The sequence below is a fragment of the Perspicuibacillus lycopersici genome, assembly GCF_025660475.1.
GTDB lineage: Bacteria > Bacillota > Bacilli > Bacillales > Caldibacillaceae > Perspicuibacillus > Perspicuibacillus lycopersici.
The window spans coordinates 1-115343 of sequence record NZ_JAOUSF010000005.1; the positions used below are offsets into that span (position 1 = coordinate 1).

General features: G+C 34.8%; 118 protein-coding genes, 1 tRNA gene, 1 rRNA gene, 1 pseudogene, 1 riboswitch and 1 other annotated feature. Of the genes and pseudogenes, 54 read left to right on the plus strand and 67 right to left on the minus strand.

The window, feature by feature from the left end:
- Window positions 1-113, plus strand: a 5S ribosomal RNA gene (gene rrf, locus OEV98_RS14020); the annotation flags it as partial.
- A gap of 105 nt (window positions 114-218) precedes the next feature.
- On the opposite strand, the gene OEV98_RS14025 is transcribed toward rrf, so the two are convergent.
- Complete coding sequence (locus OEV98_RS14025) at window positions 219-740, minus strand: GNAT family N-acetyltransferase (RefSeq protein ID WP_263073983.1); 522 nt, start codon at window positions 738-740, stop codon at window positions 219-221.
- Between the two features lie 233 nt (window positions 741-973).
- Between OEV98_RS14025 and OEV98_RS14030 the strand changes: the two genes are divergently transcribed.
- Window positions 974-1543: a CBO0543 family protein gene (locus OEV98_RS14030; RefSeq protein WP_263073984.1), complete on the plus strand. Its 570-nt coding sequence runs from the start codon at window positions 974-976 to the stop codon at window positions 1541-1543.
- 185 nt (window positions 1544-1728) lie between these two features.
- On the opposite strand, the gene OEV98_RS14035 is transcribed toward OEV98_RS14030, so the two are convergent.
- Together OEV98_RS14035 and OEV98_RS14040 are read right to left on the minus strand one after the other, a co-directional pair.
- Entirely contained in the window at window positions 1729-2490 is a 762-nt protein-coding gene (locus OEV98_RS14035) for a hypothetical protein (RefSeq protein ID WP_263073985.1), read from the minus strand.
- A gap of 231 nt (window positions 2491-2721) precedes the next feature.
- Window positions 2722-3297 carry a metallophosphoesterase family protein gene (locus tag OEV98_RS14040; protein ID WP_263073986.1) on the minus strand — a complete coding sequence of 192 codons (576 nt, stop codon included), beginning with the start codon at window positions 3295-3297 and terminating at the stop codon, window positions 2722-2724.
- A 433-nt stretch (window positions 3298-3730) separates the two neighbouring features.
- Between OEV98_RS14040 and OEV98_RS14045 the strand changes: the two genes are divergently transcribed.
- From OEV98_RS14045 to OEV98_RS14085, 9 genes are all read left to right on the plus strand, one after another.
- Window positions 3731-4258 carry a GNAT family N-acetyltransferase gene (locus tag OEV98_RS14045; protein WP_263073987.1) on the plus strand — a complete coding sequence of 176 codons (528 nt, stop codon included), beginning with the start codon at window positions 3731-3733 and terminating at the stop codon, window positions 4256-4258.
- 127 nt (window positions 4259-4385) lie between these two features.
- Complete coding sequence (locus OEV98_RS14050) at window positions 4386-5078, plus strand: hypothetical protein (RefSeq protein ID WP_263073988.1); 693 nt, start codon at window positions 4386-4388, stop codon at window positions 5076-5078.
- Window positions 5079-5101: 23 nt separating this feature from the next.
- Window positions 5102-5680, plus strand: coding sequence for an MATE family efflux transporter (locus tag OEV98_RS14055; protein ID WP_263073989.1), 579 nt, complete (start codon window positions 5102-5104; stop codon window positions 5678-5680).
- A 64-nt stretch (window positions 5681-5744) separates the two neighbouring features.
- Window positions 5745-6572 carry a GNAT family N-acetyltransferase gene (locus OEV98_RS14060; protein ID WP_263073990.1) on the plus strand — a complete coding sequence of 276 codons (828 nt, stop codon included), beginning with the start codon at window positions 5745-5747 and terminating at the stop codon, window positions 6570-6572.
- 68 nt (window positions 6573-6640) lie between these two features.
- Window positions 6641-7126: an NUDIX hydrolase gene (locus OEV98_RS14065; protein ID WP_263073991.1), complete on the plus strand. Its 486-nt coding sequence runs from the start codon at window positions 6641-6643 to the stop codon at window positions 7124-7126.
- Window positions 7127-7141: 15 nt separating this feature from the next.
- Window positions 7142-7567: an NUDIX hydrolase gene (locus OEV98_RS14070; RefSeq protein ID WP_263073992.1), complete on the plus strand. Its 426-nt coding sequence runs from the start codon at window positions 7142-7144 to the stop codon at window positions 7565-7567.
- Window positions 7568-7638: 71 nt separating this feature from the next.
- Window positions 7639-8190: a DUF402 domain-containing protein gene (locus OEV98_RS14075; RefSeq protein WP_263073993.1), complete on the plus strand. Its 552-nt coding sequence runs from the start codon at window positions 7639-7641 to the stop codon at window positions 8188-8190.
- 211 nt (window positions 8191-8401) lie between these two features.
- Window positions 8402-8935: a YceI family protein gene (locus tag OEV98_RS14080; RefSeq protein WP_263073994.1), complete on the plus strand. Its 534-nt coding sequence runs from the start codon at window positions 8402-8404 to the stop codon at window positions 8933-8935.
- A gap of 231 nt (window positions 8936-9166) precedes the next feature.
- On the plus strand, window positions 9167-10057 hold the full coding sequence (locus tag OEV98_RS14085) for a mechanosensitive ion channel family protein (protein WP_263073995.1): 891 nt from the start codon (window positions 9167-9169) through the stop codon (window positions 10055-10057).
- An 87-nt stretch (window positions 10058-10144) separates the two neighbouring features.
- Here OEV98_RS14085 and OEV98_RS14090 read toward each other — a convergent pair whose 3' ends face one another.
- Entirely contained in the window at window positions 10145-10450 is a 306-nt protein-coding gene (locus tag OEV98_RS14090; protein ID WP_263073996.1) for a winged helix-turn-helix transcriptional regulator, read from the minus strand.
- A 453-nt stretch (window positions 10451-10903) separates the two neighbouring features.
- Between OEV98_RS14090 and OEV98_RS14095 the strand changes: the two genes are divergently transcribed.
- The 3 genes from OEV98_RS14095 (at window position 10904) to thiT (ending at window position 14389) form a co-directional block, all read left to right on the plus strand.
- Window positions 10904-11776, plus strand: coding sequence for a VOC family protein (locus tag OEV98_RS14095; RefSeq protein ID WP_263073997.1), 873 nt, complete (start codon window positions 10904-10906; stop codon window positions 11774-11776).
- Window positions 11777-11983: 207 nt separating this feature from the next.
- The gene (locus tag OEV98_RS14100; protein WP_263073998.1) at window positions 11984-13396 is read left to right on the plus strand and encodes a S1C family serine protease; all 1413 of its coding nucleotides are present in this window, start codon (window positions 11984-11986) and stop codon (window positions 13394-13396) included.
- Between the two features lie 226 nt (window positions 13397-13622).
- Window positions 13623-13746, plus strand: a riboswitch (TPP riboswitch).
- A 64-nt stretch (window positions 13747-13810) separates the two neighbouring features.
- Entirely contained in the window at window positions 13811-14389 is a 579-nt protein-coding gene (thiT, locus tag OEV98_RS14105; RefSeq protein WP_263073999.1) for an energy-coupled thiamine transporter ThiT, read from the plus strand.
- A gap of 99 nt (window positions 14390-14488) precedes the next feature.
- Here thiT and OEV98_RS14110 read toward each other — a convergent pair whose 3' ends face one another.
- On the minus strand, window positions 14489-15361 hold the full coding sequence (locus OEV98_RS14110) for a Cof-type HAD-IIB family hydrolase (protein WP_263074000.1): 873 nt from the start codon (window positions 15359-15361) through the stop codon (window positions 14489-14491).
- 275 nt (window positions 15362-15636) lie between these two features.
- Here OEV98_RS14110 and OEV98_RS14115 point away from each other — a divergent pair, with 275 nt between their 5' ends.
- Window positions 15637-16344: a hypothetical protein gene (locus OEV98_RS14115; RefSeq protein ID WP_263074001.1), complete on the plus strand. Its 708-nt coding sequence runs from the start codon at window positions 15637-15639 to the stop codon at window positions 16342-16344.
- Between the two features lie 49 nt (window positions 16345-16393).
- Here OEV98_RS14115 and OEV98_RS14120 read toward each other — a convergent pair whose 3' ends face one another.
- On the minus strand, window positions 16394-17767 hold the full coding sequence (locus tag OEV98_RS14120) for a dipeptidase (protein ID WP_263074002.1): 1374 nt from the start codon (window positions 17765-17767) through the stop codon (window positions 16394-16396).
- Window positions 17768-18022: 255 nt separating this feature from the next.
- On the opposite strand from OEV98_RS14120, the gene OEV98_RS14125 reads away from it, so the two are divergent.
- A complete protein-coding gene (locus OEV98_RS14125; RefSeq protein ID WP_263074003.1) occupies window positions 18023-18673 on the plus strand; it encodes a histidine phosphatase family protein in 651 nt (216 codons plus the stop codon).
- A gap of 215 nt (window positions 18674-18888) precedes the next feature.
- On the plus strand, window positions 18889-19500 hold the full coding sequence (locus tag OEV98_RS14130) for a DUF4352 domain-containing protein (protein ID WP_263074004.1): 612 nt from the start codon (window positions 18889-18891) through the stop codon (window positions 19498-19500).
- Window positions 19501-19558: 58 nt separating this feature from the next.
- Here OEV98_RS14130 and OEV98_RS14135 read toward each other — a convergent pair whose 3' ends face one another.
- Window positions 19559-19930 (minus strand): Hsp20/alpha crystallin family protein, encoded by a 372-nt coding sequence (locus OEV98_RS14135; RefSeq protein ID WP_263074005.1) that lies wholly within the window; start codon window positions 19928-19930, stop codon window positions 19559-19561.
- 146 nt (window positions 19931-20076) lie between these two features.
- Window positions 20077-20223, minus strand: coding sequence for a small acid-soluble spore protein P (locus tag OEV98_RS14140; protein WP_263074006.1), 147 nt, complete (start codon window positions 20221-20223; stop codon window positions 20077-20079).
- 126 nt (window positions 20224-20349) lie between these two features.
- Here OEV98_RS14140 and OEV98_RS14145 point away from each other — a divergent pair, with 126 nt between their 5' ends.
- From OEV98_RS14145 to OEV98_RS14195, 11 genes are all read left to right on the plus strand, one after another.
- Window positions 20350-20595: a hypothetical protein gene (locus OEV98_RS14145; RefSeq protein ID WP_263074007.1), complete on the plus strand. Its 246-nt coding sequence runs from the start codon at window positions 20350-20352 to the stop codon at window positions 20593-20595.
- 162 nt (window positions 20596-20757) lie between these two features.
- A complete protein-coding gene (locus tag OEV98_RS14150; RefSeq protein WP_263074008.1) occupies window positions 20758-21399 on the plus strand; it encodes a GTP pyrophosphokinase in 642 nt (213 codons plus the stop codon).
- Window positions 21400-21512: 113 nt separating this feature from the next.
- A tRNA-Lys gene (locus OEV98_RS14155) sits at window positions 21513-21585 on the plus strand.
- A gap of 228 nt (window positions 21586-21813) precedes the next feature.
- A complete protein-coding gene (acnA, locus tag OEV98_RS14160) occupies window positions 21814-24543 on the plus strand; it encodes an aconitate hydratase AcnA (protein WP_263074009.1) in 2730 nt (909 codons plus the stop codon).
- Window positions 24544-24708: 165 nt separating this feature from the next.
- The gene (locus tag OEV98_RS14165) at window positions 24709-24843 is read left to right on the plus strand and encodes an FbpB family small basic protein (RefSeq protein ID WP_263074010.1); all 135 of its coding nucleotides are present in this window, start codon (window positions 24709-24711) and stop codon (window positions 24841-24843) included.
- Window positions 24844-24938: 95 nt separating this feature from the next.
- Entirely contained in the window at window positions 24939-25082 is a 144-nt protein-coding gene (locus OEV98_RS14170) for an acid-soluble spore protein N (RefSeq protein ID WP_263074011.1), read from the plus strand.
- A 204-nt stretch (window positions 25083-25286) separates the two neighbouring features.
- Entirely contained in the window at window positions 25287-25508 is a 222-nt protein-coding gene (gene tlp, locus OEV98_RS14175) for a small acid-soluble spore protein Tlp (protein ID WP_263074012.1), read from the plus strand.
- A 127-nt stretch (window positions 25509-25635) separates the two neighbouring features.
- Window positions 25636-26025, plus strand: a complete 390-nt coding sequence (locus OEV98_RS14180; protein ID WP_263074013.1) for a thiol-disulfide oxidoreductase DCC family protein — start codon at window positions 25636-25638, stop codon at window positions 26023-26025.
- Between the two features lie 145 nt (window positions 26026-26170).
- On the plus strand, window positions 26171-28498 hold the full coding sequence (locus tag OEV98_RS14185; RefSeq protein ID WP_263074014.1) for an AAA family ATPase: 2328 nt from the start codon (window positions 26171-26173) through the stop codon (window positions 28496-28498).
- A gap of 3 nt (window positions 28499-28501) precedes the next feature.
- Window positions 28502-28921 (plus strand): acyl-CoA thioesterase, encoded by a 420-nt coding sequence (locus tag OEV98_RS14190; protein WP_263074015.1) that lies wholly within the window; start codon window positions 28502-28504, stop codon window positions 28919-28921.
- Between the two features lie 52 nt (window positions 28922-28973).
- On the plus strand, window positions 28974-29288 hold the full coding sequence (locus OEV98_RS14195; RefSeq protein WP_263074016.1) for a hypothetical protein: 315 nt from the start codon (window positions 28974-28976) through the stop codon (window positions 29286-29288).
- A gap of 115 nt (window positions 29289-29403) precedes the next feature.
- Here OEV98_RS14195 and OEV98_RS14200 read toward each other — a convergent pair whose 3' ends face one another.
- Entirely contained in the window at window positions 29404-30558 is a 1155-nt protein-coding gene (locus tag OEV98_RS14200) for a CapA family protein (protein WP_263074017.1), read from the minus strand.
- Window positions 30559-30926: 368 nt separating this feature from the next.
- On the opposite strand from OEV98_RS14200, the gene OEV98_RS14205 reads away from it, so the two are divergent.
- Window positions 30927-31331 (plus strand): FixH family protein, encoded by a 405-nt coding sequence (locus OEV98_RS14205; RefSeq protein ID WP_263074018.1) that lies wholly within the window; start codon window positions 30927-30929, stop codon window positions 31329-31331.
- Window positions 31332-31403: 72 nt separating this feature from the next.
- Here OEV98_RS14205 and yidC read toward each other — a convergent pair whose 3' ends face one another.
- A complete protein-coding gene (gene yidC, locus OEV98_RS14210) occupies window positions 31404-32165 on the minus strand; it encodes a membrane protein insertase YidC (RefSeq protein WP_263074019.1) in 762 nt (253 codons plus the stop codon).
- Between the two features lie 34 nt (window positions 32166-32199).
- Window positions 32200-32490, minus strand: a complete 291-nt coding sequence (locus OEV98_RS14215; protein ID WP_263074020.1) for a hypothetical protein — start codon at window positions 32488-32490, stop codon at window positions 32200-32202.
- Between the two features lie 190 nt (window positions 32491-32680).
- Between OEV98_RS14215 and spoIIP the strand changes: the two genes are divergently transcribed.
- Window positions 32681-33802, plus strand: coding sequence for a stage II sporulation protein P (gene spoIIP, locus OEV98_RS14220; RefSeq protein ID WP_263074021.1), 1122 nt, complete (start codon window positions 32681-32683; stop codon window positions 33800-33802).
- Between the two features lie 56 nt (window positions 33803-33858).
- Here the strand turns inward: spoIIP and plsY are convergent, their stop codons facing one another.
- From plsY to OEV98_RS14235, 3 genes are all read right to left on the minus strand, one after another.
- On the minus strand, window positions 33859-34461 hold the full coding sequence (gene plsY / locus OEV98_RS14225; RefSeq protein ID WP_263074022.1) for a glycerol-3-phosphate 1-O-acyltransferase PlsY: 603 nt from the start codon (window positions 34459-34461) through the stop codon (window positions 33859-33861).
- A 377-nt stretch (window positions 34462-34838) separates the two neighbouring features.
- Window positions 34839-35318, minus strand: a complete 480-nt coding sequence (locus OEV98_RS14230) for a spore coat protein (protein WP_263074023.1) — start codon at window positions 35316-35318, stop codon at window positions 34839-34841.
- 71 nt (window positions 35319-35389) lie between these two features.
- Window positions 35390-35629 carry a hypothetical protein gene (locus OEV98_RS14235; RefSeq protein ID WP_263074024.1) on the minus strand — a complete coding sequence of 80 codons (240 nt, stop codon included), beginning with the start codon at window positions 35627-35629 and terminating at the stop codon, window positions 35390-35392.
- Window positions 35630-36106: 477 nt separating this feature from the next.
- On the opposite strand from OEV98_RS14235, the gene OEV98_RS14240 reads away from it, so the two are divergent.
- The 5 genes from OEV98_RS14240 (at window position 36107) to OEV98_RS14260 (ending at window position 42543) form a co-directional block, all read left to right on the plus strand.
- Complete coding sequence (locus OEV98_RS14240) at window positions 36107-36517, plus strand: CoA-binding protein (protein WP_263074025.1); 411 nt, start codon at window positions 36107-36109, stop codon at window positions 36515-36517.
- A gap of 363 nt (window positions 36518-36880) precedes the next feature.
- Complete coding sequence (gene parE / locus OEV98_RS14245; RefSeq protein ID WP_263074026.1) at window positions 36881-38860, plus strand: DNA topoisomerase IV subunit B; 1980 nt, start codon at window positions 36881-36883, stop codon at window positions 38858-38860.
- Window positions 38861-38863: 3 nt separating this feature from the next.
- Entirely contained in the window at window positions 38864-41326 is a 2463-nt protein-coding gene (parC, locus tag OEV98_RS14250; protein ID WP_263074027.1) for a DNA topoisomerase IV subunit A, read from the plus strand.
- Between the two features lie 180 nt (window positions 41327-41506).
- Window positions 41507-41986, plus strand: a complete 480-nt coding sequence (locus OEV98_RS14255) for a staygreen family protein (RefSeq protein WP_263074302.1) — start codon at window positions 41507-41509, stop codon at window positions 41984-41986.
- Between the two features lie 188 nt (window positions 41987-42174).
- Window positions 42175-42543, plus strand: coding sequence for a VOC family protein (locus OEV98_RS14260; RefSeq protein WP_263074028.1), 369 nt, complete (start codon window positions 42175-42177; stop codon window positions 42541-42543).
- Window positions 42544-43161: 618 nt separating this feature from the next.
- On the opposite strand, the gene OEV98_RS14265 is transcribed toward OEV98_RS14260, so the two are convergent.
- The 3 genes from OEV98_RS14265 to OEV98_RS14275 all read right to left on the minus strand — a co-directional run bounded on the left by OEV98_RS14265 (window position 43162) and on the right by OEV98_RS14275 (window position 44683).
- Window positions 43162-44106 carry a DMT family transporter gene (locus OEV98_RS14265; protein ID WP_263074029.1) on the minus strand — a complete coding sequence of 315 codons (945 nt, stop codon included), beginning with the start codon at window positions 44104-44106 and terminating at the stop codon, window positions 43162-43164.
- Between the two features lie 229 nt (window positions 44107-44335).
- Window positions 44336-44458 carry a hypothetical protein gene (locus tag OEV98_RS14270; RefSeq protein ID WP_263074030.1) on the minus strand — a complete coding sequence of 41 codons (123 nt, stop codon included), beginning with the start codon at window positions 44456-44458 and terminating at the stop codon, window positions 44336-44338.
- Between the two features lie 69 nt (window positions 44459-44527).
- The gene (locus OEV98_RS14275; protein WP_263074031.1) at window positions 44528-44683 is read right to left on the minus strand and encodes a hypothetical protein; all 156 of its coding nucleotides are present in this window, start codon (window positions 44681-44683) and stop codon (window positions 44528-44530) included.
- A gap of 692 nt (window positions 44684-45375) precedes the next feature.
- On the opposite strand from OEV98_RS14275, the gene OEV98_RS14280 reads away from it, so the two are divergent.
- The gene (locus tag OEV98_RS14280; RefSeq protein ID WP_263074032.1) at window positions 45376-46929 is read left to right on the plus strand and encodes a hypothetical protein; all 1554 of its coding nucleotides are present in this window, start codon (window positions 45376-45378) and stop codon (window positions 46927-46929) included.
- A gap of 89 nt (window positions 46930-47018) precedes the next feature.
- Here OEV98_RS14280 and OEV98_RS14285 read toward each other — a convergent pair whose 3' ends face one another.
- Window positions 47019-47783 carry an ankyrin repeat domain-containing protein gene (locus OEV98_RS14285; RefSeq protein ID WP_263074033.1) on the minus strand — a complete coding sequence of 255 codons (765 nt, stop codon included), beginning with the start codon at window positions 47781-47783 and terminating at the stop codon, window positions 47019-47021.
- A gap of 389 nt (window positions 47784-48172) precedes the next feature.
- Between OEV98_RS14285 and OEV98_RS14290 the strand changes: the two genes are divergently transcribed.
- On the plus strand, window positions 48173-48400 hold the full coding sequence (locus tag OEV98_RS14290; RefSeq protein WP_263074034.1) for a hypothetical protein: 228 nt from the start codon (window positions 48173-48175) through the stop codon (window positions 48398-48400).
- Window positions 48401-48527: 127 nt separating this feature from the next.
- Here the strand turns inward: OEV98_RS14290 and OEV98_RS14295 are convergent, their stop codons facing one another.
- The 13 genes from OEV98_RS14295 to OEV98_RS14355 form a co-directional block, all read right to left on the minus strand.
- Complete coding sequence (locus OEV98_RS14295) at window positions 48528-49049, minus strand: GNAT family N-acetyltransferase (protein ID WP_263074035.1); 522 nt, start codon at window positions 49047-49049, stop codon at window positions 48528-48530.
- A 74-nt stretch (window positions 49050-49123) separates the two neighbouring features.
- Window positions 49124-50995: a ribosomal protection-like ABC-F family protein gene (abc-f, locus tag OEV98_RS14300; protein WP_263074036.1), complete on the minus strand. Its 1872-nt coding sequence runs from the start codon at window positions 50993-50995 to the stop codon at window positions 49124-49126.
- 180 nt (window positions 50996-51175) lie between these two features.
- Complete coding sequence (locus OEV98_RS14305; protein ID WP_263074037.1) at window positions 51176-51307, minus strand: RAxF-45 family protein; 132 nt, start codon at window positions 51305-51307, stop codon at window positions 51176-51178.
- A 91-nt stretch (window positions 51308-51398) separates the two neighbouring features.
- A complete protein-coding gene (locus OEV98_RS14310) occupies window positions 51399-51770 on the minus strand; it encodes a VOC family protein (RefSeq protein ID WP_263074038.1) in 372 nt (123 codons plus the stop codon).
- Window positions 51771-51812: 42 nt separating this feature from the next.
- A complete protein-coding gene (locus OEV98_RS14315) occupies window positions 51813-52373 on the minus strand; it encodes an AAA family ATPase (protein ID WP_263074039.1) in 561 nt (186 codons plus the stop codon).
- Window positions 52374-52601: 228 nt separating this feature from the next.
- Window positions 52602-53444: a hypothetical protein gene (locus OEV98_RS14320; protein ID WP_263074040.1), complete on the minus strand. Its 843-nt coding sequence runs from the start codon at window positions 53442-53444 to the stop codon at window positions 52602-52604.
- 127 nt (window positions 53445-53571) lie between these two features.
- Window positions 53572-53745, minus strand: a complete 174-nt coding sequence (locus tag OEV98_RS14325) for a hypothetical protein (protein WP_263074041.1) — start codon at window positions 53743-53745, stop codon at window positions 53572-53574.
- On the minus strand, window positions 53738-54754 hold the full coding sequence (locus tag OEV98_RS14330; RefSeq protein WP_263074042.1) for a nucleotide-binding protein: 1017 nt from the start codon (window positions 54752-54754) through the stop codon (window positions 53738-53740). Before OEV98_RS14330 ends, OEV98_RS14325 begins: the two co-directional genes overlap by 8 nt.
- A gap of 130 nt (window positions 54755-54884) precedes the next feature.
- Window positions 54885-56153, minus strand: coding sequence for an MFS transporter (locus OEV98_RS14335; RefSeq protein WP_263074043.1), 1269 nt, complete (start codon window positions 56151-56153; stop codon window positions 54885-54887).
- A complete protein-coding gene (locus OEV98_RS14340; RefSeq protein ID WP_263074044.1) occupies window positions 56150-56686 on the minus strand; it encodes a GNAT family N-acetyltransferase in 537 nt (178 codons plus the stop codon). Before OEV98_RS14340 ends, OEV98_RS14335 begins: the two co-directional genes overlap by 4 nt.
- Before the next feature lie 145 nt (window positions 56687-56831).
- A complete protein-coding gene (locus tag OEV98_RS14345) occupies window positions 56832-57170 on the minus strand; it encodes a DUF1992 domain-containing protein (protein ID WP_263074045.1) in 339 nt (112 codons plus the stop codon).
- A gap of 172 nt (window positions 57171-57342) precedes the next feature.
- Window positions 57343-59181 (minus strand): SLC13 family permease, encoded by a 1839-nt coding sequence (locus OEV98_RS14350; protein ID WP_263074046.1) that lies wholly within the window; start codon window positions 59179-59181, stop codon window positions 57343-57345.
- Between the two features lie 112 nt (window positions 59182-59293).
- On the minus strand, window positions 59294-59443 hold the full coding sequence (locus OEV98_RS14355) for a hypothetical protein (RefSeq protein ID WP_263074047.1): 150 nt from the start codon (window positions 59441-59443) through the stop codon (window positions 59294-59296).
- A gap of 171 nt (window positions 59444-59614) precedes the next feature.
- Here OEV98_RS14355 and OEV98_RS14360 point away from each other — a divergent pair, with 171 nt between their 5' ends.
- The 3 genes from OEV98_RS14360 (at window position 59615) to OEV98_RS14370 (ending at window position 61370) form a co-directional block, all read left to right on the plus strand.
- Window positions 59615-59866 carry a DUF1292 domain-containing protein gene (locus tag OEV98_RS14360; RefSeq protein ID WP_263074048.1) on the plus strand — a complete coding sequence of 84 codons (252 nt, stop codon included), beginning with the start codon at window positions 59615-59617 and terminating at the stop codon, window positions 59864-59866.
- 104 nt (window positions 59867-59970) lie between these two features.
- Complete coding sequence (locus OEV98_RS14365; RefSeq protein WP_263074049.1) at window positions 59971-60129, plus strand: hypothetical protein; 159 nt, start codon at window positions 59971-59973, stop codon at window positions 60127-60129.
- A 200-nt stretch (window positions 60130-60329) separates the two neighbouring features.
- Entirely contained in the window at window positions 60330-61370 is a 1041-nt protein-coding gene (locus OEV98_RS14370) for a YeiH family protein (RefSeq protein ID WP_263074050.1), read from the plus strand.
- A gap of 54 nt (window positions 61371-61424) precedes the next feature.
- On the opposite strand, the gene OEV98_RS14375 is transcribed toward OEV98_RS14370, so the two are convergent.
- The 3 genes from OEV98_RS14375 to htpG all read right to left on the minus strand — a co-directional run bounded on the left by OEV98_RS14375 (window position 61425) and on the right by htpG (window position 64687).
- A complete protein-coding gene (locus tag OEV98_RS14375; protein WP_263074051.1) occupies window positions 61425-61958 on the minus strand; it encodes a DinB family protein in 534 nt (177 codons plus the stop codon).
- A gap of 16 nt (window positions 61959-61974) precedes the next feature.
- Window positions 61975-62703: a nucleotidyltransferase domain-containing protein gene (locus tag OEV98_RS14380; protein ID WP_263074052.1), complete on the minus strand. Its 729-nt coding sequence runs from the start codon at window positions 62701-62703 to the stop codon at window positions 61975-61977.
- 100 nt (window positions 62704-62803) lie between these two features.
- On the minus strand, window positions 62804-64687 hold the full coding sequence (gene htpG, locus OEV98_RS14385; protein WP_263074053.1) for a molecular chaperone HtpG: 1884 nt from the start codon (window positions 64685-64687) through the stop codon (window positions 62804-62806).
- A gap of 216 nt (window positions 64688-64903) precedes the next feature.
- On the opposite strand from htpG, the gene OEV98_RS14390 reads away from it, so the two are divergent.
- A complete protein-coding gene (locus OEV98_RS14390) occupies window positions 64904-65488 on the plus strand; it encodes a phosphatase PAP2 family protein (protein ID WP_263074054.1) in 585 nt (194 codons plus the stop codon).
- A gap of 330 nt (window positions 65489-65818) precedes the next feature.
- Here OEV98_RS14390 and OEV98_RS14395 read toward each other — a convergent pair whose 3' ends face one another.
- From OEV98_RS14395 to OEV98_RS14405, 3 genes are all read right to left on the minus strand, one after another.
- Window positions 65819-66583: a sulfite exporter TauE/SafE family protein gene (locus OEV98_RS14395; protein ID WP_263074055.1), complete on the minus strand. Its 765-nt coding sequence runs from the start codon at window positions 66581-66583 to the stop codon at window positions 65819-65821.
- 293 nt (window positions 66584-66876) lie between these two features.
- Entirely contained in the window at window positions 66877-67167 is a 291-nt protein-coding gene (locus OEV98_RS14400; protein ID WP_263074056.1) for a hypothetical protein, read from the minus strand.
- 61 nt (window positions 67168-67228) lie between these two features.
- Window positions 67229-68497 carry an MFS transporter gene (locus tag OEV98_RS14405; RefSeq protein WP_263074057.1) on the minus strand — a complete coding sequence of 423 codons (1269 nt, stop codon included), beginning with the start codon at window positions 68495-68497 and terminating at the stop codon, window positions 67229-67231.
- Window positions 68498-68706: 209 nt separating this feature from the next.
- Here OEV98_RS14405 and OEV98_RS14410 point away from each other — a divergent pair, with 209 nt between their 5' ends.
- The 5 genes from OEV98_RS14410 to cysC all read left to right on the plus strand — a co-directional run bounded on the left by OEV98_RS14410 (window position 68707) and on the right by cysC (window position 72657).
- Window positions 68707-69474, plus strand: coding sequence for a phosphosulfolactate synthase (locus OEV98_RS14410; protein ID WP_263074058.1), 768 nt, complete (start codon window positions 68707-68709; stop codon window positions 69472-69474).
- Window positions 69459-70019 carry a histidine phosphatase family protein gene (locus OEV98_RS14415; protein WP_263074059.1) on the plus strand — a complete coding sequence of 187 codons (561 nt, stop codon included), beginning with the start codon at window positions 69459-69461 and terminating at the stop codon, window positions 70017-70019. The genes OEV98_RS14410 and OEV98_RS14415 overlap by 16 nt, the downstream gene beginning before the upstream one ends.
- The gene (locus tag OEV98_RS14420; protein WP_407676521.1) at window positions 70019-70729 is read left to right on the plus strand and encodes a phosphoadenylyl-sulfate reductase; all 711 of its coding nucleotides are present in this window, start codon (window positions 70019-70021) and stop codon (window positions 70727-70729) included. Before OEV98_RS14415 ends, OEV98_RS14420 begins: the two co-directional genes overlap by 1 nt.
- A gap of 122 nt (window positions 70730-70851) precedes the next feature.
- The gene (gene sat, locus OEV98_RS14425; RefSeq protein ID WP_407676522.1) at window positions 70852-71994 is read left to right on the plus strand and encodes a sulfate adenylyltransferase; all 1143 of its coding nucleotides are present in this window, start codon (window positions 70852-70854) and stop codon (window positions 71992-71994) included.
- Between the two features lie 60 nt (window positions 71995-72054).
- Window positions 72055-72657: an adenylyl-sulfate kinase gene (gene cysC, locus OEV98_RS14430; protein ID WP_263074061.1), complete on the plus strand. Its 603-nt coding sequence runs from the start codon at window positions 72055-72057 to the stop codon at window positions 72655-72657.
- A gap of 62 nt (window positions 72658-72719) precedes the next feature.
- Here the strand turns inward: cysC and OEV98_RS14435 are convergent, their stop codons facing one another.
- Entirely contained in the window at window positions 72720-73340 is a 621-nt protein-coding gene (locus tag OEV98_RS14435; RefSeq protein ID WP_263074062.1) for a YitT family protein, read from the minus strand.
- Window positions 73341-73653: 313 nt separating this feature from the next.
- Between OEV98_RS14435 and OEV98_RS14440 the strand changes: the two genes are divergently transcribed.
- Complete coding sequence (locus OEV98_RS14440) at window positions 73654-73890, plus strand: hypothetical protein (protein ID WP_263074063.1); 237 nt, start codon at window positions 73654-73656, stop codon at window positions 73888-73890.
- A gap of 139 nt (window positions 73891-74029) precedes the next feature.
- On the opposite strand, the gene OEV98_RS14445 is transcribed toward OEV98_RS14440, so the two are convergent.
- The 7 genes from OEV98_RS14445 to OEV98_RS14475 all read right to left on the minus strand — a co-directional run bounded on the left by OEV98_RS14445 (window position 74030) and on the right by OEV98_RS14475 (window position 82448).
- Entirely contained in the window at window positions 74030-74503 is a 474-nt protein-coding gene (locus OEV98_RS14445; protein WP_263074064.1) for an SRPBCC family protein, read from the minus strand.
- 47 nt (window positions 74504-74550) lie between these two features.
- The gene (locus tag OEV98_RS14450; RefSeq protein ID WP_263074065.1) at window positions 74551-75309 is read right to left on the minus strand and encodes a GNAT family N-acetyltransferase; all 759 of its coding nucleotides are present in this window, start codon (window positions 75307-75309) and stop codon (window positions 74551-74553) included.
- Window positions 75310-75327: 18 nt separating this feature from the next.
- On the minus strand, window positions 75328-76299 hold the full coding sequence (locus tag OEV98_RS14455) for a 5-oxoprolinase subunit C family protein (protein WP_263074066.1): 972 nt from the start codon (window positions 76297-76299) through the stop codon (window positions 75328-75330).
- A gap of 36 nt (window positions 76300-76335) precedes the next feature.
- A complete protein-coding gene (locus OEV98_RS14460; protein ID WP_263074067.1) occupies window positions 76336-77109 on the minus strand; it encodes a LamB/YcsF family protein in 774 nt (257 codons plus the stop codon).
- Between the two features lie 37 nt (window positions 77110-77146).
- Window positions 77147-77863, minus strand: coding sequence for a 5-oxoprolinase subunit PxpB (gene pxpB / locus OEV98_RS14465; RefSeq protein WP_263074068.1), 717 nt, complete (start codon window positions 77861-77863; stop codon window positions 77147-77149).
- Window positions 77864-77979: 116 nt separating this feature from the next.
- Complete coding sequence (locus OEV98_RS14470) at window positions 77980-79941, minus strand: LTA synthase family protein (RefSeq protein WP_263074069.1); 1962 nt, start codon at window positions 79939-79941, stop codon at window positions 77980-77982.
- 497 nt (window positions 79942-80438) lie between these two features.
- Window positions 80439-82448 (minus strand): diguanylate cyclase domain-containing protein, encoded by a 2010-nt coding sequence (locus tag OEV98_RS14475; protein ID WP_263074070.1) that lies wholly within the window; start codon window positions 82446-82448, stop codon window positions 80439-80441.
- A 416-nt stretch (window positions 82449-82864) separates the two neighbouring features.
- Between OEV98_RS14475 and abc-f (OEV98_RS14480) the strand changes: the two genes are divergently transcribed.
- Window positions 82865-84685: a ribosomal protection-like ABC-F family protein gene (gene abc-f, locus OEV98_RS14480; protein ID WP_263074071.1), complete on the plus strand. Its 1821-nt coding sequence runs from the start codon at window positions 82865-82867 to the stop codon at window positions 84683-84685.
- A 141-nt stretch (window positions 84686-84826) separates the two neighbouring features.
- On the opposite strand, the gene OEV98_RS14485 is transcribed toward abc-f (OEV98_RS14480), so the two are convergent.
- From OEV98_RS14485 to OEV98_RS14500, 4 genes are all read right to left on the minus strand, one after another.
- Window positions 84827-85342, minus strand: coding sequence for a P-loop NTPase family protein (locus OEV98_RS14485; RefSeq protein ID WP_263074072.1), 516 nt, complete (start codon window positions 85340-85342; stop codon window positions 84827-84829).
- 78 nt (window positions 85343-85420) lie between these two features.
- Window positions 85421-85990: a nucleotidyltransferase family protein gene (locus OEV98_RS14490; RefSeq protein ID WP_263074073.1), complete on the minus strand. Its 570-nt coding sequence runs from the start codon at window positions 85988-85990 to the stop codon at window positions 85421-85423.
- A gap of 34 nt (window positions 85991-86024) precedes the next feature.
- Complete coding sequence (locus OEV98_RS14495; protein WP_263074074.1) at window positions 86025-86678, minus strand: Type 1 glutamine amidotransferase-like domain-containing protein; 654 nt, start codon at window positions 86676-86678, stop codon at window positions 86025-86027.
- 67 nt (window positions 86679-86745) lie between these two features.
- The gene (locus OEV98_RS14500) at window positions 86746-86871 is read right to left on the minus strand and encodes a hypothetical protein (RefSeq protein ID WP_263074075.1); all 126 of its coding nucleotides are present in this window, start codon (window positions 86869-86871) and stop codon (window positions 86746-86748) included.
- Window positions 86872-87120: 249 nt separating this feature from the next.
- On the opposite strand from OEV98_RS14500, the gene OEV98_RS14505 reads away from it, so the two are divergent.
- Window positions 87121-88188 carry an undecaprenyldiphospho-muramoylpentapeptide beta-N-acetylglucosaminyltransferase gene (locus tag OEV98_RS14505; protein ID WP_263074076.1) on the plus strand — a complete coding sequence of 356 codons (1068 nt, stop codon included), beginning with the start codon at window positions 87121-87123 and terminating at the stop codon, window positions 88186-88188.
- A 54-nt stretch (window positions 88189-88242) separates the two neighbouring features.
- Here OEV98_RS14505 and proS read toward each other — a convergent pair whose 3' ends face one another.
- Window positions 88243-89679, minus strand: coding sequence for a proline--tRNA ligase (gene proS, locus OEV98_RS14510; RefSeq protein WP_263074077.1), 1437 nt, complete (start codon window positions 89677-89679; stop codon window positions 88243-88245).
- An 83-nt stretch (window positions 89680-89762) separates the two neighbouring features.
- Window positions 89763-90009 (minus strand) — a binding site (T-box leader).
- A 126-nt stretch (window positions 90010-90135) separates the two neighbouring features.
- Between proS and OEV98_RS14515 the strand changes: the two genes are divergently transcribed.
- Both OEV98_RS14515 and OEV98_RS14520 read left to right on the plus strand, forming a co-directional pair.
- On the plus strand, window positions 90136-91032 hold the full coding sequence (locus tag OEV98_RS14515) for a hypothetical protein (RefSeq protein WP_263074078.1): 897 nt from the start codon (window positions 90136-90138) through the stop codon (window positions 91030-91032).
- A 189-nt stretch (window positions 91033-91221) separates the two neighbouring features.
- Window positions 91222-92085 carry an AraC family transcriptional regulator gene (locus tag OEV98_RS14520; RefSeq protein WP_263074079.1) on the plus strand — a complete coding sequence of 288 codons (864 nt, stop codon included), beginning with the start codon at window positions 91222-91224 and terminating at the stop codon, window positions 92083-92085.
- A gap of 63 nt (window positions 92086-92148) precedes the next feature.
- On the opposite strand, the gene phnD is transcribed toward OEV98_RS14520, so the two are convergent.
- The 7 genes from phnD to OEV98_RS14555 all read right to left on the minus strand — a co-directional run bounded on the left by phnD (window position 92149) and on the right by OEV98_RS14555 (window position 99425).
- Window positions 92149-93087, minus strand: a complete 939-nt coding sequence (gene phnD, locus OEV98_RS14525) for a phosphate/phosphite/phosphonate ABC transporter substrate-binding protein (protein WP_263074080.1) — start codon at window positions 93085-93087, stop codon at window positions 92149-92151.
- A gap of 285 nt (window positions 93088-93372) precedes the next feature.
- Window positions 93373-94167 carry a phosphonate ABC transporter, permease protein PhnE gene (phnE, locus tag OEV98_RS14530; RefSeq protein ID WP_263074081.1) on the minus strand — a complete coding sequence of 265 codons (795 nt, stop codon included), beginning with the start codon at window positions 94165-94167 and terminating at the stop codon, window positions 93373-93375.
- A complete protein-coding gene (phnE, locus tag OEV98_RS14535) occupies window positions 94167-94985 on the minus strand; it encodes a phosphonate ABC transporter, permease protein PhnE (protein ID WP_263074082.1) in 819 nt (272 codons plus the stop codon). The genes phnE (OEV98_RS14530) and phnE (OEV98_RS14535) overlap by 1 nt, the downstream gene beginning before the upstream one ends.
- Window positions 94982-95758, minus strand: a complete 777-nt coding sequence (gene phnC, locus OEV98_RS14540; RefSeq protein WP_263074083.1) for a phosphonate ABC transporter ATP-binding protein — start codon at window positions 95756-95758, stop codon at window positions 94982-94984. The genes phnE (OEV98_RS14535) and phnC overlap by 4 nt, the downstream gene beginning before the upstream one ends.
- A 130-nt stretch (window positions 95759-95888) precedes the next feature.
- Entirely contained in the window at window positions 95889-96827 is a 939-nt protein-coding gene (locus tag OEV98_RS14545) for a phosphate/phosphite/phosphonate ABC transporter substrate-binding protein (protein WP_263074084.1), read from the minus strand.
- Window positions 96828-97506: 679 nt separating this feature from the next.
- Complete coding sequence (locus OEV98_RS14550; protein WP_263074085.1) at window positions 97507-98457, minus strand: alpha/beta hydrolase; 951 nt, start codon at window positions 98455-98457, stop codon at window positions 97507-97509.
- A 65-nt stretch (window positions 98458-98522) separates the two neighbouring features.
- Window positions 98523-99425, minus strand: a complete 903-nt coding sequence (locus tag OEV98_RS14555; RefSeq protein ID WP_263074086.1) for an aminoglycoside 6-adenylyltransferase — start codon at window positions 99423-99425, stop codon at window positions 98523-98525.
- Between the two features lie 767 nt (window positions 99426-100192).
- On the opposite strand from OEV98_RS14555, the gene OEV98_RS14560 reads away from it, so the two are divergent.
- Window positions 100193-101029: a glycerophosphodiester phosphodiesterase family protein gene (locus OEV98_RS14560; protein ID WP_263074087.1), complete on the plus strand. Its 837-nt coding sequence runs from the start codon at window positions 100193-100195 to the stop codon at window positions 101027-101029.
- A gap of 66 nt (window positions 101030-101095) precedes the next feature.
- Here OEV98_RS14560 and iadA read toward each other — a convergent pair whose 3' ends face one another.
- The 5 genes from iadA to OEV98_RS14585 all read right to left on the minus strand — a co-directional run bounded on the left by iadA (window position 101096) and on the right by OEV98_RS14585 (window position 105980).
- Window positions 101096-102268, minus strand: coding sequence for a beta-aspartyl-peptidase (gene iadA, locus OEV98_RS14565; RefSeq protein WP_263074088.1), 1173 nt, complete (start codon window positions 102266-102268; stop codon window positions 101096-101098).
- Window positions 102269-102741: 473 nt separating this feature from the next.
- Complete coding sequence (locus OEV98_RS14570) at window positions 102742-103302, minus strand: HAD-IIIA family hydrolase (protein WP_263074304.1); 561 nt, start codon at window positions 103300-103302, stop codon at window positions 102742-102744.
- A 17-nt stretch (window positions 103303-103319) separates the two neighbouring features.
- Window positions 103320-104021, minus strand: coding sequence for a Type 1 glutamine amidotransferase-like domain-containing protein (locus tag OEV98_RS14575; RefSeq protein WP_263074089.1), 702 nt, complete (start codon window positions 104019-104021; stop codon window positions 103320-103322).
- 190 nt (window positions 104022-104211) lie between these two features.
- A complete protein-coding gene (locus OEV98_RS14580) occupies window positions 104212-104379 on the minus strand; it encodes a hypothetical protein (RefSeq protein ID WP_263074090.1) in 168 nt (55 codons plus the stop codon).
- 425 nt (window positions 104380-104804) lie between these two features.
- Complete coding sequence (locus OEV98_RS14585; RefSeq protein WP_263074091.1) at window positions 104805-105980, minus strand: MFS transporter; 1176 nt, start codon at window positions 105978-105980, stop codon at window positions 104805-104807.
- Window positions 105981-106217: 237 nt separating this feature from the next.
- Here OEV98_RS14585 and clpB point away from each other — a divergent pair.
- A pseudogene (clpB, locus tag OEV98_RS17795) lies at window positions 106218-108824 on the plus strand (ATP-dependent chaperone ClpB).
- An 82-nt stretch (window positions 108825-108906) separates the two neighbouring features.
- Here clpB and OEV98_RS14600 read toward each other — a convergent pair.
- Window positions 108907-109302 (minus strand): VOC family protein, encoded by a 396-nt coding sequence (locus OEV98_RS14600; RefSeq protein WP_263074093.1) that lies wholly within the window; start codon window positions 109300-109302, stop codon window positions 108907-108909.
- Between the two features lie 23 nt (window positions 109303-109325).
- Window positions 109326-110258 carry a nucleoside hydrolase gene (locus OEV98_RS14605; protein ID WP_263074094.1) on the minus strand — a complete coding sequence of 311 codons (933 nt, stop codon included), beginning with the start codon at window positions 110256-110258 and terminating at the stop codon, window positions 109326-109328.
- 408 nt (window positions 110259-110666) lie between these two features.
- Between OEV98_RS14605 and OEV98_RS14610 the strand changes: the two genes are divergently transcribed.
- Window positions 110667-111704 carry a PTS transporter subunit IIC gene (locus OEV98_RS14610; RefSeq protein WP_263074095.1) on the plus strand — a complete coding sequence of 346 codons (1038 nt, stop codon included), beginning with the start codon at window positions 110667-110669 and terminating at the stop codon, window positions 111702-111704.
- Between the two features lie 119 nt (window positions 111705-111823).
- Here the strand turns inward: OEV98_RS14610 and OEV98_RS14615 are convergent, their stop codons facing one another.
- Genes OEV98_RS14615 through OEV98_RS14625 form a run of 3 tightly spaced genes read right to left on the minus strand, consistent with a single transcriptional unit; the run spans window position 111824 to window position 114886 of the window.
- Window positions 111824-112831, minus strand: a complete 1008-nt coding sequence (locus tag OEV98_RS14615; RefSeq protein ID WP_263074096.1) for a tripartite tricarboxylate transporter substrate binding protein — start codon at window positions 112829-112831, stop codon at window positions 111824-111826.
- A 58-nt stretch (window positions 112832-112889) separates the two neighbouring features.
- The gene (locus tag OEV98_RS14620) at window positions 112890-114407 is read right to left on the minus strand and encodes a tripartite tricarboxylate transporter permease (protein ID WP_263074097.1); all 1518 of its coding nucleotides are present in this window, start codon (window positions 114405-114407) and stop codon (window positions 112890-112892) included.
- Between the two features lie 17 nt (window positions 114408-114424).
- The gene (locus OEV98_RS14625; RefSeq protein ID WP_263074098.1) at window positions 114425-114886 is read right to left on the minus strand and encodes a tripartite tricarboxylate transporter TctB family protein; all 462 of its coding nucleotides are present in this window, start codon (window positions 114884-114886) and stop codon (window positions 114425-114427) included.
- Between the last annotated feature and the right edge of the window lie 457 nt (window positions 114887-115343).

Below are 115343 nucleotides of genomic sequence, written 5' to 3' on the forward strand. Positions count from 1 at the left end.
GGTAACTATGGCGAGAAGGTCACACCCGTTCCCATCCCGAACACGGAAGTTAAGCTTCTCAGCGCCGATGGTAGTTGGGGGTTTCCCCCTGTGAGAGTAGGACGTTGCCAGGCAAAGAAAAGAACAGCTGAAATAAAGCTGTTCTTTTTTTATCCATAATAGCAGTTGTTAATAAGCTTCGTAATAAACAATAAAGCTATTCAATTGATGGAATTTCCCTATTTCAGAAAAACCAGTTGATATTGGATTAGCTGGCACTGCTCTCCTTGATATATGTCATAACCAATTCTGCTAATCTCTTTAAATCCTAATTTTTCGAGTATTTTCCTAGAGCGAATATTTAAATCATGTGTCTCAGCGCTAAATATAGTGATACCTAATTCTTTATATACATAATTTATGAAACAGAGAACAGAATGAAACCCAATACCTTTTCCCCATAATTCACTCTCCCCAATGGCAAAGCCTATTTCAGCTGAATTATTTTTTATATAAGCTAAGTCGGCATAACCGATTAATTTCCCATCCAAATCAATTCCCATCCGAATAAAATTATCTGTAACTTGATTGACACAATTATTTATAAACCATTTATATAGCTCTTTTTGACTTCTGTTCGTTTCCCATCCATTTGCAGAACAAAAAACGTCATCCTTGCTCCAATGGAAGAAAACTATATAATCACCCTCTGTTAATGCTCTCACTTTTAATTTCTTCATTAAGTTAGTATTTTGTTCCATTTTCCCTCCAAATAATATTCATTGTCTAATTTCAAAAACTATGTATTCATTGTACGGAAACAAGTAAAAATAGTGCAACAGTAAAAACGATAGCATTTACAAGAAAGTGTAGATAATAGAATTTATGTATTTAATCACTATTTTATTAAAAAATAATATTAACGGTAAAAATTTGAAGGCTATAAATAAAATCTAACACTTTATTAATACTAATAAAAAAAGGATGGATCCGAATGGATAAGAAAACCTTGGTTGGTGAAAAACAGCTAGAAAGAGTAGGGGAAATACATAATAAAGTATTTGAAGCAAATAAGGAATATTTAAATTATTGGCTTCATAATACATTTTTACATTGGGATTTTTGGCTATCGTTTGTATTCACCGTTGCCCCATGGGTTGTATTCATTATTGTTCGGAAAAAAACAAGCACCCATCGATTGTTATATGTTGGATTATTTGCAATTTTCCTTTCCTCTTGGTTTGATTTTTTAGGAGTTATGTATGGTCTTTGGTACTATACTGGAAAAGTCTTTCCTTCCATGCCATCGTATATGCCTTGGGATTTCTCTATATTACCCGTATTTATTATGCTTCTAATCCAATTTAAGCCGAATATGAAAGCGCATTGGAAAGGAGTGTTTTTTGCAACTGTAGGTACATGTATAGGGGAACCATTTTTTAAGTGGTTAGGTTTTTATGTCACATTAAAATGGAATGGATGGTACTCATTTGCTATTTACTTTTTCATTTACGTAAGCTGCCATCGTTTAAGTCGAGTATCGAATTTTGACTTAATAGAGTAAGGGATATGAAAGATATTTCCTTTTTCTAAAAAATCAGGATTAATAATGGGAAGAAATTAACTTGAAAATTCTATTTTGTTGAAAATAGAGAAATACGTATTATGTTATGTCTCATTTCTATTTTCTCTGATTTCATAGGTACCATTCTAATTATAAAAATCATGAAGGGTTTTTCTTAAAATAAATTAAAATTGATGAAATTTATAAAGCGATAATGCATCCTGTAAAAATGCCAAATCATACCCAGTTTTTTTATTAATACGTGTTGCCCAATCTTCGATGCAGTCTAATTTTGGCTCATGGATTAATCCGGTTGTTGTACTTAAAAAACTATCCCAATCATAAAATTCCCAATGTGCAATTTCAGATTCCAAAGGTAAGCGACACTCTACCAATGGTTTCGGACGAATAACTTGTTGGCAATGCTCAGCTGCTTGGAAGAATTCATTTATTTCCATCCGGTCTAATAAATAGTTTTGACTGGAAGTTTTATTATTAGGTCTATGATAATGAATTGTAACGGAATGCCTTTCTGGCTTCACTTGGATTAGAGCGCCGGGAAAATAGCCTGCCATCTTTTCATTCGTAAATTGATTGCTATCTTCGTCAATCAAAATGGGATTTATCCACTGATCACCTAAATCACATAAATAGCGGTGGCCATGTTCATCTAATGCAATTACAGCGACATGTGCGTGATCTGTACCAATGTGATGTCCTATCGGAAATGCAGTAATCCCATCCTTTTTAAATTCATCTAGTAACCATATAGCTAGGTCAAAACAGTTTCCAGTAATTCGATATTGCTGATAATGCTCTTTTATTAAGGAGACGTCACGCTGTTTCTTTTCAGTACCTTTCTGAAAAAACCATGCTTTTGTTAAAGTATCCATAGGAAAGTGGTTAAATTTTTTCCAAGTTGTCATTATCTCATTGGGTGGTATCATTCGCTTATTACCTCCGATAAATAGTAATAAATCTTGTGAAAATATGTTTTAAGCTATTAATAGCATTTATGCTAATTGATTTCCATGAAAAATTTCCAAAATAAATTCTTTATCTGGAACCTGTAATTTCTCATAGGATTGAAGAAATTTCCTATTGTCATAGAAAGTTTCTTTTAAATCGATATGAAAGGATTGATTTTCAAAAGTAACAATTGCATATGGAGCTATTGGCTAGTTATTACATCCAAGAGAGCCAGGGTTTAAATACGAAGTTTTTGCTCCTTTGAAGTAATGAAGTGGGTGATGGTGTCCGAAGCAAATTAATGCTTCAGCAAAAAATTTATATAGCTTCTCCATATTCTCTAAGCTTGGTTTAACAATTTGATGAAAAGGATCCTCGCTAATATGGGCAGAAAGTTTATTTGGTAAAATACGATAATGTGTAAAGTAAACTGGAATGTTATCGATTGTTTCGGTAATTGTTCGTGGTAGGTTGGCTAATCTCGGAATAAAGGAACTGTCTAAACGTTCCGCTATCCATTCATGATGGTTTCGCACATTTTGATGACTAATAGGATAATGTTCCCCTTTAATTAATGCTAAAACGGCCACATCATGATTTCCTGTAATCATAGAAATATCATTTCTAGAAAAGAGTAGATATAATACCTCATTCGTATTTGGTCCAATGGCAATCAAGTCACCTAAACAATAAATATGGTCAATAGATAGCATATCTATTTCGTTAAGAACTGCTCGTAATGCTGGAGCATTACCATGGATATCCGTGATGATTGCTATTTTCATGTAAATCAACTCCCTAAAAAAATAATAGCACATTAATTTTCTATAAAATATAGAAATTTGTAGATTTTTAATAGTATTTGCAATATATTGGAGGAATAATAAGAAATTAATAGAAATATATTTAGTACAGATGGAAAGGAAATTTTTTACATGATATTATAGGACAAAATGTTAACAAGCGCGTCGTTATCAGCTATATCCTAAAATAGTAATAAATGTAGAAGCATTAGCGGTAATAAAAGAATTTAGAAGAAGTTACACATAATGATGTAGAATCCATTATTCGTTATGTAGAGCCCGATATGGATTTTGAAAAAACGGATATTCAAGAGCCGCTTCAAATTTTTAACATTACCACAAATAATTGGCATATCGAAAAGGCTGTTGAACTGGGCTAATTTAAAATAAAGGAGATTGGTAGGTAGGATGGTAAATGTATAATTATCAATCATTTTGTAACAATGACTTAGTGGTAGAAAGAATACCTCCCTTGTACGAACTCGTATGGAAGAAAGAAGAGTCAAATTTTATTCACCAATTTTATCGCCATTTAACTTATCCTGGATTTCAAGGAATCGTTGCAACTAATGAAATGCAAGAGCTTGTTGGTTATGCATATGGTTATATTTCTACAAAAGGACAGTATTATCATGAACTATTACGATCTACATTAGAACAAGATAATCAGGATTTTTGGCTAAAGGATTGCTTTGAATTAGTCGAATTAGGGGTGCATCCACTATTTCGTAATCAACAAATCGCCTCTAAATTGCTGGATCATTTATTTTCAAACGTAACCAACACTACTGCATTGCTTACAACCCAAGTTGATAATACGGCTGCAAGAAACTTATATAGTAAACATGGATGGCAAGCAGTTAATCAGCAATTTCTACCGAATACAATCGCACCTTATGTAATAATGGGGAAAGTACTGAAAAAGACTTCGACGATTAAATAAAAGAAATACTAGTAACAATAAATGACGTTATGGTCTATACAGCAATTAATAAAACATCCTAGATTTATATAAAGAAGAGAAAATCAATAAGACTATTACTATAATTTATCCATAAAGGGGTGTGGAAATGAAGTCTTTTTCAATATTGCTTTTAAGCGTGCTTTTATTACTTTCGGGCTGCTCGTTTTTACCAAAAATAGAAAAGGATGAACCAACAGTAGTAACTCCTAAAACGGAAAATGTAGTTACAGAAGAGGATGCAGAACAAGAAGAGGTAAGAAAGATTTTAGAAAATGCCGATGGTGTAATGAAGACAGCAGAGCTTTCTGATTTTGAAATAAATTTTGCAGAAGCAATGGGGGATGGGTATTTTGTTTTTGATTTAGAGATTAGTAACAAAGAAATAACGGATATTCAATCAACCATCGAATACTATGAATCTGGTAAATTTATAAAAGAAATTGCCGATTTTACAACTCCTTTGTTTTCTGCAGAGCTAAAGGAACCGATTCGGATGCTATATGTTCAACAAAAATTAAATGAAAAAGAAGAGTATTGGACTACCTCTGTTATGACAAATAACGGTCCTAATAATTTTCAATTTAACAATAATATAGCAAAGAAAAAACATAAAGGGGAAACGAATTGGAGCCCGATGGTAATGCCTCAAGCATTATTTAAAGGAGAGAAGAAGGTAATTGCAGTAGTAGTCTCCACTGATGATAAAGCATCAATTATAAACGAAATAAAAGATGAAGTAGATTGGCAGCAAGTCATTGATTATGATCAAGTATATGTCATTTCTATTGAAATAAAATAAATTGCCACCAAGGGGGACACAGTATGATACGTGAATACGATGCAAGACATATCTTTCTAACAATCGGAATAATTTGTTTACTTATCTCTCCTATTCTCTTAATTTTTCTGCCAACATCATTAGCTAATATATTTTATCAAACAGATACTGTTTGGTTAGTTTTCATTCCAGATGGAAATTATTACGTCTACGGATTTGGCTGTGTATTAATCGCCTTTGCTTTCATCGTAATTGCAATAATTAATAAAAAGATGTGGTCGATTAGTATCAGTATACTATCTTTCTTGTGTGGAGTGTTTGTATTATATTTAGCATCTCATGCATATGAGACAATTGGGAACGATGGAATTTCGATGCGTGAAGCATTTTCTATGAAAGAGTATCATTACGGCTGGGAGGATATTGCACAAGCAAAACGCCATATCGGCTACAATGATGATAATTATTATGGCTTTGAAATTATTTTTAACGATGGAAATAAAATGATGATTGATGATGATAATCAGTATTCCCGCATTAGAGGGGTATTTACCAATAAGTTGGAGTATTATGATATTGAAGTAGAATTCCAAAAGAAAAGAGTAGTAGAAAATGAAAAATAGTTGATTTGCTGTATTTTCACGATCCGTGAAGACGGTTTATCGAATAAAAAATTGGGAGGGCAATATGTTAACGAAACAACAATTAAAGGATATAAAAAAACTACAAGAAATATGTGAAAGTCAAGAAGGGATAAATTTAAAATTAAATTGGGATATGCTTGAGAATCGGACGGAAAATGAGAAAAATGATTTTCTTTATTATGAGCATGAGCAGTTAATTGGGTTTTTAGGCTTATATGGATTTGGAAATAAGGTGGAAATTTCTGGAATGGTCCATCCAACATTTCGCAGAAAAGGAATCTTTAGCCAACTGTTTAAAGAAGCAATGGCAGAAATAACAAAACATAATTTTACGAAGGTTTTACTTAATACACCAGCAAATTCTCCTTCTGGTAAGCAATTTTTACAAACGATTCCATGTGAACTAATTTTCAGTGAATACCAAATGAAATGGGAGCAGAAGGAATTATTTGTATACGATGATGTACAAATCAGACAGTCCGTATCAGAAGCGGATTTCCAAGCAGAAGTCCAACTAGATGTTCAAAGCTTCGGCTTTGCTTTAGAGGAGGCAATATCCTTCAATAAACGAATAAAGACGGAAAATACCCAAAGCTTTTATGTGATCGAGCATGATGGAGAAACGGTTGGAAAAATACGGACGCAACGGCAGGACGGAGAATCGTGGATATATGGCTTTGCTATTTTTCCGGAGAAGCAAGGAAATGGGATTGGTAAAAAAGCGTTGCAACGTGTAATTTTACAAGAAAGCAGCTTAGGATATGATGTTTTTCTTGAGGTAGAAACGCAAAATGCCCATGCTTTAAGGCTTTATGAAACAAGTGGATTTAATATAATACAAGCACAAGATTACTATTTATTAACAATTTAATAGTATCTCTTTTATCTTACAATTACAGCTTAGATGGAATGTGAACATAATGGAGGGAACAGTATAAAATGCTAAAATATACTATTGGTTTTATTAAAAGAGGAGATGAAATACTTTTATTGAATCGAGAGAAAGCCTCTTGGATGGGTTGCTGGAATGGTGTCGGAGGTAAGCTAGAGGAGAAAGAAAGTCCTTTACAGTGTATTTTACGTGAAGCTTATGAAGAAACCGGCATTGAATTATCGAATATGGAATATAAAGGTACCGTAACCTGGATAGTAAACGGAAAAGATGCAGGGGGGATGTATGTATTTCTGGCTGAGGTACCGGAAACATTTGAATTTTTTACGCCTATTAAAACAGCAGAAGGAATTCTTGATTGGAAAAAGCTAGAATGGATTCTTCATCCAAAAAATGATGGTATTGCGAATCTACATTACTTTCTTCCGACCATGTTAAGAGATCAAGCTACTTATAATCATTGTTTTGTTTATCAAAATAAGGCAGTCGTGGATTTTTATTCTAAACAAGAGGATTTAACCACAATGCGTTAGTGGGGGAAGTTTATTATGACAACTATAAAGTGGCTAGGCTCTGCGGGAGTATGTATTAATGATCGCTGTGAGGTATTAATGGTGAAACAAGGGCAGCCTTATGAAAAGAAATTATGGACAGTTCCTTCCGGGCAATTAGAAGGAGCAGAAACTTTTGAACAATGCTGTGTCCGTGAATTTAAAGAAGAAACTGGCTTTAATGGAGTGGTGCTCCACCCGCTTCATGTAAAAAAAGATAAGGTTAGCCAAATGGAAATAGAAGTCCATTATTTTATGGTTCGCATAATTAGTGGAAAGGCATGTATACAAGACCCAGATCAGCTAATTTACGAGATTGCCTGGAAAAACGCAGATGACATAGCGAAGTTAGAATTCTCCTTTCCAGAGGATCGAGCGTTTATTCTAGATTTATTGAATGAATGTCGAAGTACAATCGTTTAAATCGGAAAAAAATTGCTACACGTTCCCGATTATTCTAGCACAGTAACAGATTAGGAAAGTATGTGACGACGATGTTAAAAAGGAAATATGGTAATCGTTCGGAATGGAAACGAGTGAAAGAAAGTCGGTATGCACAAACCTGTGTTGAAACAGAAACATTTAGAGGATATATTACACTTTTACAAATAGACAGAGTAGAAGCTCCACTTTATATAACATACGAAACAAAGCAAATTTGTATAGTTGATGATGGATATAGCTGGCTACAGCATTTTCCGTTAGACCAAAAATTTTCTATTACAACAATGTTTAATGGCAATGGTGAGGTTATTCAACATTATATCGATATTATTACGGGAGTCGGTACGGATAATGGCATTCCATGGATGGAGGATTTATTTTTGGATATTATTTTGCTTCCGACTGGTGAAATGTATAGAAAGGATGCCGATGAATTGGAAGAAGCGTATTCGCTAGGGATTATTGATCAATCCTTATACGAATTAGCACAGGAAATAGCGAACCGATTAACACAGCTAATTCTTAACAAGAATTTTGAAATACTAAATCTAATGATCGAACATAAAAACATATTAGACCAGATGATAGAGCGGAAAAAATGAAGCTAGTGCCAATGATATGATGAAGGAATATAATCACTGTAAATGAGCTATTATTATCTTTGTATCTAGCACAAAAGATAATAATAGCTTTTTAAACGTTTATTTTTATAAAATTATCAAAATTAATTATTGACTTATTTTTAGGAGGAATTTATACTAATATTAAATTATAAACTTACTTTAAGTAAGTTAAAATTAGGGGGGACTTATAATGGCTAATGAACAATGGGTATTAGACTTACTACATAGTGAAGTGAATTTCTCTGTAAAACACATGATGATTTCACGAGTAAATGGAACCTTTCACAAATATGATGCAAAAATCGAGGCAGATCCAGCTGATTTAACAACTGCCAATATCGAATTTACTGTAGATTTATCCAGTGTAGACACAAAGAATGTCGACCGTGATGGGCATTTGAAATCTGCAGACTTTTTTGATGTAGAAAATTATCCAACCTTAACTTTTAAATCTACTAATATTGTAAAAACAGGGGAAAATGAATATGCAGTAACTGGCGATTTGTCCATTCGTGGTGTAACTCGTGAAGAAACGTTTAACGTAGTTTTAGAGGGTGTTGCAAAAAATCCTATGTCTGGTGCAGAAACCGTTGGATTTTCAGTGGAAGGAAAAATTAAACGTGGAGATTATGGGTTGGTTTGGAACGCAGCATTAGAAACTGGTGGCGTTCTAGTTAGTGATGAAGTAAAAATTTCCCTAGCATTAGAAGCATCACGTGCATAATGTTTTCTCCCGTTCTTAATAACAGAATAATTTTTTGAAAAGTAAAAGAGCTTGGCATTTGCCAAGTTCTTTTTTTCTGTATACATATCTATATTAGAATGATAGGATTTCGATTTGATTGTAAATATTACGTTTCGATTAATAAGATAATTTCCTATTACTCAATTTTTTATTTCGTGATACAATACTTTTTATTTAAATTCGTTAGTTGAATTGGGGAAGTGATAGTATATGCAAGATATTATAAAGCAATTAATTCTTTTTTTCGAAATAGACTGGGGGAACGTCTTAGATTACTTTTTATCTTTATTTTTTACTACGATTTTAACGTACTTTATTATTATCGTCATTCGCTTTGTATTACATCAATTTTTCAAAAAAACGAATTTTTTGGATGAAAAAATTGAAGCCACGATTGAAAGTGTTGTTAAAAATACTTCTAATTATATTGTGTTTATTGTAATTATCATCGCTGCTATAAAGCCATTTATTGGAAATTTACGAGAATTGATAGTTGCTGGGGGAATAATAGCTGCAGTTATTGGATTTGGTGCACAAAAATTAATAAATGACCTGTTAAGTGGCATTTTTATGATATTTGAAAAAACGATTCAAAAAGGGGACTTCGTGAATATTAATGGAGAACCAGAGGGTGGGACTATTGAAGAGATTGGTTTTCGAGCAATAAAAATTCGCCTGCTTAATGGTAAATTGGTTACGATTCCGAACGGAGAAATTCGCCGGATGGTAAATGGCTCCGTAGAAATGAGAAGAATTTTTGAAAGTATAATTGTTTCTTTTCATGAAAATCCGGAAAAGGTAACCGAATTACTCCAAGAGATATGTGATGAACTAAACGAAAGGCATAAGGGATATTTGAAAAGGGATAAATATACCGGCGAATATGTTGAACCATATCGAGTTTACGGTTTACATTCATTAGATACTAGTCCATACGGATTGAAATTTTCTATTACAGCAACCGTTAATGATCATGATTATACGGTCGCTGCACAGGAAACAAAATTATTAGTCGCTAAAAGGTTATATGAAGATCATATATTAATGCCATCACGACAAATTTTTTTGCAAAATGATGGAAATCACGATTTTATGCATTAACAAAGGACATAATAAAGTTGTACGAGCTCATACAGTGTGAGCTCGTATTTGTCATTTATGCATAGGTTTCTTCACAATTTTTTTCTTCTAATTAATAAATTTATTAGCCCATTCTTCTAGCTCTTTCATAACTGGTGCAAGACCTGCTCCTTTTTCCGTTAAAGCATATTCTACACGTACGGGAACTTCTGGAAAAACCTCACGATTCACGATGCCTTCTTTTTCTAATTCCTTCAGCCGCTCAGACAATAGACGACCACTAATCGGTAGCGAACTTTCAATTTCACAAAACCGGTGTGGGCCATTTAATAGTTGATATATGATTAAACCAGTCCATCTTTTGCTAAGCAATTCTAATGCTTTTTCCACCCTTGGGCATAATTGATGTAACATAAAGCTCACCCCATCCTTGCAATTTATTTAGGCCGTTTTCGTAACAGTTTGTTTGCTATTTATAAATAACTCGCAGAATGAATATACTTCTCTTTCCCGCGGGAATCTTCCTGTATTCATTTTGTTCAGCGGTTCATTTAATGTTTCATTACACTTGAAATAACAACAATCTTAGAAAACAGCTTTTATTTAAAAGGAATCGGAGAATGGATTCCTATTTCTTGACGAAATTTTATAAAAATAATACACTTACTAAAAGTAAGTAGCATTTATAAGCATTTTTCAATAAGTAATATAAACCATTTCACTTGTTACATATTGCATTTTAGTAAACGAAAAATATAAAAGACTATTGAAAAATAGCTTTATGAAAAATAATTTACTTATTTATATGATAGCAAGAATTTAGGCGAAAAAAAACTTTTTTCATTAAATTAGGAAAGGAAAATAAATATGACAATTCCGATTCATCCAAAAACAGTTCTTGGAGCGGTAGCTTTAAATATTCAAGACTTACCATTAGTTACTTCGTTTTATACAGAAATTATCGGTTTAGCAATAATTAAGCAAGAAGAAAATCGGATATATTTATCAGCAAACGGAGAAAATGAGCCATTAATTATTTTGCAAAAGCAAGAGCATGCCGTATTGAAAAGAAGGCGAGGGGCTGGATTGTATCATCTAGCGATATTAGTTCCGACTAGAGAATCATTATCAAGCTTTCTACGACATTTAATTACTACTCGATATCCAATAACAGGTGCAAGTGATCATGATTTTAGTGAGGCTATTTATTTATCAGATCCAGAAGGTAATGGGATTGAGGTATATGCCGATCGACCACGTGAAAAATGGCACCGTACCGAAGAAGGATATTTGAATGCCCCAACGAATGCGCTAGATGCTGAAGCGTTGCTCTCATTATCAGAAAATGGCACGTTTAAAGGAATGCCAATAGGTACGGTTATGGGACATATCCACTTACATGTCTCTCAATTGGAGGAATCGGAAAGATTTTATATAGATATTCTCGGGTTTACGAAAAATTTTGCTGACGAAATGCGCAATCGATTTATGGGACAATTTGTGTCAGCAGGGGGATATCACCACCATATTGGCTTCAATATCTGGAATGGAAATAATGCACCAAAGCTCGAGAAACATGCAACAGGGATTATGTATTTCACGATTCTACTTCCAAATGTGTTTGAATATCATACTGTTAAAACGCGACTAAAGAATGAAAATATCGTCCTTAGCGAAGGAACAGATGGTATATTTTTAGAAGACCCTTCTGGAATTGGTATTAGGATTACACATAAATAATTTAATAAATATCGTGAGGAGAGAGATTCTGTCATAAGGATCTCTTTATTTGTATGTATTTGGTAAATTTCGGTCAAAAATAATTATGAAGTATTCATGACTTTATAACAAAAAACGTTCATTTAATACTTTTTTCTTGTTCTATTCATAATTTGTTCATAATTTTTTCCTATACTATTTTTGAAAGAAAAAGAGGGGTTGATGAACATGGAAGATAAACATTCAAAGGACCTTTCCAATGAATTAGAAAAAGACAATCAAGGAGCGGTAAATCCGTTACTTGATGATGAAAAAATAAACGATACGCCTGAAATAGGCAATAATTCTAATGACACGGAAGGTCCAGAGCAAACGGAAAATAACACAATCAATTTTGCTGAAATTGCCGATTCCGTCAATAAGGAGCAAAATCGCGATGAACAGACAAAGCAATCCAATAAAAATAGAAAAACAGCAAAAGGTTTTGTGAAGGGCATAGCTGCAAATGTTTCAGTAAGTGTCATAAGTTCATTATTAACGGTGTCACTAGTATCCTACTATGGTATACCATTTGCAGGTGGAGAGGATGTTTCTCATGCAAAGGAATTAGAGCAAGGGAATACAGCTACTCCAGCAAATACCGCAGTATATACTAGCTCGAATTTTAATGGAACATCTGAGGCGACAATTGCCGATATTGCAGAGGAACTAGCACCAACAATTGTCGGTGTAGTGAATATGCAAAAGATGCAAAATCAGTTTAATTTACAATCACAAAATGTGCAGTCAGGTTCAGGTTCTGGGGTTATTTTTAAAAAGGATGACAAATATGCGTATATTCTTACCAATAATCATGTTATTGAAAATGCTAACGAGGTGGAAATTTCCTTATATAGTGGAGAGACGACAAAGGCTGAAATTGTCGGAGCTGATGCATTGACCGATTTAGCAGTATTAAAAATTGATCAAAAATACGCAGATAAAGTTGCTTCCTTTGGAGATTCCTCAAAACTAAGACCTGGGGATGAAGTAATTGCTATCGGGAATCCACTAGGTTTGGATTTTTCACGCACCGTCACCCAAGGGATTATTAGTGCTTTAGATCGTAGTATATCTGTTTCCACTTCTGCTGGAGAATGGGAATTATCTGTAATTCAAACAGATGCTGCAATAAACCCTGGAAATAGCGGTGGAGCATTAATCAATAGTAATGGAGAAGTAATTGGTATTAATAGCTTGAAAATTTCAGAAGAGGGTGTGGAAGGTTTAGGCTTTGCAATCCCTAGTAATGATGCCATTCCAATTGCAGAGGAATTAATGGCAAATGGTGAAGTAAAACGCGCATATATTGGCGTTCAATTGTATAATATGAGCGATATAGTCCAATTTTATCGTCAAAGCATGTTTGGATCATTAACAGAAGGTATTGTAATTGCAGGAGTGGAGGATGGATCTCCTGCAGCAAAGGCGGGACTGGAAGTAAATGATGTAATCGTCGCTGTTGATGGACAAAAAATTAGTAATGCCACTGAATTTAAGCAATACTTGTATAAAAATATTAAACCAGGAGATTCTCTGAAAGTAGAATTTTATCGTAACGGGAAAAAGCAAACTGCTACAATAAAAACAGCAGCAAATTAAAAGAACCAATAAGAGGGAAATGAACTAGATAGGTTTAAAATAAAAAGAAAACAGAAAGTATTGTTAAAGGGAGTGGGAAACCACTCCCTTTGTAAATTATAAAGGTTAACCAAGTCGGTATTACAAAAATCATTTATCCAAAAACTCAAGTCTAGCAAAATAGTAATATAAAATGCTTTTCATTTTGTGTTGTATATACTATAATGTTCATTGACAATTGAATCGGCGTTTCCACAGGGGGAGCATTAGCTGAGAGTGAATCGATGGTTGCATAAAAAGCAACTTATTGATTCTGACCCTTTGAACCTGTTTAGTTAACACTAGCGTAGGGATTGTGGAAAAGGCAACTATTTTGGGTTGTCTTCTTCTCCTATGGAACGTTTGATTACAAAACACTACATAGGAGGTTTTTTTATGCGCAAAATGAAGTTACAAACGATGATTGAAGTAGCCATTATGGCTGCACTGGCATTAATCCTTGATTTATTGCCATCTATTGATCTAGGACCATGGATATCCATATCATTTGCTATGGTACCGGTATTTTTAGTTGCTTTTCGGTGGGGATTTGTTCCTGCATTCGTTTCAGGATTAATTTGGGGATTATTACAAGTTGTTATAGGTGATTTTTATTTTCTCAGTGTTATCCAATTTTTAATGGAATACTTTCTTGCGTTTGCTTTAATTGGGTTTGCAGGCTTTTTTATGCCGGTTATCCAGAAAATGTTTAAAGAACGTCGAATAATAAAAGGAATTATTTATGTAATTATTGCAACATTTGTCGGTAGTGTTGCACGATATTTTATTCACTATATTGCTGGTATTGTATTTTGGGGAAGTGAAGCACCAGAAGGGCAACCCGCTTGGCTATATTCCTTAATAGTAAATGGTACTGCTGCACTAGGCTCTTTCCTATTTTGTGCTGTAGTATTATCTTTACTACTTTCTGTCGCACCACGTCTTTTAACTGCCAACATAAATGCTAAAAGATAATAATATACGATAAAACCCGAATCACTATGATTCGGGTTTTATCGTACAATATTTGCTATCGTAGCTGCTATTGATTCACTTACTTTACAAATGGAGAGATTAGCTTTCCTTATTCATTTCTATAACTTTGTAAACTGCTTCAGCAAAACCGTTGTCTACATTAGTAGCAGTAACATAGTGACAAAGTGCTTTAATATCATCAGGTGCATTGCCCATTGCTACAGCAAATCCAGCTTTTTGGAGCATTGATACATCATTGTAGCTATCTCCAATTGCCATTGTTTCTGCTAATTGTATTCCATTAGAGGTTACAAATCGTTCAACCGCTAATCCCTTTTGGGCATGAATACTATTAATTTCTAGATTTTCAAATCCGGAAGAGCTTACCGCAATATCATGAACATTTTTTAAATTGTTTTCAATAGTGGTTAGCTTTTCTTTATCCGTAGAAAATGCAAGAACTTTATAAAATTCAATTGCTTCTCTTTCTAAAATTGTATTGTAATGGTCGATAAATTGAATATTAGAGTTGACAAAGCGTTTTTTTACACCAGTAAGTACTTCTTCGTAGTCGGTAAATTTACCGCTACTAAAAATAATATCAGCAATTGTACTTAATGCTTTATCCATATCTGTTGAAAATTGCCCTTCACTAGTATATAACTCATAATAACAATCTGCTGCGTCTAAAATAGACATAATTTCTTTATATGTATGATGTGGTATACCGACAGATGACAATACTTCCCCTTTATTAGTATAGGTTTGCGCTCCATTCATACAAATTATAGGCATGTTTAAGCTTGCTTCATTTACAGGGAAGCTCGCGCCATCAAAAGACCTTCCAGTAGAAATCACTACTGTAATTCCTGCTTCTTGCGCAGCTAAAATAGCTTTTTTATTTTCTTCGCTAATCGTTTGATCTGCACCAAGTAATGTGCCATCCATATCAGTTGCGATGCATTTTATCAATGATATTCACCCCATATTCTGTAACCTTTTCATTATTGAAATTGTTACCTATTGATCATTCTTCTTTATTTTACCTGACATTTCACATAAGAACAAAGGTTTTCTTTTTCAATTTAGAAAAAATACAGTCGTTTTTAAATTAATGGTTATGATTGAAGGGCAGGCATTTCGCGGCAAAGCTCCAAATTTTTATAAAACCTTCTCCATTTTTTTACATAAATCATAGTAAAATTGGGATGATAGGAGTGAATACATATTAAATGGAGGCTGAACTTATGAGTAGTTTAGAATGGTTTACACGATTGGAGAACGCAATTCGCATAAGTTTACCAGAGATTAGTTCAGAATTTGATGAGTTTGGCATTCATTTTGAAACTAATACAACGGAAATCCATCCAACGTTTTCTTTTTATATGGATACTGGTGAATATATTCATGAATTTTGTGTGATCCAATTCGATCCTGTTAATCAAGAATTTTATGCTTATCATTATAATGAGGAAGTAGAGCTAGATTCTAAAGTATTATTTAATGAATTGGATGAAATGCTGCAATTTATTTATGATTCTTGTGTAGAATTTTTAGAAGACTTTTATGAGGATGGAGACACTGAATTTGATGAAGAGCTGTTTCTTTTAAACGATGATAACGAACCATATGAGGAAACGCTTGATGATGGTACTGATTTAGCTTATGAATTAGCAGAAGAGGACCCAGAAATTGAATGGATCTCCAATGATAAGCATATTCATATTGAAAATAATCATTTTGACGACGAAACGCAATTTATGATCCATCTGAAAATGGGAGTGGATCTTCAATCAGGTGATGCTATTTTGTATCGGAATGTAATTACAAAATCAGCGGATGGGGAAACGGAGGCAACGAACTATTTTTCCTTTACGCTTGATGAAGCAGCATATATAAGTGACTTACTTGATGATTATGTGACTTATCATAACAGGGAAGATATAGATGAATGAACGTTAGTAAAAAACAGCCCTTTCACTAGAAGGGCTGTTTCCCTGTTTATTATAGACTATTTGCTAAATCAAGCCAATAGTGACAAAGTGTAAGCATACCTTTGTCAAAGTTCTCGAGATGAAAATGCTCATTTGGTGCATGGACATTTTCGTTTGGTAATGCAAAGCCCATTAATACGACAGGTGTATTTAATAGCTCATGGAATGTTGCGACGATTGGAATGGAGCCGCCGCTTCTTGTATAAGAGACAGGGACACCATAAACTTTTTCATATGCTTTTCCTGCTACTTGAATAGCTGGATGATCTAAAGGTGTGATGAAAGGTGCGCCTTTATCAAAAGGAGTTATAGTGACGTTTACTCCTTTTGGTTTATTATTTTCAATATGTTTGACAAGCTTTTCATAAATTTCTTCAGGATCTTGATCTGGTACTAGGCGACAAGTGATTTTCGCAGTTGCTTTATTTGGAAGTACCGTTTTTATCCCTTCCCCTTGGAAGCCGCTGTACACACCATTAATTTCAAGTGTCGGACGTACCCATGTACGTTCATTAAAGGTGAAGCCTTCTTCCCCAAACAATTCAGGAACACCTAATTCCTTGCGGATAGCTTCTTCATCAGTATGTAAATCGGCAAATGCCTTTTTCTCTTCATCGGTAATGGCACGCACATTTTCATAGAAGCCATCCACTAATATTTTCCCATGTTTATCATGGAAGGAAGCTAATACTTCAATAAGTGCATGTGCTGGATTTTGCACGCCACCTCCATATGCACCAGAATGTAAATCGGAGTTCGCACCTTGAATATCAATTTGTAATCCAGTTAAACCGCGTAGTCCATAACAAATGGTTGGTTTACCTTTATCCATCATTCCAGTGTCGGAAATAACGAGTAGGTCAGCCTTCAAGAGATCGTGATTTTCTTCTATAAATAGTGGGAGATTTGGACTGCCGACCTCTTCTTCACCTTCAAAGATAAATTTCACATTGACTGGAAGTGAACCGTTTGTTTGGAAAAGTGCTTCAATTGCTTTTATATGCATGAATACTTGTCCTTTATCATCACTTGATCCACGGGCATAAATTTTTTCATCCTTAATTGTTGGTTCAAAGGGTGGTGTATCCCAAAGGTTTAGCGGGTCTACGGGTTGGACATCATAATGTCCATATACTAATACAGTTGGTTTTCCTTCGGCATGGAGCCAGTCGCCATATACTACTGGATGTCCTTTCGTTTCCATCACTGCCACATTTTCAATACCGATTCTTTGAAGCTCATTTGCTAGCCAGCTAGCTGCATGACGAACATCATCTTTATGTTCAGATAACGCACTGATACTCGGTATTTGTAATAATTCCACTAATTGTTGTAAATGGTTTTCCCGATTTTTTTGTAAATAATCTTGAAATGCTTGTCCCATTTTCTTACCTCCTTTATTAGTAAAAATATGTACGTAATTTTCTTACATATTATTTTTGATTTTACCGCAATGCATTAGAAATATCTAGTAACTATTTTGCGTGTCTAAATATTTTTTACATCTGAGAATTGGGTTAGTTTACTAAATATAGAAGTTTTTCCCTAACGAGTTAATATGATAAAATGTAAAAGAAAGTAATTGTAAAACACTTCACATATTATCGTGATGTTTTTTGGAGAATTAAGGAGAGTAGAAATGATTCGTTTATATATTGTAAGACATGGGAAAACACAGTGGAATACGGAAAGTAGAATGCAGGGGTGGAAAGATACATCTTTAGTTGAAGAAGGAATTCATTTAGCACAATTACTTGGGAGGAGATTAGCTACAATCGATTTTACCGCGGTTTATACAAGTCCAAGTGGACGCACGCTCCAAACGACAGAGCTTCTTTTAAACGGACGCAACATTCCAGTAAATAAAGAACCATTACTCCGTGAAATGTCCTTTGGGATGTGGGAAGGTAAGAAAAAGGAAACAATAAGAAAGCAATTTTCCGATGAATACGAGATGTTTTGGAATAAGCCTCATTTATATAAAGCGAAAACTGGAGAAAATTATTTGGATGTTCAGAAACGCGGGTTGTTGGGATTGAAATCAATTGTTATGAAACATAGTGACGGAGACAATGTATTAATTGTATCCCACTGCATTATGATCAAAAGTTTAATATATTCTATGAAAAAGGAGGCTATAGATGAATTTTTCTGGGGAAAATATTCGGTTCCTAATGGTAGTTTAACAGTTGCAGAATTTCATGAAGGAGAATTCTCTCTTTCATTCATTGGCGATACTAATTATAGCAAACTAGATGAAAATATTATTTGTCGTAATAAGAATGATTAGATCGAAGATTAGCTAATTCATCAAGATATATTCTCGTGTTAGTGTCGCTAGAAATTTATATTAAAATGAAGATTTCAGTAAAATTTTCCAAAATGCTAGAGTTCTAGTGTGGAAAAAATTAAACTTTTAAAATATTTATATATTGAAAATCTTTACATATGAGGAAATTTGTCATAAAATGTTTTTAGGAATCAGACGAAAACAGGAGGATAGATATGAAATATCGAATTAGAGCCATTTTCGTCTCATTATTAGTAATATCTCTTTTAACTGGTTGCAGTTTTGCAAGTACATCAAATGTTGCTATAGAAAAATCAGTACAATTAGATAATAATAATGATGAAAATACCGATAAAGAGAACAACGATGGAAATGGTAAGGGTAATGAAAATAGCAGTGAAGTAAATACTCTAGCATCAATTGCAGTTGCAGATATTTCACAAAGCAGTTTAGCAATCGGAGAAGAACAAGATGTCAATGGTCTCACCATAAAAGTGACAAATATTAGAGAAATTGCGGATGACTACATAAAAGCAAGTAAGGATAAGTTTATTGGTGTAGAAGTAGAAATTACCAATAATCGGGAGGAAGCGATTGAAATTACAAGCTTACCCCAATTATCATTAATTGCCGCAGACGCAAAACAAGATATTGCATTGATAGATACAAAAGGAACTGTCGATCAAACAATTTCTCCAGGAAAATCGATCGTAGGTGAAATTGCTTTTGATAGTGTCACTTCTGACCAGTACATATTTATGTTTGCTGAATCTAAGGATGCTAACATATTGTCATGGTCTTTTACTGATGAGGATATAAAAAAATAATAAAAGCATGCAAAGACGCGAAGAGCCAATCTCTTGCGTCTTTTTTCTAATTTATAGGCTACTCCTTGTTCTGGTGTTTCCATATTTTTATTTCTAAAATATCATGTTCAAATGTTGCTTCTGTTTGTAAATGGGATATATTCATTGGAAAATATACAGTTCTTGTTTTAATTTGTGAACCATGGGGTGGTTGAATATCAAAAAGCTTGACTTTAATTTGGAGTTCGTTGGCGGAAATTTTTATATCGATGTTTTCCTTTTGTATGGAAGGTAATAGTGCCTCCACAATAAATGCTGTTTCAGAATCATACAAATCAATTCTGAAAATCGTTTCATCTAAGTAAGAAATGTAAGGATCGAGGAAAAAGGTATCCAGCCATTCCTCCATTTCTTTTGATTCAAATGGTTTTTGCTCATTCTTTGTATCCATAACAGGCCCCCCAATGCAGTACTAGAGGTTAGAGATGTTTCGTGCATTAAAAGGAAAGAAATAGCGCTATTATTTAATAGTACGCTACATTTGTAAAAAAAGTGATGACTTTTTGTAAATTTTCATTTATTTCTTTCCATTCACACTTACATATCGTGTCCTGGATTGTGGTTTTGACGAGAATGGTTATGATTTTTTACCTTTTTTGATCCACTTAATGGTTCTGGTTGGGTTCCATGCTCACCTTTGTCCCCGTTTTTTCGAATAGATCTAGCATCATTTTTATTAACCATACATATCTCACCTTCCTATTTCATTTTTTCCATTGGAAGACCTGTTATTAAATAGGATAAGCGGAATATGAGAAGATATCCGAATAAAAATTTTCCTACTGTAAAGCCTAATGAAGGGGTGAAAAAATGCCACAGCATAAAAATAAACAACAAGCATTTCAAGCAGCACAACAAGGTTACGCACAAGCTAAGGAAGTGTACGAAAGCTTAGATTCTAATTCTTCAGAATATGGACATTATAAGAAACGCTTAGCTCAAGAGGTAAATGAAGCTGAACAACAAATAGAGAATGCATTAGAAGTATCCAGTGAACATCAAGCAAAGCAACTGGAGCAATATAGAAATGAGCTGGAGGAAATGAAACAAGAATAAATTGCTAGTACTTCTTTATTCGTTGACTACTTCGTTTTGGAGTAGTCGTTTTTATTTGAGCGGGACAGTTCATAAGTTGTTAACAAATTTACCACCAATTGTTAATAATTTTCCGATATACTAAGGTACAGATAGTGTAATGCATTTAAAGGAGATAGAAAAATGGTTCAGGCAGAAATTGATTATAAAGGAATATTTGAAGAATGGAAGAATAGCTTCCTGGTATATAAATTTGCTTTAGATGAAGTAAATACAAAGCTAAAAATAATTCAAGAGGATTATCAATTTATTCATAATCATAATCCAATCGAGCATATAAAGTCCCGGATAAAATCCCCAGAAAGTATCATCAATAAATTACGGCGAAAAAATATTTCCCTTTCTATTGAAAATGCTATCAAGTATATTCATGATATTGCAGGAATAAGGGTAACATGTTCCTTTATTTCGGATATTTATCGGTTAGTAGACGTCATTAAGAAGCATGATGATATAAAGATTTTACAGGTGAAGGACTATATCAAAAATCCAAAACCAAACGGCTATCAAAGCTTACATTTACTGATTGAAATTCCAGTCTTTTTAACAACTAGAACACAGCCAGTAAAGGTGGAAATTCAAATTCGAACGATTGCCATGGATTTTTGGGCTAGCTTGGAGCATAAAATTTTTTACAAATTCGACAAGGATGTACCAAAATACTTAATTAATGAATTAAAAGAGGCAGCAGATGTTGCCCATCATCTAGATGTGAAAATGGAAAATCTGAAGGATGAAATGAATACGTATAAAATAAGTGATTAAAAATTTATTAGTAAAAGCCTTCTGTTACGTACAAAATAAAACTTACAAATTTTGTATAAAAAACTGTTGCATAGAAAAAAATATTATGCTAAAATAAATTTTGTCAGAAGGACGGGGTATTAGCTCAGTTGGTAGAGCAGCTGACTCTTAATCAGCGGGTCGCAGGTTCGAGCCCTGCATGCCCCATAAAAAATATAGAATACTAGAAAAAAGCAATCTCTATGGTAGAGGTTGCTTTTTTTATTATTATCGACAAATAGAAAGTTGATAAGTATAAATTATATTTAACGATAACATACTTATAATTTACTTAACTAATAAATTATATTAATATGAAATTAAGGGAAAAGTTAGACTAGGGTAAGAATGTATAACTTTTCAAACTTTACGCATCTTAAGGGGGTAAAATACGTTATGACAAACAATCATTTATATGATGCTAAAAAATCTTTTGAACTTAACGGTAAGCGATATCATTACTATCGTCTAAAATCCATTGAGGATGCCGGTGTAGCTACGATTTCGAAACTTCCATACTCTATTAAAGTACTATTGGAATCAGTATTACGACAAGTGGACGGAAGAGTAATTACAAAAGAACATGTAGATAATTTAGCAAAATGGGGATCTGAGGAAGTAAAAGATGCAGAAGTTCCATTTAAACCATCTCGGGTAATTTTACAAGACTTTACCGGTGTGCCAGCTGTAGTTGATTTAGCTTCTTTACGAAAAGCAATGGCAGACTTAGGTGGAGATGCTGATCAAATTAATCCGGAAATTCCTGTAGATCTTGTAATCGACCACTCTGTACAAGTAGATCGCTATGGATCACCAGATGCCCTTCGTTTAAACATGGACTTTGAATTTAAGCGGAATACAGAACGTTATCAATTTTTAAGCTGGGCACAAAAAGCATTTGATAATTATCGTGCAGTTCCTCCTGCTACAGGGATTGTACACCAAGTAAACTTGGAATATTTAGCTAATGTAGTACATGCAATAGAAGCAGAAAATGGGGAATATGTTGCATTCCCTGATACTTTAGTTGGTACTGACTCTCATACGACAATGATTAATGGTATCGGAGTTTTAGGTTGGGGTGTTGGTGGTATTGAGGCGGAAGCAGGGATGCTAGGACAACCTTCATACTTCCCAATTCCAGAAGTAATCGGGGTAAAATTAACTGGCCAATTACCAAACGGTGCAACTGCAACAGATCTTGCATTAAAGGTAACCCAAATCCTTCGTCAAAAAGGTGTTGTTGGTAAATTTGTTGAGTTCTTTGGTCCAGGGGTATCAACATTACCACTAGCCGATCGTGCGACAATTGCAAATATGGCACCTGAATATGGTGCAACCTGCGGGTTTTTCCCAGTAGATAAAGAATCATTAGCATATTTGCGATTAACTGGACGTAGTGAAGAACAAATTCAATTAGTAGAAACATATTTACGAAATAATGACTTGTTCTTTACACCAGATAATGAGGACCCAATTTACACAGATGTTTTAGAATTAGATCTTTCAACTATAGAAGCAAATCTTTCTGGTCCAAAGCGTCCACAAGATTTAATTCCATTATCGCAAATGCAAAAAGCATTCCAAACTTCTTTAACAGCTCCTGCAGGAAATCAAGGATTTGGTTTAGAAGAACAGGAAATCGATAAAACGGTAACTGTTGCATTATCGGATGGTAGTGAAACAACAATGAAAACTGGAGCGGTTGCGATAGCTGCAATTACCAGTTGTACAAATACATCGAACCCATATGTTATGTTAGGTGCTGGATTAGTTGCGAAAAAAGCAGTAGAAAAAGGCTTAGATGTTCCGAAATACGTGAAAACTTCTCTTGCACCAGGATCCAAAGTTGTTACAGGATATTTACGAGATTCTGGCCTGCTACCATACCTTGAAGCAATCGGATTTAATCTTGTTGGTTACGGATGTACGACATGTATCGGTAACTCTGGTCCTTTAAAAGATGAATTTGAAAAAGCAATTTCTGAAAATGATTTACTCGTTACATCTGTTTTATCTGGTAATCGTAACTTTGAAGGTCGTATTCATCCACTAGTGAAGGCAAATTATTTAGCTTCTCCACCACTTGTAGTAGCATATGCTTTAGCTGGAACAGTGAATATTGATTTGCTAAATGATCCAATTGGTACTGATAAAGATGGTAATGATGTGTATTTAAATGATATATGGCCAACAACAGAAGAAGTTAATGAATATGTACAAAAAACAGTGACACCAGAACTTTTCCGTAAAGAATACGAAAGAGTATTTGATGATAATGAACGTTGGAATGAAATCAAAACAAGCAATGATCCGTTATATACTTGGGATGATTCTTCCACATATATCCAAAACCCACCATTCTTCGAAAATCTTTCACCAGATCCAGAAGAAGTAAAACCATTAGCTGGATTACGTATAGTTGGTAAATTTGGAGATTCTGTAACAACAGACCATATTTCTCCAGCTGGAGCAATTGGCAAAAATACACCTGCAGGTAAATATTTATTAGAAAATGGTGTAGAGCCACGTGATTTTAACTCTTATGGTTCTCGTCGTGGTAACCATGAAGTTATGATGCGTGGTACATTTGCAAACATTCGGATTCGCAATCAAATTGCACCGGGTACAGAAGGTGGTTACACTACTTACTGGCCAACAGGTGAAGTAATGTCGATTTATGATGCATGTATGAAATATAAAGAAAATGGAACTGGACTTGTAGTACTTGCAGGTCAAGATTACGGTATGGGTTCATCTCGTGACTGGGCTGCAAAAGGTACCAATTTATTAGGAATTAAAACAGTAATTGCTCAAAGCTTCGAGCGTATTCACCGCTCCAACCTTGTATTAATGGGAGTTCTTCCTTTACAATTTAAAGCAGGTGAAAGTGCGGAATCCCTTGGTTTAACAGGAAAAGAAGTAATCAATGTTCAAATTGATGAAAATGTTAAACCACGCGATTATGTGAAAGTTACAGCGCAAAAAGAGAATGGCGAAACAATCGAATTTGAAGCACTTGTACGTTTTGACTCTGAAGTAGAAATTGATTACTATCGCCATGGTGGCATTTTACAAATGGTGCTTCGCGATAAATTACAAACGAAAACAGTTACAAAAAATTAATGCGTTAGCATATAATCCCTGTGATAAAAGCACAGGGATTTTCTACGTTCTTTTATTTAAAACTATTAATCTTTATTAAACAAATAATTTTCAAAAATTTGTCATAATTTGTTTGGAAAATGTTCATAATAGTTGATATAATAAAATAAAGGAGCGTGAAATAGAATGAGAAAAAATAGAAAACGTTCATTTTCAGATTTAGTTAATGAAGCTAAATTAGAGATTTTAAAAAATCAAGATGAAATAGAAAAAATCGAACGCAAATTAGAAGAAAAGCGTGCAGAAAAAGTTAACAACTAATTCATTTTATAGATGATTTATTTATATAGCTGGTATTTATTGCTATTCATAGATCTTACTCACCTGTAAAAAATAGTGGGTGAGGAGGGATTCAAATGAGTAACCCTAAAAAGAATTTTAACCAATACCAACCTGACCATATTGGAATGCAACCGAGGGAAGCTGGGGGCAATAAAGGTAAGCAAATGCAAGATAAATCGGGTAAACATGCACAAGTAATACAAACAAAAGGTGAATAAATAAAGTACGCCCTAAATTGATTGATTATTCCATCTTTTAAAGATGAATCAATCATTTAGGGCTTTTCCATTCCGAATGATTACAAAATATAATTATTAAATATTTTTTGACTAATTAGCGATAGGAAATAGTTTCTAAAATACTTCCTGATTAAATTGACCAAAATACTGTTGTACCTATTTTAAATGAGGGGGTAGCGCGTAATGGCTTATAATCATCCGAAACCAGATGATCGTTCCGATAATGTTGAAAAACTACAAGAGATGATTCATAATACAATCGAAAACATGGAAGAAGCAGAAGAGTCCATGAATATGTCAAGCTCAGAGCAGCAAGAGCAAATAAATGCAAAAAACGAACGTCGTCGAGAAAGTATTGCAGGGATGAGAGAAGAAATCAAGGATGAGAACCACGCGAAACATTAATTAGGTACAATTGTAAAAAGGAGATCAGCAATGATCTCCTTTTTACTTTTCATTTAAGTGGATGAATTGTATAAAGGCAAAACATCCGATATTATTAAAATAGAATGAACGTTTAGGGGGGACTATAATGAACGGGATTATCCTTTTTGATGGAGAATGCAATTTGTGCGATAAAAGTGTTCAATTTATCATTAAACATGATCCACAGGCATATTTTCGTTTTGCATCCATTCAAAGTGAAATTGGCAAGAACCTATTAAGCAGCTATATGGTACCTGAAAATGTGAATAGCTTAATTCTAATAGAGGAAGATGGATTCTATCTGAAATCAAGTGCAGCATTAAGAATTTGTAAACATTTGAATGGTGTATGGAAAGTTTGGTATTTCCTTTTACTCATTCCAAAACCAATTAGAGATTCTTTCTATTCTATTATTGCAAACAATCGATTGAAATGGTTTGGTAAAACGGCAGCTTGTTTATTACCTTCTCCGGATATAAGCAAACGATTTTTATAATGATCATCTTTGCCTATTTTTCTTATAGTAGTTTTATTGTTAATACTTCATTTCCATCCCCGTAGCATAAAACAAACATTTCGACTTTATTCCTATTTTTATGTTAATATATTTTAATGAATATATAAGAAAGTGAACTGTGATAATGATGGAAAGTACAAAAAATAATACGTATCATAATCGTAATAGTGAGATAGATAGTATGTCGTTAGAGGATTTACTAGCATATCTCGTAAGTAATTATGTAGAGCTTCAAGAGAAAAATCCATCGAAACTCGCTACTCTTTTATCTACTTTTGCGAATAAGCTATCCGAAATTGGCATGAGAAATGAATTTGTGAAAATTTGGATGGAAAAAGTACTCGAATTAGATGCAACGAACCGAGAATCGATTCTTTATTTAACGGAGTATAATTGGCAAGAAAAAGCGAATATCCTTGATTCTTTAACATTCTCTGCAATTCGGGAATCGGATAATCGTTCGGCACGAAAAACAACGATTGGTCAATATAAACAAATTTGTCAGCAATTTCTACCTACAGCAGATGATACATTAGAAGAATTGCGTAGAGAAAACCAATTGCTACAAACGGTTTCGGAAACGAAGTTAATCCAAGCCTATAAACAAATAATCGAACTATTGGAAAACGTAATCGAAGAAATTACCCAGTTTGTCCGTTTATTAGATGATTATGAAGAATCAGCAAGTATGACGTTTTATAATACAAGCTACTTTGAAATGATTCAAAAAACGGTTTCTACTTTAAATGAATATAAAAAGCAGTGGAAAACCTATTTTGCTATTTCAACAGATGTACAATTAGTACAAGAAGAAAGTGCATTGCAGCAATTAGAAAATATGATTGGTTTAACAGAGGTTAAATCGCGAATCCAAGATTTTTATGCCTATTTAAAATACCAAAAGCAACGAAAACAGGTTGGTTTTCAAACGAAGGATGAATTAAGCTTAAATATGGTTTTATTAGGAAATCCAGGGACTGGTAAAACAACATTAGCTCGTCTTTTGGCAAAAATTTATTTTGAGCTTGGGGTATTACCGAGTGAAGAAGTAATTGAAACTAATCGTTCCCAGCTTGTTGGATCCTTCCAGGGACAGACAGAGGAAAATGTCCGAATGATTGTGGAAAAAGCATTAGGTGGAGTCCTTTTTATTGATGAAGCCTATAGTTTAAAGCGAGAAGGGCAGTCTGGAAATGATTATGGACAAACGGCTATCGATACACTTGTTTCTCTAATGAGTAGTAGCGAATATGGTGGGAAATTTTCTGTCATCCTTGCTGGCTACCCAGAGGAAATGCGTCAATTTTTAGATAGTAATCCTGGCTTAAGAAGTAGATTCCCAGCATCCAATATTATCGATTTACCAAATTACACTTTGGATGAGTTGATAAAAATTGGAGATATGATTGCAAAAAGTAATGACTTTTTGGTTACGAATAATGGGAAAAAGGAGCTCGCTTATTTAATCGAACAGGAACGAGTAGATTCTACCTTTGGAAATGCACGGACAGTTCATAATCTCATTATGCAGGCAATCTTTCAAAAAGGCACAAAGAATGATAAGCAACCAGATATTTTTTCTTATACAGTTTTAGATAAAGGTGATTTTCAAAAAACTAATTCAGAGCATTTAATTTCACAGACCCCGATGGAACAATTGAATCAATTAATAGGACTATCTGAAATTAAGGAAGCTGTTCAAACGTATATTTCATTTGTGAAAATGCAAGCATACCGACACGAGCATAATTTTCCACATGTTCCGATACAATTACATTCCGTTTTTACCGGAAATCCAGGGACCGGTAAAACTACTGTAGCCAAAATATATGCTGAGCTGTTAAAAGAATGCGGGATGCTGAAGCGGGGGCATTTAGTAGTTGCTGGCCGAGCTGATTTAATTGCTGGATATGTTGGTCAATCTGCTATTAAAACGAAAAAGAAAATCCGCGAGGCATTAGGTGGGGTTTTATTTATTGATGAGGCTTATGCATTATTTCGGGAAAACAGTAGTGATTATGGAAAAGAAGTAGTAGACACATTAGTAGAAGAGATGACAAAGCATGGGGAAAACTTAGTGGTAGTATTAGCAGGTTACCCAATGGAAATGGAAAGATTATTAGAAAGCAATCCTGGATTAAAATCCCGCTTTAAAAAGTTCTTCCATTTTCCAGATTATTCGGTTGAGGAACTTATTGCAATAATGATCCATTATGCGAACAAATATGCATATGAAATTGATGATAAAGCTATTCAATTTATTCAAAATGTGCTTGAAAAGCATCCCGTAAAAGGGAACGGTCGCTATGCAGAAAATATGATTCATGAAGCTCTTCAGCAACAGGCACTACGCTTAATGTCTAGTGATAATCCATACGACCAACATTCAGTTAATGTAATACAAATAGATGACATAAAAATGGCCTATGATATTTTAAAAAAGGGAGAGTAAATTATGTTCGTTTCTACAACAGAAGTAACAGTAAGATATTCAGAAACAGATCAAATGGGTGTTGTATACCATGCTAATTATGTGATTTGGCTAGAGCTAGGAAGAACGAAATTAATTGAAGATCTCGGGTTTCGTTATGCCGATATGGAAAAAGAAGGAATTCTTGCGCCAGTAACGGATATTCAAGTTTCTTACAAAAAACCGTGCAAGTATGGGGAAACGGTTACTGTAAAAACATGGATTGAATCCTACGATGGATTACGTACAAAGTATGGATACGAAATTTTAACGGAATCTGGAGAAGTGGCGGTAACAGGTACTTCTAGTCATGTTTGTGTAAAAAAAGAAACATTTCGCCCGGTTTCTGTGCGAAGACTATTCCCTGATTGGCATGCAGCTTACGAAAAGGCAAAAAAGCAGTGAAACCATTCGTAAATCTACAAAGTAAAGGTACGTATAAAATGGAGGAAATAACATGGCATTTGGCATCCGGCGCAACCAATTGGAAAAATGGAAGCAAAAAATTGATCAAGGTGAAATTGCTTTTTTAACCCACTACTGGTATGACGCCAGGTTTCCAGATGCAAAAACGGTAACGAAGGTTGGTTGTAATGATATCCCAAAATTGATTCAATGGGGAAAACAGTATGGCCTTAAAGAAGAGTGGATGCATCATCGCAAGGATGGTTATTCTCACTTTGATTTAATCGGAGATATTGAAAAGCGAATTTTAATAGAAGAGGGAAAATTTTATACGAATCGTATATTGGTGAAGGAAGATAGGAACTAAAAATTAGTACGATAATTTTGTATGATAAATGTGAAGCTTCATGGAATAGATGGCGATAAAAAATGGGACAAGATACGATATCTTTCCCATTTTTTATCGCCATAATTTACAGTTTTTACTGAACTATCCATTGAAACATATGATCGATTATTTCCTTTTGTTTTTCACTTGCATTGCTTAATCCAAAATTACCGGCATCCTGTAATGGAACAACACGATAATTATGTAAATTCGTATTCGATACATAGGTAGGCAGGAATGTTGGTTCAGACAATTCGATGCTTACGCCACTATTGGTAACCGTTTTGGTTACGTTAATTTCCGCAACCCCACCAATGTCCTTGTAATCCCACATTTGACCCGATAAGAAGTTCCCAAGCGAATAAACAACAAACGTTTTATGTCCATCAACTTCAATCCATTCCATTGGTTGCAATACATGTGGATGATGTCCAAAAATGATGTCTACACCATAGCTTGCAAGCTCTTGGGCAATATATTTTTGTTCCTCGGATGGGACTCGTTGATATTCATTCCCCCAATGAATACTCATTACCACTACATCTGCTTCTTTTTTTGCTCGTATGATTTCTTCCTTCATTTTATCTAAATCAATCAAATTTACTAAGTAATCTTTTCCTTCAGGTACGGGAATACCATTTGTTCCGTACGTATAGGAAAGGAAGGCAAAATTGATCCCCTTTTTATTGATTATTCGTAATGTATTTTGATCTTCGACGTCTTTATAGTGACCTACGTATGTTTGACCAACACGTTCATAGTAGTTAATTGCATTTAGTATCGCTTTTTCGCCACGATCCAATGTATGGTTGTTTGCAGTAGAAACAATATCGACACCACTATCGATTAACGCATCTCCTACTTCGTAAGGACTATTAAAGCTTGGATAGCTGGAAACGCCAATTTCCGCCCCACCTAATAGGCTTTCTTGATTCGCTAATAAAATATCTGGTTGTAATAATGTATCACGTATATATTGAAACATCGGTTTAAAATCATAGCCATCCTCTGTTTGGGCATCTTGATATACCCAATCATGGATAAGAATATCGCCGATTGCCCCAATTGTTACGGTTTCCTGCCAAGTTTTGTATTGAGGAGCTGCTATCGTTCGCGTTCCATTAGAAGTGACAGTATGAACGGTTTTTGATTGCTCGTTTTGAGCAGAAACAAATTGGTATAAGCCACCTAAAATGAGAAATAAGGCAAAAATTGTTAAAATAATATATAGGTATTTATTTTTAAGCATAATGAATCCCCTTGTATTTGTATTACCATTTGGTTATATGTAAGCTTTCTAGATCATTATAACTATAATATATATTGAGTAGAGAGGGAAGGAAGAATACAAAAAAATGTTGAATTTTGATGAAATTTGTGTGAAAAGAGAACTAATGAAATTGAAAAAAAGCCATCTTCATAATTCTTTTAGTATAACCAATAGATAATTGTCGTATGAAAATGAATTGGTAAGAAAAGCTATCAAATTTCATTTGAATCAATAGAAGATTACCATTTTTGTCAAATTTGTCACACGCATCGGTGGAAATCAAATGTATGCTAAAGATGGAATTTACTATTAACACTGTTTATATACAAAATAAAGGAAGTGTATGTATGAAAAAAATACTATTATTCAGTTTGCTGTCTAGTATTTTTATTTTCTTAACTGCTTGTAATCAAGAGAAACAAAATAGTGGGGAAGTCCCAGAAATGGTGGATGTTCAATTAGAGGTGCCGAAGCAAGCGGAAGCGGGAGAAGCAGTTACTCTAGCTGCACATGTAACCCAAGGAAATGAGAATGTTGATGATGCAGATGAAGTTATTTTTGAAATCTGGGCAAAGGATAAAAAGGAAGATAGCACGATGGTGGAAGTAACACAACATGAGAAAGGGATCTATCAGGCGGATTATACGTTCGATGAGAGTGGAATCTATTATGTTCAATCACATGTAACAGCAAGAAGAATGCATGTTATGCCGAAAACAGAAATCGTTATTGGAGAGTCTTCAAAGGAATAAAGGTAAGTAGATCATTATACATACAAAAAAATCGCCTTTCATTGAAAAAGGCGATTTTTTCGTTTTTATTTATTACATTTGAGCAGTTGTTGCACTGCTTCCATATAATTTTTTCGTTAAATAAGTTTGACCGATTAAGTAAATACCACTCATTGCCCAATAAAGGGAAAGCGCACCGTTTGTAGTCATTGCTGCAATTAAAATCATAACAGGGGACATAAGACCCATAATTTTCATTTGATTTCTTTGTTCAGGTGGAACATTCATCATCGATACTTTGAATTGTAAGAAATACGTAATTGCTGCGATAATCGCCATAATGATATTTGGTTCCCCTAGGTTGAACCAAAGGAAAGAATGTCCTGCAATTTCAGGAGATAAACGAATTGCATAATAAAGTCCCATCCAAATTGGAATCTGTAATAACATAGGTAGACATCCAACATTTAACGGATTGAAGTTATGTTTTCTGTATAATGCCATCATTTCTTGTTGAATTTTCGCTTGTTCTTCTTTTGATTTTGCCGCTTTTAATCGTTTTTGAATTGCTTCCATTTCTGGTTTAATAATTTCCATTTTTTCACGCATTACTTGTTGCTTCTTCGCCGCATTAAGTGCAAAAGGTAATAATATCGTACGCACGATGATGGTGATAGCAATTATAGCCAAACCATAGTTTTGTCCGAAAAAGTCCCCGATTGCTTTAATAGAATAGGAAAATGGATATACCAAATAATCGTGGAAAAATGCTCCTTCTGTTTGTGCTGCGGAACAACCAGATAATAAAATAATGGATAACACAAAAGTTAAAAATAATACTACTTTCTTTTTCACCAATATTCCTCCCTTAGGATTTCGTTTCATTTCTTCATGCATAAAGTAAGAAGGATAATGGTTCCTCGCCGTCGTCCTTGCGACAATCTTTTCTTCGAATTGTTTTCGTTAACCAGCGAATAAAGAGAAATGATACTCGATTGCTAGTATGTACGGAACTTTTTTGTCTCGATAAGTGAAAATTGTCAAATTCATATTCTTGATTTTGGACTGAGTAACATACGATCCATATACAGGAGATTTTTAATAGATAGTAAAGAATTAAACTTACATATGCAGAATATAGAATAAAATTCTGCCATTGTTCGGTTAGAAATTCAAACATAAAAGGAACTCCTTATTGATGAATCAAATTGATTCTCATTTTATAGTATAGCACTAGTAAAAGTCAAGCCATTCCCTAGTTACCGGAATCTAGTAAATCAAGTTTCCTTTCCGCAAAAATAACTTTTTCTTCTAAAGTTCTCATTTCTATCATATCTATTAAATATCAAACAAACAATTAGGTGATAGATATGAAAATGATCGCAAAAATGATTTTATTTATCTTTTCGGTAATTTCCATTGTAAGTACACTATTAACAAATGAATCCAGTTTAATTTTGTCACGATTAATCCCAATTGATGGACAAGGTGCGGTGCAATCAGAAACTTTGTTAAAAATGATGTCGTCTGAGAATCATTATTTTAGTCAGAACGTAGAAACAGAGGATACATCGATTTTAAGTAATATGCTAGAAATAGCAACTAATATTAATATTAAAGATGTTCGTAGTTTAATATTTGATGAGGTACCAGGACTATTTGCGATGACATCAGATATTATTGTTGCTGGGGAAGGAACAGACTTCACCAATTTACCGATTGAATCCTCTCCGCCATTGGAAGAGCTTTTAAAAGATCGTGAAGTGGTGGAAGGGAGCTTAGATAATTTAGATGATGGAGATAAGGAAGAGCAGCCGCCTTCCATCGAAAAACCGAAGAAAAATACCGTTTTTATTTACCATTCGCATAGTCGCGAGTCCTTTATTCCACATATTAAAGATACGAGTGGCGCTTCAACTGCTCAGCATAAAGATATAAATATTACTTTAGTCGGGAAGCGGTTAGGAGAAAAACTGATGGAAAAGGGGATTGGAACAGTAGTAGATACAACCGATATTCCAACCGTTCTTAGTGAACATGGTTGGGAATATTGGCAATCCTATGATGCATCACGTGAAGTCGTACAAGAGGCATTAGCGCAAAATGATGATTTTGTTTATTTATTTGATATTCATCGGGATAGTGCACAATGGAAAACGACAACAACTACGATGAACGGAAAAAATTACGCAAAGCTATACTTTGTTCTCGGAGAAAGTAATCCAAATTACAAGAAAAATGAGGAATTTGCGAAGGAACTAAACGCGATGATCAAGGAAAAATATCCAAAATTAACTAGAGGAATCTTTAGAAAAGATAATTCTGGAGGAAACAACGGAGTATACAACCAAGATTTATCACCAGATTCGATTTTAATTGAAATCGGGGGACCAGAAAACACGTTAGAGGAAATGTATAATACAGTGGATTTACTTGCTGATATTATTGCCGAGCATTATTGGGAAGATGATGTGATTGAGGTGAATGGGTAAAAAACATATAGAATTAGGCAAAAAAAGGACCGACATACTGTTGTCGGTCCAACGCTTTATAGCCATTTCACTTTAGGCTCGGTTTTATTCTTAATCCGTTTAATGTTCGCACGGTGTCGGTATATAACAAATGTTGCAAGTGCAAGTACGATTAATATTAATGGGATATCCCAAGTAATGAACGAATAAATTAATGCGACAATTGCAGCAATGATTGAAGATAGAGATACATATTTCGTAATGTATAACGATAGGAAAAATGCTGCTAATAGTACGACGAACATGAGTGGCACATAAAATAATAAAACACCGCCAGAGGTAGCTACTGCCTTACCACCGCGAAATCCAGCGAACAGTGGATACATATGGCCAACTACTGCGAAAATACCAGCGAGGAGCGGGTGGATATGTACAGTTGGATTCGAGAAAAAAGTTTCATATAAGAATGGCAAGCTTGCAGCTAACGTTCCTTTTAAAATATCTGCAGACGTAACAATCAAACCTGCTTTGACACCAAGTGTCCGAAAGGTATTGGTCCCGCCGAGATTTCCGCTCCCATGTTGACGAATATCCGTGTTGTAAAAAGCTTTCCCAACGATTAACCCAGAGGGAATCGACCCAATTAAATAAGCTAATATAAATATAATGGCATATGTCATGTAAAATACTCCTTCTAAACCGTCTATTCTATTTGAATTATACACGATGACGCTTCCATTTGTCATTTGTTTCTAATATTGATTGTATTTATTCTACTACAAAGGAACAACAGTTTTTTTGCTGCGTCAGTAGTTCATAAAATAATACGATAGCAAGCATAAATTGCTATCGTATTACAGTTTGGAAAAAAGTAGAAATTTTATACATGACAATGAGCGTTGCGTAAGTGTTTGTTAGAAATTTTCTATTTATGTCATTAGCATATTATCAACATGATAGCCAAGCAAGGATACAAAATAGTCGGTTTGAATAGTACATAAATATTCTATTCATTCATAGTAAAAAAATCCCTCTAACGAGAGGGATTGCTGAATTATTATAGAATATCTAGATTGATTAGTAGCGCAAGTAGAATTTGAAGTAGTAATTGAATATTAAGTGCAAGTTGAGTATCCGTAGTTTCCACACTAACTCCGCGAGAATTTTCAACAACCGTTTTCTGCTTCGTAATTTGGCGAATACCTGTCGCTTGATATAGCGATTGTGTTACTTCATCTACATCAGAGCTGGAGGCGATAGAAATATTTAAGATTAACGAGATTGTTGCATTAAGAGAGGCAACAAGGGAAAGAGCTGCCTTGTTATCGGTTGTATTAACCGAAACATCTGCAGAGTCACGGATATGAATAACTTCTTCTGATACTTGTAGTTCTTTTACTGTTTGAACAGCAGTTTGATCATCATCGTTATTAAAAATACTACTTAATGGATGCTCACTTGTTGGATCTAGTGCACTCCAACTAGGTTTTCTATCATGAGAATTATCTACTTTTGCACGATAAGTTTCTTGGTTCATCCTTTTTCCTCCTTTACCTATTTAATGATAAATTATGCAATATTCCTTTATTTGATTGGACATCAATAGAGTCATTTGCCTTTTTTTGAAAGTTTTGCATTCGTATTAGTAGTATTATTGTTTTTTTCTTCTTGTAACAACTCATTTACTTCGTTTTGAAGCTGGCTGAAAAGATTACGAATTTCTTCTTTTTCTTGCTTCGTAAGATTCTTATTTGGTTGAATATTATGTTTCTTCAATGTGTTTTTTACAAGAATGTTTACTAGGTCTTGCTGGGACTTAGGTAATGTAACCCCTTTACGCTCTGCCATTGTATCACCCTTTCTTATAAAAACTATTTACATCTATAAACTATGCTTCAAGTGATGTTGGTGTATAAGGCAACTGCGTAATTTTTCCTAGAAAAAATAGAAAATAATTTAAAATTAAGAAGGAATAGCAACCGCATAAGTGTTTACGTATAATAAAGAGAACTCGTGGGAAATAGGCCAGTAATAGATTTATGGGTCCAACGCCCTTTGAAAAACTTGGAAAATAATAGTAATATAATAATATTGGATACATGATTAATATCTTTTCTTATCGATCGGCATTTAAGATAAGCCGTTAAACTTTCGCTTCTTTACTGGAAAAGCAATAATTTATTTGTGCATTAGAGCGATCGTAAAAGGTATTTATTATTGCTAATTACGCTTATAAAATGTTCTTAAATGAAAAATTAGAAGTAAAGAAGGATTTTTTTATGATTGTAGAGAATAATGTTTACATGAAAGGGTAGGTGTTCTGATATGGTCGAAAACCCATCACTTGAAGAAATTGGAGCAATATTAAAAAATTCAAAACGAATAGCGGTTGTCGGATTAAGTGATAATCCAGAGCGTACTTCTTATATGGTATCAAAGGCAATGCAAGATGCAGGCTATGAGATTATTCCTGTGAATCCAACGGTTGACAATGTTCTTGGCGTAAAAGCAGTAAAGACATTGAAAGATATTCAAGGGCACGTGGATATTGTCAATGTATTTCGTCGCAGTGAATTTCTACCAGAAATTGCAAAAGATTTTGATGAAATAAATGCGGAAGTATTTTGGGCACAACAAGGTGTTGTAAACGAAGAAGCATACCAATTTCTTAAGACGCGTGGATATACTGTAATAATGGATTTATGTATTAAAGTAATGCATTCCCTTACAAAGTGAAACGGATATGCAAAAGTAGTAAACGTCTAGTAACCCATGTCTAACAAAATGATGATGATAGACAAAAGGTTGAACACACGCATTTTTCGTGTCAACCTTTTTCTTATGGAAAGATACGCTAGAACGTAATATTTCATATTTCCATTGAACATTATCAAACATTTGTTCTATAATGAGGACACATAGGTATAAACATGGTATTATTCATTAGACTAAAAGTAAATAATAACTTGCTTTCTGAAAAAGACTTGGTAAAATAGGCTATCTGTTGATATATTTAAAAAGGTAGACTATTACGAAGCAAATGACGATAAATGTAAAATTTGTTTTATTACAGAGAAAGATTTAGTTTTTGAAAGGGGAATGGTTGTGGCAAAAAATCAACCCATGGAATATAATGATGATTCAATTCAGGTATTAGAAGGCCTTGACGCAGTACGAAAACGTCCAGGAATGTATATTGGTAGTACGGATGCTCGAGGACTCCACCATCTCGTATATGAAATTGTTGATAATGCTGTTGATGAAGTGTTAGCCGGTTTTGGCGACCATATCATAGTAAAAATACACAAAGATAATAGCATCACAGTAATTGATCACGGTCGCGGGATGCCAACTGGTATCCACAAAACTGGAAAACCAACTCCAGAAGTAATTTTTACGATTTTACATGCTGGTGGTAAATTTGGACAAGGGGGATACAAAACAAGTGGCGGGCTACATGGTGTAGGTGCCTCTGTTGTAAATGCTTTGTCCGAAAGATTAGTGGTAACCATTAAGCGTGAAGGCTGGATTTATGAACAGCGTTTTGAACAAGGTGGAAAACCGGTAACAACGTTAGAGAAAATCGGCAAAACTAGAGAGACGGGAACAACGATACATTTCAAACCAGATCCTACGATTTTTTCGACTACTGTTTTTCAATATGACATATTAAGTGAGAGATTACAGGAATCTGCATTCCTACTTAAAGGGCTAAAAATAGAAATAATAGATGAGAGACAAGAAGAAAGACATGATGTTTTTCAATATGAAAATGGAATTGAAGCATTTGTGGAATATTTGAATGAAGAGAAAGACACATTGCATACTGTTGTTAGCTTTGAAGGCGAACAAAATGAAATTGAAGTAGATTTTGCATTTCAATTTCATGATGGCTATTCCGAAAGTATGCTATCCTTTGTAAATAATGTCCGTACAAAGGATGGAGGAACACATGAAGCGGGAGCTAGATCAGCAATGACCCGTGTGTTTAATGAATATGCAAGAAAAAATGGCCTACTAAAAGAAAAAGATAAAAATTTAGAGGGTTCAGATATTCGTGAAGGGCTCTCGGCAATTATTTCTGTTCGTATTCCTGAGCATTTATTACAATTTGAAGGACAAACGAAAGGCAAGCTTGGTACAAGTGAAGCCCGTTCTGCAGTAGAATCAATTGTTTCTGAAAACCTATCGTATTATTTACAGGAAAATCCAGAAACAAGCACATTATTAGTGAAAAAGTCGATTAAGGCAGCACAAGCAAGAGAAGCGGCAAGAAAAGCACGTGAGGAAGCCCGTAGTGGGAAAAAACGAAAAAAATCAGACGCACTCTTATCTGGTAAGCTAACCCCTGCACAGTCTCGGAACCCAGAGAGAAATGAATTATATCTCGTAGAGGGTGATTCTGCAGGAGGTTCTGCAAAGCAAGGGAGAGATCGTCGCTTCCAGGCAGTGCTACCGCTTCGTGGAAAGGTCATTAATACAGAGAAGGCAAAGCTTGCCGATATCATGAAAAATGAAGAAATCAATACGATAATTCATACGATTGGCGCAGGTGTCGGTGCGGATTTCAATGTAGAAGATGCCAACTATGATAAAGTTATTATTATGACAGATGCGGATACAGATGGTGCCCATATCCAAGTGTTGCTGCTAACCTTTTTCTACCGCTATATGAAGCCGTTAATTGAAGCGGGAAAAGTATATATCGCACTCCCACCACTATATAAAGTAAGTAAAGGTATCGGGAAGAATGAAAAAATCGAATATGCTTGGACGGATGAAGAATTACAAATCGTTCTCAAAAACTTTGGCAAAGGTTATATGATCCAACGTTATAAAGGACTAGGTGAGATGAACGCAGATCAACTTTGGGAAACGACGATGAATCCGGAAACAAGAACATTGATTCGTGTACGTATCGATGATATCTCTCGTGCTGAGAGAAGAGTGACTACGTTAATGGGTGATAAAGTAGAGCCGCGTAGAAAATGGATTGAAACACATGTAGCATTTGGAATGGAAGAGGATGGAAGTATTTTAGAAAATGAAAATATACAAGCGATCCATGAGGAGGTTTAATGAATGGTAGAATCTGCAGAGAATCTTCGTGACCTACCGTTAGAAGATGTAATCGGTGATCGCTTTGGTCGCTATAGTAAATATATTATTCAAGACCGTGCCCTGCCGGATGCAAGAGATGGTTTGAAACCTGTACAAAGACGTATTTTGTATGCAATGCATGTAGAAGGAAACACATCGGAAAAAGGATTTCGTAAATCTGCCAAAACAGTTGGTAATGTTATTGGTAACTACCATCCACACGGTGATACCTCCGTATATGATGCAATGGTTCGAATGAGTCAAGACTGGAAAATTCGCAATGTGCTGATTCAAATGCATGGAAATAACGGAAGTATTGATGGGGATCCACCAGCAGCGATGCGTTATACTGAAGCAAGATTATCAGAAATAAGCGCAGAGCTGCTTCGCGATATTGAAAAAGAAACTGTAGAATTTATACCGAACTTTGATGATACAGAAATGGAGCCAGTGGTGCTACCATCTCGTTTCCCAAATTTATTAGTGAATGGATCTACAGGAATTTCCGCTGGATACGCTACTGATATTCCGCCACACAATTTAGGCGAAGTTATTGAGGCTGCTATATTACGGATGAAAAATCCGAATTGCACGGTAGATGACTTAATGACTATTATAAAAGGTCCAGATTTTCCTACTGCTGGTATTATTCAAGGAGTAGAAGGACTAAAGAAAGCTTATGAAACCGGAAAAGGGAAAGTTATTGTTCGTGGGAAAGCGGAAATTGAATCAATACGTGGCGGCCGAGAGCAAATTGTAATTACAGAAATACCGTATGAAGTAAATAAAGCAAATCTCGTGAAAAAAATTGATGAATTCCGTTTGGATCGTAAAGTAGACGGGATTTCCGAAGTTCGTGATGAAACTGACAGAACTGGACTACGGATTGTCATTGAACTAAAAAAAGAGGCGGATAGCACAGGAATATTAAATTACCTATATAAAAATAGTGATTTACAAGTAACTTATAATTTTAATATGGTTGCTATCTATAACCGTCGTCCGAAATTAATGGGATTAACAGAGCTATTAGATGCCTATATTTCTCATCAAAAGGAAGTCGTTTCCAAACGAACACAATATGATTTAAATAAAGCAAAGGATCGTCAGCATATTGTAGAAGGTTTGATGAAGGCTTTATCGATCTTAGATGAAGTGATTGCAACAATCCGAGCTTCTAAAGATAAACGGGATGCGAAAAATAATTTAATTGCTAAATTTGCTTTTACTGAGCCACAATCAGAAGCAATTGTTTCCTTACAATTGTACCGTTTAACAAACACTGATATTACCCAGCTACAAAAGGAAGCGGAAGAACTAAGCAAAAAGATTGCCGAGCTTTCCGAAATTTTAGCAAGTGAAATCCAATTGCAAAAGGTCATTGTTAATGAACTAAAAGAGATTAAGAAGAAATATGCAGATGACCGGAGAACAAAGGTAGAAGAAAAAATAGAAGAATTAAAAATTGGATTGGAAGTATTAGTCGGTAGTGAGGATGTTATCGTTACTGTTACAAAAGAAGGCTATGTAAAACGGACAAGTTTACGTTCTTATGCTGCATCTAACGGAGAGGATTTCGGTAAGAAAGATACGGATTCCTTATTAACTGCATTTGAGATGAATACTACAGATGTTCTATTAATTTTTACAAACAAAGGCAACTACCTGTATTGCCCTGTGCACCAGCTTCCAGATATTCGCTGGAAGGATGTTGGTCAACACGTTGCAAGTCTAATTCCAATTGACCGGGATGAACAAATTGTGACAGCAATTCCTGTTAAGGACTTCACAAAACCTTTGTATTTATTATTTATTACGAAACAAGGAATGATTAAGAAAACCGAATTAAGCTTATACCAGGCACAACGTACATCAAAACCTTTAATTGCTATAAATCTAAAGGATGATGATGAGTTAATTGAAGTTACAATCACAGACGGTACGAAAGAAATCATTCTATCTAGTTATCTTGGATATGGTCTTCGTTTCCACGAAGAAGAGGTAAATCCAATTGGAGTTCGTGCTGCTGGGGTAAAAGGTATGAATTTAAAAGATGGAGATTATGTATCTAGCGGTAAAGTAATTGAGGATGCTAAGCATCAATCGGTCGTTGTCGCAACACAACGAGGAGCTGTAAAACGGATGCATATTGATGAATTTGAGCGACTAACTCGTGCGAAACGAGGCGTTCTTATGCATCGAGAATTAAAATCCAATCCTCACCGGATCATTGGTATGCAATTAGTGTATAACCAGGATATTATTGAGATTATGACAGAGAAAAATGAGTCTGAACGTGTAGAGGTTCAAAATTTACGCTATAATGATCGCTATTCAAATGGTTCGTTTATAGTCGATGAAAAAGATGCAGGTCTCACAACAACGCTTTCCGTTGTGTTAAAGGAACCTGTTAAAACAAATACCGAAGATGTGGAAGTAAAATAAAATTTATAAAGTATAATAATTAGCAGAGGGATAGCATACTATTCCTCTGCTTTTTATATCTGGGGTAGGTTGCAACACGAATGATTGTGAACAACAACAAATATTTTACATTTTTTTGTGTCAATACTAGGCAATAGACATATAGTATAATATCCATTAGGGGGAAGGGGCATTGTGGTTATGTATACAATCGATTTAGCTAAACTTAGTGTGACCATGATTCCACCAGCAACAACATTTAGTCCCGTAGACGGGAGAAGGTATACTTTACTTGTTTCGGAGGAAACTGGAGAGTTTGATCTAAGTATCGGCCATCATTTTCATATAGAAAAAATAAATTCGGAAGATAGGCTGGAGATAATTGCTGCCTGGACCTATCAACTAGGGCATTATATACTAGCTGTAACTGTAATGGTTGCAGATGATCAAACCGACATAAATGTGGCACATCAACGGTTTCAATTCTTCCAAAATAATATGAATCATGGGTTACAAGCAATTGTTAGCGGAGATAATCCTTTTTATCAAAATTTTCCATGGTTACAAAACGCACCAATTTATGTGAATTTCGAATCGGTTCACCCTCAATTTAAGCAAACGATTTATTACGGAAAAACACGGAAATACTTAAATAAAAAACATCCAGAAATTGTATTATAAATGCGTATACGATTAAATGCCTTGCATACAGCAAGGCATTTTCTTTTCCACTGTATGAAGTACATAATGTTATTCCGTTTGACCGCGAACAATAAGTGAAACTTAACGGTATTTATAATAATTTAAACATTTTCTTATCATCAATAGACATGTAAACTGTAAGTACATAGTATGGAGGAGGATGTAATATGAACTTTTCTATCGATTCGATTGATCATGTACAATTGGCAGCACCTAACGGTTGTGAAGTAGAAGCGAGAGAATTTTATAGCAATTTATTAGGTTTACAAGAAATTGAAAAGCCACAAGCATTAAAAAAGAAGGGAGGCGTTTGGTTTTCATTAGGTACAACACAGATTCATATTGGAGTTGAAGAACCATTTATTCCTGCGAAAAAAGCACATCCAGCATTTAAAATGTATAATTTGGCAGCATTTCAGGCATTTTTAAAGGAAAATGATGTACCATTTACAATAGATTTAGAAATTCCAGACGTAAAGCGAATATTTATATATGATCCGTTTGGTAATCGAGTGGAGATATTAGAGAAAAAATAATACGTAATAATATTATGTAAACTAAAAGAGAGAAAAAAATTTTATTATCTATAATAATTTACGTTATTATTATAAGCTCATACGTTATTATTATAAGCTCAATAGTAAATATTACAAAAAATACATTTATATTTACGATAGTTGTAAATATAGATGAACGATATTTTATGGAGTTATACTTAAAATGTTTAGAGTTTAATCGTGATAACTTAACTATGGAAATAATTTACGATGAATTAGTTTTATAATAAAGTCGTTCATTCATAATTCAACATAAAATTAGATTCTGTTAGTAATTATGGTAAAATTTCTTTTCTGTCTCATTTTCTTAAGTATACTTAGATTGTGAGACAGCTATTTTTTTCATCCCTACGACTTCTCATAATACATATTATGTAAACTAGAAAAATAAAATTTCTTATCTCTCTGTTTGGTGTGCACCTTGATTACATGATCTCTCCGACATGCTCATAAATTTTTGTAAGACTGTCAAGATCATCGACAGCCTTACGTTTTTCCTGAGCACATTTAGTCATCGTTGTCTTTTGTACTTTCGTTTTCCACATTAAAGCCTATCATTATAAGGACAATTCCTAACTATAATCCCTTTTGTTTCTTTTAAAAAGTTTTTATCAAAAAAACGCCAGCAAGCATGCAAATTAGACCGACTATTTGGATTGCAGTAATCCGATTCTTTGTAGATTTCAACAACCCGAATTGTTCCACTATTAGACTACCTGCAATTTGACCGAAAAGTGCTAACACAACCGTTTGTCCGGTACCTATTTGGTCGACTAGAAACACATTTGCTAATACATATATGCCACCAATAATACCGCCGAGCCAAACCCACCAAGGGGCTGATTGTTTAATAGGCTCCACAATATTTTTGTAGTTTCGATCTTTTATACCGACAATAATTATTAACGTAATAGATCCAACAAAAAACGAGACAAATGCAGCTTGGAACGGTGAACCGAGTACAACTCCTAGCTGGCCATTAACAGCTGCTTGAATAGACATTAGCATACCTGCGCAAATTCCGACAATACGCCAAATCCATTTATTTGCACTATTTTCGTTTGTAGTTGGATTTTCTTGCTGTCGCTTAGTGATTATTTCTTGAACAACAATAGCTAAAAATACCCCTAATAAAACGAAAATTACTCCTACAATTCTGTTCCACCCGAAAGTGTGTTTGCTTGCATAAAACCAACCGAAATGATCGATTAACATTCCCATTACAATCATTCCTAAAATTGGCATAACGGTCGTTTGAACGCTACCTAATTTAGGAAACAGTAGTATGTTCGACGTTAACGCACATACACCGCAAAAACCTCCTATCCAAATCCAAATAGGCTGGCTAGTGAATATGCTAAATGGAACAGCTAGTGGTGATCCGCTTATTACAATAGAAAGAAGTAAAAAGATTGTTCCGATTAAAAATGAAATCATGGATGCTAAAAATGGTGATACAACAAATTTTCTCAGCTGAGAATTGATAGCTGTTTGAACAGCTAACCCGAAACCAATGCCAATACCTAAAAGTGCTGCGAGCATTATTTTACTCCTTTACGCTTTAAACTAATTTTTTCAGTCATGCACAATAAATTTTCCGTATATATTATCAATCTTTTAATAGTAAAAAAGCAAGACTATTAACTTATGAGTATCCATTTTTTTATTAATCCACGCTATCCCACTCTAATCTTTAATATGCCATAAGAAAAAATAACAGATCAAAACAAATAATGGATCCGCTACTTGCTCCTTTAGCGTTATTTCTTATTTAGTCGGTTGTTGCTATTTTCTTCTTTATGTTTGGCAATTCCTCTGGATAATGTAAACACCAGGTTACCATCCGATCGAGATTACAATAATGATAATGGGTATGATCCGTTTCATTTACCAAATTTAGTATGCTTCTTCTTGCTGCAGCAGCTCCCTTCTTTTCGATAGTAAATACGGTTATTCCATTTTCTTAAAGTAAATCATTAATTTTTGTCGACGTTTGATTGCTTAACGCTACATATGTATGGGGATAAATATTTTTTATTACGGGTAGTGCATCCCTTAATTTATATAATAAATTTGCGTTCGGATCGTGCATAATCGAAATAAATGCAATTTTATCCAAGCGCTCCCCCCTCCTTCTTTTGGTATAGAAATAGACGTCCATAGAATGTTTCTAGGACGTCTTTTCGGTCCAAAACTTTTATAGCTTTCCAACCATAGAAAGTTGCTGCATAAACTGCAATAAATAATCTTCCTGTACAGTGTTTATTGCAACCTTAGTGTATTTTCATCTTTAAAGGAAAGGGTTCCGTTTGTTCTCCTACCTAGCTGGTAGCTTCAAGCTCTTAATGGATTGAACCGATTCACCGTTTGTTTTTGAAACGATTACTTCTAGTTCCAGCTTCACAAAAGCTTTTTTATCTTTTGATCCGAACCTCGATTGACTTTGATTTTGTATCAACCACTGTGAGGCAGACTGCTCCACCTTCCACTAGTAGGTATTCACATTAATCACTGACAGTGGCGTCGTCACCTAAAAAGTAATGAGTAGTAGACGTCTAGATTTATGTAAAATAAAAATCACTCCTAATATCATTTGCTGGATAGCTATAAAAAATCATTTAAATTAAATGAAAATAGAAACGATTAATCAACCTGGTCAAACTGATGGTTAGTAATCTTTATTACTCTAGCAAAATTTCTGTTTTTATTTTTTACAATTTATGACACTATTTTTAATTTTTTTCAAATATGTTAAGATAGAATAAAATGCAATCCTTCAAAATATTTCCGACAAACAGAAAGAGTGAAAACATGAATACTTTTCGACACAAATTATATTGGCTAATTCCCTTATTTCTTATTTTAGTTGCCCTCATGATATTGTATTGTATTAATCTTCAACGATTTACTTCGTCACCACAAGATCATTGGAGTCGAGAATATAAGCTCCGTACAATTGATAGCTATAACACGCCACAAGTAATACATGAAAAAGATCATACGGAACTTTATTTTGTAACCGATGGCAAACTTATCAAGCAAGTATTAGATTCGAACTATAATATAGTAAGTGAAGAAACAGTGGATGCAGAAATATCTACCGTTAAAGACTTTTATATTTATGATGATCAATTAGTTCTCTTTAAGGATGATTCTCTTATTGATGGGAAAACGAAGGAAAAATTGGCTGATGCTACCCTTTTTCAACGGGGAATCAATGAAAATATTTACTATGCGAAAAATCAAGATATATATACTTTAAATGTAATGACAAAAGAAAAGAAAAAACTATTGGAAGTATCTCATCCAGTAGAAAATATCCGACCTACCGATGATCTATTACTTATTTATTCTAGTAATCTTAATATTGGTACATTCTCCATCTATCAGCTAAAGGACAATAACCAATATGAGTTAATTTTGCAGGATGAAATTAATGTTGGTGCAAGTAATAAATTAAATCAAATGGAATTAACGGAGGATGGTAATGTCGTTCATTTAGCAGTTACTGCTGAATCACAATTAAGTACAAATAAAATGTATTATTTTTATTATGATTCCTTTGATATTCATCATCCGACAATTGAGTTAACGAGAATTCAACCCACTGATCCAGTAACAAATCAACCTTTAGAAAATTTATCGCAAATTCAACTACGAACAGTAGATGATAGCCTGGAAGTACTATTTAGAAGTGTTGGCTTTACATTTAAAGATACGAATGACAATATGGCAATGAATATTTATTCGATGTCACTTAATGATGGTAAAGCACAGGTAAGAAAATTAAGTGATACTTATTCTTTATCACAAGAACCAATGTTTTTAACGAAGGATGCAGTTTTATGGAAAGAATCTACTCAACAGCAATATAATCTAATGCTCGCTAGTTCGAATGAAAATATTATCGAAAAAACGAAAAAAATTACCGGCAATGAATTATTAATTGCTTTTGGGATAACAATCAGTAATATCGCGACTTCCGCGTTTGTTGCTTTTATCATTAGCTTTTGGCTAATTATCCCGATTGTGTACTTGTTTGTCGTTCACTTAATTTACCGGTTTAAAGATAGAAGGCGTGATTTAAATAGTAATAATCTCGTTTTTTATGTAGGTGTCCTAACCTATCTAGTAGCAGTACTATTATCGCGTAATTTATTATTCCCTGAAAATAGTTATGTAACGGCACCAGCCTATATTTCGTTTAGTGGGAATAGTTTTGTTTACATTTTATTATTCGCAATTATTGCTTTGGTAAGTGTACAGCTTATCAAACGTGAGTGGGGGACGATCGGAAAATACATGTATTTTATTGGAATACAATATTTATGTTATCTTATCTTTTTAGGTCCTTTCTATTTATAAAAAAAATCAATCCGTTTTGAGCGGATTGATTTTTTTGTTGATTTTGTACGAAGTATTGAATATTTAATCCGAACCAAACGAGTTACTCATCATAACTCGTTTGCAGCTTTTGCCCCTTGAGCTTTTAGCCAATCGACTAAATCAGCTGCACCGCTACGTAGTGCAGCATCTAGTGGAGTTAATCCATCCCATACGGAAATCCAATTTAAAGCAGCGCCTCGCGCAAGTAAGTATTTAGCAGTATGCAGTTGGCTCCCATGGCAAGCACACCAGAACGAAACGGTTATTGCATCTGGAGTAGTTGTACTGGATGCTCCCCACGGATACTGATTGGAAAGCCATTCACCTGCAAAATGTGCTTCTATTGCATCTATTTTGCCTAGTGCAGCTGCGTGCCAAAGAGCCATTTTTGCTCCTCTATCTACTAATCTATGTGCTGCTTTCCACTGCGCAAATGCAACGGCATCATCTAGTGGCGTCCCACCTGCAATCACTGCTCCGGATGCTTCTATATTTGCGCCAGCATCAATAAGTGCGTCCAACACATCAATGTCATCACAGCTTGCTGCCCAATGTAGTGGTGTTTCAGTGTGTGACTCGGAAATGCGTGCATTCACATCTGCCCCTGCTTGGACTAATAATTCGACCGTAGCCGCTCCATTTGGCAAATGACCAGGCCAATCGGTTACGATATGCAATAGTGAACGTGTGATATTTTCATTGTTTTTCTCGATAATTCTGATATTTGCTAACTGTTGATCTGTTAATAAAAGCTGTGTTAAAGCGGCAAGATCTCCATTATGAATGGCGTTTATTAATGCGACTGCTAACGGGTTATCCTCGTAAATCTGCATATTTTTAACCCCCTCTTCTATTATTGTTACGTTCATAAGCAAATGTTCCACAATCGGTACACACAGTTTATTCAAGAACATATGCAAGAAATTGTTCTTGAAAGTTCTTTACAGCAGCAAGATCATATTATAGAAGCTTTTAAAGAGTTTTATAAGTTCTTATTCCAATGATAGTAATTATTTGCTAGATTTAATCCTCGTTTTCCCACTACCCATGATTATCGTAGGTCGGCTATGCTTCTTAAATACATTCGCTTATTTTAATCAAAAGTATTTCCTTGTGGTAATATCTTTTACTAGACTTTGTTCTAAACTAGTGATTCTCTCCATATTTTAGTAAAGGAAGTTATAAATCTATTTCATTCTAAACTATAAGGAGAGCGAATCAAATGTTTGTAATTCATTATTTAGAGAATCAATCGATTGTATTAACTTTATTATCCAGCCATATTCCTTCCGTCGACGAAGATGTTCGAATAAAGGGCCGGAAAGGGAAAATAATAAGTATTAAGGAGATTAATGATAAGCATGTACAGGTACAGGTACTTTTTGAAAAGATTACGAAGAATCAACCGATATCTACAGTAGATTCGAAAAAGAAAAAAAAGATAAGGTAAATAACTCGACGCGTGTATCTAGTGGAGCGGAACGATTGTTCGGCTTCTTTTTTTGACCAATTTTTCTTGCTTGTAAGTACAAAGGAAAGACATTTCTTTGTTGTCATTTCCCTTGTATTTTCTATCACTATATTTTCCGTTGTAATGTATAAGTGGAAAATTCGGGATTCTCTTGATCAATCGTATTAGCTTTTAATTGAAATCCGATGGATTGGTAAAAATGAATTGCCGTCTGATTGGATTGTAGTACACGTACGAACTGTAATTTTGCACCAGCATCTCGCTGTTGTTCTGTTATATAATTTACTAGCATTGTTCCAATTCCTTTTCTTCTTTCCGCTAAGTCTAAATACAATACAAAGATACCACCAGTATTAGCCGTTATCAATCCACCACCAGCTGCACCTATTACTTTTCCGTTCTGTCTTGCTACAACCCAGCCTTGCCATTGTGTATTTACGTTTTCTATTTCTCTCGTAATGCGAGCTGCTGAGTAATATTCAGCAATTTTCTGTCGCACTAGCTGTTGATTTTGAAAATATTTCGTTGTATACAGATACCCTTTTCTACAAATATGTTTTATTTGTTCCCTATCTGCAATGTTTGCTCGCTCTATTTTTATCATTGAAGTAGTTTTATTATTACTCATACGATCCTCCTCTTCTATCCTTTTATGTTATTTCTTTCATTATAGCGGAAGCGGAATCATTGCTTCAAAACATTTTACTGAATTAATTGACTACAAAGAATTTCCCATTGCTGCTCGAGCTCTTCTTTTTCCTTATATAAGTGTTGAAGCATGGTTAATTCCTCACAATTGACTAGTTGCTTTTCAATTTCACCTATTTTTTGTTCAATCTCCTCTAAATCCTTTTCGTCCGCTACTAATTTTTGTGACTCTATTTTTTCACGATTATGCTTCGGCTTTCCTTTTTTCTTTTTATCCTCCTGTTTAACAGGCTGTTGAACGTTCTCTTTCATTTTCTTTTTAGCCCAATTATAATCACCAGCAAATGCATGTAGTCGATTTGCTTCAATCCAGTAGATTTTCTTAAATATTTTATTAAGAAAATAGCGGTCATGGGATATGGCTAATATTGTTCCATCAAAGTCCTCTAACGCTTCCTCTAATACTTCGCGTGATTCAATATCCAGATGATTGGTCGGTTCATCTAATACTAAAAAGTTGATTTCTTGATACATTAGTTGTGCCAAACGGAGACGCATTTTTTCCCCACCGCTTAGCTGGGATATTTTTCGGAATACTGCATACCCAAAAAATAAAAATCGAGATAATATATTTCTTGCTTCCCCCTCTGTCATCGGAACCTCTTGTCGAAATGCCTCTATTACAGAAACATCTTCCGCTTCCTCAAATACGTGTTGGGACAAATAACCGATTTTTACATTGCTACCAATTTTCACTTCCCCTTCGTCAGCAGGGATTTGTTGTAAAATTAGTTTGATTAAAGTGGATTTACCTGAACCATTTTCTCCTACAATCGCTACTCGTTCTTGAAACGTAATATTCATGGATACATCAGCAAAAAGAAGTTGGTCGCCAAATCGTTTTACAACATTTCGAAGGAATACAACGTCCTTTCCGCTCCTTGTCGTTGCCTCCATATCTAATGACATTTTTTTCGGATTCACGTTAGGACGGCTGATTTTTTCCATTCGTTCTAGTGCTCTTTCCATATTTCTTGCCCGTTTATGAAGTCCTTCATTTGGCGGATTTGCATTATTTGCCCATTCCTTCAGCCTTTTAATTGCTTCCTTCATTTTTTTGATTTTCTTTTGTTGCTCCTCATATGCTTGAAACTCTCGCATAAGTTGCTCTTGTTTTTCTTTTATATAACCAGAAAAATTAGTAGCATAACCATTTATTTCTCCATTCTCTAAATCGAAAATTTTATTCGTAACATCATCTAAAAAGTAACGATCATGTGAAATAATACAAACGGTTCCTTGATAATTTTGAATAAAATCACCTAGCCATTCAACAGCTAGTAAATCTAAATGATTTGTTGGCTCATCTAATAATAAGAAATCAGGATGCTTCAATAAAATATGGGCCAAGCCAATCTTTGTTTTTTCCCCGCCGCTAAGGGTTGCGTATCTTTGTTCAAGTAAATGCGAAATATTTAAACCGTGGACAATTTTTTCAATGTTTGTATCGATTTCATAGCCACCTTCTAGCGTAAATTTATCCAATAAATTTCCATAGTCACTTACCAGCTTTTTTAAATGAATGGAGTCTTTTTCCATTGCCATGAGCTTTTCTAGCTCCTTCATTTTCCTTTCCGTTGCTAAAAGATCTGAAAACGCGAGTTTTAATACATCCTTTGTAGTTGCTGCATGATGATTCGTTGGAATTTGCTTTAAATAGCCAATTTCTAACCCCTTCTTCCAGTGTATATTTCCAGTATCCGGCTGCTCACTTCCTGCTAAAAGCTCAAATAATGTCGTTTTTCCGCTACCATTTCTGCCAACGAAGCCTACTCGTTCGCCTTCTTTAATATCAAAGCTTATATTTTCAAAGATGGTATTTCCACCATACATTTTACTCACGTCATTTACACTACAAATAATCATATGTTTTACCTCCAATAAGTCAGTTTGTTATTTCGTATTTTTATGCAATGCAAAAAAGCCATGGCGAATACAACTCTCCATGGCTTACCTTTATAATGTTCACATGAAAAAAGAGAGATGAAAATCCCTCCTTCCACAGAACATATTAAAAAATGTGGGTATAGAGATGTGCTCACTGTTTTAGTATTGCGTTATGAAATTGCTAAAAAAGGGCAGACGAATCCCGTTAGCAAAAACAACCGCAAATTTTGCACGGATAAAATATAAATAATCTTTATTATAACCGTGCACTAAAACAGCTTGACGTAACATCCTTCCCCACCTCCGTTTCATTCATAATTATCTTTATTATATGTCAATTGGATTTATTTTGCAATTTGATATTTTAAAAATGTCGCTATACTTATTGAATGGTTTGAATGAACCATAGTTTATATCCATCCGGATCTGCTATTATTGCTTCTCTAACGCCCCATTCCCGATTGATTGGTTCTTGTAAAATGGTTGTACCAGCCTGTTTAACAGTCTCTATTAGGAGATCAACATCATCCACAAGTATATCAAAGGAAATACCATAGTCTACTGGTTCTGTCTTATCGGAGGAATGGAGTAAGATAGTCGTCTTCTCCTCTTCGCCAATCGAAAACCAGACCATACCAGCATCTCGAATTTCCTCTGAAAAACCTAATACATGTTTGTAAAAATGATAGGATGCATCTAAATTCGTTACGTGAATTACAATACTGTTCAGTTTTTTTACTTTAAATTGTGCCATTTTTTCTACCACCTTATAAATATTGTTTAGAATTTTTTGTTTTTATAACCGAAATGTCCTTTTAATCAATTCCGCAACTTCTTTTGCGCTTAAGCTAGTATTATCAATTCTAAGATAGTTTTCTTCTTGGATTTCTCCTACATATGAGTTTAAACGGTGCTTGTCCAACGTTGTAAGTAAATCTTGTTCAGACCATGCAAGATCTCGTTTCGATGGTTTATGTGCCAAACGATGGGGTGTTTTATTCCGCTTTAGGCGCTCTGATAACTGAGCTTCCAATTCCACGAAATAGACCGAATTCCCATTTGACTCAAAAAGCTCCTTTACTTTTGCAACGTAATCCCAATCTGCTTGTAAATCAAATGCCCAAACATAGGTAAAGATCATACCAGATAAATCACTAACGGCCGCTTCCTTAAAAATTTCCTCACGAAATAAATATACCAATCGTTTTCCTGCCGGGGTACTATAATTGAAAAATTGCCCAACTAAATCAATCGTCATATGATTGTGAAAGAGCTTTAACTCTGTCATTTTTTCTAATTCATGGCCAACCGTCATTTTCCCTACTGCTTGTGGTCCGAAAATCATAACCAACTTCATAAAATCATCCTCTGCTCTATGATGTAATGTGTGCAAAAATATCATTCGCTTACTATTTTTGTCTAAACATGCGCTTCCCCGGGAAAAGTTATTGTAAATATTTGAAATTTATATATAGCATAACAAATGAATCAAATATATTTCTATACTTTTGATCATATTTTCTCTATTATAAAAAAATTATAGCAAAAGCAGCTTGTAATCTGGAAAAATAGTATTATGTAACATTCACATTCTGCTTTTGAACCATTCGTCCACTAAATAGATAAAATCTCGTTTTGTCCATAGTAATAATGCGCCTTTTTCTCCATACATCTGGACAAAATCTTGAAATAGCATATCACCGATAAAATATGCTAAGCGACTATGACCAAAGTTGGAACCGCCAGTTATCGAAAACCATTCTTTATACACAGAACGATTTTCCGCATTACTATCTTGATAAAATTGATGGATGATTTTGCAACTGTTTTCCTGGGCGAATGATAGCCAAGCTTCACCGTGTAAATCATGGGAAAAATAAATTGATGGTTCTTTGTTAGCAATAATTTTTCTAGAAAGATGGGTTGCAGCACCTTCCTGTAACAACCAAGTATACGGATGCTCCCATTGCATCATTTTCCATTCAAATTGTGTTTGATTGGTGATAATATTATGTGCTGCATGACCAAATTCATGGGCGATTAGCACAAGTAATGGATCCTCTTCACTGCTTAGCTTTTCTAATGCAAAGGTGATATTTGGGATTATTTGTCGGTGTGTATAAGCATTGGAACCAAATGCACCAATAATAAGATACACCTGTATTGGAAAATTGATTTGATATTGATCCTCGTACAGCTTTGAAATCTCTGTGATGTAATTGGCTATATTTTTATGTACCTTTACAATCGAAGGCATGGAATCCTCATATGCTTTAATTGCAGTTGCTAAGCGTGAATCTAAGTCGGTCGCTTTGCAGTGATAGGTAAAATATTCGTTAAATGCCTCTGGATACTGCTCGTAATATTTTTTAAGCTTTTGGATAGTTACTTCTTTTGGAAATGCTGGAATTGTATCTGTAATTTGCATGAAGAGTCCTCTCCCTTTTCCCCTTATTATGTATACAAAAAAACGATTACTATGAAAGCAATCGTCTGTAAGCATTGAATGAAATAAAAACTGTTATTGTCGCTTAGAAATAAGTGAAGTAGAAAAATTAACCATTAAACTTATACTCAGCTTTTCTCTTATAAATGACTAAACCAGATTCTTCCTTCCCATTTTTGGAAGGAACAATTCCTTTTACTCCTTTTACCGGTTTTCCGATTTTATAAGCATTTTTTTCTGGAATATCATTTTTTCCTTTAAATAATTTGGATACACTATTCATGATTAATACCCCCAAATAGGTAATGAATGGCCTTCATTAAGTCATGATTGGCAAGAAAGATGTGATCAATATCTGCATCTAATAATTTTTTCCTTCCGGTGATGGATATTGTAATGACTAAATGCTTTTCAATAGGATAACAAAATACGTATTTATTATCAATATATTGATTTCTTAGTAAAACTTGTTCTTCATTTTTTAAAAAACAATCTACAACAATAATTTTTTCATCTTCATTTCTGCCATCGTTTATGTTAAATGGAAAAAATTTGTTTCGACCGTCATTTCCAGCAATTTGCCTTAATCCGTCGGTTTGCTCTGCCTTATATATACCAATTCCTTCAATTGAGTAAGAATCCGGTGTAGAAAAGGCATTCCAAAGTCCTTCAAATAAATACTCATATTGCTTTGTAGGATCTGCTAGTAATTCCTTTGTTAATTTTCGTAAAAAACGAATGAGCGCATAATCTTCATCCATCTTCGTTTGAACCTTTTCCAATTCTTTTGCAGGATCCTGAAAAACATGCTTTTTTTGTATTACATGTTTAATATGACTGCAAGCAACATTTACTGCTGCATGTAAATTACCATCGGTTCGCTGCTCGTATATTAGAACTGTTAAACCAGATAAATCCGTCGGGATATGGTAACCATCTACTGGATTACCATCAAATTCTTTTGGAACGGAACTAGGAATGATACAAAAAACTCGTCCTCGTCCTAATCTTCCCCAAAATAACCCCATTTCAAACAAAGTATTATCCCTAGTTGCAAAATATAGCTTATTACGCATAAGCACAAGATCGTCCGGAGAAAATATAAATACCGCAAAATCACTTCTATTTAAGTGTTGTTCAATATTTTCCATTGGATAATCCATTACATGAAAGACTCCTGCTGACCAAGGTGTAACTTCTGCATGAAAAGAAAGTAATTCGTGTACAGCATCTACATATTTTATCGCTTCTCTAGATGAACCAATAAACACTCTTGGTTTCACTTGTGTCATAGTTCCTCCATCAATTACGGAATATTTCCTTTTTTACAATTATACCATATATACTATCAACGAGTTATAAGCCTTTTGTACTAAGTTTAGCGACAATTCATAGAGAAAAAACCGTGAACATAATGAAGCTTCACGGTTCTTCGTTAGCATATTCAATAGTATTTGTTCCGTTTACTAGTGGTTTACCTGCTTCTACTAGTACTTTACTTGCCAGTAAGAAAAATCCTTGGATAAATAATAAAGTTCCTGTAATAACTAGTAACCATTCAATTGCAATAATATCAGCAATTGGTCCAAATACTAGCATCCCGATTGGCATCATCGATGTTGATATCATACTTAATACTCCAAAAACTCGACCGAGATAATCTCCCTCTACTTTTTCTTGGAGTAACACGGTGGCAGGTGTATTAAATATTGGCATCGCAATCCCTACGATTCCCATAAAAATTAAATAAAGCCAAAAATTAAAGGTAATCGCACCTAGTGCAAATGTACAGATTCCAAACAGTAATGCTGCTAATGTCATCGTATGGATTTTATTGCGAAATCCTCCCCAAGCAGCAATTATTCCGCCACCTATCATCATTCCGATAGAAAAAATAATTTCAATTGCCGTTAATCGCCATATCTCATCTCCAAAGGTTCTTGTAACTTGGAGTGGGGTTAAAAATGCTGCTGGTGCTGTTAGCAAAAAGAAAACCGCAAAAAACAGGAAAAAACGTTTTAAAAATGCATGATGGCCAATATATTGAAAGCCTTTTTTCATATCACTAAAATAGCTAGTGGTTTGCTGCTGTTGTGCCTTATGATGTGCTGGTGCTTTGACAAAAAGAAGTAATATACCAACGCCAATTATTGCCGTAATTACATCAATAAAAAATATCATTTCGATTGGTGCGAATGTTAATAGTGCTCCGCTTAGCATTGGGGAAACAAGCATGACAAGTGCTTGGATACTCCCGTTTGCACCATTCACCTTTGTCAGTTTATCTTCTGGAACTAGCTGGGGAATAAATGCACCAACTGCAGGTGTTTGAACACCTGTTCCTAATGCACGGATGGCTGATATGGCAAAAAGAAGCCAAAATGAATCATAGCCTAATAAAAATAAACCAGCTAAAATAAGGGTTACTAATGCAATGATAGAGTCTGAAAAAATAATTAGGAATCTCCTATTGTAGCGATCTGCCCAAACACCGGCAAAAGGAGAGAGAAAAAAGGATGGAAGAAAGCCACATACGATGTATATAGTCATCATCATTCCAGATTGTGTTTGAATGGTTATGTACCACATTATGGCATACTGTACTAAAGAGGAGCCGAACAAAGAGATCGTTTGGCTGCCTAAAAAAAGGATAATGTTCTTTTTCCATGGATGTAATGCTGCCGATTTCAAAATTTCACGTCCCTATCTATTTTTACTTCATTATTTTTTAAAACACTATATATGTCATAGTAATTCCCGAAAATATAATCTTCTCGCTCTTTCTGCATTCCAATTTTTTCTGCTACACGAACGGATGCTATGTTTCCAGTTTTAATGATACTAATGAATCGGTCTTTTTCTAATTCCTTAAACCCATACGTTCTACATACACTTGCCGCTTCAGTAGCATAACCATATCCCCAAAATTTCCTTTGAATATGATAACCAATTTCTATTTCTGTGCGGTCAATGAACTGTTGTTTTACTAATCCACAATCGCCAATGCATTCCCCTGTATCCTGTAAACAAACCGCCCATAGTCCAAAACCATCTTCTTTATAGCGCTTTTGATTATTTTTTATCCATTCCTTTGTTTTCTCTTGAGAAAATGGAGCGGGATAAAATTTCATAGCCTCTGGATCTGAAAAAATTTCGTATAAGCTCGGAAAGTCATCGTCGATAAACTCTCGTAAAAATAATCGTTTCGTTTGAAGCGTAGTCATTGTTCATCCCTCCCTTCAATATATACTTGGTATTCTCTAGCGTAGACAATGAAGAGGATAATTAGACAGAATAAATGACTCCTGCTATAGAAGTCATTTCTGTAATACACACTTATTTTTTATAAAACAATCGATAAACGTTTATTTACCATATTTCTTTTGCTTTTTCTAAAGTAGTTAATTGAACCATACCCTTTTGTAACGATGTTGGGCAAAGACTATTGTATTCTTTAATTTTTTTATTTATGACTTTAATCTCATCCTCGGTTGTAGCAGTCTCCAGTAATGCCGCAATCTCTTTTCGCAATTTAATCCACTGTGGGACATAGCCTGCATCTTTTGCCTTTTGTTGAAAATTTTGAAACAGGTCTCGCTGTAAGTATTCCTTCGGTAATGGTTTTCCCATTCCTTTTCCTTTATAATTATCCTTTTCGCCTGCCGACTCTAAAATATCCCCGATTAAATCATTATAATGATTCGACATTTCCATCCCACCCCTATTTTGTTTATTCTCTAGTATCAAGCGTCTATTCACAAGAACATTACCCGAGTAATTCCGACTTATTGCAAAAACAATAAAATTTTAGAAATATCTATTTTATTATACAATGTTTCTACAATACTACATAGATATTAGTATTTATTTGAAAAAATTATTACGAAAATGGGTATAGAAATGGAATGACAATCATCATGACAATAAACATAATAAAAATTAACGGAAAACCAGCTCGGAAGAAATCCATAAACTTATAATTACCAGCAGTCATGACTAACGCATTTGTTGGCGAAAATGGAGTAGTGAATGATAAACCTGCCGCAGCTGCGACAGCCATTACAAACGGATATGGACTAACCCCAATTTCCATTGCTGCATTCATTGCAATCGGTGCAAATAATACTGCTGTAGCGGTTGTACTAATAAATTGGCCAAAAATGGTGGTCACTAAATAAATTCCTGCTAATACACCTAATGGTCCAAATCCCCCTAAAAGATTGATCATCGTATTCGAAATAACCGACATTCCTCCGGTTTTTTCAAGCGCTGTTCCCATTGGTAACATGGAAGCGATCAAAATAATAATTTCCCAATTAATTTGACTATAGGCATCATCCATATTCCGTAAGCATCCAGTAAAGATCATAAGTACTGCTGCAATCGAGACAGATACTACCGTTGGTAAAATATCAAATACCATAAAGAAAACCATAAATAATAAAATAGCGGCTGCAATATGCGCTTTTCCGTTAGCTGTAGCGATACTTGCATACTCTTTTGGTTGTCCGACTACTACCACTTCACTTGTATCCTTCGTAAGAAACTCGATTTCTTCCCATGTACCTTGTACTAAAAGTGCATCCCCGAAACGAAGGCGAACATCCGAAATATCCTCCAAAATGAAGGTTCCTTTACGATTAATTCCGATAATATTCAATTGGTATTTTTCACGAAAACCTGATTTCATTACAGTTTCATTTATTAGCTTAGAATTAGGGTTCAATAATACTTCTGCTATCCCAATTTCTCTAGATACGAACTTTTCATTATCACTATGTGGTTCAATTTCTAATTGATAATCAAAAGCAAATTTCGCAATTTGTGTAGGTGATCCTTGAATAAATAAAATATCATTGGCATGGATAATACTATTTGGTCCCGCCATTTCTTGGTATGTATTTGGTAATAAATGTAATCCTTCATTATTTTTTCGTTCAATTTTTAAGATAATAAGATGATAGCGAAAAGGTAAATTTAATTCACTTAGCGATTGATTTACTATTGGTGAAACTTCAGTCACCTTTACGCGGTGTAAATTCTCGGTTAAATGATATCGTGACATTAGTTTACTTGGACTAGATGAATGATTAGTAGGAGCTTGTTTTTTGTTATCCTCTGGCAACAAGCGATTTCGAACGACTAATAAATACGTAATCCCAACAATAAATGCAATGATTCCTAAAGGAGTTATGCTAAAAAATCCTAATTTTTGATAGCCAGAATCTACAAGAATTTGACTGACAATTAAATTAGTCGGTGTAGAAATTAATGTCATCAATCCAGATAAATTACTAGCAAAAGCCAGTGGTATTAGAAATTTTGATGCACTAATGTTCATACGCATCGCGATACTAATCACAATTGGTAGTAAAATAGCAATCGTTCCGGTATTACTGATAAAAGAGCCAACAATTGCGACCACTAGTAGAAGTAAAACAAATAATCTTGTCTCATTTTTATTGGAATAGAGTAATAATAATTGTCCTGCCTTTTGCGCTAATCCAGTTCTGACAACGCCGCCACTGACAATAAAAAGACCTGCAAGCATAATAACAGTAGTATTAGAGAATCCTGCAAATGCCTCGGATGGCTCTAATATTCCTAATACAGTTAATGTTAACAAGGCTATTATCGCGACTAGATCTGTTCGGATTCGACCATTGATAAATAATGCAATAGACAAACTTAAAATAAGTAAAGTAATAGTTAGTTCCATTTTCTGCTTCCTTCTTTTAAAAATTTCCCTTGTTTATTTTACCAAAAAAACTTCCTGTATTCTTGTTAAATATTGAACAATCTAGAAAAAGGATGGTAAACCATCCTCTATCCTATCCATTTTCACCAATCTTACCTCTTCCGAAGCTTTTTGGATCAGTGGGTTGTCCTTCCTGGCGTATCCGTTTGCTTTTTTGATTGTCTCCGATATTTTTTGAAGTAGTCGTTTTTGGTAATTGCGCTAATTCTTTCCCATGCGGCATTATCGCACCCCCTATTTTTATTTTTTGTCTTTCTGTCTTTTATTATCCAAACATATGCAGTCTTAGAGTTGTTCCGCTGTATTTGAAATTATTTCCGTTCCTTTTTGCGCGTTTTTTTCGCTTAAATAGTACATACTTTTCCTAGAAGCATCATTTATGGAGGAAAAAATTATGGACCAAGTATATCGAAATTCTATTACGGTAAAAGACAATAATGGGGAAGAAAAAACGTATATTGTAGAAGCGATGTTTGAATTGAATGGTGAAGAATATGCCTTAATCCAGCATGAGGAAGCAATGGCTTTGATGAAAATGGAACAACAGGATGGTCAGCAATATTTAGTTGGTGTAGAAAATCCTGACACCCGGGAATTTATTTTAGATGCATATCAAATAGCTGTGGAAGCTAATCCTGCGGACTAATGTTAATAATAAGTTGATGTTCGATTGTTTTAGGAGATTGCAATTGACAGGAAATTTGCTATAGAAAAAATTGTAAAACGAAATTATGGGAGGAATTCAAGTATATGAAGAAACAACAAACAAAAACGAATGCAACGATCGCACCTGGAATCGACAATGATGAAGAATTAGAAACAAAGGCTTCCCAAGATGAGAAGCAATCTGGCGAATATACCGAGGTAACAACTCTATCTTTGGATGAGTATGATCCTAGTAGTAACTAATTTTTTAGAGTGGATAATGCATTAAGTATCTTTTTTTGTATTAATCTAGGTACTCCTTTAACGTAAGCATAAACCTTGGAATACATTTCAAAAAAATGAAAGCAATGTCGATCATGAAAGAAATTGTTTTCAACAATAACGAAATGATTTATTGTTATAATATATTGAGCAAGGCTAAACAAGGTTAAAGGAGTTTATCAATGGAAGCAAAAAAATTAAAAATCCCTGAACAAAAGAATGCCACTGCCCTCGCCCCAACTCTCCGATGGGCTTTAGGGGTTGGATTTACTTTTGTTCTTGCATTCTTTGGATTTCTTTTTGCATATTTACCAGGATTTGATCACGTAGGTCAAATGGCATCCGCAATTGTTCTTGCAATTATTTACCGTCAATTTTTCGGATATCCTGAAGCAATTCGGAAAGGCATCACCTTTTCATCGAAAAAATTATTACGTTTTGCGATAATTTTATATGGTTTAAAATTAAATATGGATATCATTTTTCAGGATGGATTAATGTTACTTGTACGAGATGCCGGAGTTATTACCTTTGCCATTTTATTAATGATGTGGCTAGCAAAATTATTACGAGCAGATAAACAAATTGCTATTTTAGCTGGTATCGGAACAGGCGTTTGCGGTGCTGCTGCAATAGCTGCGGTTGCACCAATACTGAAAACAAAAGATGAAGATACGGCTATCGGTGTTGCGATGATAGCTTTAGTAGGAACAATCTTTTCGGTTGCTTACACGATTTTACGCCCGATATTACCACTTAGTTCGATTGAATATGGGATTTGGTCGGGGTTAAGCTTACACGAGCTGGCACATGTAGCATTAGCTGCCGCTCCAGCCGGTGAAGCTGCACTTGCTGTGGGGTTATTGGCGAAACTAGGAAGAGTATTCCTATTGATTCCATTAAGCCTTCTACTTATCTTCCTAATGAATCGAAGGAAACATATACAGAAGGATAGAGCAGCAAAAATAGATTTTCCTTGGTTTTTACTAGGCTTTATTTTCATGAGTCTGTTCGGAAGTTATATCAATGGAAACTACGTACATATATCCGGTCATTGGATGAGTGGAATTGCAACATTTACCAGCTGGTGTTTAACAGCTGCAATGGTTGGACTTGGCTTAAACATTAGCCTTCATGATTTACGAACAAAAGCATGGAGACCTCTGCTTGCCTTAATTATTACTTCGTTATGCTTAAGTTTTGCCGTACTTTTTATTGTTTAGAAACAAGCATTGGAATATAATAGCCTCCTTTTAACTAACTGGAGGCTATTTTTTTCATTTTGGAAAATTTGCTGCAGACAAATATCTTTCCTTTATTATATTTTGGTGATGCATTTCATGCCCTGCGATGATATATGCTTGAGCACGAACCGTAACACGATAGCCGTTTGCATTTCCTAGCTTTAACCAATCAGTGGGTTGCAATGTTTTAATTAACTGAAGTGTTGCCTGTCTTACTGATAAGAAATTATTTAGTAACTGTTCCATCGATTGATTATTAAAATTTGCGGTTTCTACAAATAAATTTTCATCGTGACCAGGTAGTGGCTTCGTTTCCCCACGTGCAATACAAAAAAGCCGATAACTTAAATAGCGTTCTGTATCTGTTATATGTCCTAAAACCTCTTTCATACTCCATTTATTCGGGCTATAGCGAAAGGTTGCTTGCTTCTCTGTTAAATGCTCGAATAATTCTTTAGTTTGTTTCCGTTGGACTTCTAGACGCTCCAAAAGATTTCCGTCTGAAACTAATCGAATATATGGTTCGTAATAGGGAGCATATTCCCCAACCGCTGGTACTTGTAGCATACTTTTTTCTCTCCTTCTAATTTGAATTGCTTTTTCCTAACGAAAATCCAGCAAATAATGTTCCACCATATGGTTTTAGTACGTCTTGTACGAATGTAATAATTTCATTTTTCTTGCGATCCGTGTAATACGTATCAAATACTTGTACAAAATGGGCAGCAAACAATGGATCATAGTGTTTTAAGGCGCGGACAGTCCATTTAGAGGTACCAATCCATTGCTGATTCGTCCGCAGCACAAATTCACTTACCAGCTCTGCCAACTGGTTTGCAATAAAAAGTTCTTCCGCTCGGTTTGAGCAACCGATGAAATCATCTAATGCATCTGTAATAAAGTAGCGTTTCAACATAATCGTATGTAACGTCCACTTTTCTGGACCATTTGCTAGCAATTCATCCGCTTCTCTTTTAATATTCGTAATAATGCCCTCATCCTTTAAAATAATGCCCTCAGCAACCATATTCGGTAACGATGGTCTTGCCCTTTTATAATCATTTTCAAAATATTGCTTGTAAGACATTTTATTATGTACAAACGCTTCGATTGCCCAACCAAATTCGATAAAGGATTCCCGATAGGAAGTCGGAAATTGCTGATCAAAAATGACAATATCTAAATCGGATTTATCGGTAGCCTCACCACGAACAACGCTCCCTGCCAGTATTGCCCCTTGGCAATTTGGAAAATGAGAATCCACAAATTGTTTTGCGGCTTCTATTGGCTCAAATCGATTACTTTTCTCCATTTCCTCCCCCACTTTCTACTTTTTTTAATTATAAAGTAACGAGCAGCTATTGAATAGCAAAAAAAAGCTCTACCATTTTTTATTGGTAGAGCAAATGTGATTATACCATCACTTTACACATATCATTCGTAAATTCTACAGGGTCTTCAATTGGAAGCCCTTCAATCAATAATGCTTGATTGTAGAGGAGCTTCGTATATAAATCTAGCTTTTCTTTATCTTTTTCAAAGGCAGATTTAAGTGATTCAAACACTTCATGCTTCGTATTAATTTCTAGTACTTTATCTGCTTTTACCTGTTGATTATTATTTGGCATTGCATTTAATACTTTTTCCATCTCAATCGTAATTTCTCCTTCTGTGGAGATACATACCGGATGTGTTTTCAGACGATGAGATACCTTAACGTTTTTCACTTTGTCACCTAAAACGTTTTTCATGTAATCAAACAATTCGTTGTACTCTTTTTCTGCCGCTTCTTTTTCGGATTCCTTATTTTCCGATTCAATTCCTAAATCACTGCTTGATACAGATTTGAATTCTTTTTCTTGATAATTTAGTAGCATTTTTATCGCAAATTCATCAATGTCTTCTGTAAAGTACAGAATTTCAAAGCCTTTGTCTGCAACAAGCTCTGTTTGTGGTAGCTTTTCAATACGTTCATAAGATTCACCAGTGGCATAGTATATATATTTTTGATCCGCTGGCATTCTTTCCACATATTCTGCTAATGTGACTAATTTCTTCTCTTTTGAGGAATAGAACATGAGTAAATCCTGTAATGTTTCTTTGTTTGCACCAAAATCACTATAAACACCAAATTTTAACTGGCGGCCAAATGATGCATAAAACTTTTCAAATTTTTCACGTTCATTTTTCAGCATTGTTTCCAATTCACGTTTTACTTTATTTTTAATGTTTTTGGCAATGAATTTCAATTGACGATCATGCTGTAGCATTTCTCTAGATATATTTAAGGAAAGATCCTCTGAGTCAACCATACCTTTAACAAAACTGAAATAGTCTGGTAGGAGATCTGCACATTTGTTCATAATTAATACGCCATTGGAATAAAGCTCCAAGCCTTTTTCATATTCTGGCGTATAATAATCAAACGGTGTCTTTTCCGGAATATAAAGAATGGCATTGTAGCGAACCGTTCCGTCTACACTTAAATGAATATGTTTTAATGGCTTATCAAAACCGTAGCGTTTTTCCTGATAAAAGTTTTCGTAATCTTCATCGGTTATTTCGCTTTTGTTTTTTCGCCATAGTGGTACCATGCTATTAATCGTTTCTTCTTCGGTATACTCCACAAACTCTTTGTCGTCGCCATCTTTTGGTTTACTTTTTGTTACATCCATTTTAATTGGATAACGTATAAAGTCGGAATATTTTTTTACGATATTACGTAGTGTCCATTCGTCTAAGTATTCATCGTAATTGTCATCTTCTGTATTAGCTTTTATTTGTAAAACAATATCTGTACCAACACTATCTTTTTCCGCTTCTACTATCGTGTATCCATCTGCACCCTCGGATTCCCATTTATAGGCTTGGCCACTACCTAATGCTTTACTTGTGACAGTAACAACATCGGCAACCATAAATGCAGCATAAAAGCCGACACCAAATTGCCCAATAATATCAAAACCATCCTTTAATTCGTTTTCCTTTTTAAATGCTAAGGAACCACTTTTTGCTATTGTACCTAAATTTGTTTCTAGCTCTTCCTTTGTCATACCAATACCAGTATCGGAAATGGTTAATGTCCGGTTTTCTTTGTTAGGTACTATTTTTATGTAATAATCATCTTTATTAAACGTTAAATTGTCATCTGTTAATGCTTTGTAATAAATTTTATCAATGGCATCACTTGCATTGGATAATAACTCCCGTAAAAATACTTCTTTTTTTGTATAAATGGAGTTAATCATCATTTCTAAAAGTCTTTTTGATTCTGCTTGGAATTGTTTTCTTTCCATTCGAGAATTTCCCCCTTCCATAGGATTCCGTCTTATATTTTTGTTTTAGCACTCTAAACTTGCGAGTGCTAATTCCCTTTAAATAATTATCATATTATCGATTATCTGTCAACTGATGATATTTTACGTTATTGTAAAATACTTTAAAAGATATCTTTTTTCATAATATTTATTTACTAACTATACTATATCGAGTATCTTTTAATTAAAGGAGTGATGTTGGTGATAAAATACATGAGTTATTTATATCAATTGGAATGTCAGATTTTTCGTAAAATTAATCACCATTTAAACAGGCGCTACTTGATTCATTATTTTCATACCATCACTCATCTAGGTGGTGCAACGTTTACGATTGCAGCGAGTGTTCTATTGCTCTTTCTTTCCACTGGTTTAGTCAAATTGACTGCTCTTGCAAGTGTCCTTTCTTTAATTATTAGTCATATTCCAGTGGCAATTGTAAAAAAAATATTTCCGCGTAAACGACCGTATTTAGTATTAGACGAAATCCATGTAACGGAAAATCCATTACAAGATCATTCCTTTCCATCGGGACATACTACTGCTATATTTGCTATTCTTATTCCTTTTATTTTATTTATTCCGTTAAACTCGATATCACTTTTCATGGTGTTTATCGGTGTTTCCGTAGCATTGTCTCGCATTGTTTTAGGGTTGCATTATCCGTCAGATGTATTAGTAGGTTGTTTGTTAGGAACATTTTCCGGTTATTTTTCTTATTATCTCGTTATGAACCTCCCGCTTCTAACGTTAAAGGAGCTTTTAGGTATAGCCATCTAACATGAGACGTATACAAACAACGAATACTTGTGCGAATGGCTAGTTGTAGACATACACCTCGCATCCCTTCTCGTTTATTTTACGATTTAGAAAATGATTTATTTTTGATAAAATTGTGTATATTTTTGTGAAATGAAGAAAACTCCCACTGTTTGATGGGAGCTTTTTTTAAGGTTTCGTCTAGATTTGCGCTTTTTTCTAACGGGGTTCACCTGCCTTTCTTTTTGTGGAGTCTTCGTGTATTCCGTCCGCTAAAGCATTTCTTTTTAATAAACATACCACATGAAATAACAACAATCCTTTAGTTAATTACCTTTATAAAAAACGAAATTAAATTAATTTGATGCCACTAATTAGGATAAGAATGGCAACTACTGTGCGGAGTGGTTTTGGAGAAAATTTAGAAGATAAGCTACTTCCAATGATAACACCAGGTATGGATCCACATAGTAGATTAATCATTAATAAATAATCGATATTTCCAATTCCTGCATGCATGAAACCTGCTGCTGTCACTAATAGAAAGGCATGTGCTATATCTGTCCCAACTAATTCAGAAGGCTTTAATTTATAAAAAAGCAGCATTGCTACAGCAAATAATGATCCCGAGCCTATCGAGGTTAAACCAACGAGAAATCCAACAAATGCTCCAATAACAATCGTTAAAGTCTTTTTCTGCTCCAATGGCTTCTCCTGAATAGCATTCCATTCCAGTGTATTCTTTTTAAATGTTTTATAAAGCGTTGTTATCGCAACTAAAATAAGGACATATCCAAGGGCGTGTTCGATAATAGCATCCTGATTTTGAAAAAAGGTATCAAATAATCGAAGCAAGAGAACAGCGGCTATCGCACTTGGAATACTGCCTATTGCTAAATACTTAACTAATGTAAAATTTATCGTTTTTTGTTTCCAATGCTGGAGTGAACCAACAAGTTTTGTTATGGAATTATAAGCAAGATCAGTTCCAACCGCTAATGTAGGATTAATTCCTAATAAGATAAGAAGTGGAGTCAATAATGCCGCACCTCCAATTCCAGAAAGGCCGACTAAAAAACCAACAAAAAGGCCTAACACAATTATTCCAAAGGTCATATTATCCACTCTCCAGACTTGACCTGCCCCTCCGTAAAAAAAGGTATGTTCTTAATTTATGCTTCAGCAAATTGTCACGTCACTTGTAACAGGAGAAAATTCATTGGAAAGTTTTGGGATTGTAAAATTAGGGGAATGATTGATAGTAGAAAAAAATCTGATAATTACATTATAGAAGGCAATTTCTTCTTTATTCATCTTTACATAAAATTTTGCTTTCTATTTTTTCCTTTTTCGTTCTGTATAAAAAATGAAGTGGAGATATTTCATTCTCCACTTGTCGAAATCAAATGTTATTTATCTTTATCCTCATCTTCTTCACCTAATGTTATTTTTTCACACCCTACATATAAGCAAGCATAAATATCCAATCCTGGCTTCGCTTTGGCTAGACCTTTTAAATATGGTTGAACTAAATCTTTAAAGCTCTCTCCAACCCCCTCTTCTTCCAAAATACCGTACACATAAATCTTCTTCTCGTCAAACATGAACGCAATATTCCCAACCGCTTTATCATCAGAATTTACCACATTTAATGCTTGAAAATGAGGGGTAATTACTTCAGGCGAGAAATATATTTCCAAATCTATCTACTCCTTTTATTTAAATTTCTGTTATAGCCTCTAGAATGGCTTTTGTTCTTTCCTATGTTAATTGTAATTTTTCGAATAAGGAATCTGTTTCAGAATCATTTCCCTTATTTGTCGATGGATGCTTTTTCTTCTTACTCACTCGAATTAATGCCATACACAGTAAAGCAACAAGTAAAGTTAATCCTGCAGTTGTTAAAAACATTCCTGTACGAGACCAGTCCATTAAAGTACTGTATATCGGCGGACCAATTGCAACACCTAGGAACCGGACGGACCCATACAATGAAGTAACAAATCCCCGTTTATCGGTAGCAACTGAGCCAGTAATGAAGCTATTGATACATGGAACGGTTAAGCCAGTACCAATACTACTAATGACTAATACTGCGAAAAAAGGGATAAGTTTTTCAAAAAAGCTTAAAGATGCAAAGGAAACTGTCATTAAAATTAATCCTAAAACAATAAGCTTTTTCATTAGCTTCATGTTTTTCCCGATTTTACTACCAGTAATATAGGAAGTAGATGTCATAAACAAAAGTGGAATCGCTAAAATTAATCCCTTCATCACACCATCAATTTGAAATTCCTTCTCCAATATTTCAGAAATGTAGAAAAGAATACCAAATAGTGTAAATAAACAAGTGGCACCCGTTAAATAAGCAACCAATAACCATCTTCCCTCTGTCTTAAAGACAGATCCTAAACCTTTGACATATTGTTTTACAGGTGGAGGATCCTTTTGCTTTTTCTTCTCTTTTATAAAAAATATCGTAAGTAATATGGACGCAAGGCAGAATATCGGAAAGGCAAAGAAAGCACCATACCAAACGATTAAAGCTAATAATGACCCGATAATTGGACTAATTACTTTCCCAAATCCATTCGATGCCTCTACTAGACCTAGTACTTTACTTTGCTCTCCTCCTTTAAATAAATCTCCTGCTAACGCCATAGCCATGGATGTAGTCCCTGCTGCACCAATTCCTTGCATTATCCGACCTGCTAATATCCAGGTGTATGCACCAGAAAACCATGCAGATGCTGCTCCTGCTAGAAATCCGCCGATACCATACAAGGTTAGCGCAGGAATGACAACCGCCTTTCTAGTAAAACGGTCAGAAAAATAACCTAATACAGGAATCGCAATAGCAGCAGAAATGGAGAAAACAGATATAACTAAACTTGATTGAAATTGAGAAATTCCAAGCTCTGTTTTCATCCTAGGTAAAATTGGAATCAACATCGAGTTTCCTAAAACAAGAATGAGGGGGATTGACCCGATGGCTAATATCGTTAAACCTTTGTGCTTTTGTTTTGCCAAGGATTACTCCTCCTGACTGTTAATAAATCAACGCAAGTTTATTGTTTGATTTGAGGCTTGAGTTTATACAATTGGAAAAAGAATTACATAGGCTATCTTCTCGTGAACGTTAGGCGGATGCCTAATTATTGGTAAAAATCGCCCATTCATTACACATATGCCTAATAGTTGAATAATTTATCTCTAGAACTATAGAAGGAGGCATTTCTATGGATTTTTTAAACCTGCCAAAGCGAACAAAGAAAAATCGAATATATGGTTTAACATCTATTGCCGATTTTGGCATACCCATTGGACAATTACAATCCATTTTAGAGGATTACAGTTCGTTTATCGATATTGCAAAAATTGGTATTGGCACTGCTTATGTTACACCAAATATAAAAGAAAAAATTGCATTATATAAGGAACATAATATCAAACCATATTTTGGTGGGACATTATTTGAAAAATGCTTTTATCAAAAGAAAATTTCGGAATATATTGCTACGTTACATGCATTAGGCATTGAGTGGATTGAAATCTCCACAGGTACGTTAAATATTCCACTCCCTGAACGACTCTCCTTGATTCGTCAATTAAAAGAAGAGTTTCACTGTATTGCGGAGGTAGGATCTAAGGATGCAAATAATACGATGTCCATTGCTGATTGGAAAAATGAATTGGAATGCTTATTAAATGCAGGCTGTGAATATGTAATCACTGAAGGAAGAGATTCAGGTACATCCGGAATTTATGAGAAAACGGGCGAGATTAAGTCGAATTTAATTCAGGAGCTTATTCAAGATTTAGATACGAAAAAGATTATTTTCGAAGCACCAACTGCAAAGCATCAAATGTATTTTATTAATGAAATCGGTCCAAATGTGAATTTAGGGAACATAAAATTACAAGACGTATTAATTCTTGAAACAGAACGACTCGGTCTACGTAGTGAAACCTTTTTTTTGGAGGACTTAGCATGCAAATTACCTTAATTCGTCATTTACCGACTGATTGGAATAAAAAAACAAAACTACAAGGTAGAAAGGATATTCCTATCTCCCCCATTATTTTGGAGGATCAAATCCAAATTACGAAAAATCTAAAGAGATTAAAAAAACTACCACAGCCTGATATGATTTTAGCTAGTACGCTGTCGCGGACAATGCAAACAGCAAATGCATATGGTTTTACTGCACAAGTCGATACCTTGTTAGATGAATTAGATTTCGGTACATTCGAAGGAAGACCGAAAAGCTTATTAATGGAAATGCTAGGTGATCAATGGTTAGAAGAGCCATTACAAGTGGAGCTCGGAGAAAAATTAACACAGCTGCAGCAGCGCGTTTATTTATTTTTAAAAAAATATCAAACGTACACACATGTTCTCGTGTTTGGTCATGGGGCATGGATACGGGCGTTGTTATCGCTTATCCAAACAGGAAATTTAAACCAGATGAACAAGATTACACTGGATAATAATCAAATGATTACCTTATCCATTGATAAAAGTATAAAGGAAAGGAAGATAACGTTTTGATTACCCCATTAACATATGAAACTTGGGAAGATGAAGCTGTTAGCTCCATATTGAATGGCTTTCGGGACTATTTTGATGTGATCAAATGGGCATACGAACAATATCAGGACGATGAAATTGTTTATGCCTGCAGCTTTGGTGCGGAAGGAATTGTGTTAATCGACTTAATTAGCAAAGTAAAAAAAGATGCAAAAATCAAATTTCTAGATACAGGTCTCCATTTTAAAGAAACGTATGAACTAATAGAAAAAATAAAAAAACGATACCCTCGTATGCAGATTGAAATGGTTCAACCAAATATATCTCTTAGTGAACAAGCTAAATGGTATGGTGAGGAATTATGGAAAGTCAATCCAAACCTTTGCTGCTATATTCGAAAGGTAGTTCCGCTAAAGGAAGCGTTAAATGGAGCAAAAGCATGGTTTTCAGGATTACGAAGGGAACAATCCCTATCTAGAAGCAAAACGGAATATATAAATAAGGATGAGAAATTTAAACAAATAAAAATTTGCCCATTAATTCATTGGAAATGGGACGATATTTTAACCTATATTGAGTTAAACCATTTACCATATAATCCACTACACGATAAAGGCTACTTAAGCATCGGCTGTGCACCATGTACACTCCCAGTGTCAGAAGGTGATGATACACGTGCAGGTCGCTGGGCTGGACAGAACAAAACCGAATGCGGGCTACATCAAGGATAGCATTCCTTTCTATTTATCTTGCTCAGTCTGCGGGAAAATTACGAAACCTTAGGGAAACAACTGAAAAAACCACAATGGATAAATACAAATGAGAAAGTTGGGGAGGAAAATTGATTGCAAATATGCCACATGGCGGGAAACTAATGGAGCGGATAAATTTCACTGTTGAAATAGATCCATTACAAAAAACAATAGAACTAAGTGAACAAGAATTAAGTGACTTAGAACTTCTGGCAAATGGAGCATATAGTCCCCTAGAAGGATTTATGGCAAAAGCAGATTATGAATCTGTCGTTCATTCCATGAGATTAGCTTCTGGAATACCATGGTCACTTCCAATTACATTAGCAGTCACCGAAAACGTAGCCGAAACGCTTATCATTGGAGAAACAGTTAATTTAGCTTTCAACGGAATCGTATATGGGATTATGGAGCTAATAGAAATGTATTATCCGAATAAAAATATAGAAGCGGAAAACGTGTATTTAACGACAGATCACAAACATCCAGGCGTGAAAAAACTGTTCGACCGACCAAATGTCTATATTGCCGGACCCATTACAATGGTAAGACGACCGCAGAAGCGCAATTTTCAAGCATATCACCTAGACCCAAAGGAAACTCGCAAAAAGTTTGTCGAATTAGGTTGGAAAACGATTGTTGGTTTTCAAACACGTAATCCAGTTCATCGTGCCCATGAGTATATTCAAAAATCTGCACTTGAAATTGTCGATGGTCTCCTACTACATCCGTTAGTCGGAGAAACAAAGTCGGATGATATCCCTAGTGATATACGAATGCAAAGTTATTTTGTACTACTTGATCAATATTATCCTAACGATCGGGTGTTTTTATCTGTATTCCCTGCCGCTATGCGTTATGCTGGGCCAAGAGAGGCAATCTTCCATGCAATTGTACGGAAAAATTATGGATGTACTCACTTTATTGTCGGTAGAGATCACGCTGGTGTTGGAAATTACTATGGAACTTATGATGCACAAAAAATCTTCTCACATTTTGATAAGGATGAGATAGGAATACAACCACTATTTTTTGAGCATAGCTTTTATTGCAAAAAATGCGAAAACATGGCATCTGCAAAAACATGCCCACATGATCGACACGATCATGTCATTTTATCTGGAACGAAAGTTCGTGAAATGCTGAAAAATGGAGAAAAGCCTCCAAAAGAATTTAGCCGTCCAGAAGTTGTTGATGTATTAATTAATGGTATGAACAAAAGCAATCCATCGATACAAGACTAGGGAACATCACCATTTAGCTCCCTTCCTAATTTTTACAAATATAAATAAAAGGGGGATATTATGAGTATTCATTCAAATATTGTATGGCATGAATTAATGGTCTCCAAAAAAGATCGCCATATTCAAAACGGACACAAAAGTTGTGTCCTCTGGTTCACTGGATTATCAGGCTCTGGTAAATCAACATTAGCAAATGCAGTGGATTATGAATTATTTAAAAATCACTATTATAGCTATGTACTGGATGGTGACAATATTCGCCACGGATTAAATAAGGATTTAGGTTTTCAGGAGTATGATCGAAAAGAAAATATTAGGCGAATTGGAGAAGTAGCAAAATTATTTGTCGATAGTGGAATCATTGTATCAACAGCTTTTATTTCTCCATTTCAGGAAGATCGGAATCGTATACGAGAGATGTTTGCACAAGATGAATTTATTGAAATATATCTCCAATGTCCGATACAAGTATGTGAAAAACGAGATCCAAAAGGTTTATATAGTAAAGCTAGAAAAGGAGAAATTCCCCACTTTACAGGTATTAGCTCTCCATATGAAAAACCACAAAATCCAGAAATCATCATAGACACCAATCAATTATCCATCCATCAATCTGTTCAAAAAGTTCTCGCATATTTAAAGGAAAAACAACTATTGCCGTAATAAATTTTATTCAAATCTTAAGCTTGAGGGGTATATCCCTCAGGCTGCTTTCCCTTTTACTGCTATTTTTTTCTCCAGGAAGGTGTTAAGAAAATTTTCACTTGCTGTAGTTTCAGCTCATAAATGTAATCAATGATATTGGAAGAAATAAACTGGCAAATAATTGCGTAGAATACAATTTTATAATCAATAACAATCGATGTTAATAAAAATATAAATAGATTAATTGCGAACATTACCTTTCCAGGATTCCATTGGCGATGATTCGCAATCATCAAAGCAGGTATGACCATTCCCCCACTGGAAGATCCAACTCGAATCAGTAAACCAACGCCTATTCCGAATAAAATTCCGCCAAAAAGTATATCGAGACTAATATGTATATGTGGATGGATGAGACTTTGGCTAAAAAAACTAACGACAGTCGATGTAGTTGCAACAGATAAAATTGTTTTGACCGTCCATGTAAAACCAAAATAATTTAGAGCGAAAATTAAAAAAACAGCATTTGAAAACCAGAGCCCTAAACCAAGTGGTAAATGAAAAAAATAATTTAATAAAATTGCTAAACCTGCTGCCCCTCCAGAAGGGATGGAATGTGGGAATAAAAATAATGACATTGCCACTCCTTGCACTGTGGCACCAATAAATAAACTTACATACGTCAGCATAGTCCGATTCATTAATGGTAATTATCCTTTAGCACTAACAAATTTGCTTCCAATTCGTTCCCCTCCTAAGACAACCCTTCTTGTCCATCATATGAGCAAAAATCGTAGAATATGATGACTAGCAAAAATTGATGAAAAGGTAAATTATCTTTGCATGATTTAAATCATTAGAAACTTTCTTTTCATAATTGAAACTTTTCGAAATATATTTCGTACTATTAGTTTATATAAGGATTTTTAAACGCTTCTCTGATAAAACGAAATAACCTATTTTAAGATTCCCTGATAAATTTGTATCAGTCACAATATAAAAGGAGGTAAATGTATGGAGGATATTATTGCAATTGTTATGGCTTTATCAATACCAATTATTATCCCTACTGTTGCAATTATTACGAGTCATAAAAGACAGCAGGCAGTAATAAAACAAAAGCTATTAAAGGAAGAATTAGCATTAGAAAAATTAAAGCAAGAAAACTTTTTACTCGAAACGGAAAAATTAAGGCTAGAATTAGAGAAAATGAAACAACTGGATTATTCACCAAAGCAAAAGCTATTATAATTTTTGTGAATATTTATCTAACATAAAAAACAGCAAACATTCGTAACTGCAATGTCTGCTGTTTTGTTTATTGTATGCGGTTATTCCTTATCTGTGAATATTTTTTCATAAATGTACTTTTCCATTTGAGGATGAATCATTATCCGCAATTTTTTAACGCATTTGTATATTCGATATACCATTTCTCCCATGCAGAATTACGATCAAACATTTTTTCTGAAATTAATGCCTCGATTACATCTAGGCATACATGCCAGCCAGCTAAATCCTTAGCGGTATGTTCGGTAATGGTTTTAATTTTTTCGATAAAAATTAATTTACAGCCATACGCTTCTTCCGTCAATTCAAAGCGAACTAAATCATCCGCCCAAGTAAACTCTAATACTTCCTGTTTTTGGTAATCGGTGATTACCATTTCTTCAAATGCCCCATTCCCCATATCAAATGTAATCAATCCACCATCACGTAATTGATCGATATGAAGCTCAGAAAACCATTGGCTTAATTTTTCATTTACTGTTAGCCAAGACCAAACCTCTTCAATGGGAGCTTGGAACTGTCTTTCAAATGTAGCGGTATATCCTTTACTAGTCTTTAGGATAACTCCATTCATCGCAAATTCCTCCTTTTATTATCAGTTTTTCGCATTTTCTCTAATTGTTAATCAAAAAATAATTTAAAAGCTTCATATTTATATCCGATATATTGATAATTTTGTTTTTTATACATTTCACGTGGGGTATCCTCCCCATCGGCTACTAAACAGATGGTGTGCTGTGGAAAGCGTTCCATTATAAATTTCTGCATATGACTGCCAATGCCTTTTTTTTGGAAGCTATCTAACACAGTAAAGCTATCTATTTCGGCAATATCCTTGGATAAAAATACATCTACTGTACCAACTGGTTTTTCTTTATAATAAGCAATAATTTGTAATACGTTGTTATTTGCAAAATTTTGTTTATGTAGCATACTTTTTTGTGTTGCGAATTCTAGACCAAATTGACTATCGATTTCAAATTGTAGCTGTAAATATTCTGTCAATGATTGGTTAGAGACGGCTTGGATAGAAATATCCGAGTTTACTGCAAGCGAAGGAAATTGATCCGGTTGGATGGAATAAAGCTCATAAAAACCAATTTCATATTGATCCGCTTGAAAATAATGTAATAGTTCATCCGTAGGCTTTTCGTTTTCCGGTAAATAAAATTTCACATGGTTTTGCCCATATTTTTGATGGTAGGAACGTAAAAATAATGCTGTTTCTTCAAATTCCTGCACAGTAGGCATTTGCTTGAAATCAATATAGTTACTATCATACATAATCAGCATTTCAGGAAAATGAATATGCTTATACAATGTATTTTCATCGATTACTTTTCCGTATGAGTGTATATTGCTAAAGGTTATCTTGTCCATAATTACTCCTTATTTTTTCTAGCTATAGCTATTTCTCAATATATTACTTGCCTTAATAAATTTTTCTTTTTCTCTATAAAGCTTTTGTGCCTCTTCAACGGTAACTGCTTCAAAGCTAAGCTGCTCACCAGGACGTCTTTGCACAACATAAGGTAAATCTACCGTTATAACGGTTGCGATTCTTGGAAATCCCCCAGTTGTTTGCCGGTCTGCAAGCAATATGATTGGATCTCCATTACCAGGTACTTGGATCGTTCCAGGCATAATTGCATCAGAAAGGATATCCGCACGGCCATCCATATGTCCCAATGTTGGTCCCTTTAAACGATAGCCCATCCGATCAGAGGTAGTAGTTAATTCAAATTCCTCCGATAAAAAAGTCTGAATCGCTTCTTTTGTAAAATGAAGAAGATCTGGACCAACGATGACGCGTATTTTTCGTTCGGTTTGATAATTCGGTAAAAACATTGGTGGCACTCGTTTGCTAATAAATTTTTTATTTGAATAATCTATTGATCTACCTAATATAACATCATTCTTTTTAAGCGCTCGACCGTGAAATCCTCCTAAATTAGCCCTCATATAGGTTGACCTACTTCCCATTACGACAGGTACGTCTATTCCGCCTGCAACCGCAAGATAAGTATACATTCCATACTTTGGCTGACCAAACGATAATAATTGGCCAGCCTTTGCTCGAAGGGACTTCCACATAGGAAAATGCTGTGCATCTATTTGTGCTGAAAAATCCGCTCCTGTTAATGCTATGACACAATCTTGAAGAATCTGTATTTCCAATCCGCCTTGGGTAATTTCGAGTACTGATGCATTCCGATCATTTCCTACAAGAATATTTGCAATTTGAAGAGCATAGCTATCCATCGCACCAGAGACGCCGACACCATAGCGCTGATAACCAAATCTCCCTAAATCTTGAACAGTAGTTGATAAACCAGGTTTGATTATTCGAAAAAGCTCACAATGTATCATGTTTTTCCCTACTTTTTTTCTATATTCTTATGAAAATTACCTTTTATTGGAGGCTATTGCTTCTATATGAATATCCTCCTGCTCGAGATAGGTATGTAGTATTTTAACAAAGGCTAACGTTGTTGGTGCATCCCCATGAATGCAAACACTATCTGCCTTTATGGAAATGTCTTCTCCCCCTAACGATAGAACCTTTCCCTCTCGGATCATTCGAATGACCCGGATTGCAACCTCTTGATCATTTTGAATCAATGCTCTTGGATTGCTTCTCGGTGTTAATGAACCATCCTTTTGATAGGAGCGGTCTGCAAACACTTCCTCTGCCACCTGTAATCCATGTTGCCTTCCTAGTCGAGTAAGTATGCTTCCTGACAATCCATATAAAATAAGTTTGGCATCCATATCGCAAACCGCTCGAACAATTGCCTCTGCAATATTTTCATCCTTTGCGGCCATATTATAGAGGGCACCATGAGGTTTTACATGATGCAGCTTGCCTCCCAGTACCTGAGCAAATGACTGTAGTGCCCCCATTTGATAGAGCATCAGATTATACACCTCGTTTGGTGTAATTTGCAGTTCTCTTCTGCCAAAACCAATAATATCCTGGAACCCGGGGTGTGCACCGATTGCAATATTATTTTCAACTGCCATTTTGACAGTTTCATACATAATATTATGATCACCAGCATGATAACCACAGGCAATATTTGCAGAAGTAATATATTTCATTACTTTGGCATCTTGTCCTTTTATATAGGTACCAAAACTTTCCCCTAGATCACAATTAATATCAATCGATAAGGTCATATATATTCTCCTTTATTCACGATGATAGTTTCTTATATTAATAGTCTCTAATAATATAAGAATAGGTACCCTTTTCTACTTCTTTTTCCAGTTTTCTATAATCGGAGGAATCTACTTGCACGAATTTTATAAAATTACCTGCTTCTAATAAAAACGGATGTTCATTTGTTGGATCAAATAGCTTTAATGGTGTGCGTCCAATAATCTGCCAGCCGCCAGGGGATGCTAATGGATAAATTCCTGTTTGTTCTCCGGCAATCCCAACAGATCCTGCAGGAGTGTTCATTCTTGGTTTAGAAAGTCTCGGGGTAGCTATTCTTTTTGACATTCCACCTAAGTAAGGAAATCCTGGAGTAAAACCAATCATGTAAATTAAATAATATGGCTGCGTATGAATTGCAATTACCTCATCTTTTGAAAGTCCATTAAATTTAGCCACATAGGAAAGATCTGGTGCGTATTCCTCTTCGTAACAAGTTGGAATAATATGTAATTGTGCAGAAGGAAGTTTCATTTGCACTAATTTCTTTAATAAAATAGTCATACGTTTTTTTAACTCATGATAGGAAAGGATCGAAGAATCATAAATAATGGTTATAGAGGTAAATGTTGGAATCCATTCCACTATACCTTGTGTATTCTCTTCCCTTAATAGCATTGAAAAACTGCGAATATATTGATTCGTTTTCGATGAAATTGTTTTTCCAAAGCGAATACTTAAACCACTGTCGCCAAAAGGGTAAATTTGAAACATACTAAAACTCCTTATTATTGAGAGAATTCTAATATCATTTTACACTATTTAGTCTTAATTAACACGTTAAACTACGAAAAAAGACTACCTGCATTATGCAAGTAGTCTTTTGACAATTATTCGTTAGCTGAGTCGTCTTCTGCATCTTTTGAGTAATTATAAGCTGATGCATCTACTGGAGTAAATCCATCAGGTGTATAAAATCTCAATAAATCACCATTAACAACTTTGTCAGATAGCAATAATTCGTATTCTGCTTTTTCTCTTAATTCTTTTGCTTCTTGTATTTTGGCTTCATCTTCTAGTACCAGCCCAGTTGTATTATCAAAGTACTTCCCATCTAAATAATCATATTTCGGACTCATAAATTCACCATTACGGAAAATGACAAGCTCATCATGATTTGGTGATAATAAATCAGAACCAAATTGTAAATATTTTGATGTGTCAACACCTAGTAAATGAAGCACAGTAGGAAGTACATCCACTTGGCCACCATAAGTGTGAACAGTTCCGCCTTCTAAACCAGGGGAGTGAATAATAAATGGTACTCGTTGTAAATTTGCACTTTCATATGAGCCAATTTCTTCATTCATTACTTTTTCCATTGCATTATTATGTGCTTCAGAAATACCGTAATGGTCACCGTACATTACAAATACTGTATTTTCATAAAGTCCAGCTTCTTTTAAATCATTGAAAAATTGTTCAAGCGCCTCATCTGCGTATCTAGCTGTTTGGAAGTAGTTATCAACAGATGCATCACCAGTTGAATGTTTTTCAATGGTAGTTAATGATTGATCAATTTTATATGGATAATGGTTTGCTACCGTAATAAATTTCGTATAGAACGGTTGCGGTAGTGTTTCTAACAATTCAACCGATTGATCGAAAAATGGTTTATCCATTAATCCATATTCTGCTAAATCATTGTCGTTTATATTGTAATAATTCGCATCGAAAAAGTTTTCATATCCAAAAGATTTATAAATAGTATTTCTATTCCAGAAACTACCTGCATTACCATGGAAAACAGCTGAAGTGTACCCTTGCTCCTGTGCTAAAATTGCTGGTGCTGATTGATATACATTTCTACTCTTCGTTATAAATGCTGCGCCTTGTGGCAATCCATACAATGAGTTTTCAAGTAAAAACTCAGCATCCGCTGTTTTACCTTGTGCTGTTTGATGGAAGAAATTATCAAAATATAATGTATTGGAATCTTTAACCAATGAATTTAAAAATGGTGTTACTTCTTCCCCATTTAGCTTATAATCGATTAAAAAGTTTTGCATAGACTCCAAATGTAAATAAACAACATTTTTACCTTTAAGCTTACCGAAATATTCTACATTTGGTGCTGCATAGTTAGATTTAGTATAGTTAATTACTTCGGTTATATCATTACTGTCAGCGAAAACTCGTTGTGCAGATGCTTTTGTGCTTTCAACTGCGTCGTAAATCGTGTAATTATACATACCTAAATATTTCACGATGTAATTTCGGTCAAATCCACGAGTTAATAATTGTGGCCGATCACCCTCTGCCAGACCTAAATTTAAAAAGGAAATACTTAATCCGATTAAATAAACGGCTGCAAGTTTTCGACGTGTAAAAGTACTTCTATCTACTTTCACTACTTTAAACATTAAAAGTGCAATTAATATTAATAAGTCAATAAAGAATAAGAAATCTGTTGGGTGTAATAAGCTAGGAACACTAGTACTTACATCGCCAAAGTTTTGTGTTTGTAAAATTGTTGGTAACGTAATAAAGTCATTAAAAAATCTGTAATAAACCGCATTGGCAAATAACAGTAAAGATAGTATAAAATCAATGATAATTAATGATATATATCTTTTTCTACCTTTAAATAAAAATGTAATCCCTAAAAATATTAAGGCTGACCCTAATGGATTGATGAATAAAAGAAAATTTTGTAAAAATCCTTCTACACCTAAGTCAAATTGCGTTAATTGTATGATGTATGTTTTTATCCAAAGGAAGAGTACAGCTAAAAAGAAAAAGGAAAAATATTTATTAGAGAAGCTTTGTCCTTTTCGAATATTATTAGTCATAATCGCACCTACCTTCTAATCATTTATTATTACATAATTTTTTTCATTTGTATATACGCCTTTGGTACTAACGAAAACTATCATTCATTTATTCTATTTTATGTTGTTACGTATGATTCGGTAAAAAATAGAATATCTAATCATTTATTACTTCGCAATGAAGTATTTTAACTTTTACTAGTATAATCCCTTTTATTAAAATGTCAAATATATTTTTTAGACTGCTGGTAGTATTACTATTTATTTTTTTGGATCCAGCTTTTTGTATGGTTTATTCCTATTTATAAGTAGCTCCAGACTGAATACACGCCGCTTTCTTGCGTGGGTATCCCCGGTTATTCAGTCCGCTTAGCAGATCATTCATTTATTCTTTAGCAAACAGTCTTTATCTAATTTATAACGGAACCTTTCCCTTTATCTTCTTCGACATTTTTTTTATACCTCTGTTTTACTTGTTGTAAACCTTTTTCTTCTTCCTTATTGTTCCTGTTAACTTTTTATGTACTGACAACTACCTGATTGCGACCATTTTCTTTTGCTTTGTACAGAGCTTGATCGGCACGGTGAATTAAATCTTCTGGAGCCAACCTGTCATTAGGTAATAAAGTAGCACAACCAACGCTGATGGTAACGTAAGGTGTATCTCCTTGTGCAGTTACATTCGGTATATTTAACTGTCTTACGTTTGTTAAAAGCATTTCGCCAATAGCGACAACTTCTGTTTCCTCTGTATTTGGGAGCAGCACGATAAATTCTTCTCCTCCATACCTTGCGATAAATGCACCTGCCTTATGTACAGTATCCTTTAATACATTGGCAATCTGTATTAAACAATCATCCCCGTGTAAATGGCCATAAAAATCATTGAATTGCTTAAAGTAATCAATATCGATCATCAAAGCAGACAATGACAGCTTTTGTCGTTTGGCAATCTTCCATTCACTAATTAACCGTTCACTAAAATATCTCCTATTTGGAATTCCTGTTAATTCATCTGTATAAGACAAATATTGTAATACCTTTATCGTATCATTCAATTCCTTTTCTTTCTCAATTCGATCTGTAACATCTCGTGAAATCGATAATACTCCTTCTAAATTTCTTTTTGGATTACGAACAGTTCTCGTGTTTGTTTCCAACCAGATGTATGTACCATCCCTTTTTCGAAACCGATGAATTATGTTTGCAAAATCGATATTCGTTCTCGCCTCTTTTAATAAATGCGTAATTGTTCCCATTTCTTCTGGATGTAAAAAATTCAGAATATTATTTCCGATAAATTCTTCGTACGTATAATCAAAAAACATCTCACACGATGGAGACATGTATTCAAACATACCATCTGGTTTCATATAGGAAATAATATCGGTAGAGTTTTCGGTTAGAAACCGATATAGTTCTTCATTTCTTTTCAGATCTGCTTCCAGCATATTCCGCTCGGTTACATCTCTTAAAAAAACTTCAACAGATTGCTTCTTATTATAAAGTATTAATGCAGATGATATTTCCATATCTAATATTTTATTTTCACTCGCATAAATTTTAATTTCTGTTTGTTTCACTCTTTCATATTTATATAATTGGTCGATACGATTTTTTAGTATTTGGTGGTATTCAGGCAGTACTAAATCAAAAATGGAGCGTCCAATTAAATAACCTGAATGATAGCCAAGCATCTTCTCGGCAATGTCATTTGCAAAAACAATAATCCCGTCTTGGTAGACGATAATTGGTTCAGGTGAAAATTCAACTAAATATCGATAGGATTTTTCGCTTTCTTGTAATTTTTTTGTGTATCGTTCATCGATCAAGGAAGTGAGTAAAACAACCAATAGGACTATAAGTAAGAAACCTCCGATTATTACCCCTAACATTATGTTGGAAATTTGTAGTCTTTGAATACTTAGCCCATGGTTATGTAAATGATCAATATTGGTAATTGCTTTCATTCCGATATAATGTAGTAACACAGTTCCAATTCCTAAAAATAACGAACCGGAAAGCTTCCACCGGATAACATCATATCCGTCACTTACATATTTTCTAAAAGCAGCAAATGCCACAATCGAAAAAAATGTACCAATAATAATGGAAAATAAGACAAGGACCATATTATATTGAATCGCTATATTATTATGCATCGCCTCCATCCCTAAATAATGCATAATGGAAATACCGATCCCCATGAATAATCCACTAAAAATAATATGATTAGAGTCCTTATTCCAAATAAAGAAGGAAAAATAAGAAAAGATAACTGCAACAGCAAATGATAAAAAAACAAGAGTGAAGTCGTAATGAACGAAAATACTTATTTGATAAGAAAGCATGGCAATGAAATGCATTGCCCAAATTCCTCCTCCCATAATAACGGAAGAGACTAGTAGCCAATTTTTTGTTCCTTTTCTAATGATCAGACTACTAGCAACATAAGATTTAAAAAATCCTACAAGATATGCAAAAATAACTAATGGCATATGAATATATTCGTACAGATTATTTAACATGCGTTCACCTGATTTTTTAGTATTAAAGTCAAACTCTCCTACTATTTCATCCGTTATTATTATCTAAACGGTGAATGACTATTTATTACTTTTTTCCTTTATCTATTTGAAATAGCTGTAAAGATAAATGACAACGTTTTAAATTTATTATATAATGTTAATAACAATTTTAAGGAGGCATCGAAAATAACATAATGATTAATTCCGTTTTGTTTTTGCGCTAATGTTTTATATTGCAAAAATACTTTGCTATACAGCAAAGAACGGGATACTTGTGTCTATTTTTGATGTAACGGAATAACTATTTATTTAGGAAGCAAAGAATGCCTCTTGAATATATTATTTACCATATCATCTTCCATTTGGCACAGGTATACCCTGTGCTTTTTTGTATGGCATAAATTGGAGTGGATAGTATGTTTTTAGTTAAAGTTGAAAATCTTTCTATTGAAATAAACGGTGTGCAAATTTTAAAAAATATTAGCTTTGAAGTAAAAAAAGGCGAACGAATTGCCATTATTGGTGAAAATGGTGTTGGCAAAACAACACTTTTGAATGCTGTATTTGGACAGTTAACGAAAAAAGCTGGGCATGTATATTTTGCTATAGAAAAAGAGGAGATCGGGCTCATGGTTCAAGAAAGTCCAGGAACGATCAATCGTTCGGTAAAAGACTTTGTATCGTATGACCATCCAAATTATTATTTGAAAAAAGAATTAGAAAAATGGTCCGCCCTTCTACAAGAACAAGCATTAAATGATGAAGTGATTCAGTCATATAATAATATTCTCGAAAAATATTTAGCTGCAAATGGCTATGAATGGGAAGCAGAAATTGAATTGGCATTAAAGCAAATGGGAATCCAAAGTAATTTATGGGATGTATCGATTGCTTCTTTAAGCGGCGGACAAAAAACAAAAGTGAAATTAGCCAAAATAATGATGATATCACCTAAACTGCTTGTATTAGATGAACCAACAAACCATTTAGACGAGGAATCAATCCATTGGCTCGCAGAATGGTTAATACAATTTAAAGGTAGTGTATTGTTTATTTCTCATGACCGTGCGTTCATTGATAAAATCGCCACCTCCACATACGAATTATCGAAAAATAAAATGAAAAAATATGAAGGCGGTTATGCTTCCTATAAAAAGCTAAAGGAACTGGAAATAAAAACGATCCAAGCACAATATGCTAGGCAGGAAATGGAGCGAAAAAAACTTACAGAAACGATCGTCCAATACAAAAACTGGTTCAATAAAGCAAATAATGCTGCAAGTGTTCGTGATCCATATTCTCAGAAAAAAGCAGCAAAGCAAGCTACTAAATATAAAGCAAAAGAAAAAGCAATGGAGCGATTAGAAAACAATAAAATTTCGAAACCAGAAGAAAAGAAAATGATCTCTGCAAATTTAAATGTCCATGATTTTTCCGGGAGAAAAATGCTCGAAGTAGCCAATGTCTCCTTTTCCTATGGTAACGAGGAAATTTTAAAGGATATCCATTTTACTATTCATAATGGAGATAGAATTGCCATTATTGGAAAAAATGGGAGCGGAAAAACAACGTTGCTAAAACTTCTATCCAATAATTTAGAAGTGACAAGTGGTCATATTTCCACCAATCCGCAAGTTATTATCGGATTTTTTTATCAGGAATTAGAAAATTTGCAGGTAGAAAACACCATTTTAGAAGAAATATTAACGATACCGAATATGAAAGAATCCGATGCACGGACGATTTTAGCTTGCTTCCTATTTCGCCGGGAGGATGTATTTAAAAAGATTCACGATTTAAGTATGGGAGAGAAATGTCGAGTCGCATTTGTCAAATTATATTTTTCTGACGCCAATCTACTGATTCTAGATGAACCAACGAATTATTTTGATATTACGGCGAAAGAAACGATTGAAAATGCATTAGAAAACTACCCAGGTTCACTAGTTATTGTCTCGCATGACCCATACTTACATCGTAAGGTAGCAAATAAAGTCATTCACATCCAAGATGGGAAAGCAAATATTTTCCTAGGAAGTTATCAGGAATGGGAAAAGCATCAATCCGTATCACCAGACATTCAGCAATTAACAAATGAATTGGAAAGACTAGAGCTTCAATTATTGCAGCTACTAACAGAGGAAAATATAGCTGAAAACCGAGAGGAAAAAAGGCTAGACGAAATAAAACAGCTAAAAAGGAAAATAGATGCAATTAAGCTTAAAATAAATGTATGATCAAAAGGGAGCATACCGGATGCTCCCTTTACACTCTTTTTGTAACTGCTTGGATTATTTTTTACTGTTATACGATACACACCGTTGGCAATAATCTTCCCATTCTTAACAACTGAGGAAATCAATTTTTACATCTCCTATTTAGTAGAGAGCGTATTCTAATTTTTTCATTCGGATTCCTTTATAAATGACTGAATGTGTATTATAGGAATCTAGTATTTTTAAAACGTTTCGTTTTCCAACTTCTTCAAAATATCGATTCCATTTAAACATTTTAAAAAATATTTGCCATGTCGGCTCATAATGCGATTTTTCAATCCTAAGTTTTTGTTTAATAAATCGCTTGATTATCCGATAGGTACGGATATAATAAGGGGTGTCTAAAAATATGATTAAATCAGCTTTTTCAAAGGTATCATTTGTCCATTCTTCATTATGAACCCCTTCGATTATCCAAGCATTTGAATTTGTGATACCTGCTAAAAACTGATTCCTTTCCTCTTCCGTTCTGCGTATATCACCAGTACTTTCCCTTCTCCAAACGACATTGTCCAATTCGTAATAAGGTATTTTCCATTTTGCAGATAATTTTTTTGCTAAAGTCGTTTTCCCGCTTCCTACAGATCCGATAATTCGAATTTTTGTTGGATTGTTCATACTCAATTTTTCTCCGATCATAAAGTATTAATTGCAAATCAAAAAAACGAATTGCTAGCATTTGTTTTAAGACACTGCTTATATTCCATTTATTGTTAGTTTATACCAAATATCTTTCCAATTCTTCTTCCGTAGCCGTTCTTGATATACGTGGAATAATGGTGTATTTTCTTGATAGAAAGGTGTTGGGTTAACCTGCATATGAATTACATCATCAATTCCATGAGGGGCAGTAAGTATTATCTCCTCTCGATTATTCAATTTTACACCTAAAGCTGTAACCGTTTCTGTAAATTTCGCTATTGCATCCACTGTCGATGAATATGGTGGTAGACCGCTTAATACATGCATTCGTGCCTCGTTTTTAACAGACCAAGGAATGTCTGGTAAAATATCGCGTAGTTTTTTTTCGAGCTGTTTTTCAACTGATTCGCAAATGTTCGTTTGATCGAAATAAACGACATCTATGTCTGGTAGTGGTGTCCTTTCTGTAAAGTCGTGGAGTGTATCCCAAATTTTAGAGCGAACAAAGCCAGCACAAATCCACCAATCAGGTAATTGTAATGTTTTTGCTGCCTTTAATATCTCTATCATCCAAGGATCTAATTCAATTAGACGGATAATATCTTTTTCATTGTTAATGTCCATTTTTCTCTCCTACTATATCCGTTTTTCGGTAATTTTAGTGTATTTTGCTAATTATCCCATTAGTAAGCTTATATACACCATTTCCTTCCATCGCTTTAATTTGTCCATTTTTTACGTAAATCCCCGTTTTTTCATCGATGCCATAATTTTTTCCTTCAGGGAATTTTCGTCCGATTTCCAATAGATGCTTCTCGTCTTGCCATTGATTGTAATGAACAGCAATTTGAAAATCTTCTAGTAAATTTAATCCATTTCTTTGTTGATATTCATGTTCGTCATTATCGTTAGGTGAAAGAATGCAGTATTGTAAGCTAATTAATGCTCCTGCAGAAAAACCAGCTACTGGCACGCTATCACGGAATTTTTTCTTAATCACTGGTGCTAATTCGGTGTCAACAATGTAATCTGCATATCGATTCGTATTGCCACCAAGAATGATAATCCCAGAACTTTGTTCAATGTGTTGAATAGCCGTTTCCATTGCAATGCTTGGAAGTGGTATGTAGTGAAATTCCGATAATCCTAATGCTCGTAATGGCTTCGTAACAACCGTCATATAGTCTAACCAGCCATTACGCTCGACAAACAATATCGAAACTGGTCCATTTTTGCAATATTTATGAAAGATGTAAGCAAGCTCTATCGTAAACGGTGGACCACTTCCGAATAGAAATAAATGTTTATCCATGGAAACGCCTCATTTCTTCTTTAATATATTGCAAAAAAAGAAAGACCCCTTATTGCGAGGCCAATTACTATTTATGCGAAGCATCATGAACAGTCTTGATTAATGTTCCATTGTAATCGAACAAAACAGAAAATATAATCGCGAATGGATACACAGCAATTAAAAATATAAATTTTCCTATTTTCCTAATCATGTAAATCCCTCCATTTCCGTTTATTTCTCAAATGGCAAATATCAATAGTTTCTATAATTTTAACAAAAATGAAATTTTATATATATAGCTTCTTGCATATTTACGATAAAATTACTCGATAATTGCATTTTGATTGTATTTATTTGATAATCATGCTGCTTTCAAAATCGCATATAATGCAAAGATGTTTATAGAACAGAATTGATATCATATAATGAAATAGAAATCATACCATTTACAGGAGGATCTATGGCAAATAAGACGATTGTATTTACAGGTGGTGGCTCTGCTGGTCATGTTACACCAAATATTGCGATTATAAATGAAATCCGAGACTTAGATATGAATATCCATTATATTGGCTCTAAAAAAGGAATCGAAAAAGAGCTTATCCAAAAAATAAAAATTCCTTATTATCCAATTTCAAGTGGAAAATTAAGAAGATATTTTGATTGGGAGAATATTAAAGATATTTTTCGTGTCATTAGCGGTTGCTTTGAAGCAAGAAAAATTCTCAAAAAGCTAAAACCAGATTTAGTATTTTCAAAAGGTGGTTTTGTTTCTGTACCTGTAATTGTAGCAGCAAGCTCATTAAAAATACCTGTTTTTATTCATGAAAGTGATATTACACCAGGTTTGGCGAATAAAATATCGCAACGATTCGCAACGAAGATTTTTACTTCTTTTGAAGAAGCAAAGAATCACTTTCCCCAACAGAAAACAATGGTGATTGGCTCCCCTATCCGGAAGGAAATTTTAATTGGAGATGCTTTACGTGGGAAAAAACTTCTTGGCTTTTCAAAAAATTTACCGATCTTAACCATTATGGGTGGAAGCTTAGGAGCAAGAAAAATAAACGAAGCGGTAAGAGCTTCTTTAGATACGCTCACGAATCAATTTCAAATTGTCCATTTATGTGGGAAAAATAATGTAGAGGAAAGCTTAGCATCGATACAAGGATATCGTCAATTTGAATATGTACATGAAGAATTAGCCGATATACTCGCTGCTACGGATTTTGTCATTACCCGTGGTGGTTCTAATGCGATATTTGAATTTCTCGCATTGAAAATTCCAATGCTTATTATCCCACTTGGATTAGATCAAAGTCGTGGCGATCAACTATTAAATGCACAATCATTTGAGGCAAAAGGTTTTGCTATGACATTAAAGGAAGAGCAATTGACAAAGGAAACGTTAGTAAAAAAAGTGTATGAATTACAAAGGAAGAGAAATGACATCATTCAGCAGATGGATAACCAAAATCAACAACAGAGAAATGCATTACAGGTACTAGTAAAAGAAATTATGCAATAATAAAAGAAAGAGCCACGAAACGATACTTTGTTTTATGGCTCTTCATTTCTTCTTTTAATATGCTTTTGCCCAATAAACCATATGCTCGGCTTTATCTCCACAAACGACACAGTTATCATGAACTTGTTCTTGTTCGAATGGTATGCAGCGGGAAGTGGCCGATGTTTCTTCTTTTATTTTTTCTTCGCATGCTTGCTTACCACACCACATTGCTTTAATAAAACCTGGATTTTCTTCCAGTTTTGCTTTGAATTCATCAAGACTTGTAGCAATACTTGTTTTATCTTCTCGATGTTGTTTCGCTTTAGTAAAAAGATTTCTTTGAATATCATCTAAAAGCTCGGTTACTACTGTTTCTAATTGATTCATTGGAACAAATGATTTTTCTCCAGTATCACGACGAACTAGTACAACTTGCCCATTTTCTATATCTTTTGGACCTACTTCTAAACGAATAGGAATTCCCTTCATTTCGTATTCATTAAATTTCCAGCCAGGAGTTTTATCACTTGCATCAATGCCTACTCTTGCGACATTTTTCAGTTTTTCCTTTAACCCATATGCAAAATCAAGTACTCCTTCTTTATGTTGGGCAATTGGAACTATCATCAATTGTGTTGGAGCTATTTTTGGTGGTAAAACAAGTCCGCGGTTATCTCCATGCACCATAATCAATGCACCAATAATACGTGTTGTTAATCCCCAAGATGTTTGATGAACAAATTGAAGGTCACCATTTTGATCGGTATATTGAATGCCAAAGCTTTCTGCAAATCCGGTTCCTAAATGATGGGATGTTCCAGACTGTAATGCTTTCCCATCATGCATTAAACTTTCAATCGTATACGTATATTTCGCCCCAGCAAATTTCTCTTTTTCAGTCTTTTGCCCACGAATGACAGGTATTGCTAAGTAATTTTCACATAATTCCGTGTATACTCCAAGCATTTTAATTACTTCTTCTGCAGCCTCTTCATCTGTTGCATGTGCAGTATGCCCCTCTTGCCATAAAAATTCTAACGTCCGTAGGAATGGTCTTGTCGTTTTTTCCCAACGAACGACATTTGCCCATTGATTGTATAGTTTTGGTAAATCCCGATAGGAATGAATAATATTTGCATAATGATCACAAAACAGTACTTCAGAAGTTGGTCGAACGACTAATCGTTCATGAAGCTCCTCTGAACCGCCATGAGTTACTAAAGCTACTTCAGGTGCAAACCCTTCAATATGATCCTTTTCTTTTTGTAATAAGCTTTCTGGAATAAATAGTGGCATGTATACATTTTCATGGCCAGTTTCCTTAATCTTTCCATCTAATACCTTTTGGATATTTTCCCATAAAGCATAGCCATATGGGCGAATAATCATAGAACCACGTACGGATGAATAATCCACTAAATCTGCTTTTTTTACCACATCTGTATACCATTGGGCAAAATTGTCTTCCATAGCAGTAATTTCTTCAACAAACTTTTTCTGTTTACCCATTTTCTTTCACTCCTCTGAATGTATGTTTTAGGCAATTGCCTTTATTTCTCAATATAAATACAAAAAAGCCCCGAATCCCATGGAAAAGGGACCGAGGCTTGGCGATACCACCCTAATTTACAGTTACATATATTCGGTATGAAGAAAAATCCAAATATACAATTTACGTAAAACTGTACTCTCTTTTTTGATAACGGAACATTCCGCAGTATTTTCATTCAATACTGAACTCCAAGGCAGGTTCAAGCAGGATCTTTAGAAATCTTCCACCAATGATTTCCTCTCTGAAAAAGATGTTACTACTTTACTAACCCTCTTCATTGTTTATAGCAAATATTAATTTTTAATTTAAAATACAATGTTCGCTTCCATTTGTCAAGTATTCTTGCGATAGAAAAAGGAATAATGTCAATCCATCGCGAATTAATGTAAAAAAGAAAAGAAATGAGGTTCAATATGAAAATATTTACTAGTTCCCAATATCAATTGGCTGCTAATTTTATTGTAACGAATGCACGGCCATTGGAAAAAGCTTTATATTTATTTGAATTTGCTGATGGAAATCGTGAGGATGTTATTCGTGAGTTACAAAAATTTCAAAATGATGATGGTGGATTTGGTCATGGACTAGAGCCGGATTTTCGTACAGAAAATTCCTCTGCACTCGCTTCATCTGTTGCCATGCAAATACTGTCAAAAATTGGAGCAGAAGATCATTTAGAAATAGTACAAAATGCGATTCGTTACTTTATAAACAGTTACGATAAAAATACATATGGATGGGAAAAGGTGCCGAAAGCTGTGGAAGAAGCACCACGAGCACCATGGTGGAATTATCAAGAACCACGAGAGGATTGGGGAAATCCGAACGCTGAAATTTTAGGATATTTCTATGATTATCAACCACTCGTCCCTGCATCGTTGCTAGCTGAGCTGACCGAGTATGCCATACGATATTTTAATCGGTTAGAAACGTTTGAATTTCATGAAATCCTTTCCTTCTTACGATTAGCGGATCGTCTGCCGGAATCAATTTATCAGCAAATAGAGGAAAAAATAATACAAGCTTTGCATGAATGTGTTACGACCGATTCGCAAAAATGGGAGGAATATTGTTTACAACCAATACAAGTAGTGGATTCTCCTGAATCTAAATACTATCGATTATTCAAAGCTTTTTTGTCGGAGAATTTACACTATATAAGCACTAAACAAAATCCAAATGGTTCTTGGTCTCCCACTTGGTCTTGGTTTGGACAATTTGAAGATACTTGGAAACAAGCAAAACTCGAATGGGAAGGAAACATCACCCTTCAGCATTTACTACTCTTTCGTAATTTTGCTCTTATTTAGTTATTTAGTTCTTAATTTTAATAGGAAGCTAACTTGCTTAAGTAATACAAGCTTGTATAAACCGCTAGGCAAACGAAATGCAAATTAGCATGACTCCCCGCATTATCTAAATCTGTCAGTAAAATGCACAAATGAACAGGAATGCTTACGGTAGTTCTGATAAATTTAGTAGCAGAAAGGAAGATTGCTATGGAAGGACTTCGACGTTTGATTACAAGTATTGATTATATTGAGGAAAACCTACTCTCGAAATTGGCGATAGATGATATTGCGTCGGTTGCTTGCATGTCTAAATTTCACTTTCAACGTAGTTTCCATATGTTAACTGGTGTAACTGTGGCAGAATATATTCGGAAAAGAAGATTAACTTTAGCTGCTCAGGATCTTCTCCATTCGAATCAGAAAGTTATTGATGTTGCTTGGAAATACGGATATGAAAGTCCGGAAGCTTTTACAAAGGCATTTCGAAGCACGCATGGAATTGCACCGTCTGCAGTTCGTAAACAAAATCGTTCACTCGTTGCCTATCCTAAAATATCCTTTCATATTCAAATTAAAGGAGAGGAAGAAATGAAGTATAGAATAATGGAAAAAGACGAGATTCGTATTGTCGGCAAAGGTATCCGAACAACTACTGAAAATGGACAGAATCACCAAGATATCCCTGCCTTTTGGGAGGAGGTAAATCAAAATGGTTTAGCTAGTAAACTCATAAAAGGTTGTCGGGATTTTGGGTTGCTAGGGGTTTGTATGGAATTTGATCAAGAGCAAAATGAGTTCACGTATTTTATTGGGGCAGAAAGTAATGGAATTGATGTTACAAATAAATTGGAGGTAAAGGTAATACCAAAAGCTACATGGGCGGTATTTCCTGTAATTGGTCCTATGCCTAGTGCAATTGAACACGTATGGGAGAGAATTTTTTCAGAATGGTTCCCATCTACAGGTTATGAGCATGCAGGTGGTTATGAATTTGAAATGTATCCTGTCGGAGGTGATACTAAATCGGGGCAATATTTTTGTGAAATATGGATTCCAATTATTAAAAAGTAACAAACTAGAAAGTTTTAAAAGAAAAAAACTCGGCACATTTTCCGTGCCGAGTTTTATCAATTACTATTCAATAGAAATACTGTCTTTAAATTTATTATACGTATCTTTAACTACTTGATATTCAGAATCCGTAGCTTCTGTAATAGCATCCCAGTTATAAACATCATTCATAATTTTAATCATCGCTGGGTCATCATTAAAGGATAAGAAAGTATCTTTAATTTTTTGTACGAATTCATCTGGAAGATTTTTTGTTACAGAAATTGTATCATTTGGAATATCTTGTGTATAACCAATTACAGTTAATTTTTCCATAATGTCTGGGTATTCTTCTAAAAGATCTTCACGAACATCCTCGAAAGTAGTAGCAACATCTGCATCTCCTTCATAAACTGCGATTGCTGCATTATCATGTCCGCCTGCTTGAGTAGTACCACTGAAAAATTCTGTTTCTAATTCTGTCGTTGACGCAATGTCAAACTCTTCCATTAATTGGTTCGCAGGGAATAAGTATCCTGAAGTGGAGCCTTGGTCTGGGTAAGCCCAAATTTTTCCTTCTAAATCTGCTAAATCTTTAATACCTGAGTCAGAACGTACAAGATATTGTGCTTTATATGTTCCTGAACCATAACGTTCAGATTTCAAAATTACTTCTACGCCATATTGTTCGTTTGCTTGCACATATCCAAAAGCTGGAACAAATCCAACTTGTACTTGATTTGCACCCATTGCTTCAACTAATGCATTAAAGCTTGTCATTACTTTACCTTCTACTTTAATACCTAATTCTTCGCTTAAGCGCTCTGCTAATGGTTCAACTGTATCAGCAATTGTATCGGAATCTACAGATGGTACAAAGCCTAATACTAATGTTTCAGGAATTTCTTCTTTTGATCCGGAATTTGCATCAGAACCGTTAGAAGAACCTTCTTCTTTACTTCCACATGCTGCAAGTACAAGTGCTAGTCCAATTACTAGCAAAAAGCTAACTATTTTTTTCATTTTGACCTCCTGAGTATGATAAAGAATTTTCCCTACTATTCTATTAAATAATATTTTGTCGAAAATTGCCAGCGTTATTTTTAAAAAAAATGTCAATTTACGAATATTTTTTTATAAAATGTTTTAAATGTTTGTGTTTAAACCAAATTTTTATAATAAAATTAGCAGTTATTCATCTCTCCCTATTTTTCACCGTGAAGATTATTCAGAATTTGTCGACAGGGATTCTCGTATATATGAAAAAAAAAGCCCCACTAGAAGTGGAGCTTTTCATTCATTGTAAAATTACACGATTTTACTTCGGATTTTCGCTGAAGCAAAGTCAATAACGGATACAACAATAATAATAGCTAATAAAATCATACCCATTTCATTCCAGTTTCGGTTACTCGAGGCAAAGCTAATCATCGTACCGATACCACCAGCACCAACAATACCTAAAATGGATGATGCACGAATATCTACTTCAAAACGATAGATAGCATAGGATAGAAATTCTGGGATAATTTGTGGAAACACTGCAGTAAATAGAATTTGGATTCGATTGGCTCCATTTGCTTGCATTGCTTGTACAATATCCATGTCAATTTGCTCAATTATTTCAGAAAACATCTTACCTAGCATTCCGCAGGAGCCAATCGCGATTGCAAGTACCCCTGCAAATGCTGTTGGTCCAACCGCAACAACGAATAATACTGCTAAAATGATATCCGGAAATGCTCGGATAGCTGACAGAATCCATTTTCCAATAACAGAAAATATCCCCATCATATTTTTCGCTGCAAGAAACGCAAGTGGTATAGAAAGAATGGCAGCCATTACGGATCCGGCAAAAGCAATAAGAACTGTTTCAAACATTTTATCAGAAACATCCCCCATTGCACTCCAATCAGGATCAAATAACCGAGGAATTACACGGTGGAAATTATTTGCTGCTCTTTCCATCGCACGTGCCCAATCAATATCAATACTTAAGAAGGTCCAAACATAAAGTGCAGCAACGAGTATAAGTATGATAATTGTTTTCGTCTTTTTATATAAAGAATTCTTTGGCTTTGGAGGTAATGTAAGATTTGCCATTATAACAATGCCTCCCTTAACTTCGTACTAATATATTCGATGATAATTACTGTAATGAATATTACGATAATAATTGTCATGGCATTAGGATAATTATAGAAATTAATTTGTTGATTTAATGTAAGTCCTATACCACCAGCACCTACTAAACCTAAGATTACTGATGCACGAATATTTATTTCAAATACGTATAACACAAGTGATGTAAATTGTGGTGCAATTTGTGGTACTAAAGCATACCAGATCATTTGTAATGTGTTTGCACCAGAAGCACGCATAGCTTCTAATGGGTTCATATCAACGGACTCAATTGTTTCACTTATTAATTTCGCTAAAATTCCTAACGAGAAGATTATTAACGCTAAAATCCCTGGGAAAATCCCAATCCCAAATAGTCCAACAAATACAACTGCTAATACGACATCCGGAATTGTTCGTAGTAAATTTAAAAATATTCTTGTAATGTAATATAACGGTTTAAATGTTGTGACATTCCGTGCGGATAAAATCGCTAAAGGAATAGTAATAATGGCTGCAATTGTTGTTGCAATAATTGCCATTTGTATTGTTTCTAGCATAGGATTCCAAATTGCTTTTAATATTTCGAAATTTGGAGGGAAAAATTTAGCTAAAACCCTGAACATATTGCCCAGTGCGCCATCAAGTCCATTTACCATATCTTCTGTCGTCTTTTTCATACTAAACAAATATAAAGCTAGTATTACAAAAAAGATTACTGTTACTTGAAGCTTTGTTTTTGTTGGATAGATAGAAGGTATCGTCTTTTTATCAGCAATTGAATTTTTTGGATTTGTCACGCTTGTTCTGCCCCCCCACGCAAGTCATCCTCACGAATGGCACGGCCGTAAATTTCTTCAAATGTTTTTTCCGTAACTTCTGACACTGGACCATCAAAAACAACTTCTCCTGCACGCATACCAATAATGCGATCCGCATACTCCATCGCCATATCAATAAAATGAAGATTAACTAATGTCGTGATTTTATCTTCCTTATTGATTTTTCGTAAATAATTCATTACTTGGTGTGAAGTTGGTGGATCTAGTGAAGCAACTGGCTCATCCGCTAAAATATATTTTGGCTGTTGGGTTAACACACGAGCAATACTAACACGTTGTTGTTGCCCACCACTTAGTTCATCTGCACGATTATAGATCTTTTCATCAATGTGCACACGTTTTAAGCTTTCATATGCTAATGAAACGTCCTCTTTTTTATACAAATTAAAAATTGAACGTAATGTACCAGTATGTCCTAAGCGTCCTGCTAATACATTTTTCAATACATTGGAACGTTTGACAAGATTATAGTTTTGAAAAATCATCCCAGTTTTTGTACGAAGCTTCCGTAAATCCTTGCCGCGGAATTTCAAAATATCTTCATTGTCAACTAGAAGAGAACCAGAGGTAGGGGTTACTAAGCGGTTAATACTTCGAATAAACGTAGATTTACCAGCACCAGATAAACCGACAATAACGACAAATTCCCCATCGTTGATTTTCACATTAATGTTTTTGAGACCTTGTGTTCCATTCGGGTATACAAGATTTACATCTTTAAATTCTATCATGCTATCCTTAATCCTCCATATTCTTACTTTACATCTTTTCTATAATACCATGAAATTGTCGAAATATCAGGAAAAAAGGGAGAAAACTCTCTCCCCTTTTACTTAATAAATTTCACTTAAGAAAAACTTATTATTCTACAGAGATATTATCTTTAAACTTCGTATAAGTATCTTTAACTACTTGATATTCAGCATCTGTAGCTTCGATAATCGCATCCCAGTTGTAAACTTCGTTCATAATTTTAATCATATCTTTGTCATTATTAAATGATAAGAAAGTTTCTTTTAATTTTTGAACAAAATCAGCTGGTAGATTTTTTGTTACAGAAATTGTATCGTTCGGAATATCTTGTGTATATCCTATAACTTTTAATTTATCCATTACGTCTGGATATTCTTCTGTAAGCTCTGTGCGAACATCATCAAATGTAGTTGCTACGTCAGCATCTCCTTCGTATACAGCAATTGCTGCATTGTCATGTCCACCAGCTTGTACAGTTCCACTGAAAAATTCATTCTCTAATTCTGCAGTAGAAGCAATGTCAAATTCTTCCATCAGTTGATTAGCCGGGAATAAATATCCAGAAGTTGAACCTTGGTCTGCATATGCCCAAACTTTTCCTTCTAAATCAGCTAAACTTTCAATATCGGAATCTGCACGAACCACATATTGTGCTTTATAAGTACCAGAACCATATCTTTCAGATTTAAGAATTACGTTTACACCATATTGTTCATTTGCTTGAACATATCCGAAAGCAGGAATAAATCCAACTTGAACTTGGTTAGCTCCCATTGCTTCGACTAAAGCATTGTAACTGGTCATTACTTTACCTTCAACTTTAATGCCAAGTTCTTCACTTAGGCGATCTGCTAATGGTTGAACTGTGTCAGCAATTGTATCGGAATCTTGAGATGGAACAAATCCGATTACTAATGTTTCAGGAACCTTCTCTTCCGAAGCTTTGTCTGACCCATTTGCTGAATTGGAATCATCACTTGAACTACCACATGCTGCAAGTACTAATGCTAAGCCGAGTACAAGCAAAAGATTTAAAAATTTCTTCATATTGGACCTCCTAAGAATTATAAAAAGAATTTTTCCTACCTTTCTATTAAAAATGATTTTGTCGAAAAATGCTAGTACTTTTTTTAAAAATTTACATTTGATTTACGAACATTACATTCTTTACATTTGGTTATTATATGTGTTTTGCTCAAAAACATTTGCTTCTTACCAAGTATCGTACGGTTTATTCTACTTGATTTCGATTTTGACAAACTCTTCTACTGAATTCTAATGTGTCAGAAATCAACAAAATTCAAGAAATTCCGCATTTTCTTTACCTATTCACCCCTTTATAAATAATTTAAATATAGTTCTTATTCTTTTTTTAGGCTTTATTCGTATACATAATTGCTATTTGTGAAAAGACCGCAGACTGAATACACTTCGGGCATCCATTCGGGCGAGCGTGGAGGCTAGCTGCGGCTGACTCGCGACTAGAAGACTTCGCCAACCCTCCGTACGCTAAGCCAAATCAGTTCATAAACTACTCACCGAGTGTCCTATATCTCCTGCTGATTAGCTCCAGTTTTTACGTCGAAGGGTAGTCGCCTGCGCATTTCAATGTGCTTCTTCGTCACTTAAGCTCCTACGTTGTCTCACTACATCAATCCTTTAGGAAATAGCCTATTTTAATATTCATCACCCAACATTATTTGTCCAATCAAAAAAACTGGCCAATTTATGATTGGTCAGTTTTTACAGTTTCTATTTGTTTTGATAGCCACTGGTAAATATCATCGTATACTTCATTTTTATTTAGTTCCATTAATACCTCGTGACGTCCCTCTTCATAAAAAATCGTTTCGATATTTTCGATTCCATTTCTTTTATATTGTTTGATTGCCTTTTGAACCCCTTTCCCATTTGCTCCAACAGGATCTTTTTTTCCACTAATAAAAAGCATTGGCAAGTCTTTTCGTATTTGTTCTATTCGAGCATTTTGATGAATTGTTGCTAATCCGGTCAGTAAATCGAAATAAAATCCGGATGTGCAAACAAATCCACAATATGGATCAGTTAAATACTTTGCTACCTCTTCTTCATTTCTTGATAACCAAGCAAACTTTGTACTTTCATTAGGAAACGGTTTATTATAGGAGCCAAAAATTAATTGATCCAATACTGGACTAGGCGCTTTCTTTCCATGTTTGATCATTTCCCATTTGGCAACTAGTTGTCCTAATTTCCCTGGAATACCAGGATTTCCTGCTGTTCCAGATAATATTACTCCTTGTACCATATCCGAATATTGCTGAATATATCTTCGTACTAAAAAGGATCCCATACTATGCCCCATTAAAAATAGCGGTATTTTAGGAAAAAGTGTACGAATATAATTGGTTATTTGGTATAAGTCCTTTGTTGCACGGTCAAAGCCGTTCTCATCTGCAAAGTACCCAAATAATTTAGCTTTTTCCCCCGTCTTTCCATGACCTCGATGGTCATTGCCGATGACAAATATCCGATGTTTTAATAAAAAGCTGGCAAATTCATCATAACGTTCAATATGTTCTGCCATTCCGTGTGCTAGCTGAACAATAGCAATCGGTTGAATAGATGTGTCTATCCATTTTCGAATATAAATTTCTACTAGGTCTTCCATTTGTAACCAATCATCGTTTCGTCCCATCTTTTACTCTCCTCAAATTACATATTCTTTCCATGATTTTGGCTGAATAGTAAAATTGTCTTCAATCAAGAATTATTGTTATTCTCCACTTGTAAAAATGCAGGATTCAAGTTTTCGTAACCGAGTTTTTGAACATAATGAACATAATCCGTTACACGTTTGTCTTCGGAAAAATTGTACGAAAAATTAAAATTTCCAGCGACATATTGTGCAGTCGAACGAAAAAGTTGAAACATCTGAAACAGACTATTCCAAATGTTTTCATCATTCCCATCTGGATAGGTACATAATAATTTCTTCCATTGTTCATTCGTTAAAAAGCTTTTTAAATATTTCCCATTTTTCCCAATACTTATCGTAAAGTTCGTATCGATTCCTACCTGCCAGCTAAGCATTTTCAATAGCATTGGTCGCACATAAAAATTAAGATGATCGAAAGCATACAGTATTTCTCTTCTCCACAAGCCTTTTGCAATGTATGTAGACACCCACCAAAATTCATTACAGCAATTTAAAAATTCGATTTCTGTAGGCGGTTTCACGTGATAATCCTTATCTGTAGGACTTGGAAGAGAAGGCATACTATTATCCTTATCCAATAAAATAGTCGTCAATGTATCCTCTTCACAATATTCATAACGTTTTTCGATTGGTATTAATGTTAAATCGATACGATTCCCATCCATAAATAACATTAAATAAGCAAATCGCTCTATAGAGTCCACCGCGATATTATGTGTGGCGTCAGGCATTTGAATAATTATCCGCTCGCCAAATACATTAATCCAATCGTGATCTGTAAGCAATGATGCCATGTCGGTAACTAAATAAACAATGTCGTAATCCTGGAATATATCTTTCGGTACATTAGGATTTGTTCGAGAACCATTCATTCCTACTGCACGGATTCGCTCATCGTTAGCTGCGACTTGTAATATTAATTGAAACATTTCCTGCTCTGTCCGCATCACTACTCCCCCTTTCCATAATTTAGATACGAGAAAAAATCAAATGAAGATATCGTTATTTAATTTCCATTACAGTGTAAAATCCTCTAGTTTATTTTTAAACCCAATAATAATTCACTTTCATTCCGTCCATCGCGTTTTTAAACTGTAATTTCCTTAATTATTTAAACGTTTTCCTTTAATGCTAATTTGATTCTACCTTATTTTCCTTCATTTGAACATTCGTAAAATTATAAGGAGTCACTTGTACTACTTCCTTTAATAAAACCGTCTCGTGTAATACCAACACTATAAAAACAGCCGCAAAAAAAGAGAGCAAACAGAACACTTTATTTTCTTACAGAAGTGTCTGTTGATCTTTTTACTATGGCGATTTTCTTCTATATTAAATAAATTCTATTTTTATACTAACCATTACCATGATTTATTGAGCATCATTATTTTCCGCGTGCTACATTTGCATGCTTAAATAGAAACTGAATTTACACAATATTAACACAATGTTAAATCTATTTATTTTCTTTACTGCCTATTTACTCTCTGATAAAAATTAACGTAATGTACTGTATTGCCATTCATATAAACAATCCCGCGTATTTTTTACAGAAACTTCACATTGTTATTGCTTTTGAATGATAGGTTGAATACATGGTACAATAAATCATTGTTGGATCAATTGGTTTATTGAAAGGAGGAATCATATTATTTACTATAGAAAACTAGCAATTTATTTTTTGTGTTTATTATTTATCAGTGGATGCTCAGAAATGAGTAAGCATCCAACTTCTACTGTTGAGGATGTGGAAGAAGTATATACTTGGAAACTACCGGTACCTACAGCCATCGCCCATCGTGGTGCTCCTTATTTCGCACCAGAGCATTCGATTCCGTCCTATGAACAGGCAAAAGCGATAGGTGCAGACTATATTGAAATCGATTTGCAAATGACAAAAGATGGTGTCCTTATTGCCATGCATGATAAAAGTTTGGATCGAACAACCGATGGAAATGGTGAAATCCATAGCTTAAATTTAGAAGAAGTAAAACAATTTCATGCAACCATGTCTACTACTGGCACAATGGACAACCTCCAATCAGATGTGGAAATTCCAACATTAGAGGAAATTTTTCAGCATTTTGGTCATTCGGTTAATTACTATATCGAAACAAAAAGTCCATATGATTATCCAGGGATGGAAAAGGAATTATTAAAGCTATTATCTAAGTATGATTTACTAGAAAAGACAGATGAAAATGGTGTACCGAAAGTTATCGTTCAATCATTTAGTCAAGAGAGTTTAAAATTGGTTCATAAGCAAGAACCTTCGATCCCACTAATCCTATTAATAGACCAAGATTTTTCGAATATATCAGATGAGCAACTAATTGAATGGAAAAAATTTGTTATCGGGGTTGGAGCAAATTATCAAAAATTAACCGAAGCACAAATTGATAATTTGCATGGACATGATTTAATTGTCCATGCCTTTACGATTAATGATTCGGAAACAATGAAGAAATATATTGATTACGGAGTCGATGGTATTTTTACTGATCATATTAACTTGTTAATGAATTTAATCGAGGAACTTGAAGGAAAATGAAATAAATCCAGAATACCTTAATTTAAGGTTTCTGGATTTTTTTCTTATTGAACTTATCTCGATCTTTTATTGCTCAAATGTCCCTTTAACAATTGCTTGACCATCTCGAACCATTACTTTCCCAAGCGCAATTACTGTATTGATGGACAAATCGGATTTATTTAATAGAACAATATCTGCATCTTTTCCTTCTGTGATTGTTCCTTTTTGTTCTAATTTTAAAATTTTCGCCGGATTTTCCGTGGCAACTTTAAGGGCTGTAGAAAGTGGCAGTTTTTCCTGTAATACTGCATCGCGAACCTCTGTAAATAAACTTGTCACCTTGCCTACCTGCAGTCCTTTAAATTGTCCATTTGCATCGAACATTGGCAAGCTACCTTGTCCATCTGAAGTAAACGTAATTTGGGCAATGTCTACCCCTTCTTCAAGCATTTGTTTTAACCCGGTGCTACATTTTACTTCATTTCTTTTAACATTTGGAATGGAGCTTGTCGTGAAATCAACATAACCACCCTTTTTCGCATACACGATACCTGCATCAAATAAATGCTGATTACGATTAATATGGGTTGGCCAAAATTGAGTAAGCGGGATTTCAGTTTGTTCCGCAACCGCCTCAATTAATTGTAAATGATCGTAGCTATCGCCTACATGTACGTTTACAATACCAGCCTTTCCTGATAACATCCCACCGATTCTTGACGCAGAGGCAATTTTTGCCATTTCATCAAAGGTTGGTTGTGAGGAACGATGATCGGAAATGGCGATTTCACCAGATCCAATGATTTTATCAATTAAAAGGATATCATCTTCAATTTTTCCTGTTAATGTTCGAACCGGGACTTGGTAGGATCCTGTTTGTACAAAACAGGTGATTCCTTCTTCTTCTAATCCCCGTGCTTTTGCTATTAAACTAGCCATCGTTCGAGTGGTGCCATCCGTGCCAATTACTCCCACCAATGTTGTGATTCCCGCCAATGTAGCATCTGTTAATTGTATTTCAGGTGTTCTAGTTTTAAAGCTGCCTTCCCCACCGCCGCCGATTATATGCACATGGCCATCTATCAATCCGGGAATAACTTTTTTATCTGTAGCGTCGATTACTTCAATCGGAACAAACGAACTCGGAATTTCTATATGCTCCTGAATAAAGCCAATTTTATTATGTACAAGTAATATATCCTGCTTGCCTAAATAATCTGGTGCATAAACCTCTCCGTTTTTAATTAAAGTAATCATGTCTTCTCCTCTTTTCTATAAGATTAATAGATTGATTGTATAACCTAATGGTTTTCAGGGGGGATTTCGGAGGAATTGTTTCCTTAGTCCCCTTTACACACTTTCTTGATCATTTTTCCATAAAAACTAAAATCGCCTTTGAATTACTCTCTATCCATGATTTATTGCAAGACATGATTTCTAGGCAAGCGGTGAAAACATAGCAAAAACGGTACAATTTTAGTAAAAAGAGGCTAGGTCAAAACGAATAAACGCTATTTTCTTGATTGGAAAATGATGTTTTTATGATAAGAATAGAATTTCTTTCCGTTTTAGGAGACGGTTTCAGCGGGACCTGCCCGAGCATCCTCTTCACTGCGTTCCTGTGGAGTCTCGAGTCACGGGCTTTTCTCGCAGCACTTGCCTCTTCACTCCAATCAATTTTCAAAAGTATCCAATGCTTATTATTCGTATAAGAAACTTTTTCAAAAAATTCACTTATGTCTCTTCCTCTTTGTATTACTGGTGACAATCCATTCCACTGCTTCATAAAAGCTATCGGCAATATAGTCTAGAGTGACTTCTGCCCATTCTCCAAAGTATTCATTGTTTGCAAATTTTTGTAGGTCTTCTGAACCTGCCCCTGTTTTTACTAATATTTTTTTCGTATGAACCCGATGGGCAGCTAACATATCCTTCCAGCGGTCGCCAATTACTATACATTCCGTCAAGTCCAACTGTAGGTCTATTGCAGCTTGTTGAAGCATTCCAGTATTTGGTTTCCGACAATTACACTGTGCCTCCTGTCCATGTGGACAAAGATAGACGTGTTCAAATCCGATTGACTGCAATTCTTTTACAAAATCTTCTACATGAGCTTCCCCACGTGAAATACCTGGTTGATTAGTAAATGATACGATTAAAATCTCATTTTCTTTTAATAGATGTAATGCTTCTTTCACTTTAGGAAATAATTGGAATTCGCCGGGGAATTCTACTTGGTTACTGCCACCAATAGTTCCGTCACGATCAATGAAAACTGCCTGAACCAAAATTCTCCACCTCCTTTAAATTACCCTAAATACCAGGGAACTATCTCTGATTCTATTACTTTCTTTTCTTTCGTGGATAATTCGACTTTATATGCCTTTGCATTCGGTCTTGAGCTAACAATTTGCTGAACGTTTCCATCCACAAAATGAATGGCTACCCCATCATCAGCTGCTAAACCCCCTGCGATTTTTTTCGATTGGATCCATTTATGATAGGCTTGCCTCCTACCTGCCTCCCCATCATAATGTGGGCAATTGCTACCACTTATAAAACCTAATCCATGAATCGGTTCTAAACCATCGCCGAAGGAATCGGTAATCCCGCTTTCAAACCAACAAAGGGAGCCAGCACTAATACCAGTTAAGATGGTGCCTTGCAGTAACGCCTTTTCTAAAATTTTATCGATGCCCCACTCTTTCCATAAGATTAATAGATTTTTAGTATTCCCCCCACCAACATAAATAATATCCTGTTGTAGAAGAAAATCTTCAATATTTCTTGTCGACGGATTGAATACAGAAAAATGTGTTGGAATACAATTTTGTTTTTGAAAAAAATCATAAAATCTAGCAATATAGTTTGCAGAGTCGCCACTAGCAGTAGGAAGAAAACAAATATTCGGATTATTCTTTTTCGATTGTTTCAGTATATATTGATCTAATAACGGGTTATTAGGCTCCATGGAAAAACCTCCACCACCTAATGCAATGATTTGCTTCATAATCGTTCCCCTTTATTATTTTTTTAAAATGGCTGTTTTCGTATATATTGTTGTTTTTTCTAAAAAGACGGTAGACAAAAATACACCCCCGTGCATCCTTTCAGGCGAGCGGCTCGGGGTTTCATTTAATAATCCTATCTCATGAAATAGCAACAATCCTTTAGAAAACAGCCTAAAAAAGTGATGATTGTTATTCTTTTGATTTTACCATTTCCTTTTGCATATACTCAATCGTTTGTTTTATTCCTTCTGAGTATAGTGTAAGCGGAATCGGACCGATATATTTCTCATATTTTTCTCCGCTTAACATAATGGGTGTCTCATTTAAATAAAATAGCTCTACTACTTCACGCATCATTGGTTTCAAAACGCCAAGTAGCCTGATTAATGTATTTCTTGAATAAACTCTTTCCTAGTAATTAATCCATAACCCGGGATATTCTGATTATCAATAAGTTCTGAAAATAGAAAGATTTATTTTTGAAAATTACTCTTTTTTATAAAAGTTTAAACCCACAGCAATTATAAAAAATGAGGCTGGGACATAACAAGTGATATTTAAATGTAAGACGAACAATAATTCGGATAGCGGAGGAAATATACGTAGACTCCTGCGGGAAAAGCATGAGCCGAAGCCCCTGCACGAAGCGTAGCGGAGGAGGAGGCTAAGGCCATGCCCGCGGAAAGCGAAGTATATTTCCGGAGTGAATTTACCTACTTAATTTTTTCGGATTCTCTTACATAAAAATACTTTTGTCCCAGCCTCATCCTTTCATTGTCGTATTACCATTCCTTACGTGCTTTATATCGTTTCGATGGCGTACGGCCCATTTGTATGGATAAAATAGCAGTAATAAAAGATAAAATAATGAATAGTCCGCCAATCATTGGATTCACCTCAATGGAAAGCTGCTCTACTACTATGCCTCCAACAATGGAACCGAAAGCAACTCCTAAATGAAGTGCGGAGTTATTTAAGCTTTGTTGAATTTCGGATGTTTCCGGAGAAGTTTCGATTAAATAACTTTGCATCGCAGGAGAAATTGCCCAGCTTAGTACACCCCAAACAATCGTAATGACTATAAAAATCGGCACTATTCCAAGTGTAAATGGAAGAATGAAAAAGACAATGCTGAATATCGCGAGTGAAAATATAATAGATTTCTTTGAACCATATACATCTGCAAGTGTCCCACCAATTCCACCACCACTTACCGCTGCAAATCCAAAAATTAAATACACAATACTCACCCAACCGCCATGTATACCGGTCATTGTTTCAAGATAAGGTTTAAAATATGCATACAATACCGTATGACCTGCCATATATAAAAACGTTGTTAATAACGCAAAGGTTATTTTCCGATTTTTTAAGCTAGCTAATTGGATACGTAATGGCAATGCTGGCTTCGGCTCCACTTTTTCCATTAAAAGGTGCACACCGACAATGGAAAACACGGTTAATACTGTAATCAAAACAAATGGTGCACGCCAACCGAAACTATTTCCTAAAACTAGCCCGATTGGAACGCCAAGTACAAGTGAAGCACTTACTCCCATAGAAACAATACCGATTGCGCGGCCACGATATTTTTCATCCACTAGCGATGGCGCCATTACTAAACATAAAATAATCAATAATGCTCCACTAAAGGCTAAAATTACTCGTCCAATAAACAATAGAAGATAATTCCCACTTACGATTGTCACTACATCCCCAATGAAAAAAATATACAAGGAAATGAGCGTTAAATGTTTTCTTTCTACTTTTGCAGTCATGATTAATAAAATCGGTGAAGCAACTGCAAATATTAACGCAAAAACGGTAATTAGCTGGCCCGCCTGTGCTAAACTAACATGTAAGTCCTCTGCAATTAAATCAAGAATTCCACTAATAATTAATTCCACCATACCAATTACAAAGGATATAATCATCAAAAAATAAACTCGTTTATCCATTACAATGTTCGTCCTTCCATAAAAACCATTCAAAATCTAATAGTATAATGCAACAATTAGAATTACAAGTGCTAGTAACATTCATTCTCTTCAATGTTTCCATTATGTTATGTATAAAGATTATCTATCCAAACAATGCTAATGCTCATATTCAAGTGATAAAAACTTTACTATTTTAAAAAAATTAGTATATACTACATTATATAAAGGTCAAAAAAGGTCAAAGGAGTTGTGCGTATGGATATTAATCGAATGACCGAACGGTTACAAACGGCATTTTTAAAGGCCCAATCCATTGCCATAAGAGAAGAACATCAAGAAGTAGATGAGGTCCATCTTTATCTTTCCATAATGGAGGAAGAAACTAATTTAGTCACTTCCATTTTAGAAAAATTGAACGTCAATATTGTCGATTTTTCCCAAGAGCTTCAACGATTATTGTTACAAAAGCCACGTGTTTCCGGATCTGGTGTCGAGCAAGGGAAGTTATATGTAACGAATCAATTGCAAAAAATTGTAGCGGAAGCTGAGAAACATATGGCTTCTTTTCAGGATGAATATTTATCTGTGGAGCATATCCTTATTGCATCTATTTCCCTTCCCAGCCCAATTGGAAGCTACTTAAAAACGAAAGGGGTAAATTTACGAAAACTTCTGGAGGCAATTAAAGAAGTAAGAGGAAATCAACGTGTTACTTCAAAGAATCCGGAGACAACCTATAATGCTCTAAAAAAATATGGACGCGATTTAGTTGCAGAAGTACTTGCTGGTAAGGTCGATCCCGTTATTGGCCGTGATAGTGAGATTCGTCAAGTGATACGAATATTATCCCGTAAAACAAAAAATAATCCAGTAATAATTGGTGAACCTGGGGTTGGGAAAACCGCGATAGTAGAAGGATTAGCTCAGCGAATTATACGAAAGGATGTACCGGAAGGATTAAAGGATAAAACAATATTTGCATTAGATATGAGCTCTCTTATTGCGGGGGCAAAATTCCGTGGAGAATTTGAAGAACGATTAAAAGCGGTTTTAAACGAAATTAAAAAAAGTAATGGCAGAATCATTCTTTTTATCGATGAATTACACACCATTGTCGGTGCAGGAAAAAGCGATGGTGCCATGGATGCAGGAAACATTTTAAAACCAATGCTTGCACGTGGCGAATTACATTGTATTGGTGCTACCACTTTAAATGAGCATCGCCAATATATTGAAAAAGATCCGGCACTTGAACGTCGCTTTCAACCAGTACTTGTTCAAGAGCCTACAGTGGAAGATACGATTTCTATTTTGCGTGGTTTAAAAGAACGCTATGAAGTCCACCATGGGGTAAAAATACATGACCGTGCACTTGTGACAGCTGCTATCCTTTCCAATCGTTATATTACCGACCGCTTTTTACCAGATAAAGCAATTGATTTAATGGATGAAGCATGTGCAATGATTCGAACGGAAATTGATTCGATGCCTTTGGAATTAGACGAGGTTACTAGAAAAGTAATGCAGCTTGAAATCGAAGAGGCTGCCCTTGCAAAAGAGCAAGATCTATCAAGTGAAAGAAGACTGCAAACACTTCAAAAGGAATTGGCTGAGCTACGTGATAAAGCGAATGAAATGAAAGCGCGTTGGCAGCTGGAGAAAGAAGGAATTCAAAAGGTTCAAGAGAAACGCGAGCAATTAGAAAAGCTACGTCGTGAACTAGAAAACGCGGAAAATGAATATGATTTAAACAAAGCTGCAGAATTACGGCATGGGAAAATTCCAGCATTGGAAAAGGAATTGCAGCAATTAGAGGATAATGTCAACCAAAAACAAGGAGAACGCTTGCTACGCGAAGAAGTTTCTGAGGAGGAAATAACAGAAATTGTTGCGCGTTGGACTGGTATTCCTGTAACAAAATTAGTAGAAAGTGAACGATAAAAGCTACTCCGTCTGGAAAGTATTTTGCAGGAACGAGTTATTGGTCAGGATGAGGCTGTTAGTCTCGTCTCCGATTCCATTTTACGTGCAAGAGCAGGTATAAAAGATCCAAATCGACCAATCGGATCCTTTATTTTCCTAGGTCCAACTGGTGTTGGGAAAACAGAGCTTGCAAAAGCATTAGCACAGCATTTATTTGACAGTGAAGAACATATCATTCGTATAGACATGTCAGAATATATGGAAAAGCATGCAGTTTCCAGATTAATTGGTGCCCCTCCCGGCTATATTGGCTATGAGGAAGGTGGTCAGCTAACCGAAGTTGTTAGAAGAAAGCCATACTCGGTAATTTTATTTGATGAGATTGAAAAAGCTCATCCGGAAGTATTTAATATATTACTACAGGTGCTAGACGATGGCCGAATCACTGATTCACAAGGAAGAACGATTGATTTTAAAAATTCTGTCATTATTATGACATCCAATATTGGTTCCCATTTCCTATTAGAACAAAAGGAAAATGATAATAATGACATTAATCCAGAAGCTAGAGAACTTGTGATGGGACAATTACGGAGTCATTTTCGTCCAGAGTTTTTAAACCGCATTGATGAAATTATTCTATTTAAGCCATTAAGCATAACTGATATTAAACAAATTGTAACGAAATTAATTAAAGAGCTGCAAAAACGATTAGAGGACCAGCATATTACCCTTTCGATTACGGAAGAAGCGAAGGAATATATTGCACAAAATGGTTTCGATCCAGTGTATGGTGCTAGACCATTGAAGCGATTCATTCAACGTCAATTAGAAACACAATTAGCAAGGAGCATTATTGCCTCTGAAATTTTAGAAAATCAGCATGTATTTATTACAGTAGAAAATGGCAATCTCACCCTTCAAGTAGAAGAAAAATAAGCAAAAAAACGGCACATCATGGAAATACCAATTCCAAATGGGCCGTTTTTTAACATTAATTTGTATAGTAAATATTTTTAACTTATTGTCCTAAGCTCAGCTGCCAAGTTACACCAAATTTATCTGAAATCCAGGCAAACTTTTTACTAAATGGATAGCTATCTAATGGCATCAAAATGGAACCACCTTCAGAAAGCGTCGAATATACTCTGTCTAATTCACTTTCTTTATCGAAAGTAACAAATAATGAAATCGAAGGTGTAAATGAAAAACTATGATGGACAAAACTATCAATACACATAAATTCTTGTCCATTTAACGTGAACACTGCTTGCATGACACTTCCCTCTGGTCCATCTTCGTTTGCACCATAACGGCTGATTTGTTTAAGCTCGGAATTATGAAATACAGAAGTATAAAGATTTATCGCTTCTTCTGCTCTCCCCTCAAACATGAGGAAGGTAGTTATTTTTGTCATTATAAAACACTCCTTAAAAAATTCTAATTATCCTTTAATGTGTTAATAAATAATGATATGAAACGTTCTGCATCTACTGACTCACAGATTTCTACATTTGGCTCTTTATTCCATATATTTCGATAATCACAGATCGTCTGGCCGTATGTTAGTTCCCCACTTGTTTCCACATCTACAAAATACTTCCTCGTTGTAACTAAAGATGGCTCTAAAACAATTCCTACAGTTAATGGATCGTGTAATGCGGAACCATTTTGTCCATATTTTTCGTAGCTAAAGTTCCGATATATTTCCGTACTTGTTAAAACAAAGTCATAATATTTTGTTCCTTGTAATTTCTCAATATCCTCGATGGTTAAAAAGGTTTTCATCGTGACATCTAAGCTCACTAGTTTTATTGGTAGCCCTGAATGGAACACAATTTTTGCCGCTTCCGCATCTGCATAAATATTAAATTCTGCTGTTGGGCTAATATTTCCTTTGCCACCTTCAGAGACGACACCACCCATCACTACTACTTGCTTAATTTTATTTGCTATTTCTGGTTCTTTCCGTACTGCTAACGCTAAATTCGTTAATGGGCCAACCATAATTAATGTTAACTCACCCGTATGTTTCCGAGCTTGCTGAATAATATAATCCGGTGCAAAACTATCAGGGCATTCTGTTGAAACAGTCAGATTGACTAATGCACCACCTAGCCCATCATCCCCATGAACAGCAAACTCATGCAAAGATTCTCTAATAAGCGGTCGGTTAGCTCCTCTATATACTGGAATATCATTTCTATCTGCTAGTTTTAATACTTTTTTCGTATTTTTCACTACATAATCAAGTGGAACATTTCCATTCACCGTTGTAATCCCTAAAATATTTAGTTGTTTGCTTTCGATTGCTAATAAAATCGCTAGTGCATCATCAATACCAGTATCTACATCTAAAATTACTTTCTCCACGCTAACTCCTCCTAGAAGATGATAAATAGTTTTTCAGTGATATGTAAGGAAAAACATGTATAAAACTATTGTAACTGTTAGTAAAAGAAAATGTAATATATTGTGATAATTCTATATCATTTTCATTGGAATTATTGTTAAACCTCTTTCAAAATGATACACACTTTTCCTGTTAGCAAAATGACTGTTATCGTAATAGAGAAAACTAATAGCAAGATCACGATTACTTAATCACTTGTTAAAATTACCGATATTTCGGATTGATTGAATTCTTCTATATTTTATCCAATTAAACCATTAAATCACTAACTTACTTAAACGCGTTAAAGCGAAAAAATATTTTTGTTGACTTCCCTTATTATGTCACATATAATAATTTGAAAACTTAGTAGAATGGGGATTATTAGAATGAAGGAATTTTTCAGTAAATTATTAAACGGCATGAGTATTGGGATTGTTGTTTCATTAGTACCAAACGCATTGTTAGGTGAATTAATGAAGGTGTTGATTCCCCATTTCCCTGCTTTTCAACATGTATTAGATATTACCGTATTTGTCATGAGCTTATTACCTGTTTTAATTGGCGTAATGGTTGGGATTTCCTTTCAATTAACACCGATTCAGACGGCTAGTATTGGGATTGCAGCAATGGTTGGAAGTGGTGCGGTTGTTAAAACAGCGGAAGGATTATTCACACTTAATGGCATTGGCACTGTAATTAACACAGGATTTACAGCCGCCATCGCAGTATTGTTCGTTAAATTCATCGGGAATCGTCTTAAGGCATATTCGATTCTTCTTATTCCAACATTAAGTATTTTAATTCCTGGAATGGTTGGCTACACGATTTTACCATATGTTCAGCGTACCACTAACTTGCTTGGAGTAGCGATCGATCATGTTACTACTCTACAACCAGTGATCATGGGTGCGATAATTGCAATAATTTTCTGTTTACTTATCCTTTCCCCATTTTCGACGGTTGGTGTTGCTACAGTCATCATGCTTTCAGGTGTTGGTTCTGGTGCAGCTAATTTAGGAATTGTTGCTGCAGGCGTTGGCCTTGCTATTGCTAGCTACAAGGCGAACTCACTTGGTACAGCATTAGCACATGTGTTAGGTTCACCAAAAATTCAAATGAAAAACTTTATAATGAAACCAAAGATTGCTATTCCAATGATCATCACCGCTGCTTTTCTTGGAGCTTTAGCTGGGCTTTTAAATATACAAGGGACGCCGTATAGCGCTGGATTTGGTTTATCTGGTTTAGTTGGGCCATTAAATTATATTAATTTAGCAGACGGCGGATGGTCGTTCGGTAATATTACAATCATGATTGGTAGCTTTTTCCTTTTACCGTTTATTTTCAATATCGCACTTATTTATGTATTTTCAAGGAAACTAAAAATGATTAAATCTGAAGATTATAAATTGGAATTCGATTAATAGGTAACTTTCCTCTAAAGGAAATAGGCTAGTTATTAAGTCCGAATATATTCATTCGTTCCATAAATAACTAGCCTATATTCTATTTACATTATGAACTAGCTTTATAGGAAAAGCATTTATTTCCGAATGCCCGTATTTTCACCTAAAGTCATGTACCAATCGGTTTCCGCTTCTACCTCCTCGGCAAAATCCGTTGCATTTAAATAAGCTGGTTGCAAAAATATTTTTTCTAATTGATTAATAAATTCCGCATCGTCTTGCATTTTTGCAATGGTTTTATCCCATTTTCTTACTATTTCATCTGGAGTATCTTTAGGTAATGATATACCAGTCCACCATTTTACGGTTAATCCGTCAAAGCCTAATTCTTCCGTTGTTGGTACATCTGGATAAAGTGGACTCCGTTCGTTTCCTTGCACAGCCAAAACCTTCAGCTTACCTGCTTCTACAAGGGAATACACCTCTCCAGCATTATGAACAGCTAATATAACATGCCCTCCAGCAACCTTTGCACCAGAATCACTTGCACCTTCACTTGATACCATTTTCGTCTGTTTATAGTCTACTCCAATATAATCTAGCCATTCTGCGACACCAAAACTAGAAAAACCTGCTGGACCTACACTTGCCCAAGTTAACTCCGCTGGATTCTCCTTCACCCAATTAGAAAAATCCTTTAAATTATCCCATGGTGCATCCGCACGTACTGCATAAACAAGTGGTGATTCCGCTACCCGGGCTGCTAATTTATGATCCTTTGTTGTTAATACTGGATTGGTTGTACCTGCTTCATACATAGTAGTAGAAGAATTATTGTTCATAAGAACGGTATAGCCATCTGCTTTCGCTTCCTTTAAAGCATACTGGGCTCCAACAATTCCGCCACCACCAGTTTTATTTACTACAACAATTGGCTGACCCCATTCCTTACTTATATAATCTGCTACAGCACGGGCTGTTAAATCAACACCACCACCAGCTGCAAATGGAACAACTAATTCAATTTGTCTATCAGGATAATTTTCCGCCGAGTTTTTATTAGTGGAATTCGTACTAGCACAGCCCACTAAAAAGATGGAAATAAGTAATAGATTAACGAATAGTATTCGTACATACTTTCTCATAATGAATTCTCCTCTATGTTCATTTTGCCTTCCATTTTTCATTTCGTAAATGAATGCTTTAGGAAAGATCTTGGTTCTCTCCTGTTTCTTGGATTATTCTTTTCTTTGTCCGCTTCATTAAAATAAGTGAAACAACCAATACTGCTGCAGAAATTATTAGGAGGGTTAGTGAAATTGGTCGCTCGACAAATATCAATAGATTTCCTGCAGAAATTTCTAAGGATTGAATAAAAGAGGTTTCCATTTTTGGTCCTAATACGAGACAAAGGATTAACGGAATAATCGGCCAATTAAATTTATGAAATAAGTAGCCTAAAACACCGAAAAGGATCGCTACAAAACAATCGAACATACTATTTCTCACCGAGTAGGCTCCTAATATACTTATCATTAAAATAACAGGTCCTAAAATACCAAATGGTACTTCCGTCAATTTTGCCCATAAACCGACAAGTGGTAAATTTAAGACTAATAGAATAATGTTTCCGATAAACATACTTGCAATGACGGTCCATACAAACTCACCATGCTGTTCGAATAAAACTGGTCCTGGTGTTAAACCATAAATCATGAAGGCAGCAAGTAAAACTGCTAATGGTGGTGAGGAAGGAATTCCTAACGATAATAGTGGAATAAACCCACCAGAGCTTGTTGCATTATTAGCAGATTCTGGTCCTGCTACACCTTCGATTGCCCCATTACCAAACTTTTCTGGATGCTTCGATACTTTCTTTTCCATGTCATAAGAAAGAAAAGAAGTAATAGTGGCAGAAAAACCTGGCAATATTCCTAGAAAAAATCCTAATAAACTACCTCGTAATATCGGCAATTTGCTATCCTTCATATCCTGTCTTGTTGGAAAAACCTTTTTAATTTTCTCCTGTTTAATCCTCTTTCGATTTTCTTCCATTCCTTTTAATACTTCGGTGACAGCAAAGAGCCCGATAATAATACTGATCATTTCAATACCACCAGATAATACGGTTATTCCGTATTCAAATCTTGGTACACCTGATGACAGTCCTATTCCAACAAAAGAGAGTAAAAAACCAAAAGCTCCCATAATAAGTGATTTAATAAACGAATATCCAGAAATGTTGAACAGTATTAATAGTGCCATAAGCATTAACACAAAATATTCGGGCGGACCAAATTTTAATGCTTGATCTGCAAGTATTGGTGCAAACAAAACTAATCCAATCAATCCAAGAATCCCAGCGATAAAAGAACCGATAGCAGCAATTCCGAGAGCTGCTCCCCCCCTTCCCTGCTTAGCGAGTGGATAACCGTCTAATGTTGCTGGGACGGATGATGACTCACCGGGAATGTTCATGAGAATCGCTGTTGTCGATCCCCCGTACATCGCTCCGTAATATATCCCTGCCATCATAATTATTCCTTGTGATGGATCAAGAATTGTTGTTAATGGCAATAGAATTGCAATCGCCGAAGTTGGTCCAAGTCCTGGAAGAACACCAACAAGCGTTCCAAGCAATGAACCAATAATAACAATCATTAAATTGAAAGGGGTTAGAACTTCCGCAATTCCACTAAGCAAATAAATAATTGAATCCATTAAATATATCTCCCCCTTTAAAAATGAAAATACCCACTAGGTAATGGTGTTTTTAGCAGAACGATAAACAAATAATACAAACCAGCTGTAAATAGAGCAGCAGTAAAAGCTGAAAACACCAGCCGATATTTGCCAATTAATTGCATTAAACAAATAATCGCCAAAAAGGTACTTATCAAATAGCCGACATACTCCATTACATAGCAGTACAGTAATAGAACAATGATGGTGAATATCATGCTGTATTTCACTTTTCCTTTTGGCAATGGCTGATTATCATTAGAATTACCCTTACTAAACAGAAGAAAAACCCCTGCAATAATTAGGAGGATGCCAATTAACCCTGGAAAAGCATGATCACCAGTTAATAAATTCATACCATATGGATATAGCTTTCTCGCTTCAACTACTGACAGCATTCCAATCAATATCGTAACTATCGCACCACTCTTATGGACACATTTCAATAGTAATTTCATCTACTCCCACCTTTCTTTTCCGCATGAAAAAGACTGTTTTCTTCAGCATCGTATATCGTTTATGAGATAAGAGAAATTGTAAACTTGTCGAATCGCACAAAAACAGCTTATAAATAAAGGAGCCAATTATTTTTAAGAAAATTTTGTCTCGCCAATTGAATTATAGATACACTATGATTTGGAGCCTTCCGCAAACGCCTATATATTTCTATTCAACCTACGGAAAATTGGGCACACTGATTTGAGAAAAAAACAGAAAAAAATTTTTGTGAAAAAAATGTTCCATTATAGACATCACGAATGGTATAAACGTTTAAGTGGGTAGGTGAAGGAAATGAGGGATTATTAGCTACAATGAATATCCAACATTTACATATACATGTAATATAGGACGATTTGTTCATTAACCTTTTTATATGGAGCAATCGATACGAATTTCAAATAAGAGGAATGTTTA

Coding starts and splice junctions, on each gene's coding strand:
- OEV98_RS14025 (WP_263073983.1), bottom strand. CDS start 740: ATGGAACAAAATACTAACTTAATGAAGAAATTAAAAGTGAGAGCATTA.
- OEV98_RS14030 (WP_263073984.1), top strand. CDS start 974: ATGGATAAGAAAACCTTGGTTGGTGAAAAACAGCTAGAAAGAGTAGGG.
- OEV98_RS14035 (WP_263073985.1), bottom strand. CDS start 2,490: ATGATACCACCCAATGAGATAATGACAACTTGGAAAAAATTTAACCAC.
- OEV98_RS14040 (WP_263073986.1), bottom strand. CDS start 3,297: ATGAAAATAGCAATCATCACGGATATCCATGGTAATGCTCCAGCATTA.
- OEV98_RS14045 (WP_263073987.1), top strand. CDS start 3,731: ATGTATAATTATCAATCATTTTGTAACAATGACTTAGTGGTAGAAAGA.
- OEV98_RS14050 (WP_263073988.1), top strand. CDS start 4,386: ATGAAGTCTTTTTCAATATTGCTTTTAAGCGTGCTTTTATTACTTTCG.
- OEV98_RS14055 (WP_263073989.1), top strand. CDS start 5,102: ATGATACGTGAATACGATGCAAGACATATCTTTCTAACAATCGGAATA.
- OEV98_RS14060 (WP_263073990.1), top strand. CDS start 5,745: ATGTTAACGAAACAACAATTAAAGGATATAAAAAAACTACAAGAAATA.
- OEV98_RS14065 (WP_263073991.1), top strand. CDS start 6,641: ATGCTAAAATATACTATTGGTTTTATTAAAAGAGGAGATGAAATACTT.
- OEV98_RS14070 (WP_263073992.1), top strand. CDS start 7,142: ATGACAACTATAAAGTGGCTAGGCTCTGCGGGAGTATGTATTAATGAT.
- OEV98_RS14075 (WP_263073993.1), top strand. CDS start 7,639: ATGTTAAAAAGGAAATATGGTAATCGTTCGGAATGGAAACGAGTGAAA.
- OEV98_RS14080 (WP_263073994.1), top strand. CDS start 8,402: ATGGCTAATGAACAATGGGTATTAGACTTACTACATAGTGAAGTGAAT.
- OEV98_RS14085 (WP_263073995.1), top strand. CDS start 9,167: ATGCAAGATATTATAAAGCAATTAATTCTTTTTTTCGAAATAGACTGG.
- OEV98_RS14090 (WP_263073996.1), bottom strand. CDS start 10,450: ATGTTACATCAATTATGCCCAAGGGTGGAAAAAGCATTAGAATTGCTT.
- OEV98_RS14095 (WP_263073997.1), top strand. CDS start 10,904: ATGACAATTCCGATTCATCCAAAAACAGTTCTTGGAGCGGTAGCTTTA.
- OEV98_RS14100 (WP_263073998.1), top strand. CDS start 11,984: ATGGAAGATAAACATTCAAAGGACCTTTCCAATGAATTAGAAAAAGAC.
- thiT (WP_263073999.1), top strand. CDS start 13,811: ATGCGCAAAATGAAGTTACAAACGATGATTGAAGTAGCCATTATGGCT.
- OEV98_RS14115 (WP_263074001.1), top strand. CDS start 15,637: ATGAGTAGTTTAGAATGGTTTACACGATTGGAGAACGCAATTCGCATA.
- OEV98_RS14120 (WP_263074002.1), bottom strand. CDS start 17,767: ATGGGACAAGCATTTCAAGATTATTTACAAAAAAATCGGGAAAACCAT.
- OEV98_RS14125 (WP_263074003.1), top strand. CDS start 18,023: ATGATTCGTTTATATATTGTAAGACATGGGAAAACACAGTGGAATACG.
- OEV98_RS14130 (WP_263074004.1), top strand. CDS start 18,889: ATGAAATATCGAATTAGAGCCATTTTCGTCTCATTATTAGTAATATCT.
- OEV98_RS14135 (WP_263074005.1), bottom strand. CDS start 19,930: ATGGATACAAAGAATGAGCAAAAACCATTTGAATCAAAAGAAATGGAG.
- OEV98_RS14140 (WP_263074006.1), bottom strand. CDS start 20,223: ATGGTTAATAAAAATGATGCTAGATCTATTCGAAAAAACGGGGACAAA.
- OEV98_RS14145 (WP_263074007.1), top strand. CDS start 20,350: ATGCCACAGCATAAAAATAAACAACAAGCATTTCAAGCAGCACAACAA.
- OEV98_RS14150 (WP_263074008.1), top strand. CDS start 20,758: ATGGTTCAGGCAGAAATTGATTATAAAGGAATATTTGAAGAATGGAAG.
- acnA (WP_263074009.1), top strand. CDS start 21,814: ATGACAAACAATCATTTATATGATGCTAAAAAATCTTTTGAACTTAAC.
- OEV98_RS14165 (WP_263074010.1), top strand. CDS start 24,709: ATGAGAAAAAATAGAAAACGTTCATTTTCAGATTTAGTTAATGAAGCT.
- OEV98_RS14170 (WP_263074011.1), top strand. CDS start 24,939: ATGAGTAACCCTAAAAAGAATTTTAACCAATACCAACCTGACCATATT.
- tlp (WP_263074012.1), top strand. CDS start 25,287: ATGGCTTATAATCATCCGAAACCAGATGATCGTTCCGATAATGTTGAA.
- OEV98_RS14180 (WP_263074013.1), top strand. CDS start 25,636: ATGAACGGGATTATCCTTTTTGATGGAGAATGCAATTTGTGCGATAAA.
- OEV98_RS14185 (WP_263074014.1), top strand. CDS start 26,171: ATGATGGAAAGTACAAAAAATAATACGTATCATAATCGTAATAGTGAG.
- OEV98_RS14190 (WP_263074015.1), top strand. CDS start 28,502: ATGTTCGTTTCTACAACAGAAGTAACAGTAAGATATTCAGAAACAGAT.
- OEV98_RS14195 (WP_263074016.1), top strand. CDS start 28,974: ATGGCATTTGGCATCCGGCGCAACCAATTGGAAAAATGGAAGCAAAAA.
- OEV98_RS14200 (WP_263074017.1), bottom strand. CDS start 30,558: ATGCTTAAAAATAAATACCTATATATTATTTTAACAATTTTTGCCTTA.
- OEV98_RS14205 (WP_263074018.1), top strand. CDS start 30,927: ATGAAAAAAATACTATTATTCAGTTTGCTGTCTAGTATTTTTATTTTC.
- OEV98_RS14215 (WP_263074020.1), bottom strand. CDS start 32,490: ATGTTTGAATTTCTAACCGAACAATGGCAGAATTTTATTCTATATTCT.
- spoIIP (WP_263074021.1), top strand. CDS start 32,681: ATGAAAATGATCGCAAAAATGATTTTATTTATCTTTTCGGTAATTTCC.
- plsY (WP_263074022.1), bottom strand. CDS start 34,461: ATGACATATGCCATTATATTTATATTAGCTTATTTAATTGGGTCGATT.
- OEV98_RS14230 (WP_263074023.1), bottom strand. CDS start 35,318: ATGAACCAAGAAACTTATCGTGCAAAAGTAGATAATTCTCATGATAGA.
- OEV98_RS14235 (WP_263074024.1), bottom strand. CDS start 35,629: ATGGCAGAGCGTAAAGGGGTTACATTACCTAAGTCCCAGCAAGACCTA.
- OEV98_RS14240 (WP_263074025.1), top strand. CDS start 36,107: ATGGTCGAAAACCCATCACTTGAAGAAATTGGAGCAATATTAAAAAAT.
- parE (WP_263074026.1), top strand. CDS start 36,881: ATGGTTGTGGCAAAAAATCAACCCATGGAATATAATGATGATTCAATT.
- parC (WP_263074027.1), top strand. CDS start 38,864: ATGGTAGAATCTGCAGAGAATCTTCGTGACCTACCGTTAGAAGATGTA.
- OEV98_RS14255 (WP_263074302.1), top strand. CDS start 41,507: ATGTATACAATCGATTTAGCTAAACTTAGTGTGACCATGATTCCACCA.
- OEV98_RS14260 (WP_263074028.1), top strand. CDS start 42,175: ATGAACTTTTCTATCGATTCGATTGATCATGTACAATTGGCAGCACCT.
- OEV98_RS14265 (WP_263074029.1), bottom strand. CDS start 44,106: ATGCTCGCAGCACTTTTAGGTATTGGCATTGGTTTCGGGTTAGCTGTT.
- OEV98_RS14280 (WP_263074032.1), top strand. CDS start 45,376: ATGAATACTTTTCGACACAAATTATATTGGCTAATTCCCTTATTTCTT.
- OEV98_RS14285 (WP_263074033.1), bottom strand. CDS start 47,783: ATGCAGATTTACGAGGATAACCCGTTAGCAGTCGCATTAATAAACGCC.
- OEV98_RS14290 (WP_263074034.1), top strand. CDS start 48,173: ATGTTTGTAATTCATTATTTAGAGAATCAATCGATTGTATTAACTTTA.
- OEV98_RS14295 (WP_263074035.1), bottom strand. CDS start 49,049: ATGAGTAATAATAAAACTACTTCAATGATAAAAATAGAGCGAGCAAAC.
- abc-f (WP_263074036.1), bottom strand. CDS start 50,995: ATGATTATTTGTAGTGTAAATGACGTGAGTAAAATGTATGGTGGAAAT.
- OEV98_RS14305 (WP_263074037.1), bottom strand. CDS start 51,307: ATGTTACGTCAAGCTGTTTTAGTGCACGGTTATAATAAAGATTATTTA.
- OEV98_RS14310 (WP_263074038.1), bottom strand. CDS start 51,770: ATGGCACAATTTAAAGTAAAAAAACTGAACAGTATTGTAATTCACGTA.
- OEV98_RS14315 (WP_263074039.1), bottom strand. CDS start 52,373: ATGAAGTTGGTTATGATTTTCGGACCACAAGCAGTAGGGAAAATGACG.
- OEV98_RS14320 (WP_263074040.1), bottom strand. CDS start 53,444: ATGCAAATTACAGATACAATTCCAGCATTTCCAAAAGAAGTAACTATC.
- OEV98_RS14325 (WP_263074041.1), bottom strand. CDS start 53,745: ATGAATAGTGTATCCAAATTATTTAAAGGAAAAAATGATATTCCAGAA.
- OEV98_RS14330 (WP_263074042.1), bottom strand. CDS start 54,754: ATGACACAAGTGAAACCAAGAGTGTTTATTGGTTCATCTAGAGAAGCG.
- OEV98_RS14340 (WP_263074044.1), bottom strand. CDS start 56,686: ATGACTACGCTTCAAACGAAACGATTATTTTTACGAGAGTTTATCGAC.
- OEV98_RS14345 (WP_263074045.1), bottom strand. CDS start 57,170: ATGTCGAATCATTATAATGATTTAATCGGGGATATTTTAGAGTCGGCA.
- OEV98_RS14350 (WP_263074046.1), bottom strand. CDS start 59,181: ATGGAACTAACTATTACTTTACTTATTTTAAGTTTGTCTATTGCATTA.
- OEV98_RS14355 (WP_263074047.1), bottom strand. CDS start 59,443: ATGCCGCATGGGAAAGAATTAGCGCAATTACCAAAAACGACTACTTCA.
- OEV98_RS14360 (WP_263074048.1), top strand. CDS start 59,615: ATGGACCAAGTATATCGAAATTCTATTACGGTAAAAGACAATAATGGG.
- OEV98_RS14365 (WP_263074049.1), top strand. CDS start 59,971: ATGAAGAAACAACAAACAAAAACGAATGCAACGATCGCACCTGGAATC.
- OEV98_RS14370 (WP_263074050.1), top strand. CDS start 60,330: ATGGAAGCAAAAAAATTAAAAATCCCTGAACAAAAGAATGCCACTGCC.
- OEV98_RS14375 (WP_263074051.1), bottom strand. CDS start 61,958: ATGCTACAAGTACCAGCGGTTGGGGAATATGCTCCCTATTACGAACCA.
- OEV98_RS14380 (WP_263074052.1), bottom strand. CDS start 62,703: ATGGAGAAAAGTAATCGATTTGAGCCAATAGAAGCCGCAAAACAATTT.
- htpG (WP_263074053.1), bottom strand. CDS start 64,687: ATGGAAAGAAAACAATTCCAAGCAGAATCAAAAAGACTTTTAGAAATG.
- OEV98_RS14390 (WP_263074054.1), top strand. CDS start 64,904: ATGTTGGTGATAAAATACATGAGTTATTTATATCAATTGGAATGTCAG.
- OEV98_RS14395 (WP_263074055.1), bottom strand. CDS start 66,583: ATGACCTTTGGAATAATTGTGTTAGGCCTTTTTGTTGGTTTTTTAGTC.
- OEV98_RS14410 (WP_263074058.1), top strand. CDS start 68,707: ATGGATTTTTTAAACCTGCCAAAGCGAACAAAGAAAAATCGAATATAT.
- OEV98_RS14415 (WP_263074059.1), top strand. CDS start 69,459: ATGCAAATTACCTTAATTCGTCATTTACCGACTGATTGGAATAAAAAA.
- sat (WP_407676522.1), top strand. CDS start 70,852: ATGCCACATGGCGGGAAACTAATGGAGCGGATAAATTTCACTGTTGAA.
- cysC (WP_263074061.1), top strand. CDS start 72,055: ATGAGTATTCATTCAAATATTGTATGGCATGAATTAATGGTCTCCAAA.
- OEV98_RS14435 (WP_263074062.1), bottom strand. CDS start 73,340: ATGAATCGGACTATGCTGACGTATGTAAGTTTATTTATTGGTGCCACA.
- OEV98_RS14440 (WP_263074063.1), top strand. CDS start 73,654: ATGGAGGATATTATTGCAATTGTTATGGCTTTATCAATACCAATTATT.
- OEV98_RS14445 (WP_263074064.1), bottom strand. CDS start 74,503: ATGAATGGAGTTATCCTAAAGACTAGTAAAGGATATACCGCTACATTT.
- OEV98_RS14450 (WP_263074065.1), bottom strand. CDS start 75,309: ATGGACAAGATAACCTTTAGCAATATACACTCATACGGAAAAGTAATC.
- OEV98_RS14455 (WP_263074066.1), bottom strand. CDS start 76,299: ATGATACATTGTGAGCTTTTTCGAATAATCAAACCTGGTTTATCAACT.
- OEV98_RS14460 (WP_263074067.1), bottom strand. CDS start 77,109: ATGACCTTATCGATTGATATTAATTGTGATCTAGGGGAAAGTTTTGGT.
- pxpB (WP_263074068.1), bottom strand. CDS start 77,863: ATGTTTCAAATTTACCCTTTTGGCGACAGTGGTTTAAGTATTCGCTTT.
- OEV98_RS14470 (WP_263074069.1), bottom strand. CDS start 79,941: ATGACTAATAATATTCGAAAAGGACAAAGCTTCTCTAATAAATATTTT.
- OEV98_RS14475 (WP_263074070.1), bottom strand. CDS start 82,448: ATGTTAAATAATCTGTACGAATATATTCATATGCCATTAGTTATTTTT.
- abc-f (WP_263074071.1), top strand. CDS start 82,865: ATGTTTTTAGTTAAAGTTGAAAATCTTTCTATTGAAATAAACGGTGTG.
- OEV98_RS14485 (WP_263074072.1), bottom strand. CDS start 85,342: ATGAACAATCCAACAAAAATTCGAATTATCGGATCTGTAGGAAGCGGG.
- OEV98_RS14490 (WP_263074073.1), bottom strand. CDS start 85,990: ATGGACATTAACAATGAAAAAGATATTATCCGTCTAATTGAATTAGAT.
- OEV98_RS14495 (WP_263074074.1), bottom strand. CDS start 86,678: ATGGATAAACATTTATTTCTATTCGGAAGTGGTCCACCGTTTACGATA.
- OEV98_RS14500 (WP_263074075.1), bottom strand. CDS start 86,871: ATGATTAGGAAAATAGGAAAATTTATATTTTTAATTGCTGTGTATCCA.
- OEV98_RS14505 (WP_263074076.1), top strand. CDS start 87,121: ATGGCAAATAAGACGATTGTATTTACAGGTGGTGGCTCTGCTGGTCAT.
- proS (WP_263074077.1), bottom strand. CDS start 89,679: ATGGGTAAACAGAAAAAGTTTGTTGAAGAAATTACTGCTATGGAAGAC.
- OEV98_RS14515 (WP_263074078.1), top strand. CDS start 90,136: ATGAAAATATTTACTAGTTCCCAATATCAATTGGCTGCTAATTTTATT.
- OEV98_RS14520 (WP_263074079.1), top strand. CDS start 91,222: ATGGAAGGACTTCGACGTTTGATTACAAGTATTGATTATATTGAGGAA.
- phnD (WP_263074080.1), bottom strand. CDS start 93,087: ATGAAAAAAATAGTTAGCTTTTTGCTAGTAATTGGACTAGCACTTGTA.
- phnE (WP_263074081.1), bottom strand. CDS start 94,167: ATGGCAAATCTTACATTACCTCCAAAGCCAAAGAATTCTTTATATAAA.
- phnC (WP_263074083.1), bottom strand. CDS start 95,758: ATGATAGAATTTAAAGATGTAAATCTTGTATACCCGAATGGAACACAA.
- OEV98_RS14545 (WP_263074084.1), bottom strand. CDS start 96,827: ATGAAGAAATTTTTAAATCTTTTGCTTGTACTCGGCTTAGCATTAGTA.
- OEV98_RS14550 (WP_263074085.1), bottom strand. CDS start 98,457: ATGGGACGAAACGATGATTGGTTACAAATGGAAGACCTAGTAGAAATT.
- OEV98_RS14555 (WP_263074086.1), bottom strand. CDS start 99,425: ATGCGGACAGAGCAGGAAATGTTTCAATTAATATTACAAGTCGCAGCT.
- OEV98_RS14560 (WP_263074087.1), top strand. CDS start 100,193: ATGAGTAAGCATCCAACTTCTACTGTTGAGGATGTGGAAGAAGTATAT.
- iadA (WP_263074088.1), bottom strand. CDS start 102,268: ATGATTACTTTAATTAAAAACGGAGAGGTTTATGCACCAGATTATTTA.
- OEV98_RS14575 (WP_263074089.1), bottom strand. CDS start 104,021: ATGAAGCAAATCATTGCATTAGGTGGTGGAGGTTTTTCCATGGAGCCT.
- OEV98_RS14580 (WP_263074090.1), bottom strand. CDS start 104,379: ATGATGCGTGAAGTAGTAGAGCTATTTTATTTAAATGAGACACCCATT.
- OEV98_RS14585 (WP_263074091.1), bottom strand. CDS start 105,980: ATGGATAAACGAGTTTATTTTTTGATGATTATATCCTTTGTAATTGGT.
- OEV98_RS14600 (WP_263074093.1), bottom strand. CDS start 109,302: ATGACAAAAATAACTACCTTCCTCATGTTTGAGGGGAGAGCAGAAGAA.
- OEV98_RS14610 (WP_263074095.1), top strand. CDS start 110,667: ATGAAGGAATTTTTCAGTAAATTATTAAACGGCATGAGTATTGGGATT.
- OEV98_RS14615 (WP_263074096.1), bottom strand. CDS start 112,831: ATGAGAAAGTATGTACGAATACTATTCGTTAATCTATTACTTATTTCC.
- OEV98_RS14620 (WP_263074097.1), bottom strand. CDS start 114,407: ATGGATTCAATTATTTATTTGCTTAGTGGAATTGCGGAAGTTCTAACC.
- OEV98_RS14625 (WP_263074098.1), bottom strand. CDS start 114,886: ATGAAATTACTATTGAAATGTGTCCATAAGAGTGGTGCGATAGTTACG.